The organism is Rhodococcus erythropolis NBRC 15567 (assembly GCF_001552595.1).
Taxonomy (GTDB): Bacteria; Actinomycetota; Actinomycetes; order Mycobacteriales; family Mycobacteriaceae; genus Rhodococcus_F; species Rhodococcus_F erythropolis.
Map to the genome: position 1 here is coordinate 1 of NZ_BCRM01000005.1, position 112,374 is coordinate 112,374.

A 112,374-nucleotide genomic window follows, 5' to 3' on the forward strand; every position below is an offset into this window, starting at 1 on the left:
GATGGCTTCGGCATTGTGGCACGGGTTCGCGGACATGGGCGCTGTGGAGAAGAACGGCGCGTTTGTCGTCTCTCGCGGTGAGGGCGCGTACATCTGGGATTCCGAGGGCACTCGGTATCTGGATGCGACGGCGGGCCTGTGGTTCACCAATGTCGGGCACGGGCGCACGGAGATCGCGGATGCGGTGGCGGCTCAGTTGTCGAAGATCGCTCATTTCTCCAACTTCGGTGATTTTGTTCCCGAGACCACGCAGGTGTTGGCGGAGCGGTTGGCGACGATAGCGCCGGTTGCCGGGAGCAAGATCTTCTTCACTTCGGGTGGTTCGGATTCGGTGGACACTGCGGCGAAGCTCGCTCGCCGGTACTGGCACGAGGTGGGGCAGCCGGAGAAGGCGATCATCGTCGGTCGCCAGAAGGCGTACCACGGAATGCATGTTGCGGGAACAGCTCTGGCGGGTATTCCGGTGAACCGTGAGGGTTACGGCGAGCTGATGGCGGATGCGGCCACGGTCGGCTGGGATGATGCGAAGAGTCTGCTCGAGTTGATCGAGAGGATCGGTGCGAACAAGATCGCCGCGTTCTTCGCGGAGCCGATCATCGGTGCCGGTGGGGTGTATCTTCCGCCGGAGGGGTACCTGGCCGAGGTGCGCGACATCTGCCGCGAGCACGACATTCTGTTTGTCGTCGACGAGGTCGTGACCGGTTTCGGTCGTATCGGCGGCGAGTGGTTCGCGTCTACTCGTTTCGATTTGCAGCCCGACATGATGACCACGGCAAAGGGTTTGACGTCCGGTTACGTTCCGATGGGTGCGGTGTTCATCGCGCCGCGGGTGGCGGAGCCGTTCTATGCGGGTTCGTGGTGGCGTCATGGTTACACGTATGGCGGGCATGCCGGTGCTGCTGCGGCGGCGATGGCGAACCTCGACATTCTCGAGCGTGAGAATTTGCTTGGGGAGTCGAAGCGTCTGGAGGCGTCGTTGCATACGCATCTGCAGCCGTTGGCGGAGCATCCGCGGGTGGCGGAGGTTCGTAGTGGACTGGGTGCGGTCGCTGCGGTGCAGTTGGCTGATCCGGCGGAGGCGTTGCCTTTCGTGAAGACGTTGCGTGAGCACGGTATTTCGGGTCGTGCGGCGGGTCAGGGTGCGATGCAGATTTCGCCGACGTTCGTCATGACCGACGATCAGGTCGCGGAGATGGCAGCAGGGATCCTCGCAGCTCTCGGATGAGTTCAGTTGCGGCGCCGGAAGAGTTTCTCGATTCGGCGCCGCACAGCGTTGGGTGCAGGTTCGAGTTCCAGAACCTCTTGTTCCGACTGCTTGGCGTAGGCCTGGGTGTACCGCTCGTGCAGTACCGAGCGAATTTCGTCCGGAGAGTAGGCCCGACGCTGGCGTTCGCCGCGCGCAACGAGAACCCCGGTGGCGGCAACGCCCATTGCACCGGCGAGGCCGACCAGTTTCCAAACGTGCGAGGCGCGCAGAGGAGTAGGGAGTTTCATCCCTCTACGCTAGAGGCATGGACCGACGATTGCTTTCGCAGGTGAGTCTCGAGGAGGCCGCCGCGGCGACCCGCACGGGCGACATCTGGATCTTCCGCGGAGAGTCGACGGCGGACCGGGCCATCCAGACGCTGACCAACAGCCCGGTCAACCACGTCGGAATGTCGGTCGTGATCGACGACCTTCCGCCGCTGATGTGGCATGCGGAACTCGGTCACTCGCTGCAGGACATGTGGACCGGACGCTTCCAGCGTGGTGTCCAACTGCACGATCTGCGATCGGCGGTTCAGGTCTGGGGCGCCAAGTACGGGCAGCGTGGATGGTTGCGCCAGCTCGACCACGAAGTCACCCGGGAGCAGGAAGACGCTCTGCTCAAGACGATCGCACGGCTGGACGGTACGCCGTTCCCGTCGACGGCCAAGCTTGCCTCACGCTGGTTCGGAGGCCGAATCCCGAAGCTGCGCAAGAAGTCCGACGTGTCCGCAGTGGCCGTCGAGAGCGCCTACTGCGCCGAAGTGGTTGCCAAGACCTATGAGGCGATGGGTCTGCTTGTCGGTAACCGTCGTATCAACTGGTTCGATCCGGGCAAGTTCTGGAGTGGAGATCAGTTGCCCCTCGCGCCGGGAGTTGCGCTCGGTGACGAGATCTCGGTGTCACTCAGCGCACGTGACCTCGAGGCCGGACGCAATCCCGCCGGGTACTCACAAGGTTCGTGACGGCTCGGCGACGACGCGGCCGCCGACTTCGAGCCACCCTTCCGGAGAGAAGGTGGTGTGAAGCACCGATCCGCGTCCCTGGGTGATGAGCAGTGATTTCCTCAATCGGTCCGTGATGCGCAGCGCTGCAGATCCGGTCGCCTCGTCCTCGGCGATTCCCATCACCGGTGCGAACATGCGTGCGCGGATGGCAGCTTCGAGCTTGTCCTGCCATGCCCACAGATACGAATGATCCGCCTCGTAGTCGGACGGATCTGCGTCGATGACGTCGTCGACCGTGTCCATCGGATAGATCGCGAATTCCGGTGCCCATTCGGCACGCGCGCGTACCCACGTCAAAGCGCCGGATTGGCGGACGTCGACACTGCCGGCAGGAACGTCGAGGGCGCTCACGCGACGGCCCTGTTCGCCCAGCCACCACGTGGCACCGACGGTCGGGTGTCCGGCGAAGGGGAGTTCTGCTGCCGGAGTGAAGATCTGGACCCGCGCACGCGAGGCGCCGTCATCCGGAACGTCGATGAAGATGGTCTCGCTGTAGTCGAGTTCCTTCGCGACGGCTTGTCGATCCGATTCTGCAACCGTGGACGCGTCGACGATTCCCAACGGATTCCCGTGCTTGCCGTTCTCGTCCGTGAAGACCCGGACCACACTCACCTCGATACCCATCGGTCCACCCTAGCGCGCGAAAAGCCCTCCCCACCTTCACGGTGGGGAGGGCTCGTCGAACTGCACTCAGGTCCGAGTGATCAGACCTGTGCGGCAGAGAGGATCTCGTTGGCTTCGACAGCCTGTGCGACGCCCGCGACGATGGAACCGGCGCGGATCGCTTCGAAGATGACCTCGCGGTCGACACCTTCCTGGCGGAGGGTGTTCTCGTGAGCTTCGAGGCAGTGGTTGCAGCCGTTGATCGCGGACACTGCAAGCGACCACAATTCGAAGTCGGCCTTGTCGACGCCCGGGTTGCCGATGATGTTCATCCGCAGGCCGGCACGAAGGTCGTCGTACTTACCGTCGAGGTAGCCCTTGGTGCGGTAGAAGACGTTGTTCATGCCCATGATCGACGCTGCGCCGAGAGCGGCGTTGTATGCCTCTGCCGACAGGTTGTCGGCAGCCTCGGAAGCAATCTCCTTGAGCGTGGACGCAGACTTGGTGGCTGCGGCCGTTGCGAGGAGCGTTCCCCACAACTGCTGCTCGTTCAGGACCGTCGTGCGCGCAATGGAACTCAGGTTGAGCTTGAGGTCCTTCGCGTACTCGGGAAGCGAGTTCTTGAGGTTCTCGACGCTCATACTCAGACGCTCGCAGTCAGAAGCTCGCCGGCGTTGATGGTCGGGTCGCCCTTCTTCCAGTTGCATGCGCACAGCTCGTCGCTCTGGAGAGCGTCGAGGACGCGGAGAACCTCGTCGACGTTACGGCCGACGGAACCGGCTGTGACGGAGACGAACTGGATCTCGTTGTTGGGGTCGACGATGAACGTCGCGCGGTCTGCAACGCCGTCGGCGTTGAGGACGCCGGTGGCCTCGGCAAGCTCACGCTTGAGGTCCGAGAGCATCGGGAAGGGGAGGGTCTTGAGCTCTTCGTGCTGTGCACGCCACTGGAAGTGCACGAACTCGTTGTCGACGGAAGCGCCGAGAACCTGAGCGTCACGGTCTGCGAACTCTTCGTTGAGCTTGCCGAATGCAGCAATCTCGGTGGGGCACACGAAGGTGAAGTCCTTGGGCCAGAAGAAGACGATGCGCCACTTGCCTGCGTAGTCGTCACTGGTGACGGTGGTGAAGTAGTCATCGGGCTGCTGGGCATCGACCTTGGACAGGTCGCCGCCGATGACAGCCGTGAGGTTGTAAGCGGGGAACTGGTCGCCGATTGTGAGCAGAGCCATGTGTCTCATTCTCCTACGTGTCTCGTGAACAGGAATTTCTTGCGCACACGATCCGGCTGTTCGGACTGTGACGGCCGAACGTGCTGGATCGAGAGGGTTTGTCACCGTCAGCGGGTCGGACGGTTTCGACTGGAGTGTCGAGGTTGTGACCGGCGCTTTTTGGTATGAGTCCATTCTGCATCAAACCGTTCAAAAGGTAAAGGTGATGGGTGGCACTACACTGATAGGCATGTCTGATCAGACTTATCAACCTTCCTTGTCACAGCTGCGTGCCTTTGTGTCGGTGGCCGAGTACCGGCACTTCGGTACTGCCGCAGCACGTTCCGGTGTGAGCCAACCCACACTGTCGCAGGCGCTGGCGGCTCTCGAGGCGGGACTAGGGGTCAAGCTGATCGAACGTAGTACGCGCCGCGTGCTCGTGACCGCGGACGGACAGCGCTTGCTCGGTCAGGCGAAGCAAATCCTCGAGGCTGCCGACGGTTTCGTCGCGAGCGCGGCCGGCTCCGGCGACTCTCTGACCGGACCGCTACGCATCGGGTTGATCCCGACCGTTGCGCCGTACATTCTTCCGGGGTTGTTGCCGGAGCTGCGCGAGAAGCTGCCGTCGTTGGCGCCGCAAATAGTCGAGGATCAAACGGCGCGCTTGCTTGATGCCCTGCGATCGGGAGCGCTCGACGTCGCGGTGTTGGCGCTTCCTGCCGGAACACCTGGCCTGGTGGAAGTTCCTGTGTACGAAGAGGATTTTGTCATGGTCGTGCCGAACGATCATTCCTTGGCTGGACGTGTCGATCTCACAGCGGACGTGCTCGACGCACTGCCGTTGCTCTTGCTCGACGACGGCCACTGCCTGCGCGACCAGACGTTGGATCTGTGCCGTTCGGTAGACGCCCATCCGCTTGCCGGCGACACGCGGGCTACCTCTCTCGCGACAGTCGTGCAATGTGTGGCCGGGGGACTCGGGGTGACTTTGGTCCCGGAATCGGCTGTTGCCGTGGAGGTTCGACGCGGGGACTTGTCGACGGCGCATTTCGCCTCGCCGGCTCCAGGTCGCACGATCGGCGTCGTGTTCCGCTCGTCGAGTGGCCGAGCAGAAGGATTCCGTCAGCTGGCCGAGCTGGTCCGTTCGGTCAGCCCGACGGTTCCTCGATGACGTAACTCGTTCGACGTCGACGTGAAAGCTAGTCGAGAGAGGCTTCTTTCACGGCAATGACGGCTCCGGGATTGAGAATTCCCAGCGGGTCGAGCGCATCCTTGACCTTGCGATTGAGGGCCATGACGTCTTCGCCCAACTGTGACGGCAGCCAGTCGCGCTTGAGTCGACCGACCCCGTGTTCGCCGGTGATCGTGCCGCCGAGCGCGATGGCGAGATCCATCACCCGTCCGAATGCGATCTGTGCGCGTTCGGACATGTCCGGGTCTGCGGGGTCGAAGACGATGAGCGGGTGTGTGTTTCCGTCTCCGGCGTGCGCCACCGTGCAGATCAGGACGTCGAGGTCGTCGGCGATGGCTTCGACCCCGGTTACCAGCTGGGGGAGTGCGCGCATGGGAACGCCCACGTCTTCGAGAAGCAGACTTCCCATCGCGAGCACTGCCGGGAACACTGCCCGCCGTGCCGCCGCAAAAGCGTCACCTTCGGCCTGGTCATCGGTGGCGAATACTTCGGTGGCTCCGTTGTTTTCGCACGCCTGAACAATCGTCTCGATTTCCAGCACGCCGGCCGCGCCGGGTGCGTCGGACTGCGCGAGCAGCAGTGCGTGAGCCTTGCGGTTCAGACCCATGCGTACCGAATCCTCGACGGCATTGATGCTGGCATGATCCATGAACTCGAGCATCGCCGGACGCATGTTGCTGGTGATCGCCAAGACCGCGTCCGCAGCTTCTTGTACCGAGTCGAACGATGCGACGACGGTTGATGCGGGCGGCTGCGCGGGAATCAAACGCAACGTGATTTCCGTGATGATGCCGAGAGTTCCCTCACTGCCCACGAACAGTTTGGTGAGGGAGAGTCCGGCGACGTCCTTGAGAAGGGGACCTCCGAGGCTGACCGCTGTCCCGTCTGCCAGCACGACCCGGAGTCCGAGAACGTAGTCGGTGGTAACTCCGTACTTGACGCAGCAGAGTCCGCCGGCGTTGGTGGCTGCATTGCCGCCGATGGAACAGATCTCGAAGGACGACGGGTCAGGTGGGTACCAGAGTCCGTGCTCTGCGGCGGCTTTCTTGACCTCCGCATTCATCAAGCCGGGCTGAGTAACCGCCACACGGGCGACCGGGTCGATCGTGATCTGTCGCATTCGCTCGGTGCTGACCACTATGCAACCGTCGACGGCGCTGGATCCACCGGAAAGGCCCGAGCCGGCACCTCTGGGAACCACCGGTACGCGGTTGGCGGTTGCCCAGCGCATCACTGTTTGGATGTCTTCGGTGCACGTTGCGCGAACCACGGCAGCGGGATGGCCGGCGGTCGGGTCGGCGGCCCAGTCCTGGCGGTAGCCCGCGGTCACATCCGGATCCAGCAGGACGGCTCCCTCGGGGAGTGCCGCTACCAGTTCGTCCAAGGCGTGCGAATTTTCGACCGTCATCACTCCATCATGCGTCCGGCAGCGCCGCTGAGGTCCTGACTTGGTCAGATTTGGGCGCGGCACCGTTGCCCTGGCCCCTACCGGGCCGCATCTTCTGGCCAGCCGGGGTAGTTGGGGAGGACGAGGGGTGGGGCGAAGTCGGTGCTCATCCGGAGTCGATTCCCGTCGTGACGCGATTTGAACCAGTCAGAGCAAGTCTCCTGTTGCACACGGTCGCTGGTGGAGCTGGTGAATTTGTCGACGATCCAGCCGCCGAAGACGTCCCCTTCCGGTGCATTGCGGGGCCCTTCGAATCGAGGGTAGGGGGTAGCCGTAGAAGCGGTGTTGTGCATCCAGATCTCGTAACTACTGCTCGGGAGTCGCGACGAATCCGGTTTGCGGCCGTCGTAATCGGTATCGTAGGCGTCGGAGCAGGCGTAAGCGACGACGGTCGAATCGCCAGGGTATCCGGCGGGAATTGTTTGAATACTCAAGATCCGGTTGATGCTGGTACCTCGGTAGACGCGTGGTGGTGTGTCTGCGGGTTCTCCGTAGCGGCGATCGCTCGAGACCGTTCCACGAGTGTTCGCAGTGATTCTCGAGAACCCGTGGTAGGCGTCGCTGCGATCGCCACCACTGTCAACGATGTAGTCGGATTCTATGAATGCTCGGATTATGGTGGCCTCTTCGCTGAAGAGGTCGATGCCGGGGTCTGCGAGCCATTGGTTGTGATAGTCGGTCATGTAGCTCGGTAGTACATAGACGTTTGACGCGGCGGGCGTGGTTGTGGCGCTGACGTTTTCGGTTGAGTTGGGTGCCGCGCAACCCGCGATACATGATCCCATGCTGAATGCCAGTGCAAGAGCGGTTGCGGCGCGGTGGTTTCGCCTTGTAAACGCAGGAAATCTATCCGACATCGTCGAGTCCGTCTCTCATGTTGGTCATGAACGTATCGCGATTGAATCCCCGAAACGTCAAATAGTCCTGCAGCGTGCTGTCGAATTTGCCGTTTAGACCCAGGGTCTCCAGATCGACTGGTCTGAGGGATTCGCTCGGATCGCCATTGACTCGAAAACCGTTCAGTTGCTCGAAGTCTTTTCTTCCGTAGGCGTTGTCGAGTGCCTGAACCAATCGGTAATCGAGAAGGGTCGTCGAAGCCGAACTCTGGTCTGTGAAGTTGAGTTGTGCCGGAGGAACTTCGACCGGGGAGCCCAGGACGTGATCTTTGAGTTCGACTCCCAGCATGCTGACTGCAACGCTGGTCGGTGGTCCGAAGCCTGGGATCATGGCGGCACCGCCGGAAATCAGCCAACCGAGTTCGTCGTATGTTTTCCCACGTCTGCTGATGATGTCCTGTTGCGTCGCCGCAGCGTCACCGGTTCGGTTGAAGGCTTCTTCCTCCAGAGCGCCGTCCATCAGTGCTTGGACGCGTCCCGCATATATTGCATATTGCGAAGAACCCGCGGCGATGTCTCCGCTCATGCTGGTTTCGACGAAGGTCCCTTGGAGTTGGCCCGCGGCTCCGAGCATGTTCGCATTGAAACTTGCGGCTGCGTGGGGGTCGCTGTCGATGATCGCGATCACCGATTTCGCATTGGCGAATCTGTCGTCGTAGGCATCGAGATTTTCGAAACCGAGGGTACCGGTTTGATCGGGTTCCAATCCGACGAGATTCCCGATGTACGGGGTCACCGCGGAACCAATGGATTGCGTCAACGCGGGATTCACTTCTCCGATGGATCTGTTGTCCAGGCCGGCGATGTCGAGGTAGGCACCTTTGTTGTCGGCGAGATTGTGGGCGAGTGCAAGGGCAGAGGCGCCGGCCCGTTCGGCAACAGCTGGGTTGGAGTTGGTGGCGTCGGGTCCGATCCAATCGGTGAGGCCGCTGACGGCTCGTCCGTCATCGTTCCATTCGCGGGTGAACAGATTCACCACGTCGTCCTGATGAGCAGGGGTGGTGAGGAAGTCGGCGTTCGAAGGTATGTCCCGAGTGGCAACGTCGAGGGCTTTGGTGAGGCTGGAGTCGAGCTCATCGTTGCTGACGGGCTGGCCGTCGTCGTCGAAGACCAATCGCATCGGGGCGCTCGATGAAGTTTGCGATTGGAGAGGGGCGAGATCTGCGCTGCGATCGAGCAGTGCAGAACTCAAAGCGCTGCCGGATTGTGTCGCCGGGTCTGCATTTCGAAGTATGTCCGTGAGTGCATTCGAATCGTCGAAATGGTTGACGTTCACGGTGGTGGAGTACCCACCGGGTTGGAGTTGCGAGCTGTACGCGGGGTCGCTGAAGATTCTGCGGACGTCTGGCGGAAGGTTGTCGAGGCTGCCCGCGTTGCCGTTGCCGTCGGTGACGTTGGGATTGGAGACGGTGAACATGCCCGAGGCGAGGGCGCTGGGGATTCGCGCGTCGGCGGGGACATTCGCATCGGGGAAGTTGACCGTGCGGAATCCTTCGGCTCCTGCACCGATATTCTTCAGCTCGTCGAGGTTGGTATCGGCGTAGAACTCACGTAGGTAGGCGAGTTGTTCCGGGTCGACGGCCACGGGCCCGCCGGCAGCAAGTTGCGCTTGTTGTTCCGGAGTGAAAGTCGTCGCGGCGATCAACCGTTGCTTGGCCGCCTCGCTCTCGGGTGTTGCGCCCGGGGACTGCGCGAGAATGTCGGAGTCGTGGGCTCCCTGACCATCGAACCGAACGTGATGTGAAGGGGTGGTCGACGCTGCATCGGGGATCCCGAAATCGGCCTTGCGGTCGATGAGCGAGGTGCCTGCGGCGGTGATCTCCGTGAGGATTCTGGCGGCGCTCGCGTCAGTCTCGTCGACGTCCGTGAGTGCCGTGCCGATGCGCCACGAGTGATATTCGAGGCGGGCTTCTACCCCGCGCGGATCTGTGCTCGCCAGAGTTGCGGGCGTCGCGGTGACGGAACCGTCGTCAGAGACGGTGAAACCGTCGGCGCTCGCGTCGTCGACGCGGCTGACCAGTGTTTCGCGGGTGTACCGGAGGTTTGCCGATTGCGCTGCGACACAGCGCCCGGCGTCTCCGACTATCGCGACGGCGTCTCGCCCGAAGGCATGCTGCTGGGTTGCCGAATCCCATGCTGCGGTCGCCGCGCTGCCGCTCCAATCGCTGGTTGCGGTGTCCATGATGCGGTGCGCGATGTCGACGTTGCTGTCGAATACGTCATGTCCGCGGCCCAGGGAGCCGGCATAGTTGTCGAGGGCGTCCAGATTCCAGGATCGGATCTGCGAGATCGACAGTGTCATCGCACGTCTCCCGAATCCTCGATCCGTGCGCCGTTGGCGATGTCGACCCGGGCGAACACTCGTGCGGAGTTTTCCAGTTTCGTGCGGGTAGCAGTGATCCCCGCGCCGATCGCGCGGCCGAGTTCGTCGACGGTGACGACGTTGTCGGCTATGGCTGCAGCGAACGCCGACCCGGCGGCTCCGGCCGATGCGGCGGTAGCGGCCTCCGAAGCCGAGAATCCACCGAGTTCCTCGGCAGATGCCGTCAGCCCCTCCGCAGCACTTGCCAATTCGGCTGGATCAGCTGAAAAAGTATCCACACCCATGAACGAATCCCCCCGAATTCATCTGCGAGATCACAGTGAATCGAGGATAGAGCATGCCAGATGACCCGACCTCGAGGGCTGCGTCATCGTCCTCGCGGTCGAGGGGGTTGTGTGAAAGCCCTAGCGGCCCTTCTGCTTTCCGGAGAACCGGCCACCCGAACTCTTGGTCCCACCGGACTTGCCGCTGCCCGATTTGCCGCCGGCCTTGGCCTTACCGGAACCGGCGTTGCGTCCGGATATGTTCTTTGCGGTGCCGGCGCCCTTAGCTTTCTGCCCGTTCTTGGCAGCTTCTGCGCGACGCTCGCGGGCCGCGATCTTGGCCTTGACGGAGCCCTTGATCTTCTCCGCCGGCTCACCGTTTCGGCCGCGGGAACTCTGCGCCGTTCGGCCCCGCACGATGCCGATAAGTTCCTCGACCAGATCTGTGGTCTTGGACTCCATCCATGCCAAAGCCACAGGAGCCTCGGGCGCACCGTCCACCGGACGGAAGGTCAGGTCCTTGCGATGGTGGAACCGCGCCAGCGAATGGGGAACCACGACAACTCCGACGCCGGCGGCCACCAACTCGATGGCGTCGGCGATGGTCGCGGGTCGCTCGGCGGCGGTCTTTCCGGGACGGGTCGGCCAGTCGAGTCTGTCGTCGAGAGGATCGAGCACTATCTCGTCGGCCAGATCGTCGACGGAAATCTGATCGACAGTAGTGAACACGTGATCTTTCGGTACCACCACCACCGGGGTTTCCGCATACAGCGAGATGGCGCTGATGCCGGTCCGGTCGATCGGCAGGCGAACCAACCCTGCATCTGCTTCACCTGCGCGAAGTGCAGCTTCGAGTTCGAGAACCGGGAACTGAACAAGTTCCAGACGCACCTCGGGGAGCCGCTCGTGCCACACCCGGACCCACTTGGTGGGCGTCACCCCCGGGGCGTACGCGAGTCGAAAAATTGCCTGACTATCCGCGTCTGTCACCAGGCAAGGCTACCGCCTTGGTAAAAGCACCCGTATCGGCTGGTTACTCTTGTTGCATGACGTCGAACAAAACTCCCCAGACGATGAAGCCGACGACGGCTGCCAAGAAGCTGGGTGTGTACCTGGAAGCAACACCTGCGCAGTTCCAGGAAGGCGACGTGACTCGTGACGAGCTGACCGCTCTGCAGACCGATCCGCCGGAGTGGCTGCTGGAGCTGCGACGCACCGGACCGCACCCTCGCCCGGTCATCGCCGCCAAGCTGGGCGTATCGATCGCCGGCCTGGCCCGCGGCGGCGTCGAAGAAGCACTCACCACGGATCAGATCGCCGCACTCCTCGAAGAGAAGCCTGATTGGCTCGAAAAGGAACGCGCTGTTCAGGCCGACGTGCGGGCCGAAAACGTTCGCATCAAGGAAAAGCGCGCTGCGCGTCGTAACCAGCCGCGGAAGGCTCGAAGGGGCTGACGCCCCCTGTGCGCCTTTCCGGTAGCGATGACTACCGGAAAGGCGCACAGGCGCTAGCCTTCTACGACGCTCAGTTCGTCGAACACGATTTCACCCGCGGCATCCGATTCCGGGATGTCGACGACGGCAAGCAGCGCCCATCCGTGATCGCCCTCCGGATCCTCGAGCACCTGCCGCACCCGCCAGAACTCTCCGTCCTCAGTGACCTGGAAGAGCGCCGGACCGCGCGCCGACGGCCCGGTTCCGATGGTTGCGTACTCCTCGAAGTACGGCAGTAGTTGCTCTTCCCACTCGGCGGCCTCGATACCGTCCTCGAGGTTTTCCAGCTCGTTCCACTGTCGACGCGACGCGAGATCGATGCGTCGGAACATCGCATTGCGCACCATGACGCGGAATGCGCGCGGGTTCGCCGAGATGGGACGGGGAATGTCGGCGCCGAACGCAACCTCTTCCGTGTCTGCCTCGGCTCCGGGGTCGGTGAGTGACTCCCACTCGTCGAGCAGGCTCGAGTCGACCTGACGGATCAGCTCGCCCAACCACTCGATGATGTCTTCGAGTTCCTCGGTGCGCGCTTCGGTCGGGACGGTTTGCCTCAGCGCGCGGTAGGCGTCGGCGAGGTAGCGCAGGACGAGGCCCTCGGACCGGGTGAGTCCGTAATGGCTGATCAATTCGGCAAACGTCATGGCGCGTTCGATCATGTCGCGCACCACGGACTTGGGGGAGAGGGCGAACTCGGTGATCCACGGGTGGCCACCCCGGTACATTTCGAAAGCCGGGAACAGCAAGTCCGACAATGGTTTCGGCCAGGTGACCTCTTCGAGAAGCTCCATGCGCTCCTCGTACTCGATGCCGTCCGCCTTCATCTGCGCCACCGCTTCGCCGCGCGCGAAGTGCTGCTGCGCCATCAGAACCTGACGCGGATCGTCGAGCGTCGACTCGATGATCGAGACGACATCGAGTGCGTAACTGTCGGATTCGACGTCGAGAAGTTCGAATGCCGCCAAGGCGAACGGTGAGAGTGGCTGGTTCAAGGCGAAGTCGCGTTGCAGGTCCATCGTCAACCGAGCCATGCGGCCGTACTCGTCGGGTTCGTCGAGGCGTTCCACGATGCCGGCGCTGAGCAATCCGCGATACAGCGAGATCGCTTTGAGGATGTGCTTGCGTTGCGCCGGACGCGATTCGTGGTTGTCCTCCAACAGATGCCGCATCGCGTCGAAGCAGTTGCCCGGTCGGGCAATGACATTGAGCAGCATCGAGTTGCTGACCGAGAATCGCGACACCAACGGTTCGGGCGATGCCGCGACCAAGCGGTCGAACGTCGCTTCGCTCCAGGACACAAACCCCTCGGGAGCCTTCTTGCGTTGAATCTTCTTGATCTTCTTCGGATCGTCGCCGGCCTTGGCGACTGCCCGCAGATTCTCCACTTCGTGTTCCGGTGCCTGGACGACAACGGTGCCCATGGTGTCGTAGCCTGCGCGACCCGCGCGGCCGGCGATCTGATGGAACTCGCGGGCTTTCAGATGCCGTGTGCGGACGCCGTCGTACTTGGCGAGACCGGTCAGCAGCACCGTGCGGATCGGGACGTTGATTCCGACGCCCAGAGTGTCGGTACCGCAGATCACCTTGAGAAGCCCGTCCTGCGCGAGAACTTCGATGAGCCGTCGGTACTTGGGCAACATGCCAGCATGGTGAACGCCAATGCCGTGCCGGACCAGGCGCGAGAGTGTCTTTCCGAACCCCGTGGTGAAGCGGAAACCGCCCAGCGCTTCGGCGATCGCTTCCTTCTCGGCCTTGGAACAGAAGTTGACGCTCGTCAGTGCCTGGGCGCGCTCGAGCGCGGCCGCCTGCGTGAAATGCACGATGTAGACAGGGGACTGGTTGGTGGTCACCAGATCTTCGATGGTTTCGCCGACCGGCGTGGTCGCGTACGAGAACATCAAAGGCACAGGGCGTTCCGTGCCGGAGACGACGGTGGTCGGCTTCCCGGTGCGACGCGTCAGATCCTCGGAGAAGAAGTCGACCTCACCGAGAGTTGCCGACATCAAGAGGAACTGCGCGTGCGGCAATTCGATGAGCGGAACCTGCCACGCCCAACCTCGATCGGGTTCGGAGTAGAAATGGAACTCGTCCATCACGACTTGGCCGATATCGGAGTTCGGGCCCTCTCGCAGTGCGAGATTCGCGACGATCTCTGCCGTCGCACAAATGATCGGCGCCGACGAGTTCACGGCGGCGTCGCCGGTCATCATGCCGACGTTCTCGGCTCCGAAGACTTCACACAGCGCAAAGAACTTCTCGCTCACCAAGGCCTTGATCGGCGCTGTGTAATAGGTGCGCTTGCCGAGCGACATCGCATAGAAATGCGCGCCGATCGCTACCATCGATTTGCCGGACCCGGTCGGCGTCGCAAGGATCACGTTTGCACCCGAGACCAACTCCATGACGGCCTCTTCCTGGGCAGGATAGAGCGTCAAACCTCGTTCGAGGGTCCACGAAGAGAAGGCGTCGAAAACGGAATCAGGATCCGCGTTGTCGGGGAGAAGTTCCGTCAGCAGCACTCGTACAGGCTAGCCGCAACCGCGGATCAGGTTGCGCTTCGCTCGTCCGAGCCCATGGCGTCGAGCACTGCCATGCGGGTGGACGACGTTCCGGTGATGGTGTTCTCGCCGACGCCGGAGATCAGCATGTGACGCCAGCGGGCCTCGTCGAAGACGAGTGGTGCGGTGCTGGAAAGAAAATCTTCGACGATCTGCAGGAAACGCATCGGATCGTCGCGGAACGGGAAGTGGCCCGAGCCGCGGAAGATTTCGAGACGTGAGTTCGGCATCGCCGCATGCGCGAGGTGAGCGTGGGAGACGGGAATGACGGAGTCGTCGTCGCCCCAGATCAGTTGAACCGGCAGATTCTCGGTCAGATAACAGCGGTCGAGCATCGTGACGACCTGCCCGCGCCAGTCCACGACGGCCCGCAGCGTACGAAGGTAAGCCTCGTAGGCAGTGGGGTCGGGGAGATCAGCGAGCACTCGAATCAGGTCTGGCGTGTCGTGCAGCATGGTGCCGGGGCGCAGATTCGAACCGTGAACGACACCGGCAAGATTTCCGGCCATCCGGACGAGCGGCATCGCGCCAGGTATCCGGAGCAGTTTGACGACCTCGTTGACCACCGGAACGGACATGAGGCGCAGCAGTGGGTGGACGTCCTTGGTGACGCCACCGGCCGAGACCAGCACGAGGCGATCCACCATGTGTGGGAATTGGTAGGAGAACTGCATCGCGACGCCGCCGCCGAGCGAATGCCCGATGACGGTGACGTGCTCGATGCCGAGCGTCGACAGAAGATCACGCATGCCGTTGGCATACGCGGCTACCGAGTAATCTGCGCGCGGCTTGTCGGAGCGGCCGTGACCCAACAGGTCAGGTGCGATGACGGTGTACTTCTTGGCGAGGTGGGGAATGATCTCGGTCCACGTCGACGAGTTGTCGCCGATTCCGTGCAGGAGCAGTACTGCCGGACCCTCGCCGGCTATCCGAAATGCGCGTCGGTAGCCGTGAATCGTCCGGAACATCATCCGCGGTTCCTCGTCGGGGACCGGTCGGAGCTGACGGTTCCGTGGTCTGCTCATGTCGCCTCCTGGCTCGGCGTGTGACCACGTTGACTGTCTGCTCCAGTTGTTGAGCCGTCAACGAAAATCACACAGAGTTTGAGGCTATCCGACGGATGTGTCCTGAACAACAGCCCAGGTAACGGAGGGGTTGCGGAATGCGCACAATGTCGAATTATGCGCCCCGCCCGTCACATTTTCGTCAGTTGTCGCCTCGATCGAGGTCTCCAGCTGAGCCGAAGTCGTCATTTCCTGCCTGTTCGGCCAGGAACTTTTCGAACTCTGCGCCGATCTCGTCACCGCTGGGAAGGTCGGCCTCGCCGGCCAGAAGGGACGACTGTTGTTCCTGAGCGGCGACAAAAGTGTCGTATTGACGCTCCAAAGCGTGGACTACAGTCTGAACTTCTTCGTTCCCGGCTATGTGCTCGTTAACCTGTTCCCGAACGCGCGCCGCGGCCTCACCCAGTGCAACCAAGGGCAATTCCAGATCCGAAACCTCGGAAACGTTTTCGAGCAAAGTCTCTGCGGCGCCCGGGTAGTCCGTTTGCGCGAGGTAGTGGGGGACATGCACCGAAAAGCCCATCGCCTCGTGCCCGTGCTGAGACATACGAAGCTCGAGGAGTGACGATGCGCTGCCGGGAACCTGCAGTTCACCTGACCAACGCTGATTGTCCTGGATCAGGTCCTTGTTGGTCGAATGTGCTGTCACACCCAGCGGTCGGGTGTGCGGGATTGCCATCGGAATCGCGTTGAGTCCGATGGTTCGACGCACTCCCAGCTGTTCGGACAACAGACGAACGGCTGTGGTGAACCGCTCCCACTTGAGGTCCGGCTCCATCCCTGCGAGCAGCAGGAACGGCGTGCCGGCCGTATCGCGCAGTGCGTACAGATTGAGCGCCGGAGCGTCGTAATCGGAGAAATGATCGGCCTTGAACGTCATCGTTGGTCGACGTGAGCGGTAGTCGATCAGCTCGTCGACAGCAAACGACGCGACAAGCTCGGTTTCCAGGCTTTCGCGCAGATGCGTCGTCGCCAACTTCACGGCGTGACCGGCGTCGGAGTAACCCTCGAGTCCGTGAATCAGGATCGGTCCCTGGCCGTCGGCAGCCGCCAACTGGGGCGCCGGAAATTCCAGCTCGTACATCCTCGACTGTTCGTCCATCGCAGTCCCCTTCGCTCTTCGGTCTTGATCTCAAGTGTCCACTATCGGCGCACGCTCGACAGCATCGGAGTCAGGTGCCCGACAGCACTGGATCAGACGTTCATCGGTAAGAACACCGAGTCGGTGACCGATCATTCCCGATCCGACGAGACGGACGTTCGCCGAGAGCGAAGCCGAGCGGTATCTTTCGACACTTGGCCTGGGCGTTCGCTAGATGTCGGGTGCGCGGCTTCGGACATGGCAGAGTGGAAGACAAGGTCGGCACGGCCGATTTGTCCGAAATGCATTGGTCGATTGTCGGGATCGGTCGAGGTCGAGTGCGGAGGCTTACATGCGGGTGTGTCCACGATCGTCCAGGCGAGTGGCCGCATGCTCCCTTGCTGCGGTGGCCGCCGTTGCACTACTCGCGGGCTGCTCCGGGTCGGTCCAAGGTGCACCCGTTCCGGACTCCGCGCCGGCGACTGCCGGTGCGACCGACAGCGGCTCGGCGGCGCCGAGTACGACGACTGCACCCAAATCCTCGACGCCGAAATCCACCTCTCCGAAAACGGCGGCACCGTTGTCCGAACTGCTGCTGACTCCCGAGGAATTTCCCGAGCCCTTCGGCGCTGTTGTGCTGCCCCCGCAGGCCGTTCCGATGGCAGCGCCGGATCTAGTCGGCGTCCCACGCGGTGCCACCGTCGATCCATCCGAATGTGAGCCACCGGAACAGGATTACGGTCCGAACGGGACCGTGATGGCGGTCGGGACCGACAATGCGACGAGGGCAACGATTTCGGTCGAACTCACGAAGGTCGATGCACCACTGGACGAGTTCGAAGCGCAAACGCGCCAGTGCCCGTCCATGACGGTCACTGCGAACGGCGTCACCACTACAGTGACGACGGAAATTCTTCCGCCGTCGCCGATCGATGCCGACAAGACGATGTCACTTCGCCGCACCGTCGTGTCCCCCAAAGCCGCAGCCGGCGATCAGACGATGCTGACATTGATCGCGCAGGTCGGCGACGTACGGGTAGCAACAACACTGATGACGTTCGGTTCTGCGACGCCCTCGACGGCACCTCTGGATCAAGCGTTCACCGCAGCCGTACAGAAGGTCAAAGCAGGCAAGTGATTTCGCAGCACACGGGTCCGACACAGAGCGGACCTTTTCGGTGCGGCGCGATCATTCGTCCCCAACTGACTCGATAATCCACAGACGAATTCGGCGTCGCTGTTTTCCCTGGTCGAGCGGATGGCGGCATCGGGGCGATCGACGAGGGTCTGTGCATGACCACATCACCTCTTCCAGGAGAATTCGAATTCTCCGACGACGACCTGGCCCTTTTCGGACGCGTTGAACGTGTTTCCGATCCAGGCGAATTGATCGCGGCAATACCCGCCCTCCTGGGATTCCATCCGTCCAACTCCGTCGTTGCGCTGTCTTTGATGGGCGCTTCCGCCTCGACGCTCGGCCCGGTAATGCGACACGACTACTTTCCCAGCGTCAAGGGAAAGCCTGCGAGGCAGATGAGCGCGGCGCTGCGCCAGTTCGCCGCCGTGTGTGACGGGGAAGGGGCGCGTGCGGTCGTTCTCGTGGTGATCACCGATTGCTCGACAGCTGAAACTCTCATCGACGAAACCATCGAGCTGGCCGAGGTATTCGAAGACATGCTCGGCGGAACCTGCGTCGAGCTGGCTGACGTATTGTGCACGGCCGCAATAGAATCCGGCCAGCCGTGGACGAGCGTCACGCGTTCGATTCACCGCGGCACCCTGCCAGACCCGGCATCTTCATCGGTCGCGGCGGCGCAAGTGTTGGGCGGGAGGGTCATTCGCCGTTCGCGCGAGGAACTGGTCCGGTGGGTACACGGTGCCGCTCGTAATCACGACGCGATTGCCCGACTGATCGCGAGCCGCCGAGAATCGAGTGAGTACAGCGGGGGATCAGGCCGTGATGCAGCAGTTCAGCGCCGGGTCGATCTGGTGTTGGAACATGTCCGCCGTGTGGAGGCGGGCACTTACTACCCTGACCCGCAGGAATGCGCCGATCTGGTGGTCGCTTTGACGGACGTTCACGTGCGCGACGTGGTGTTGGGTCTGGCGATCACGTCGGTTGCCGCACATGCCGAGCAATTGTGGCTCGTACTTACCCATGAAGTACCGTCTCCCGAACGAGCTTGGCCGGCAACACTTCTCGGGTTCTTTGCATACGTGCGCGGCGACGGGCCCCTGGCAGGTGTTGCGCTGTCGGCCGCTCTGTCGGCCGATTCGGAACATACCTTGGCCGGATTGCTGGATTTATCGCTCCAATCCGGTGTGCACCCCGATGGGATCCGTGACCTTGCGGCCGTCGGATTGTCCATCGGGGAATCGCTCGGAATTGCCGGCTTGCCGCCGGCGCTGCCGAGTGGAAGCTAGCGAGCAGCGTGTGAGCGGTCGCCCAGATCCTGGAGGAACTGCCATGCATCGGCGACTATGACGTCGAGATCGGTACGCGTGGGCGTCCAACCCAACTCGGCAATCGCCTTGTCGCTCGATGCGATCAGTACGGCCGGATCACCCAGCCGTCGTGAGGCGTCTTCGACGTTGATCGGCAGGCCGGTGACCCGCGCACAGGCAGCGATCACCTCGCGCACGCTGAAGCCGGCACCACTTCCGAGGTTGTAGATGCGGTGCTCGCCGGGAACCGAGGATTCGAGCGCCAGCAGATGCGCTTCGGCGAGGTCAAGCACGTGTATGTAGTCGCGTACCGCGGTGCCGTCCGGCGTGGGCCAGTCGGTTCCGAATACCGAGATCTTGTCTCGCTGCTCGAGTGCGACCTGAAGGACGAGCGGAATCAGGTGGGTTTCGATCACCCGGTTCTCGCCGGCGGACTTGTACGCACCCGCGACGTTGAAGTAGCGCAAGCTGGTAGCGCCGAGGCCGTGGGCGATCGAGTACGAGGTGATCGCATGATCGATCGCGAGCTTGGTCGCGCCGTACGGATTCGTAGGGCGGGTCGGAGCGGTTTCCACGATGGGGGACTGCTCCGGCTCGCCGTACGTCGCGGCGGTGGAAGAGAACACGAGCCGGGGAGTGCCGGAGACACGAATCGCCTCGAGCAGTTCGATGGTCGTGACGACGTTTCCGCGCCAGTACTTTTCGGGGTGCAGCACGGATTCGCCGACCAGCGACTGCGCAGCGAAGTGAAGTACGCCGTCGAAAACCGGTGAACCCGCACTGCCGAGGATGTCGGCGGCCAGCGCCCCCACATCCCCTTCGATGAACTCGGCACCGGCAGGCACCGCGTCGGCATTTCCGGTGGAGAGGTCGTCGATGACGACAACTTCGTGTCCACGCTCGAGCAACACAGTGCTGCACACACTGCCGACGTAACCGGCGCCGCCGGTGACCAGGAGTTTCATCTAGTTCCTCAGACCTGCTTGACCTGAACGGCGTGAGCCATTTCCTCGGACAGGTCGAACCCGCTGTGACCCGGCACGATGATGGTCACCGAGCCCGGACGGGTTTCGACCGTCACCCTGGCGTCGGGAACGACGCCGGCGTCACGCAGCTGCGCGATCACCTCGGGATCGGACTGCACGTGCTCGGCGAGTCGCCGAACGACCACAGCTGTCTGTGCGCCGTGCGGAATATCGGTCAGGCGCACCAACGTTTCGGTGGTGGCAACCGGGCCGTCGAGTCCCAACTGGTCCAAGCCCGGAATCGGGTTGCCGTATGGCGACGTCGTGGGGTTGTTCAGAACGACGACGAGTCGACGCTCGACCTCCTCGCTCATCACGTGCTCCCAACGGCATGCCTCGGCATGTACGTCTTCCCATTTGAGACCGATGACGTCCACCAGTAGGCGCTCTGCCAACCGGTGCTTACGCATGACAGAGATCGCGAGATCGCGACCCTTGTCGGTGAGTTCCAGATGTCGATCGCCGGCGACCATCAGCAAGCCGTCGCGCTCCATACGCGCAACTGTCTGGCTGACGGTGGGTCCGCTCTGTTCGAGCCGTTCGGCGATCCGCGCCCGGAGTGGGACTACGCCCTCTTCTTCCAAGTCGTAGATCGTCCGGAGATACATCTCCGTGGTGTCGACTAGATCCTTCACACTCAACCCCTTCGTCAGTTGATCATTCTACCGTTCAGTTCGTGGTTCCGGTGCCGCCTCCACTGCGGCGAGTCCAGCGCGTGTCCGAATTGGATTCGTGTCACTCGATCTCGGTCTCCGAAGCGGGCCGCGAGTGTGGTGTGCGGCACGAAACGAGAAGGAAGTAGCGTGATCCCATGACCGCGTCGATCAGATCTGACGGGGACCCCGCGGCGTCTCGAGCGAATCGAGTCGTGGTGTGGAGTCCGGAGTACCTGAGCTATCGGTGGAGCGCCGATCACCCGATGAATCCCACTCGCCTCGATCTCACGATGGCACTCTCGCGAAGCCTCGGACTTCTCGAGGGCATCGAATTTCTCGAACCGAGCGCCGCGTCCGATGCCGACCTCCTCAGAATCCACACACCGGCATATCTTGCAGCGGTCAAAGACGCGGGTAACTCTGCGAACAACGGTGTGAGCGGCCAGGATGTTCCCCACGGGCTCGGTACCGAGGACAACCCGGTCTTCCCGCACATGCACGAAGCAAGTGCGATCCTCGCCGGCGGCTCGCTGGCCGCAGCGCAGGAAATCGCTTCGGGACGTACGCGACGCGCGGTCAGCATCGGCGGCGGCATGCACCACGCGATGGCGGATTGGGCTTCGGGATTCTGCGTCTACAACGATGCGGCTGTGGCGATTTCGTGGCTGCTCGACAACGGCTACGACCGCATCGCCTACATCGACGTCGACGCTCATCACGGCGACGGAGTGCAACATGCGTTCCTCGGGGACCCCCGGGTGCTCACGGTCTCGCTGCATCAGCACCCGGCAACCTTGTGGCCGAACACCGGATGGTCGAGCGAGGTCGGCGACGGGGCCGCTGAAGGCACTGCAGTGAACATCCCGGTGCTTCCCGGGACCGTCGACGCGTTGTGGCTGCGCGCATTTCACGCCGTCGTCCCGGGAGCCATTGCAGCCTTCCGCCCGCAGATCATCATCAGCCAGTGCGGAGTCGACTCGCACCGCGAGGACCCGCTCGCGGACCTCGCTCTGACCGTCGACGGCCAGCGAGCAGCGTTCCTGGCAATGCGCGATCTTGCCGACCGCTACTCCGAGGGCCGGTGGCTGGCAGTCGGCGGCGGCGGATACGGACTGGTTCGCGTCGTGCCGAGGGCATGGACTCACCTGATCGCTGCCGCGCTCGATCGCGAGGTCGACGTCGACACAGCTGTGCCTGACGAGTGGAAGGAATCGACGAAGCTGCGAGCGCCGAGCGTCGACCTCCCGCCGACCATGGGCGACGGCGGAGATGTCGCATACACCCCGTGGGACGGCCCGGGTGGTACACCGGAGACAGGTGTCGCCTCGGTAGATCGTGCACTCACCCGAATCGACTCGGCGATCATCGCCACACGCCGCGCTTCGTTCCCGCTACTCGGACTCGACCCGGAGGATCCCCGTGACTGAACAGTCCGATACCGATGCCGGCGGCGCGAGCGACCAGGCGCCGAACACCGACCCCGCTCACACCTATCCCCATTCGTGGGTAGTCGATGTTCTCGCCTCCGACGGCGGCGCGGTGGCGTTGCGACCCATCGTTCCCGAGGACGCGGACAAGCTCGTCGAATTCCACGGCAAACTCTCCGAGCGGACCCGGTACCTGCGCTACTTCGGCCCGTACCCCACGATGTCGGCGCGCGACGTGAAGAATTTCACGACGGTCGACCACCACAACCGCGTCGCCTTCGTGATGATGCTCGGCGACGAGATCATCGCGGTGGGTCGCTACGAGCGACTCCTCGACGTCGGTGACGGAAAGTCTGCCGAGGTCGCCTTCGTCGTCGCCGACGCACACCAGGGGCGCGGCCTCGGCCCGATCCTGCTCGAATACCTGGCAGCAGCAGCGGCCGAGAACGGCCTGACGATGTTCGTCGCCGAGGTCCTGTCCGAGAACCGCAACATGGTGACGGTGTTCCGTGAGGCGGGGTATCAGGTGAGCCGCTCGTTCGACGGTGGCGTGCTGCGCCTCGAATTCGCGATCGACCCAACGGAAGCGCTTGTTTCAGTACGTAATTCGCGTGAGCGGGCAGCTGAGGCCCGCAGCATGGGAAACGTGCTGAGTCCACGATCGGTGGCAGTGATCGGCGCATCAGCGGACCCCGCCAAGGTGGGTAACGCGGTGTTGACCAACCTGCTGCGCGGCGGATTCACCGGACCGGTCTACCCCGTCAACGCGGAGCATCGTTCGGTTCACGGGGTGCGGGCGTACCCAACTGTTCGCGACATTCCTGACGACGTCGATCTCGCCGTCGTGGCTGTACCTGCAGAATCGATCAATTCGGTACTCGACGACTGCCTCGACAAGGGCGTCAAAGCGCTGGTGGTGGTCTCGTCGGGCTTCAGCGAGAGCGGTCCGGACGGACGCTCGTCCGAACGCAAACTGGTCCATGCAGCACGCGCTCACGGAATGCGCCTCATCGGTCCGAATGCACTGGGAGTGGCGAACAACGACCCCGCGATCTCGTTGAATGCGACTCTCGCGCCGGTCTTGCCGGTGGCAGGCAACGTGGGTTTCTTCTGTCAGTCCGGCGCGCTCGGTATCGCCATTCTCGACGAAGCCGCGCGCAGCCGAATCGGGTTGTCCGCCTTCGTTTCTGCCGGCAACCGTGCGGACGTCTCGGGCAACGACCTTCTGCAGTACTGGGATTCCGACCAGTCCACCGAAGTGGTCCTTCTCTACCTGGAGAGCTTCGGCAACCCACGAAAGTTCTCCCGGATCGCCCGTCGAGTTGCGCGGAAGAAGCCGATCGTCGCGGTCAAGAGCGGTCGGCACGCGGTTCCGCCGGTTCTCGCCGCCACCGGAGTGGAGATCGACGATTCCATCGTCCGCGCCCTCTTCGAACAGGCGGGCGTCATCCAGGTCGGCTCCATTTCACAATTGTTCGACTGTGCCTTGCTCTTCGGATACCAGCCGTTGCCGGCCGGTCCACGGCTTGCTGTCATCGGCAACTCGACCGCGCTCGGTGTCCTTGCCGCGGACGCTGCCCGCAGTGAAGGTTTGCAGGTCAGCGACCCGGTCGACCTTGGTGCCCAGGCGAGTCCGGAACTGTTCGCCGCTGCCGTGCGCGACGCGTTGGCGTCGTTCGACGTCGATGCCGTCATCGCCGTCTTCGTTCCTCCGGTTGCCATTCCGGTCGAGCCGTTCGCGAAAGCGCTCAAAGACGCCGTCGCCGGCTCGGACAAGCCGATTCTCACGACGTTCCTCGCAGCCGAGGGAGTGCCGGACGTCCTGGCGGTCCGCGACGAAGTCGGAAACCCGACCCGCGGTTCGGTGCCGTCCTACCCGGGGCCGGAGCGCGCCGCACTGGCGTTGGCGAGGGCCTGGCGTTACGCGGAGTGGCGCAGCAAGCCTGCGTCGAAGGTTGTTCGCCCCGCGGGAATCGACTCCGAACGAGCCCAGAAGATGGTGGCCGCCTGGCTTGAAAACTCGCCTGGCCGTTGGCTTTCGGACGTCGAAGCAGCAGCTCTTCTCGAGTGCTACGGGGTTGCAGTCGTCGAATTCCGTTCGGTCCTGAGCGAAGACGAAGCTGTAGAGGCAGCGGATGCTGTCGGCTACCCGGTCGCGGTCAAGGCAACCGGCGAAATGTGGCGCCACCGACCGGATCTGGGCGGCGTCAGGCTGGATCTGAGTGGACCTGAATCGGTGCGCCTCGCTTACCGAGATCTTGCGGCCGCGTCGGGTGAACCGCTGCTGCACGTGCAGAAAATGGCAACCAAGGGCATCGGGTGTGTGGTTGGTGTCCAAGACGACCCGTCGTTCGGTTCGCTGATCTCGTTCGGTCTCGCCGGTGTGATCTCCGATCTCCTCGGGGACCGTGCCTATCGCGTACTGCCGCTCACGGAAGACGCTGCTACGGAGTTGATCGACGCACCCAAGGCAGCGCCGCTGCTCTCCGGATATCGAAATGCCGTTCCGGTCAACAAGGGTGCCTTGGTCGATCTGGTCCAGCGGATCTCGGCGCTGGCCGACGACATTCCGGAAGTCCGCGAACTGGCCTGTGAGCCGGTACTTGCTTCGGCTACCGGCGCGGAGATCACCGATTCGCGAGTACGCATCGGGCCCGAGCCGAGCGCAATCGACCTGGGGCCCAGGCGTCTGCGGTAGGTACAACGAACAACACCGGCCATCGCACATTCCCGAGGGGGAGGGAATAAGCGATGGCCGGTGCTTTGTGCGGTGCGTCAGCGCGAGTGGTGTGGCGCGCTGACGCACGTGCTGTGTTGTTTGATCAGCTCGCGTAGGAACGCAGTTTCTCGGCGCGATCGCCGACGCGGAGCTTGCCCATGACCTCACGCTCGATCTGACGAACCCGCTCACGCGAGAGGCCGAAGAGCTTGCCGATCTGATCGAGTGTGCGAGGCTGGCCGTCGTCGAGACCGTAGCGAAGTCGGATGACCTGCTGCTCGCGCTCGTCGAGCGTCCCGAGCACGCTGCGCACATCGCTGTGCAGCAGACCGGCGATGACGGCGTTCTCCGCCGAAGTCGCCTCGGAATCTTCGATGAAGTCGCCCAAGGGAGCTTCTTCGTCGTTGCCGACTGGCATGTCCAGGCTTACCGGGTCGCGACTGTGGTCGAGCAGGTCCGCGATCTTGTGGGCGGGAATGCCCGACTCTTCGGCCAACTCGTCGTCCGTCGCTTCGCGGCCGAGCTGCTGGTGCAGTTCGCGCTTGATGCGGGCGAGCTTGTTGACCTGCTCCACGAGGTGGACTGGGAGCCGGATGGTGCGGCTCTGATCAGCCATTCCGCGGGTGATCGCCTGACGGATCCACCAGGTGGCGTACGTCGAGAACTTGAAGCCCTTGGCGTAGTCGAACTTCTCCATGGCACGGATGAGTCCGAGGTTGCCTTCTTGAATGAGATCGAGGAGCGGCATTCCGCGGCCGGTGTAGCGCTTGGCCAGCGACACGACGAGTCGCAGGTTCGCTTCCAGGAGGTGGCTACGCGCCGACTGTCCCTCGCGAACGATCGTTGCGAGATCCCTCTTCTTGGCGGCTGTCAGGCGCTTTCCCGTGGCAAGGACGTGGCTGGCGTACAGCCCCGCTTCGATTCGCTTCGCCAGTTCGACCTCGTCTGCTGCTGTCAGCAGTGCAGTACGACCGATCCCGTTCAGGTAGACGCGGACCAGGTCTGCGGCCGGGCTCTGGGCGTCCAGATCTGCGGCGCTCGGACGAATGCGAGTAGTGGTGCTGGGGCTTGTCATGACTTGCCTCCCTATCGGCGGTCTCTCACACAGTTCAACGTGTGAGAGTTCCGGGAAAGTTCCCGCGCCGATTTCCGCTAAAACGCCGTGACCTGCAGTTATTTCCCAGTCGTCCTGAGAAGTTGCTGAGAACACAAAAATCTGCAACTCACCGGGAACTCAGTTCGTGACGGGAAGCACCAACCCGTGCCGGACAAGCGAGACCAGCAATGTGACGACGGCCTCACGTAGCTGGTCCGGGTCTTCGCCGTTCGCCGCGGCGAGAAGTTCGACCAGTTCGTCGACCACCAGTCCGTCCGCTCGGAGCCCGGCCAGCAGCGCAGCACCGAGCTCGTCGATCTCGTGCTGCCAGTGCGGTCCGTTGCCGCGGTGCACACGCGTGACCACTTGCTGCCATCCCTCGTCGCCGGGGAGGTAGACGCGTTCGAGAGCCGTGTCCGGATCGAGGACGAATCGCTCCTCGAGGACGTCGTGTTCACGCAACCAGGCAAGACGGTCGAAGTAAGCGAGCGCCTCGGCCCCGAGCGGGTCCGAGAAGCCGTGCATGAGGTCCTCGGCCATCAGGTCGGTGGGGGAGTCGGTGCGGCGAAGGAACACGAAACCGAAGCCGACGCCCTCGACATCGGCTTCTTCGAGGTGATCCAGCCAGGCGTTTGCTCGCGATGCCGATTCCGGATCTCGCGGATCCTGCCCGCCGTCTTTGAGCCACGTGCCGACGTACAGAGCTGGGTCCGCCACGTCGCGCTGCACCACCCAGGCGTCGACGCCGTGCGCCGGCAGCCATGACGCGATCCGCGAACGCCAGTCCTGTCCTTCGATGTGCACCCACGAGGCCAACAGCGCTGCCGTGCCGCCGGGGTTCAGATAGTCGATCGAGCGCGAGATCATCAATTCGCTCGCACCGTCGAGATCGAGGCCGGAATCGCGGTACGTGTGATGGACGCGTGCCTCGCCGACGACAAACGGGGGATTGGCGACCACCTGGTCGAAGGTTCGACCCTCGACGGGTTCGAACCAGGACCCCTGAAGCAGTTCGACGTCCAGTCCGTTGAGCGCCATGGTTGCGGCCGTGAGGTCGACGGCGCGTTGATTGATGTCGGTTGCGGTGACCGAATCCGCGTATGTGTTCGCGTGCAGGGCTTGGATGCCGCATCCCGTACCGAGGTCGAGCACGCTGCCGACCTTCGCGGTGGGCGTGGCCTGCAGCAAGGACAGTGACGCATGTCCGACTCCCAGCACGTGATCGGCCGTGGCCTTCTTGGGACGGATTCCGCCGTCGAGATCCGAGATCACCCAACGGTCGCCGTCGCCGACGTCGATGGGGCGAAGATCGACCGCGGCCCGCACGAGCGGATTCTCACTGTCGAAGTTTTCACCTTCGAGCAGGCCGGCGTCGACGCACTGCGCAATTGTCAGCGGAGTCAACGCCGCGGCGACGTCGCCTGCCGGGCAATCATCGGCGAGAAGGAACAGTCTGATGAGAACGCCCAGGTCCCCGAGTTCTCGGGTGGCGCGGCGCACGGGTACCGGCTCACTTCGGCCGAGAGCGGCGTGAACTTCGGGACCCAATGCCTCGAGCATGGTTCCCGTGTCGAATCGATTGCGAAGCAGGGCCTCACGCAGCGCAGGGGTGATGGACAGGAGCGTTTCGCTTCTCACCCCGTCATTCTCGCAGGCGGAACTTGTCAGCCTTCGATGGTGTGGTGCGTCGCGGATTCGATCTCGCCTGCGGTCTTCGTTCGTCCGTCGTATCGGCTCGGTTCGTCCTTGGTGCGCGGTGGTCGGTCGTTGGCGATCAGGACGGCGATCCAGGGAAGCGGAATGGATGCACCGATGATGAGCATCGAGATCCAGGCGTTGGCCCAGATGCCGTACGCGATCGCCGCGAGGATCAACGCCGGGAACCGGAAGGACATGATGATCATGTACTTGCGCACTCGGGCTTTGTGCTGTTCTTCGACGGACTTCTGCGCTTCGGTGATCAGTACGGGATTATCGGGAGTCCCGGCCTCGTCGGACCTGCCGAACGCGCCATTTCGTGCCATGACTCCACTGTTCCACTCTCGGCCGACAATTGCACACGACCCGTGGGTCGCACCGCTGTGACGGAGACGGCATTATTGGAGGGGTGAGCACTCAAACCAAGGAACGTCCCGACGTCTCCACCGACGAAACGACCGACGACGACACCCCGAAGTTCTTCCACTACGTGAAGAAGAACAAGATCGCCGAGAGCGCCGTCATGGGAACCCATGTCGTCGCGCTGTGCGGCGAGGTGTTTCCCGTGACGAAGTCCGCCAAGCCGGGATCGCCGGTGTGCCCGGACTGCAAGAAGATTTACGAAGGACTCCGTAAGGGCGACTGACCTCGGGTCACGCGCGCGGGAGTACTTCCGGAGCTCGGCGGATCGACAGCCTCGATGCAGTCGGCCGCCGGGCTCTTCGCGTCTGCGTGCGGTTCATCGCAGGGATCTTGGTCGACGCACGAGTTCTGGCGCGACTCCGTTTGTCTGCTGCGGGGCCGCCCGTACGAGGGGACCGTGGCCGGATCCGCTTTGTCGCCCGAGATGCGGATCGGGCTGGTGGCCAGGTGCCAGGTCAGGTTGGTGACCGGACCGGTCTCGTCGTCGGTGTTCTGAGCCGCAAGCCACTCTCGCATCTGCTCCATCCGAGTGGCACGAGCCGGCCAGAACTCCTGAACCGTCGCGTTGAACTCGGCGCCGAGGACGACGGCAAAACCGAGGAAGAACGTGAAGAGCAGAAAGGCGATCGGCGTTGCCAGTGCGCCGTACGTGTAGCCGGTGCTGGTGACAAATCCCAGGTACCAGCGCAATCCGGTACTGGCGGCCATGAAGAACACACCGGCGACCAGCGCGCCCGCGAGCAGCCGATGCCACGGCAGCGACTTCGGTAGAGCGACTTTGTAGAGCGTCGTGAGGCCGATGATCACCAGCAGACCGACAGCGGGGTAGTAGAACGTGTCGACCAGATTCGAGCCGACCACGTACCAGGAGGCCGGCAGTGCTCGCCCGACGAGCGTCGGCCCGAGAGCTACCAGCGGCAGGATGAACACAGCCATCACCAGGAACATCACGTAGAGCAGCAGGGCGAAGATGCGCTGCCAGATGGGATTGCGCGCATCCTGCTGACCGTGTGCTTCCACGATCGAGTCGACGAACGTACTGATCGCCGACGATCCCGCCCACAGGGAGAGCAGGAAGCCCACCGAGATGATCTCCGGTCGTCCGCGCTGAAGGACGTCCGTCACCGTCGGGCGGATGATCTGGTCGACGACGCTTTCGCTGAAGATCGTTCCGCTGAACGTGACGATCTTGGATTCGATGATCTCGACGGTGTTGGGTCCGAACCACCCACCGATGTAGCCGATCATTCCGAGAAGGCCCAGAAGCAGGGGAGCCAGTGACAGCGTTTGCCAGAACGCGGCCGTCGCCGCCTTTCCGAAGATGGAATCGTCCCAGGCCTTGCTCAGTGTGCGACCGATCAACTGCCCGGTGCGGCGTAGCGGATGCCATCTGCGGTGGTGCAGATCACTTCCGCTCGACTTCTCGCCTCGCGCTTCACTCATGATGTCTCCAGCATCCCTGACGACACACCCGGTTGCCCAACCATGGCGCCGACGTGTCGCACATTTCTGAGACAATTCGCGTGCAGGTCGGCAGGATGCGAGAGCAGCGAAACCTCGCCGGCCGGAGTGAGAACGGCCATGAGTACGCGCTTCGAGTGCGGCTTTCGTCGGTGGCGGCGGCTAGGCTCGTCGCCGGACATTGATGAAAATTCGAGGAGCGCGAGACAACAGTGCGATTCCAGTGGAGGCGCGGCCTATGACGTCTGAGACCGTGGCAGCCGAGTTCGGCAATTCGCCCGAACCCGCCGGAGCTCAATCCGCGGGAACCCAACCTGGCGCCCCTACCGGTTCCCTTCGTGCATGGCAGCGCCGTGCACTGACCAAGTACCTCTCCAGCAGTCCGCGTGACTTTCTGGCGGTCGCAACGCCGGGAGCAGGTAAGACCACCTTCGCTCTGCGGGTAGCTTCGGAATTGCTCCGTGACCGGACGGTCGACCAGATAACCGTCGTGGCGCCGACCGAGCACCTCAAGCACCAGTGGGCGGAGTCCGCTCAGCGATCCGGCCTGGCATTGGACTCGCGGTTCTCCAACTCGACCGGCCAGACCTCGAGTGACTATCACGGCGTCGTGCTGACCTACGCCCAGGTTGCCTCGCACCCGTCGAAGCACCGTGTGCGCACCGAGGGCCGCAAGACGCTGGTCATCCTCGACGAGATCCACCACGGCGGCGATGCCAAGAGCTGGGGTGACGCCATTCGTGAGGCGTTCGGCGACGCGACCAGGCGTCTCGCACTGACCGGAACTCCGTTCCGCAGTGACGACAGTGCCATTCCTTTCGTCGAGTACGAGCCGGACAAGGAAGGTCTGCTCCGCTCGAAAGCCGATCACTCCTACGGATATTCGGATGCCCTCAAGGACGGCGTGGTTCGCCCCGTCGTGTTTCTCGCCTACTCGGGCGAGGCACGGTGGCGAAACAACGCCGGCGAGGAATTCACCGCTCGGCTCGGCGAGCCGCTGAGCGCCGAGCAGACGACTCGGGCATGGCGTACGGCCTTGGACCCTGCCGGCGACTGGATTCCTGCCGTGCTGCAAGCAGCAGACACCCGTTTGGCGCAGCTGCGCAGTACGGGTATGCCCGATGCCGGCGGACTTGTCATCGCGACGGACCAGACAGTGGCCCGCGAGTACGCGAAGGCCTTGACAGCGATCACCGGCGAACAGCCGGCCGTCGTGCTGTCCGACGACCCCACCGCGTCCAAGCGAATCGCCGAATTCGGTGCGAGCGACCAGAAATGGATGGTCGCGGTCCGCATGGTGTCCGAGGGCGTCGACGTTCCCCGTCTGGCGGTCGGTGTGTACGCGACCAGCGCGTCGACCCCGCTGTACTTCGCTCAGGCGATCGGGCGCTTCGTGCGTTCGCGTCGTAAGGGCGAAACTGCCAGCGTCTTCCTGCCGTCGGTGCCGGTGCTTCTCGACCTTGCTGCACAGCTCGAGGCTCAGCGTGACCACGTACTCGGCAAGCCGCATCGTGAGAAGGACGGCCTCGAAGACGACCTGCTCGCCGATGCGAACAAGCAGAAGGACGAGCTGGGCGAGGAGGAGAAGGCGTTCACGTCCCTGGGCGCCGATGCCGAACTCGACCAGGTGATCTACGACGGATCGTCCTTCGGTACCGCGACATTCGCCGGAAGTGACGAGGAAGCCGACTACCTCGGTCTGCCAGGCCTACTCGACGCCGATCAGATGCGGGCATTGCTGCGTCAACGCCAGCAGACACAGGTCGAGGCCAACTCGGCCAAGGCCGCCGCACCGCAACCCACGGCGGCAGTGGTATCCGATCGAGCGGCCACGGCAGATCAGCTCGGAGCGCTCCGCAAGGAGCTGAACGGGTTGGTGGCGATGAACGTTCACCGCACCGGCAAACCACACGGCATCATTCACGCGGAACTTCGCCGAGTGTGCGGAGGCCCGCCGACGGCCATCGCGACTGTCGATCAGCTGACCGAGCGCATCGCGATCCTACGCAGCTGGTAGCAGCCGATACCGGTCCCGCACGCTTCGCGTGCTTGCGGCCCCGGAACGGCAGAACGGGCGATCACAGTGAATGTGATCGCCCGTTCTGGCGTTCATGGCGCGCCTCGTGAAGAGGCCACCCCCGGCTGACAGGTCAGATTGCGGGTTCGCTTTCGGAGACGACGGCATTCATCTCGCGAAGTCGATCCGCGTGTTCGGTTGCGTGGTGTCCGCAGAAGAGAAGCTCGCCGCCGGTGGGAAGCACGGCGCGTACGCGTGCTCCGGCACCGCACCGGTCGCACCGGTCGGCAGCGGTCAACTGTGGGCTGGTCAGTGTTCCGGGCATGACTCCTCCGTACTGGCTTTGCGGCATTCGGGCCGCGTGCCTGGGGCCTGGTCCGCCGCGTCGGAATGGCGCGGTAGATCCACTCTTACAGACGTTTGGGGTTTACGGGTTGTTCCCGAAGGCGTTTCTTAGTGTTGTGTCTCACTGGAAATGCGCTGGGCAGGCATTCTCGGGTGAAGATTGTTCGCTGACAGCTGATTCGAATCGCCGACCTCAGCCCGATATTCTGGGCGGATGAACCCGGGACGCGAACCACTTGTCGACGAGAGCGTCGAGTTGCTCCACATGTGCACGCGCGAGGAATGGGCGCGGGCACAACAGCACGGCGAACGTATCCCCGACGGATTCGAGGCGGAGGGATTTGTTCACATGTCGACTCCGGCGCAAGTTCATCTCCCGGCGAATCGGATCTTCGCCGGCCGCGACGACATAGTCCTTCTCGCCATCGATCCGGCCCTGCTCGGTGGTCAGGTCAAGTACGAACCGGGCGTCCCTTCTGACCCGGAATCGATGCGATTCCCGCATCTGTACGCCCCGATTCCGGTCGCAGCCGTCACCGCTGTCGTCGAGTATCTTCCGGACGAGAACGGCGTGTTTTCGCCGGTTCGGTAGGTCGCCGGTTCGCTCGCCGCGAAGTGCTCCCGGCGGATTGTGGCCCTCACGCGATGCAGGTCGCCGATCGGCGCTACCGTTGGTATATGAACGTAGAAGTCACCCCACTACCGGGGATCGGGACGCGCAAGGATTTTGTTCTGTCTTCCGGTCGTCGCGTGGGTGTCGTCACCCATCGGGACGGTCATACCGACCTCATCGTGTCCAAGGCAGACGACCCTGACGCGTGTGCTGCCTCGCTGCCTCTGACCACAGAGGAAGCGGCAGCGCTCAGCAATCTCCTGGGTGCCCCACAGCTCGTTGCGCAGCTCGAAGAAGAGCACCGTGACCTTCCGGGCATTCGAACCAAACAGCTCTACATCAAGGACGGTTCGCGCTACGACGGGCAGACCCTCGGGGACACCGGCATGCGCACGCGTACCGGAGTCTCCATCGTCGCCGTCATGCGTGCCGGACAGGTCAGCCCGTCCCCGAACCCCGACTTCACCTTCACCGGGGGAGATCTTCTCGTAGCAGTCGGAACGCCGGACGGTTTGGCCGCAGCGGCAAAAATCTTGGCCAACGGCTGACTGGCGCGTGGACACAACCACCCTCGCACTGATCGAACTCGGCGCGGTCTTCTTCGCGCTCGGACTGCTCGGACGGCTCGCTGCTCGCGTGGGGATGTCGCCGATCCCGTTCTACCTGATCGGCGGCCTGTGCTTCGGACAGGGCGGTTTCATCCAACTCGGAGACATCGGCGAGTTCTCCCATCTGGCAAGTGAGATCGGGATCGTCCTGCTCTTGTTGCTGTTGGGGCTCGAATACACCGCGGCCGAGCTCGTGACCGGTCTCAAACGCTCACGCGTAGCGGGCATCGTCGACATCGTCCTCAACGCGACTCCCGGCGCGGTGGTCGGCTTGATTCTCGGCTGGGGCGTCGTGGGGGCGACGGTCATGGCCGGCGTCACCTACATCTCGTCTTCGGGAATCATCGCCAAGGTGCTCAGCGACCTGGGGCGCCTCGGTAACCGCGAAACACCGGTCGTGCTGTCGATTCTGGTGTTCGAAGACCTGGCGATGGCGCTGTATCTGCCGATTCTGACCGCGATGCTTGCGGGCGTCAGCTTCATGGGCGGGCTCGAAGCGGTCGGGATCTCGTTGTTGGTCATCACCGTGGTTCTTGTTGTGGCCCTGCGATACGGGCGGTACGTCTCCGCGCTCCTGGACAGTCCCGACAGCGAGACGCTCCTGCTCAAGCTGCTCGGTGCCGCACTGTTGGTTGCCGGCATCAGTTCGGCGATGCAGGTGTCGGCGGCTGTGGGCGCGTTCCTCCTCGGGATCGCGATCTCGGGGTCGACGGCGCACAATGCCAGTCGCGTGCTCGAGCCCCTTCGAGATCTGTTCGCTGCAATGTTCTTCGTGGTCTTCGGTCTCAACACCGATCCCAGTTCCATTCCGCCCGTCCTCGGGTGGGCTGCGATCCTGGCCGTCGTCACCGCGATCACGAAGCTGATCACCGGCGCCTGGGCGGCCAGACGTCAGGGTGTCGCGCGAATGGGTCAAGCGCGCGCCGGTGCCGCCCTGATCGCCCGCGGTGAGTTCTCCATCATCATCGCCGGGCTGGCGGTGTCCGCGGGTGCGGTCGACGCCGAACTGGCGGCATTGGCAACGGCTTACGTGCTCCTGATGGCGGTCATCGGTCCAGTGGCGGCAAGAGTTATCGAACCGGTTGCCTCGTTGTACATCAAGGTTCGTACGAAGTCCTGATTGCGGCCCTATTCTGTCCGGATGTCGAACAGAATCGCCCGTCCCGCCGCGACAGTCCTGTGCGCGGTGATCCTCTCGTGCGGTCCGGTGCCGGCGCTCGCCGGGGGAATACCCGCGCTCGAACAAGCCGGACCTGCAGCTGCGCAGGTTGCCGCAGACCGATCGCTGCATCTCGAGGGTGCGTCGAACGCGCGTGACATCGGCGGCTACGTCACCGAGGAGGGGCGGACCGTTCGGTGGGGGAAGGTGTTTCGCTCGAATGCCCTCGACAAGCTGACGCCGTCGGATCTCGCGTCGTTGAGCGAACGCGGAGTGGAATCGGTGGACGACTTCCGCACGGTCGTCGAACGGACGCTCTCGCAAGACCGCATTCCGAACGGGGCACGAACCAACTGGTTCGACGTCATCGGAACCAACCCCGCCAACCTCCCGGCCCTGGTGGACATGCCCACGATGTACGCGTTGATGGCGACCGATCCGGGGGCGAGCCGCGCATTCCACGATGCTCTGGTGAACGTCGCGAACACCGAGGGTGCAGTCCTCTACCACTGCTCGGCGGGCAAGGACCGTACCGGCTGGATGACTGCGGTTCTTCTGACCCTCCTCGGCGTGAGCCGCGCCGACGTGAACGCCGACTACATGCTCAGCAACCAGTACCTCACCGGACCTCGCACCGGGAGTGCGTTCATCGACGGCGTCGAACAGTCGTGGCTGGACACGTCTTTCGCCACGGTGGATCGGGTGTACGGCAACTTCGACAACTACGTCCGGGACGGCCTGCAGTTGAGCGACGGGGACATCGCACAACTCCGGGACACACTCTTGGCCTGAGGCGGCAAACGAAGAAGAGCCGCTCTCCGGAAATCCGGAGAGCGGCTCTTCTGCGTATAGCTGGTGTGACTAGTCGAGGTAGTCGCGCAGAACCTGCGAACGCGACGGGTGGCGCAGCTTCGACATCGTCTTCGATTCGATCTGACGGATACGCTCACGCGTGACGCCGTAGACCTGTCCGATTTCGTCTAAAGTCCTCGGCTGGCCGTCGGTGAGGCCGAAGCGCAGGCGAACCACGCCGGCTTCGCGCTCGGACAGCGTCTCGAGTACCGACTGCAGCTGATCCTGCAGCAAGGTGAACGAGACGGCGTCGACTGCGACAACAGCTTCGGAGTCCTCGATGAAGTCACCGAGCTGGCTGTCGCCCTCGTCGCCGATGGTCTGGTCGAGAGAGATCGGCTCACGCGCGTACTGCTGGATTTCCAGCACCTTCTCCGGCGTGATGTCCATTTCCTTGGCAAGCTCTTCCGGCGTGGGCTCACGGCCCAGGTCCTGGAGCAGCTCACGCTGGATACGGCCGAGCTTGTTGATGACCTCGACCATGTGCACCGGGATGCGGATGGTGCGAGCCTGGTCGGCCATCGCACGGGTGATGGCCTGTCGGATCCACCACGTGGCGTAGGTCGAGAACTTGTAACCCTTGGTGTAGTCGAACTTCTCGACTGCACGGATCAGACCGAGGTTGCCTTCCTGGATGAGGTCCAGGAACGCCATGCCGCGGCCCGTGTAGCGCTTGGCCAGCGAGACGACCAGGCGAAGGTTGGCCTCGAGGAGGTGGTTCTTGGCGCGGTTGCCGTCGCGGCAGATCCAGCTCATGTCGCGTCGCTGAGCCGCAGGCAACTTCTCGCCCTTGTCAGCAAGATCCTGCATGATCTGCACGGCGTAGAGGCCGGCCTCGATGCGCTTGGCCAGTTCGACTTCCTCTTCGGCGTTGAGGAGTGCGACCTTGCCGATCTGCTTGAGGTAAGCGCGAACCGAGTCGGCGGACGCCGTCAGTTCGGCGTCCTTGCGTGCCTGGCGAAGAGCCTCGGACTCTTCCTCGTCCCAGACGAAGTCGCCGGAAGCCTTGTCCTTCTCGGACGGCTCTGCAGCGGTCTCTTCGTCTTCGCCGACTGCTACGACCTCGACGACATCGGACTCGACCTCGGCAAGGTCGCCGTCCGTGATGTCGATGTCTTCCAACTCGACATCGCCGTCTTCGGCATCAGGATCGCCGGCCTTCTTGGGACTGGCCTTCTTAGCTGCTGCCTTCTTGGCCGGAGCTTTCTTGGCCGGAGCCTTCTTTGCTGCTGCCTTCTTGGCGGGAGCCTTTTTCGCCGGAGCCTTCTTGGCTGCCGGAGCGGTGACGGTGGCCGCCTCCACGGCTGGAGATTGTGGCTCTGACTCTGATGGAGAATCAGCAGTCTGACGTGTATCGGTGGCTGCCACGTACGCCCTTTCGTGACGGTGTCGTGCGGCGTCACGCCAGAGTGGTGATCCGGCGGAGAGGTCAATGGTTGTTGGCCGGCGCGCAGCCGGACTTCACCATTGTAACGACTCTCAGGAAACTCTTACGTCACGGCGGGCCGTAACAGGTAGATTTTCCGCTTTTCACGTGCGGGTTTTCTCATCCGGCGACGGGGGCCGGCCTGGTCAGTCCGACTGACGCGAGCGCAGCTCCGGCGATTCCCGCGGTGTTGAGGAGGGTGGCGGGGACGACCTTCGTGCGGTTGGTCAGGTGCGGAATCCACTTCTCGTGCTTGCGGCTGATTCCGCCTCCGGCGATGAAGAGATCAGGCCACAGCAGGTTCTCGAAGGTGGTCAGAACTCGGGAGACCTCGACCGCCCACTCCTTGTAGCTCCAGTCCTTTTTTTCCTTCACCGACGACGCCGCTCGATGCTCGGCTTCCTTGCCGTCGACCTCGAGGTGGCCGAACTCGGTGTTGGGCAACAGAACTCCGTTGTGCAACACGGCAGATCCGATTCCGGTGCCGAAGGTCAAGAGGATCACGACGCCGGAGGTGTCCTTGCCCGCTCCGAACGAGTCCTCGGCAATTCCGGCGGCGTCGGCGTCGTTGAGGACGGTGACTTCGCGCCCGCCCAGGGCCTTGCCGAAGAGCGCGGCCGCGTCGGTGTCGATCCAGGACTTGTCGATGTTCGCGGCGCTGCGCGCGACGCCGCCGGTCACGACAGCGGGCAACGTGATGCCGACCGGCCCGGTCCACTTTGCCTGCTCGACGATCTCGGCCACAGTGCCCGCGATCGCATCGGGAGTGGACGGCTGCGGGGTCAGGATCTTGATGCGGTCACCGATCATTTCCCCGGTGCTCAGGTCGATCGTGCCGCCCTTGACGCCGCTGCCGCCGACGTCGATCCCGAAACCTGTGGTTGTCATCGTCCTGCGCTCCTGAGTGTCGAATTCGAGGTCACGATCTACCGTTGCAAACACTAACCCGAACAAGGACTCGGGCGCGTGCGACTCCAGGCGTTCGAGTGGTGCCCCTCGGTAGAGATGTGTTGCGATGGTCCGGTGCGCCCTTCAGAAAGAACGTTGCCCGACTTTTCCGCCGATTCTCTGGACCCCGCACAATTGCGGGCAGTTGCCGTAGCCGTCGCCGAACGCGCAGCCGAACACGTCCGCGTGCGTCGGCCCGAGGTATTCGGCCTGGTGGGTTCCGGTGCCTCCGAGGGTGGTTCGGTTGCTGCAAAGAGCACGCCGACCGATCCCGTCACGGTGGTCGATACTGAAACCGAACAGGTGATTCGCGACCTTCTGGCGCAATTGCGCCCTGCAGATTCGATCTTGGGTGAGGAAGGTGGCGGAGACACCGACGATTCCGCGGGAGTTCGATGGGTTGTCGATCCCATCGACGGCACGGTGAATTTTCTCTACGGAATCCCCGCGTTCGCCATTTCGGTGGCCGTACAGATCGACGGGATCTCAGTGGCCGGGGCTGTCGTCGACGTGTCGCTGGAAACAACGTATTCCGCGCACCGGGGCGGCGGCGCAACCATGGCCACGGCCGACGGCGTCGTCAGCGAACTGCACGCCAATGAGGTGACCGAACTGTCAATGGCTTTGTTGGCCACCGGTTTCGGCTACGGAGCGGATCGCCGAAAGGTGCAGGGCACCTTGATCGGGCAGATCCTGCCGCAGGTTCGCGACATCCGACGCATCGGTTCGGCTGCTTTGGATCTGTGCATGGTTGCCACCGGCCGGGTCGACGCTCACTTCGAGCACGGGCTGAGTCCGTGGGACTGGGCCGCGGGCTCCCTGATCGCTTCCGAAGCGGGCGCCGTGATCAACGTCCCGGCGCCCAATTCCACGTCGGCCGACGGAGATGTCGTCTATGCGGTGGCTCCGGCGATCGCCGAGCAGTTCGCGCACATGCTCAGTTCGATCGGCGCAGATCAGCCGATTCCGAGCTGAGGCCGAACCGGGTTTGTCAGCAGCGTGCCGTGCGCGCTGCTTTGAGCAGTGCGATGTCCATCGGAGCGACTTCGGCGTTTGCGGGCTGCTCGGCCAGAGCATGCAGGATCGCGGTGGCGTCGGTGTTGGGGGTCAGGGCGCCCTTGTTGTAGGTGCCGAGAGCCAGGTCGACGGTGTCGTCGCCGCGGCCGTCCTGGACCAGTTCGGCGCAGGGGGCGACCAGCCAGACGGAACTGGCGGCGGCGAGGCCGTTCGCTCCGAAGCGGATCTGACCCTGGCACTCCATGTTCTGGTCGACGTAGACGGGGTCGTTTCCGACCTGGACGTCCGGCGCGCTGGAGAAGCCGAACTCGCTCAGTTGCGCTGCCACCTGGGCGGCCTGACCGTGTTCGCCGTTGGCGTTGAACACACGAACCTTGGTGGCCGCCAGGGGAGCGGGATCCACGTCGAGCAGCTTCGAACGGTCGACGACGGTTCCCAGCGGTAGTGGCGCCGCTGCCGAGGGATCGGAGGAAGGCTGCGGGAGGTTGCAGGCGACGGTGTCACTGACTTCTGCCTCGGCGCTCAGGATGCGGACCCACAAGACACTGCCGATCAATGCGAGTACCGCGAACACGGCGATCACCGGCCACGCGCGCCGACGGCGGAACGGACGTCCCTGGTCATCGGTAGAGCTGCCTTCGGTGATCAGAGAAACCACGGTATCCCTCGACTTTCTTGACGAAACTTCTACTTCGCCATCGGGCCGAGCGGCGCCGGCATGACGTTCGGTGCCTACCTTAGAGGGCTTGTGTGACGACACAGCCGAGGCGCGGCTCGACGCGTCGGGCCGCTGGCGATCGCCCAACGGTAGTTGGGCAACTAGCGGGCAGTTTCTACCCGGATCCGGTCTGAAAATGTCGCCGAAAGGTCACAGCTTGCTCTTGCCTTGGTGACAATTCGCAGTCATTTTTCGGAAATTTCCGATTCGGTTACTACTTTCGTGCTCACGTCGGCTACTGTCTGGCGGCCCAGGTCGTTCAACTGGGCATCGGCCGGACGCCGAAATGACAACCAAATGAGGCGCAGATCACGTTCTCGGAAGGAACTTCCGGGCACTAATTCCAGTCCTGCAGCGTTATGCAGCGACAGGGAATGATCTGGATGCCACGGCGGTTTCCATGCGCATCAAGGATCTACCGGATTCTCGGCGCACACGGGACCGGGATACACGAAGAGGATGGGGTAGACGAGATGGCAACTGACTACGACGCACCGAGGCGTACAGAGTCCGACGAGGTTTCGGAGGACTCTCTCGAGGAGCTGAAGGCGCGACGCAACGAAGCGCAGTCAGCCGTCGTCGACATCGACGAGACGGACACCGCGGAGTCCTTCGAGCTGCCGGGTGCCGACCTTTCCGGCGAGGAACTCTCGGTTCGAGTTGTTCCGAAGCAGGCAGACGAGTTCACGTGTTCGAGCTGCTTCCTGGTTCATCACCGCAGCCGCCTGGCCAGTGATGCCAACGGACAGCTCGTATGCATGGACTGCGCTGCCTGATCTCCCTTCCCGGTGGTCGACCCGTCAGCTCGCGGGTCGACCAAGGGTCGGGAAGTACTGCTTTGCTGTGACCGCGCTGGTCAGCGATCCAGCGCAGCCAGCAGATCAGCGGGACGACGTGTGCTCACCAGCCAGTACGGCGTGGGATCCTCCGGGTCGTCGAGCACGATCAACACCATTGTCTTGACCCATGGGCGATGTTGGACGAACGCCGACGGATCGAGTTGGCGCCCCATCGCCGCACTCTTTGCGGAAGCCGGCACTGCTGCAGCCCGCGAAATCAGTTCGACCGGCAGGTGGGCTCGACCCACGTGCAGTTCTTTCACCCCTGCTGTCTCCACCACCTCGACGCGCATCCGGCTGAGCCAGAATGCCGCCCAGATCGGGATGGGGAGCAGCACGACGTACGCCAGGTACGAGAGAAGCCCCGGGCGGCCCATGTGGACCTCGGCCGCGAGGAGTCCGGCTACGGCCAGCCCGGCGATCCACCACCAGATCGGCACCCACAAGCGCTCGGAGAACAGCGTCGTGGACGGGGGCGTTGTGGTGGCGACGTCAGGTCGAGATGTTTCGGGCACCTGTCAAGGATAGTCCGTCGCTACGAGTAGTCTTGGCCCACGTGAGCGACCATCTCTCCATCGCCTTGAAGCGACTGGATCCAGACCTGCCCGTTCCACAGCGTGCGCATCCCGGAGATGCGGGTGTGGATCTGTGCTCCACCAGCGATGTCACCATCGAACCCGGCCACCGAACACTGGTGGGAACGGGGATCGCGATCGCTTTGCCGGTGGGCACCGTCGGGTTGATCCATCCGCGTTCCGGACTTGCCGCAAAATCGGGACTGTCGATCGTGAACGCGCCCGGAACCGTGGACGCGGGATACCGGGGCGAACTCAAGGTCTGCTTGATCAATCTCGATCCGGCCACAGCCATCGACATCCGCCGCGGTGACCGAATCGCTCAGCTCGTGGTTCAACGAGTCGAACTTCCGGTTTTCGAGGAAGTCGAGTCGCTGGACGACACGACCAGAGGAACCGGAGGCTACGGTTCCAGCGGCGGTCACGCGATACTCGATACCGATGCGCCTGGCGCGGTCGTCGGAGAGGGAGTCTGAATCATGTTCGGACGCAAGAAGAAGACAGACGTCGACGAGGAACCCACCAGCTTCTTCGGTGACGAGAACGACGAGTCGGTGGAGATCGACGAGGTCGAAGACGATCTCGACGTCGCCGGCGACGAGTTCGGTGACGAATCGGAAGGCCCTTACGACATCACGGAGATCGATTCCGATGATCCGACGGCAGGCCGTGACGGTCAGCGCCTGGATCTCGGTTCCGTTCTGGTGCCGATGCCGACCGGCGGACAGTTGCAGGTCGAGATGGCACCCAACGGTTCGCCTCAGGCCGTGCACCTGGTCACCGAACATGGCCGCATCACGGTTGCTGCATACGCCGCCCCGAAATCACCCGGTCAGTGGCGTGAGGTCGTTGCCGAGCTCGCGCAGTCGCTTCGCGACGACAATTCTGCGGTGAGCGTCGAGAACGGCCCTTGGGGCCGGGAACTGGCTGCCGTGACGGCCAACATGGACCTGCGGTTCATCGGCGTCGACGGTCCGCGGTGGATGGTCCGCTGCGTGGTAGCGGGTCCGAGCGGATCCACCGCCGCGAACACCCCTTTGGTGGCAATCGCACGCGACATCCTGCGCGACACCGTCGTCAACCGAGGATCAGAGCCGCATCCGGTGCGGACACCGCTGCCCGTCGTGCTCCCGCAGGTACTCGCCGAGCAGCTGGCGGCCGCACACGAGCAGCAGTTGGCAACAGCGCAGCAGCAACAGGTCGCCGCCCAGCAGCAACAGCAGTCAGCTCCGCCCGCTCCGCCGGTACCTCCAGCGCGACCGACCCCGCCGCCGCGTAGCGGCGAATCCGGTTCTGCCATGCAGCAATTGGGTCAGTAGCAGGGTTTCTTTCAGGCGCTCGCGGTGGTATCGGATTCGATCGCCGCGAGCGCTTTGATGCAGGTGGCCCCGAGAACCGCGGGGTCGCGCCCGATCATGTCGAGCGTCGTCGTGGCGACTGCGCCGCGGGGGAGTGCCGCCGCCCAGGCCTGCGCCACTGCCGCGGGATGAACCGGATCGTCCACCGCCGAAGCGATGCCGACCGGAACACCTACCGCCTGTAACGCGCTCTCGCTGAGCGAGTGGTACGACGCCGCCTCGTCGAGCGCGGCCGGGAGATCGGGCCATTGAGAGCGCCAGGAGCGTTCGAGTTCGGCTCCGAGCCACGCCGGACTCGACGCGAGCATCGCTGCGATCACCGCCTCCAATCCTTCGGAGCGCAGTTGTGCTGCGGTGAACCTCGCGCTCGCTGCGGCGGGTGCGTCGTCCGCCGACCCGATCCAGGCCGGAAGCGCTGCCAACACACTCACGGTTCTATCGGGGTTCTCGGCGGCCCACTGGAGCGCCACGGCGGCCCCGATCGAGACGCCTCCGACGATGATTCGGCCGTGTGTGTCCGCGGCTCGGTCCATCGCGTCCAGATAGCCGTCCACGACACGCCGAGGGTCCGGTTCAATTGCGACGATGCGCACACCCAGAGCCGCTAGCGGCGCCCGGAATGCGCGATCTGCGAAGTGGGCGTCAGAGCCTGTACCTGGGAGAACGACGGCAACGGTCGCCGATTCTGAGTTCTGCATCTTTTGATCTTGCCCGGTGCCCCCGAGACGCGGACTGACCGGTGTGGTTACACGCTCGTAATGGGTCTACAGTGGCGATCACACAGCCCTTCACGTGACGCGAAACCCTTGCGTCACACATGTTCGCAGGAGCGCGCAATGGCACCCGCCGCCGCAGGATATTTTCGTCGACTGACCCAGCGTCTGACCGAGGACGTCGACCAGTTGGACGCCCAGGAGATGGCCGAGTCCAACAAGGCTTCCGGAGGTCAGAAGGCCTGCGATTGTCGTCGCGGTGAAGAAGTCACGATGGTGGGCCGACTCCGCAGCGTCGACGCGTGTCCCAAGTCGGGAAATGCCAGCATCGAGGCCGAGTTCTTCGACGGCACCGAGGTGATCAATCTCGTCTGGATCGGGCGTCGCCGGATCCCGGGAATCGAGACCGGTAAGACCCTGCTGATCCGCGGTCGTGTGGGCGAGCGTGACGGTCGCAAGGCGATCTTCAACCCTTACTACGAACTGCGCGGCGAATAGGCGCGTTTCCCGCATTTACCGTGCAACTCGGTGACTGTGGCACCCTCGACAGGTGACTGAAACACAACAGCGATCGGTAATCGACCAACTCGGCGGGCTGAGTGGTCTGATCTATTCGTCTTTGCCGATTCTGATTTTTGTCCCGGTCAACAGCATCTGGAACCTCACCGCGGCAATCTGGGCCGCATTGGGCGTCGCTGTCGCTATCGCGGCCTGGCGCCTTTTCCGCAAGGATTCCCTCCAACCCGCAATTTCCGGGTTTCTCGGAGTCGGAGTTTCCGCGTTCATCGCCTATCGCACCGGCGATGCCAAAGGATATTTCCTCTTCGGTATCTACACGAGCCTCGCCTACGGTGCGGTCTTCCTGATTTCCATCCTCGTGCGCTGGCCCCTCGTCGGAATCATCTGGGGTTATCTCAACGGGCACGGCAATCTGTGGCGCAAGCACAGCTCCGCCGTCCGGCTCTACGACATCGCGACGGCGGCGTGGGCGCTGGTCTTCGGTGCACGGTATCTCGTTCAGTCACAGCTCTACGACACCGACCACACCGGATGGCTCGCAGTCGCGCGTATCGGCATGGGTTGGCCATTGACCGGTTTGGTGCTGCTCGTGACGGTCTGGGCTGTGCGGAAGGCCGATCGCATCGTCGAGCCGGAACCGGTTGTGGAGCCCGAAAGCAGCGAGCCCACCGCAACGGACGCAGGGTCCGAAGAGGTGGGCTCGGTGAATTTGACGAAGCCGCGCGAAGACCGCGATCTCAGCTGATCAGGTCCTGGTACTCGGGGTGCTTGTCGAGAAACTTCACGACGTACGGGCAGACCGGGTGAACCTTGAGGCCACGGGCGCGTAGGTCGTCCAGAGCCTGGCGGACCAGAATCGCGGCCAGCCCGAAACCTTCGAAGGCCGGGTAGATCTCGGTGTGGTTGAACGAGACGACGTCACCGGACGTGGTGTAGTCCTCGATGCCGGCGAGGTCGCCGTCTGCATGGATCTCGTACCGGCTCTGGGCTGGATTGTCGGTGACTACGGTGTTTTCGGGTGCTTGTGCCATGTGATTCCCTTTCGTCGTCAGTGTGTTCGTCGGTCAATTCTCCAGGCGGAGTGCAACGCGCAACTGATCCTCGGCGTCGACGGCCGCGACGAACAGGAGTTCGTCTCCACCTTCGATGGGATCGTCCATCTGCGGGACGATCACACGCCCACCCCGCAGAATGGTGACCAGTGCGCAGTCCCGCGGAAGTTCGAGCTTCTTGACGGCTTTTCCGGCAAGAGGTGTGTTGTCGGGCAACGTGATCTCGACGAGATTGGCCTGCCCCTGCCGCAGTGTCATCAGTTTGACCAGGTCACCGACGGAGACGGCTTCTTCGACGAGCGAAGCGAGCATCCGCGGTGTCGAGACGGCGACGTCGACGCCCCACGACTCGTCGAAGAGCCATTCGTTGCGGGGATCATTGACGCGGGCGACAACTCGGCGAACGCCGAACTCGGTTTTCGCGAGCAGACTGAGGACCAGGTTGGCCTTGTCGTCTCCGGTTGCGGCGATCACGACCTCGTAGGACTCCATCGACGCGTCCTCGAGGCGGCTGAGTTCGCACGCGTCCGCGTGTACCCACTTCGCCTCGGGCACCGACTCCGGTTCGATGTGATCGAGTTTGCGCTCGATCAGCATGACGTCGTGCGAGCTTCGAATCAGCTCTCGCGCAATGGAGCGGCCTACGGCGCCGGCTCCGGCGATGGCGACCTTCATCGAGAACTTCCAATCACGTTGTAGTGCAACACAGTCGCAGGCTTGTTGTGAGGGGCGGCGTTCGGATCAGTCATCTGCGGCCTCCGTCAGTCGTCACTCGGCGGCGGGTTGCCGGCCAGTGCGATCGCTTCGGCGACAGTTCCCGATACCGCGGCGATGTAGACCTGGTCGTCGGCCTGGATGACGGTCTTGCGATCGGGGAGCACGCCGGTTCCGAATCGGATGATGAAGGCGACTCTCGAACTGGTCGCGCTCTCGAGTAGTGCGATCGGCTTGCCGGCCCAATCCTCGTGCAGGGCAAGTTCGGTAATCGCAACAGTGCCCGAAGGATCGCGCCACTTCGCGGTCTGACTTTCCTTGGTCAGCGTGTGAAGGAAGCGATCCGTCGACCACGGCACGGTCGCGACGGTGGGGATGCCGAGGCGCTCGTAAACAGCGGCACGCTTGGCGTCGTAAATACGCGCGACGACGCGTTCGACGCCGAAAGTCTCGCGTGCGACTCGCGCTGCGATGATGTTGGAGTTGTCTCCCGAGGACACCGCAGCGAAGGCGTCGGCCCGCTCGATGCCCGCCCGGACCAGCACGTCACGGTCGAACCCCATTCCCAGAACCTTGGTTCCCGGGAAGTCGAGATCGAGACGCAGAAACGCACTCTGATCGCGGTCGATGACGGCGACCTCATGTCCGATCCTGGTCAGAGACGCGGCGAGGGAAGAACCCACTCGACCGCACCCCATGATGACGACATACACGCCCTACTCCGTTCATGGACCCTCATGGCGCGATTGCACGCCGAATCGAACGGTACAGCCCCTCACGGGAAGAGCAAGTACAACGGTCGCTCGCGTGCCGGTTGTCACGACAAAAGGTGAAGTTGGGGCTCTGATGACTCCGAATCGGGCGAGACGGCTTACGCTTTGCACGTGTCTAAGCTCTCGACCGCTACCAAGCGGCTCCTGCTCGGTCGGCCGTTCCGAAGCGACAAACTCGGGCACACGCTGCTACCCAAGCGAATTGCACTACCGGTCTTCGCGTCCGACGCGATGTCGTCCGTCGCGTATGCCCCCGAAGAAATCTTCCTGGTTCTCTCCGTCGCGGGTATTTCCGCGTACGCGTACACACCCTGGATCGGATTGTCCGTCGCCATCGTCATGGCTGTGGTGGTGGCGAGCTACCGCCAGAACGTCCATGCATACCCGTCCGGTGGCGGCGACTACGAGGTCGCGACGGTCAACCTCGGCCCGACCGCCGGTCTGACCGTCGGTAGTGCGCTGATGGTCGACTACGTGCTGACGGTCGCCGTGTCGATCTCGTCGGCGGCGTCGAACATCGGCTCGGCTCTGCCGTTCGTCGCGCAGCACAAGGTGTTGTTCGCGGTTGCGGCGATCGTGTTGCTGACCGCGGTCAACCTTCGCGGTATCCGTGAATCCGGTACCGCGTTCGCAATTCCGACCTACGCATTCATCGTCGGCATGTTCCTGATGCTCGGGTGGGGATTCTTCCGGATCTACGTTCTTGGTGAAGACGTGCACGCGGAATCGTCGTCGTTCACACTCAACGCCGAGGATTCGCATCTGTACGGAATTGCCTTCGCGTTCCTGATCGCGCGTGCCTTCTCCTCGGGCTGTGCTGCATTGACCGGCGTCGAGGCCATCAGTAACGGCGTACCGGCGTTCCAGAAGCCGAAATCGCGCAACGCGGCCACGACCTTGCTGCTGCTCGGGTCGATCGCCATCGTCCTGTTGATGGGCATCATCATCCTGGCTCAGAAGATCGGCATCGTCTACGCACACAATCCGCAGGAACAGCTGGTCGGTGCGCCGGAGGGTTACCACCAGAAGACCTTGATCGCGCAGATCGCCGAAGCCGTCTTCAGTGGTTTCCCGATCGGATTCTTCTTCATGGCGATCGTCACGGCACTGATCTTGGTTCTGGCCGCGAACACCGCGTTCAACGGATTCCCGGTACTCGGATCGATCCTGGCGCAGGATCGGTACCTACCGCGTCAGCTGCACACGCGCGGCGACCGACTGGCATTCAGCAACGGAATCCTCTTCCTCTCCGGTGCTGCGATCGCATTCGTCGTGGTGTTCGGCGCCGAGGTCACCAAGCTCATCCAGCTGTACATCGTCGGCGTCTTCGTCTCGTTCGTGCTCAGCCAGACGGGCATGATCAAGCACTGGACTCGGCATCTGAAGTCCGAGACCGACAAGGCACAGCGGGCCCGGATGCAGCGCTCGCGAGTGATCAATTCGATCGGTCTCGCAATGACCGCCACCGTCCTGATCATCGTTCTGATCACCAAGTTCGCTGCCGGCGCCTGGATCGCCATCGTCGCGATGGTCGCGATCTTCATCGTGATGAAGATGATCCGCAAGCACTATGACAGCGTCGCAGCCGAACTCGAGGAGCAGGAGTGGGACGGCGTACTGCCCAGCCGCACGCACTCGATCGTGCTCGTCTCGAAGTTGCACATGCCGACGATGCGAGCTCTCGCCTACGCGCGAGCCACGCGACCTGACACTCTCGAAGCCATCACGGTCAACGTCGACGAGCCCGACACCCGTGCACTCGTGCGTGAGTGGGAGAAGAGCGACGTGACGGTTCCGCTCAAGGTGATCGAGTCGCCGTACCGCGAAATCACCAAGCCGGTTCTCGATTACGTCAAGCGTGTACGACGCGATGCTCCGCGTGATGTCGTCACCGTCTTCATTCCCGAGTACGTCGTCGGACACTGGTGGGAGCAGATCCTGCACAATCAGAGCGCGCTTCGTCTGAAGAGTCGTCTGCTCTTCCAGCCCGGCGTGATGGTGACCAGCGTTCCGTGGCAGCTGAGTTCGTCGGCAAAGGCAAAGCCGCTGGACATCGAGAAGACCGCAGGCGCCACGCGTCGCGGTTACGACACCGGCGAGAAATGATCACCGGCGAAAAATGATCGGCAACATCGAAATGGCAGGCGTAGTTCGTTGAGTGAGAATTGGACCGGGCAGACCTTCGAGGTCGATCTGGGCAACCCCGGTCACGGCGGGTTCGTCGTCGCCCGGCACGAGGGACGGGTCGTGTTCGTCCGTCACGGTTTGCCGGGGGAGCGGGCGCTGGTCCGGGTGACGGAGGACAAGGGCGGATCGTTCTGCCGCGCCGACGCGATCACAGTTCTCGACGCATCTCCGCATCGCATCGATCCGACATGCCCGATCTCCGGCCCGGGCGGGGCGGGCTGCTGCGACTACTCGCATGCGGATCTGAGTGTCCAACGTGAGATGAAGACCTCGGTCGTGCGTGAGCAGCTTCTGCGACTCGCTCGTGTCGAATCGGACGTCGCGGTAGAGGAACTACCTGGAACCGGAGACGGAACGGGTTGGCGCACGCGAGTCCGGTTGGCGGTGGACGGGCACGGGGTCGCGGGATACCACGCGTACCGGAGCAACCGGATCGTCACGGACCTGCGCTGCACCCAGATCGATCAGAGCGCGTACGACGGTCTCGGCGGTGCGCAATGGGCGCCAGGGAGCGAGCTGCAGGTCGTTCTCGACGCTGCCGGTCAGCGGCACGTCGTGGAAATTGCCGCACCCGCGGTGTCCAAGACGGGACGGCGGACGCCGGGGCGTCGCGGCGCGATGGCACGCCGAGCGGCGAGCGGCGGCCCGCGAAAGACCCGAGTGGCCATCGGATCGGACACAGTGATCGAGCGCGTCGGCAATCGAGAATGGGAGCTGGCCGCGACCGGTTTCTGGCAGGCCCATCGCGGCGCTGCGAACGCGTACTCACAGGTGGTCGGGGAGTGGGCCGGCGCCGCTACCGCGGACACGGCGTGGGATCTCTACGGCGGAGTCGGGGTTTTCGCATCCGTGCTCGCCGACCTTGTCGGGCCGTCCGGCGTGGTGGAGTCAGTCGAATCTTCGGCGCGCGCAGTCGCGGACGGGCGGGCAGCTCTGTCCGATCTCGGTCACGTGCGCTTCCACAGCGCCCGCGTCGAGAACGTCATCGCGGAGCTGGAGCGTTCGCCTGCCGTCGTCGTGCTAGACCCGCCACGTGCGGGAGCCGGCCGTCCGGTCGTGGAAGCTCTCGCCGCAACGGGCGCTGAACGGATCGTGCACATCGGGTGCGACCCGGCGTCGTTCGGCCGCGATATCGGTCTCTACCTGGAGCAGGGCTTCAGAATCGGCGGCCTCCGGGCGTTCGACGCCTTCCCTCAGACACACCACATGGAGTGCATCGCGCTCCTAGAACGCTGACGCGTCCCGAAATCTTTCCCTGAAACGGTGTGACGCTTCTCGCGTTCAGAACAGTTGCTTGCATTACGCAACTAATCGTATAGTTTCGTTCTGCAAGTAGTTTTCCGTTTTCAAGTCACGGCTCGTTCGAGCCACTCGAATTCAGGGGTAGGCAATGTCGGTACAGCCGGAGACGGCCCAAGCGCTCGTCGACACGATCTTCATGTTCGGCAGATCGCTGCGAGCCGCGGTCACCACCGGTGCAGACAGCCTGCTGCCGCCTGCGCTGGTCAGTGTGTTGTTCATGCTGGCAGCGCGTGGGGAGTGCCGACAGAACGAATTGGCCGTCGATCTGTGTGTCAGTCAGTCGTCGCTCAGCCGGCAAATGTCGGATCTGGTCGACGCGGGGTATGTCGAGAGAAATCCCGATCCGGCTGACAAGCGGGCGTTCCGCATCCGAGTATCGGAAGAGGGACACGACGTTTTACGGAGAACCACGCAGCGGCGTGCGGCGCGTTTGCGCAACATGCTCGAAGACTGGAGCCAGGAAGAGGCCATGGCCGCAGTGACATCGCTGCAACGTCTCAACGAGACGTTCGGCGCATCGAATCGGCAGGCCTCACCGGCAGTTCCGCACACGGGCGTAGAAAGTATTGGGAGATAAGGCACATGGCAGCAACAGTAGGAGAAACCCGGGCAAGTACCGGAGGTGACGGATCGGCTCGCGAAGCGGGCGCGATGACTCACCGCGAAATTCTCGAAGCACTCACCGGACTGATCGCAGCGCTGTTCACCGCGCTGCTCAGCAGCACCATCGTTTCGACAGCGCTTCCCACGATCATCGGTGAACTGCACGGAACTCAGACGCAGTACGCCTGGATCATCACCACGGCACTGCTCGCCACTGCGGCATCGACGCCGATCTGGGGCAAACTGGCCGACCTTTACAACAAGAAGGTCCTGGTCCAAACCGCGATCGTCATCTTCGTGATCGGCTCGGTTATCGCCGGCGCGGCGCACAATGTTCCGTTGCTGCTCGGTGCACGTGTCATCCAGGGCATCGGCATGGGCGGCCTGACTGCTCTCGTCGTAGCCATCATCGGCACGATCATCCCGCCGCGAGATCGCGGTCGCTACTCCGGATACATGGGTGCGGCAATGGCCGTCTCGATGTCCGGTGGACCGATCCTCGGCGGCGTCCTCGTGGACACTGCCGGCTGGCGCTGGTGCTTCTACGTGTGTGTTCCGTTGGCAGTCATCGCACTGTTCCTGCTTCAGCGCACACTGCACGTCGAGACCGTGAAGAAGGACAACGTCTCCATCGACTGGATGGGCGCCACCTTGCTCACCGCCGGTGTCAGCGTCCTGCTGATCTGGGTTTCGTTTGCCGGTCAGGACGACTACTACGCCTGGTTCTCGAAGGAGTCGGCTTTCTTCGTCATCGGTGGTCTGGCCCTGCTCGGCCTGACGATGTTCGTCGAATCCAAGGTCAAGGATCCGATCCTGCCGATCAAGATCATCACCGAGCGCACAACTGCTCTCGCGATCATCGCCTCGATCGCAGTCGGTGTCGGCCTCTTCGGCGCGACGACCTTCCTGACGCAGTACTTCCAGACCGCACGCGGATTCGATCCCACCGAAGCCGGATTGCTCACCATTCCGATGGTCGCAGGCATGCTCGTCGCCTCCGTCGGCTCGGGACAGCTGATCACCAAGTTCGGTCAGTGGAAGCCCTTCATCGTCGCCGGCGCGGTACTGCTGCTGGTCGGTTTCGGGCTGCTGTCGACGATCGACCACGCCACCAGCCTCTGGACCATCGGAATCTTCATCGCCATCGTCGGTCTGGGTACCGGCATGTTGATGCAGAACATCGTGCTCGCGGTGCAGAACACGGTCAGCGTCGAGAACATCGGTGCGGCCAGCAGTATCGTGGCGTTCTTCCGCACGTTCGGCGGCGCGATCGGCGTGTCGGTGCTCGGTTCGATTCTTGCGACTCGCGTCAAGACACTGACAGTCGATTCGGTCTCCACCTTGCCACCCGAGCAGCAGGCAGTAGCTGGAAAGAGCCTCCAGGACGGCCTCGACCTGAGCAATATGCCTGACTTCGTCTCGCAGATCGTTCGGTTCGCCTACGGCGACGCGACAGGACGGATCTTCCTGGTCGCAGCCGTCGTCGCTGTGGTCACGCTCGTGTCGGTCATCTTCATCCCGAACCGTCCGCTGCGCACCACGATCGACATCGCGACTCCCGACGCCGAGCAGAAGTACGAAGAAGAGCGCGAAGAGAAGAACGAAGAGAAGAACCTCACTCGCTGATCCGCATGCCCGGCTGGTCTACCGCCGGCCGCGTCTTCTGAACAGTTCTGTCACGCCATAGCCCATCGAACGCGGACAGAGATCGATTCTTCGATCTCTCCGCGTTCGACGGCTATCGGGGCCGAATCCGCTTTCATCGCCGCGACACGTCCGCGCATCGGCACGATCTGGTCGAAGTCCTCGAGCACCTCGAGAACTTCGACCAGATCTTTGTCTGCCAGGTCCGCGAACTGTCTGGCTTTCGATTCGGCTGCCGTCCATGCCAATTCGCGTGCTTTTGTCGCCAGATCGCTGCGGTCGTCGAGGTCGAACTCGAGCCCGTCGAGCCGAATCGCGTCGCCGCCCACCGATACACACGCCGCGATGACGGCGGCGGGGGAGTTCGCCGCTTCCGGCTCCAGCTCTCGCAGTACGACTCGGAAAGTTGTCGATGCGGTGAATCCTGTTGTCTCCTGGCGGCCTCCGTCACTCCAGTGAGTCTGCGGATGGACGCTCAGCCCGGCGGTGGTGAGGTCCGCTCCGCGCACACCGCGCGCGTGCAGGGTCTCGGTCAGAGCAGTGGACAGACGCGCGACGGCGTCGAATGCGTCGGAAACGGCCGTCTGTGTCACCGATACTCCGATCGTCAGCCGCACGATGTCGGGAACAGCTGTTGCAGTGGCAGTTCCGGTCACCGTGACAGTGGACGGTTCCGAGGTGAGGGCGGTGGTCGGCATGTGTACTTCCTATCCGATTCGTCCGGCGGATATGACACTCCGCAACATCAGGTCCAATTGCTCGTAGGCGCCCGCAGCCAGTCGTTCGAGAAGCGCAAGTTTCAACTCGGGTGCCTGTGCGGTCAGTTCTGCATATCGCTCCGGAGTCAGCACGGCCACGGTGACCGTGGAATCGGCGCGGATGTCGTTGAGGAACGGAGTGTCGAGGAACATCGTCATCTCGCCGAACGTCATTCCGGCGGAGAGCGTCGTGATGCGGTGCTCGACCCCGTGCGCGTCGGTGAACATGGTGCTGACCTGGCCACTGAGAATCAGGTAGAAGCCAGACGCCGATTCACCTCGGCGGGCGATCTTCTCGCCGCGGGCATAGGTACGAGTCTCCAACTCTGCCGAGAATCCCTCGATCTGTGCCGCGGACAGAGCATCGAGAACTGGGTGGTCCTCGATCGAGATCGTCGACGCCTGCCGTTCGGCCTCACAATGCACCGCAAGCAACGTGTCTTCGCACCACTGCATGGCGGAATCGAGATCCGCAAAAACCCGACCACTTCTTCTGGCGGGGTCGATGCTCGAACTTCGTTGTCCCAGCAGTCCTTGCGGATCGACGACGGCCACCGCACAAGCCTGCTCGGCCAGTTGAACCTGCAGCGCAGTGATCATGCGTACTGCGACGTCGCTGGCGTCGTCGACACGGCGGACGTCGATGACGACAACTTCGAGGCCCTCGTCCACCGAGCCGATTTCGCGGACCGCCGATTCGGCACCGGTGAAGAGGAGATCGCCGTGCAGTTCGTAGACCCGGCTGCGCTTGCCGACGTCGTCGAGCACAGCCTGTTCGGTCGGGGTGCGTCGTACTCGCGACGGTGCTTCGATGACGCTGTATCTGGCCCGGATCGACGAGCGTGACGCCCGCGTCACGTGGAGGAAGTGCAGTTCGAGTTCCTTCGACAGTGCCCGGGCAGACGCAACTCCGCGAACGCTGTTTCCGTGAACGTCGAGCCTGGGGGAGTACACCGCGATGCCGATCTGGCCGGGCAGAACCGCCAGGACTCCGCCGCCGACGCCGCTCTTGGCCGGCAATCCGACCTCCACCAGCCACTTTCCGGCGCCGTCGTACATGCCGCACGTCGCCATGACGCTGAGGACCTGTTCGACGCCCGCGGGGGCCAGCGCGCGCTCGTGGGTGAGCGGATTGACACCGTTGTTCGCCATCGTCGCAGCCATCAGACTCAGGTCGCGGCAGGTCACGTCGATCGAGCATTGACGGAAATACAGGTCGACGGCCTCGTCGGGATTGCCGGTGATGACGTCGAAGGATCGCAGCATGTGTCCGATCGCGCGGTTGCGGTGACCGGTGCGCGCCTCGGAGGTGTAGACCGACTCGTTGAATGCCAGTTCGCGGCCCGCGTACCTCGAGTACGCCGAGCGGATGCGCTCGAAGCGGGCCTCGGGATTCGGGCCGGCGACCAGTGATGCAGCGGTGATCGCCCCGGCATTGATCATGGGGTTTCGTGGCCGTTCGGTGAGCGGGTCGAGGCTGATTTCGTTGAACGGCTCGCCGGATGGTTCGACGTCGATTTTCGCGGCAACCGCCTCGCTTCCCCGATCGGCGAGAGCCAAGGCGTAGGTGAAGGGTTTCGAGATCGACTGAATGGTGAACGGGATTCGCGAGTCGCCGATCTCGTAGACGTAACCGTCGACGGTGGCGATGCAGATTCCGAACGAATCGGGGGCGACCGCCGCGAGTTCGGGGATGTAGTCGGCCAACTCGCCCTCGTCGAGTGATCGGACTTCGTCGAACACTCGCGTTATCAGGTCTTCGACCACAGTTCCCATATGTCGACCTTAAGCCGACATGGCGGTCGTTTTGTGGAACAAGAGTTGTCGAGTCGATTGCGACGGATCCCATTTGTCTGTGATTGCGATCACGAGCGATCCGTGGGATTTCGCTGTTACGCGAAGTCACACCGGATTCGGGCCGAGTCCGCGTGTCGGTTCGCCGGAACGCTCCGTAGACTGGCAGCACTGTCGCGAAGACAGCCGCGGCGCGCACCGGTGCAGCTGTGAAGCACGGAGGGAGCGATCTCGTTGGGTGTTCTTGCCCGCATTCAGGGTCCTGACGATCTACGTCAGTTGAGCCACGCCGAGATGACGGAGTTGGCCGACGAGATTCGTGAGTTCCTCGTGCTGAAGGTCGCTGCGACCGGTGGTCACCTCGGGCCCAACTTGGGCGTCGTGGAGTTGACCCTCGCACTGCACCGAATTTTCGACTCGCCGCAGGACGCGATCATCTTCGACACGGGCCATCAGGCCTATGTGCACAAGATCCTCACCGGTCGTCAGGATCAGTTCGACACTCTGCGTAAGCAGGGCGGACTGTCCGGGTATCCGTGCCGCGTCGAGAGCGAACACGACTGGGTCGAGTCTTCTCACGCTTCCGCCGCGTTGTCCTATGCCGACGGCCTCGCGAAGGCCTTCGCGCTCACGGGCCAGAATCGCCACGTTGTCGCCGTCGTCGGTGACGGCGCCCTGACCGGCGGAATGTGTTGGGAAGCCCTCAACAACATCGCAGCCGGAAAAGACCGTTCGGTGGTGATCGTCGTCAACGACAACGGCCGCTCGTACGCGCCGACCATCGGCGGCCTCGCCGACCATCTTTCGGCACTGCGCACCGCGCCGAGTTACGAGCGCGCCCTCGACAGTGGCCGACGCTTGGTCAAGAGACTGCCCTGGGTGGGGCGCACCGCGTACTCCGTCCTGCACGGAATGAAGGCGGGTCTCAAGGACGCGGTCAGCCCTCAGGTCATGTTCACCGATCTGGGTATCAAGTACCTCGGACCGGTCGACGGACACGACGAAGCCGCCATGGAATCGGCGTTGCGCCGGGCGAAGGCCTACGGCGGACCGGTCATCGTGCATGCCGTCACTCGTAAGGGCAACGGTTACGCACACGCCGAGAACGACGTGGCCGACCAGATGCATGCCACCGGCGTCATCGATCCCGTCACCGGTCGCGGCACCAAGTCGTCCGCGCCGGACTGGACGTCGGTCTTCTCGGCCGCATTGATCGAGCAGGCTTCGCGTCGTGAGGACATCGTCGCCATCACCGCGGCGATGGCCGGGCCCACCGGCCTCGCGGCCTTCGGTGAGAAGTTCCCCGATCGGATTTTCGACGTCGGTATCGCCGAGCAGCATGCGATGACCTCGGCCGCCGGTCTTGCACTTGGCGGCCTTCACCCCGTCGTTGCTATCTACTCGACCTTCCTCAATCGGGCTTTCGACCAGTTGTTGATGGACGTCGCACTGCTCAAACAACCGGTGACAGTCGTGCTCGACCGCGCCGGGGTCACCGGAGTCGACGGCGCCAGCCACAACGGCGTCTGGGATCTTTCGCTGCTCGGAATCATCCCGGGGATTCGCGTCGCGGCACCGCGTGATGCAGACACACTGCGGGAAGAACTGGACGAGGCGCTTCTCGTCGACGACGGCCCAACGGTCGTACGGTTCCCGAAGGGTGCTGTACCCGAAGCGATTCCGGCAGTGAAGCGACTCGACGGAATGGTCGACGTTCTCAAGGCCAGCGAGGGTGAGCGCGGCGACGTGCTCCTCGTCGCGGTGGGCCCGTTTGCATCCTTGGCGCTCGAGATTGCCGAGCGGCTCGACAAGCAGGGCATCTCGGTTGCCGTCGTTGATCCGCGATGGGTTCTGCCGGTCGCGGATTCGCTGGTGAAGATGGCGGACAAGTACGCCCTCGTGGTCACCATCGAAGACGGCGGTCTGCACGGCGGCATCGGTTCGACGGTCTCGGCCGCGATGCGTGCCGCCGGAGTGCACACGTCGTGCCGCGACATGGGCGTTCCCCAGCAGTTCCTCGATCACGCCAGCCGCGAAGCCATTCACAAGGAACTCGGACTCACGGCTCAGGACCTCTCCCGCAAGATCACCGGCTGGGTGGCGGGGATGGGCAGCGTCGGCGTCCACGTCCAGGAAGACGCGTCCTCGGCTTCGGCTCAGGGCGAAGTCGCGCAAGGCTGACGACTCGTCTCACGATAATCTCGAAAAGCGGTGGCCCTCGGATCAATCCGAGGGTCACCGCTTTTCGGTGTGAAACCGTGAGATCTCGCTACTGGACGGATTCGAGTGTGCTGCCTCGCGTTTCCTTCACGAATCGCAGGACGACGAACAGTGACAACGCTGCCATGACGGCGTAGCCGGCGTAGGTGTACGACAGATTCCAATCGGCAAGTGCCGGGAACGTCCAGGAGACCAGGAAGTTCGCGACCCAGTTGGTGGCGGTCGCAATTCCTACTGCTGCAGCACGCACGCGATTGGGGAACATTTCGGAGATCAACACCCAGACCACCGGGCCCCAGGACAGAGCGAAGAAGAACACGAATGCGTTCGCACCGATAAGTGCGATAGTCGCGTTGGCTCCGGTCAGCGTGGCCACAGATTCGCCGATCTCGTTCTTGGTCACTGTTGCCGAATGGAAACAGAATGCCGCGGTGCCCAGTGAGATGGCCATACCGGCGGAACCGACCAACAACAGCGGTTTTCGACCGACCCGGTCGATGACGGCGATGGCGACAAACGTACCGACGATGTTGACCAAGGCGCTCACGACGCTGATCAGAAGGGAGCGGTCGGCGCCGAATCCCACTGCCTGCCACAGGGTGCTGGAGTAGTAGAAGATCACATTGATACCGACCAGCTGCTGCAGTGCGGCCAACGCGATACCGACCCACACGAGGTGGGAGACGCCGAGCCGCTTCGAGAAGAGTTGGCGGACCGTGGTTTTGGCCTGCTTCTCGCTGAGCGAGTCGCGGATCTCGTTCATCCGCTCGGTGACGGCGTCGTGATCGCCGCCTTCCAGGTCGGAGATGATCTTGCGAGCGCGATCGTCCTTGCCCTGCGCTACGAGGAATCGCGGCGACTCGGGAATCGTGGTCGTCATGATCAGATACAGAACTGCGGGAACGGCTTCGAGCATCAACATCCACTGCCAGGCCTCGAGGCCCGCGATCTGATTGCGATCGCCACCGGCCGCGGCCTGGAGTGCGTAGTTGACCAACTGCGACACGGCGATTCCGAGAACGATCGCCAATTGGTACATCGAACCGAGACGGCCGCGAATCGCAGCGGGAGAGATCTCCGCGATGTACGCCGGAGCGATGACCGATGCGAAACCGACGGCCAGGCCGCCGACCACGCGCCAGAACGTGAGGTCGTAGACGCTGAACGGAACTGCCGAACCGACGGCGCCGATTATGAACAACACCGCGGCTATTTGCATGACGCGGATGCGGCCGAGGCGATCTGCGAGTGTGCCTGCGATCCAGGCGCCGAGTGCTGCGCCGAGCAGAGTCAGTGAGACCGTGAGCCCGGTGCCCGAGGCGCCGATGTCGTACTTGTCTCGGATCGCACCGACTGCCCCGTTGATGACGGCGGTGTCGTATCCGAACAGAAAACCGCCGAGCGCGGCGGCGCCGGCGAAGAGCACTGCATGTCCGACGTCGGCGCGAGTAGCGCCGGATCCACCGCCGGAGGCGGTTCCGCTGAATGCCATTCCTGCCCCCTCAAAGGCCCTACGGTCGACACCCCGATGCGTCGATCCATCCGCGAGCACTCTGCACGCTACGCCCACCGGACGAGATTTGGCGGGGACTCACGCGCCGTTATCCAGCTGAGTCCATTCCCAGCTCGAAACAACCGGACGCAGAGACAAGGTATTGATTGCAGTCATTATGCACACAATAATGTCGGTGCAGGTGAGGGTGGTTTACTTACCCGCGAGACTCTCGGCTTTGGCTGCGATGTCCTCGAAATCCTTTGCCATGAATTTCCGGGTCACCCGCGCGCCCAATCGACCGAATACCGCTGTGAAGATCTTCGAGATACGTGAAGTGGATTCGGATTCCCCGGAGAAGTACATCTCGAGGATCATGCCTGTGGCGTCAGGCTTCAGAGTGAACCCACTCGTGTAGTTCATGCCGTGGGAGTTGGCTTTGAGGGTGTCGTGAAAATCCCGTTTCTAGGCGGTCGCGCGCTTTGCGGCTTCACTCAACGTCGGTGTGATCTGGCCGAGGACCCAAGGCGTGCTCAGGACGTTGACGTTGCTCAGTCCGCCGATGACGCGGGTGTCGCTGAGGAATGCGGTGGATCCGCGTTTGACCGCGTCGAGTCCACCGACTGCGGGTATGCCGGACGGATCACCGGAGCCGTCGGTGAAGCCGACGATCACGTCGGCGTCGATGTCGGCGATGTTCTCGTAGGAGATCGTCTTGAAGAACGATCCACCTGCATTGTCCGCGGCGAGCTTCTCGACGCCCGGCGCGTTGACGAATCCGAGTTCCGTCAGCACCTGGACCCGCGGGTCGGTGGGCAGATAGACGTTGATGTTGCTCGAATCGGTGTCGAAGTTGACCACTGCCAATGTCTTTCCGGCGAACTCCGGGTGGGCTGCGGCGGTATCGGCGAGAGTCGCGTCGAGGCCGTCGACGAGCTTCTCGGCCTCTTCGCTCTTGCCGACTGCCTTGCCGACGATGCGGGTCTGGTCCTGCCAGGACGTCTGCCACGCTGCGCCGGGATAAGCGGCCGTCGGTGCGATCTTGCTCAGTTGGTTGTAGACGGATTCCTCGAAGCCCTCGTACGGCGCCAGGATGACGTCGGGGGTCAACGACGCGATGGACTCGATCGGCGGTTCTCCGCTGGCCGGCATGTCGAAGAGCGTTGTCTTGTCCGCGTTGAAGTAGTCCTGGGCCCAGGGCATGACGCCGTTGTCGTCCGCACCGTAGGTGTACTTGGGCTGTCCGACCGGAGTCAGATCGAGTGCGTACAGGATGTCCTGCGCGTTCCATCCGAGGGTGACGAGGCGCTCGGGCTTCGAGTCGATGGTCGTGGTGCCGAAGGTGTTCTCGATGCTGACGGGGAATCCGTCCGTACCTTGGGATGCCGTGGATGTGCCTGAATCCGAGGAGCACGAGACAAGTGCGGTGACCGCGATTGCAGCCGCACCGAGGGCAGTGAAGCCCCGAACAGAAGTTTTCATGAAGGGCAGCCTAACCTACTGAATTTCGGCAGCCAAACGAAACCGATTGTGCCGTTTATGCAGGTGGGAGTCGGATCTGGACCGCGTTTCTCAGGGCGCCGTTTCGGTGGGCGATACTTTCCTCGTGCGATCACAGCAGAAGATTCTCGGCGCCGCCCTCGGACTGATCGAAGGTGGCGGATTCGAGGCTGTGAACATTGCCGCAGTTGCCACCGCGGCCGGTGTCTCGCGCCAGACGGTGTACTCGATTTTCGGTACACGTGAAGAGGTCGTCTCCCAGGCGATGGGCGGTCTCGCTGTCGAGGTTCTCGGGGAGATCACGGCACAGGTGGAGTCGGTTGACACGGCGTGCGACTACGTCGTCGAATTCATCGTTGCCGCGCGAACTGCCGTGCGTGCTCACCCGGTGCTCGCGACTCTGCTCCTCGCCGAGCGGGGAAACCCTGTCTTCGATCTCGAAATGATGAGTCGAGCAATACCTTTCGCTGGTCAGATGCTCGCCCCTATGGTCGAACGTGGCCTCGCCACGGAGGCGGAGTTGGATGAGATAGTGGAAATTGCCGTGCGACTGGGGCTTTCGGTTGTTGCATTCGACAGTGACCTCGTCCATTCCGATGACTCCTTGCGGGCCTTTCTCTCGAGGTGGCTCGGGCCCGCAATCCGGTCGACCTCGTAGTTCCTCGCCTGCTCCGCCAAAACCTTGACACTCGAGCGTCAGAGTGTCTAGTTTTGGCGTGCCCGGAATTCTCTGGCGACATTCTTCGAGGGAGCACCAGTCATGTCCGGAGTGAAACGTAGATCGTTCTTGGCCGGTACGGCCGCCGTGGGAGTCGCGATGATGGCGCCACGCACTGCCAAGGCTGCAACAGGGATTCCGCTGACACGTGAAGTGCACCGTGTCGTGGTTATCGGTTCGGGGTTCGGCGGAGGGGTGACGGCACTTCGCTTGGCCGAGGCCGGGGTTCCGGTCACCCTGCTGGAGAGAGGGATTCGGTGGCAGACCGGGCCGAATGCCGAAACTTTTCCGCATCCCGCCAGTCCGGACAAGCGTATCCTCTGGCATCAGTCCAACCCGACTCTGTTCGGCAGGCCGGCGATCTTCGAGCCATACGCGGGTTTGTTGGAGACGGTGACCGGTGAGAACATGACCGCGATCTGCGCAGCCGGGGTGGGCGGCGGATCGCTTGTGTACCAAGGGATGACGCTGCAACCGGAAGAAGCGGTCTTCAACACGCACTTTCCGGAGGAGCTCGATTACGCACGAATGGACCGCGTCCATTACCCGCGGGTGGCGCGGATGTTGCAAGTGGAAACTGCACCCGACGAACTGATTTCCAGCCCGAACTACGAGGCGGCACGTGTATTCGCGCGTAACGCAACGCGTTCCGGTCTACCCGTGTCGAAGATTCCGATGCCGATCGACTGGAACTACGCGTTGGCCGAACTGAGGGGTGAGATGAAGCCGTCGTACACCAACGGTGACGGCGCGCTCGGTGTCAACAACGGGGGCAAGCATTCGGTGGATGTCACCTACATTGCGGCAGCGGAAGCGACCGGATTGGTGAATGTGGAGACTCTGCACCAGGTCACCGATGTCGAGCGGGCGGCCGACGGACGGTGGCGTGTGTACGTGGACCGGACCGACATTTCCGGCAAGATTCTCGAGAACAAGATTTTGACGACGGATGCGCTCGTGATGGCTGCCGGCAGCATGAACACCACCAAACTCCTGGTCCGCGCCGCGGCAACGGGGCGGATCACGGATCTGCCCGACGAACTCGGCGCGGGGTGGGGGACCAATGCCGACCGGATCTACATCTGGTCGGATCTCGCGGAGAATTTCGGTGCGACGCAGGGCGGTCCGGTCGTCTACGGCAGCCGGAACTGGGACGACCCGCATAACGCGTTCACCGTCATTCAGGCGTCGTTCCCGCCGGTGGCGTTCGACGCTCACAGCACGGTGATGGTCGGATTCGGGGTCAGCAGCGACCGAGGTCGGTTCGTGTACGACTCAGCGCGAGGCGAGGCGGTGCTCCGTTGGCCGAGGGATGGCGACTCTGCGATCCAGCAAGGCCACATCGGACCTGCGGCCCAGCAGATCGCGGCAGGAGGACTGCTCACCGACACCAACGCGTTACTGCCGTCCACCTGGCATCCCCTCGGCGGTGCCTGCATGAACTCGGTGTGCGATCTTGATGGTCGGGTTCTGGGCCAGCGGGGGTTGTACGTGCTCGACGGCGCTCTGCTGCCGGGCAACTCCGCTGCGTGCAATCCGTCGATGACTATCGCCGCCGTCGCGGAGCGTGCGCTCGAGAATATCGTGAAAGACGATGTGGGAAAACTATTCTGAACCTGCGCAAACGCCACGGACGGCGTACCCGAAGGCACGCCGTCCGTGACGGGTCGATCGACTGACTCAGACGCTGGCAACACCAGGCGCGAGGAAGCGCTTGCCGTTGACAGCCTCGGAGGTACCGGTCCGGTCCAGGTACGGCGTGATGCCGCCGTTCCAGAATCCGAACCCGCCGCCGAGCAGCAGGCAGAGGTCGATGTCCTCGGCTGCCGCTACGACGCCCTCGTCGAGCATGATCTGAATTTCCTCGGCAAACGCACGACGTGTGCGCTCGAGGACCTCTTCCGAAGTGGACACCTTGTCACCCTGCGGCCACAGTGCGGCGACCTCGGGATCGACGGCCTGACCGTTCTCGCCCCAGGTCCACACGCCGGGCTTGCGAGCCTCGACGAGTGCTTCGAGTCCAGGTGAGCTCTTGAACCGGTCCGGGTAGGACTCCTGCAGGGTCTCACCGGTGTGCAGAGCCACTGCGGGTCCGACGAGGGCCAGCAAGGTGAACGGCGACATGGGCATGCCGAGTTCGGCGATGGCGTTGTCCGCGACGTCGAAGGGGGTGCCTTCGTCGACGGCGGACATGACCTCACCCAAGGTGCGGGTGACGAGGCGGTTGAAGACGAAGCCTGCCTTGTCGCCGCAGAGGACGGCGGACTTCTTCAGCGACTTCGCGGTGGCGAAAGCCGTTGCGAGAGTGGCATCGTCGGTCTTGCTGCCCTTGATGATCTCGAGGAGAGGAAGAACGGCAACCGGGTTGAAGAAGTGGAAGCCGACCACACGCTCGGGATGCTCGAGGCCGGACGCCATCTCCGTGATGGAGAGCGAGGAGGTGTTGGTGGCGAGGATGGTTTCGGGAGCGATGAACTGCTCGAGTTCCGCGAAGACCTTCTTCTTGACGTCCATGTTCTCGAAGACGGCTTCGATGACGAAGTCGGTCTTGGCGAACGCGGCCTTGTCGAGGGAACCGGAGACGAGCGCCTTGAGACGGTTCGCAGCGTCGGGGGACAGGCGCCCCTTGCCGAGGAGCTTGTCGATTTCGGTGTGGACGTAGCCGACACCCTTGTCGATGCGCTCCTGGTCGATGTCGGTCAGGATGACCGGCACCTTGAGCTGGCGGACGAAGAGCAGCGCGAGCTGGCTGGCCATGAGACCGGCACCGACGATGCCGACGCCGCTGACCTTGCGGGCGAGCGAGCGGTCGGGTGCTCCGGCGGGGCGCTTGGCGCGCTTGTTCACCAGATCGAAGGCGTACAGACCTGCACGGAGTTCGTCGGTCAGGAGGAGGTCGGCAAGAGCCTCGTCCTCGGCCGCGAAGCCCTTGTCGAGCGAAGCGGCATCGGTGATGTCGGTACTGCGAGCCAGTTCGAGCAGCTCGACGGCCTTGACGGCGCCGGGAGCGTTGCCCTTGGTCTTGCCGTCGACGATCGCCTTCGCACGAGCGATCGCGTCGTCCCAGCCCTGGCCACGGTCGATCTCGGGGCGAGCGGGGGTCACTGTGCCGGCGAGGACCTGCGACGCCCAGGCGAGGGACTGCTCGATGAAGTCGGCGGAATCGAGAACGACGTCGACGACGCCGAGTTCGAGTGCCTTCTTGGGGGAGAGCACCTTGTTCTGGTTCAGCGAGTTCTCGATCACCACGGTGACGGCGTTCGACGGGCCGACGAGGTTGGGGAGCAACTGCGTTCCGCCCCAACCGGGGACCAGGCCGAGGAATGCTTCCGGAAGACCCAGTGCGCCCGCATTGGCGGCAACCGTGCGGTAGTGGCTGTGCAGGCCGACCTCGAGGCCGCCGCCCAGAGCGACACCGTTGATGAAGGCGAACGTGGGAACGGACGACTCACGCAGGCGTCGGAACACCTTGTGACCCAAGCGGCCCAGCTCGAGTCCCTGCTCGCGAGAGGTGATCGCGGGAACACCCTTGAGGTCCGCGCCGGCGGCGAAGATGAACGGCTTGCCGGTGACGGCGATGGCAACCGGGTTGGCTGCGAAGGCTTCGTCGAGGGCGGCGTCGAATGCTGCGAGTCCGCCGGGACCGAATGACGACGGCTTGGTGTGGTCGAAGCCGTTGTCGAGGGTGATCAGTGCAAACGGGCCCTCGATGCCGGGGACCGAGATGATCTTCGTGTAGGCGTTCGTCACGACCTCGTCGGCGAATGCTGTTGCAATATCAGACATTTAGTTAACCCCTGCCTGGTAGTCAGCGTGGTTCGGGTTCTCCCAGATGACGGTGCCGCCCATGCCGAGTCCGATGCACATGGTGGTCAAGCCGTAGCGCACGTCGGGACGCGTCGCGAACTGGCGGGAGAGCTGCGTCATCAGGCGAACGCCCGAGGAAGCGAGGGGGTGGCCACACGCGATGGCGCCGCCCCACTGGTTGACGCGCGGGTCGTCGTCGGCGATTCCGTAGTGCTCGAGGAACGCGAGGACCTGAACGGCGAACGCCTCGTTGATCTCGAAGAGTCCGATGTCCTCGATCTTCAGGCCGGTGCGTGCCAGGAGCTTCTCGGTGGCGGGAACCGGGCCGATGCCCATGACGGCGGGGTCGACGCCCTGGTAGGCGAAGCCCACCATGCGCATGCCGACCGGCAGGCCGAGCTCGGCTGCGGTGTCCTCACCGGCGAGCAGTGCTGCGGTGGCGCCGTCGTTGAGTCCGGCGGCGTTACCGGCGGTGATTCGTCCGGCCGGGCGGAACGGCGTCTTGAGCTTCGCGAGATCTTCGACGGTGGTTCCGGGGCGCGGCGGCTCGTCTTCGGTGGCCAGACCCCAGCCCGCGGAACTGCGGGTGGCGACGGGGACCAGGGTGTCGGCGATGAAGCCGGCCTTCTTGGCAGCGTCGTACTTGTTCTGGCTGTTGACGGCGTAGGCGTCCGTGCGGTCCTTGGTGATGGTCGGGAACCGGTCGTGCAGGTTCTCGGCGGTGTTACCCATCACGAGGGCGCTCGGGTCGACCAGGCGGTCGGCGAGGAAGCGCGGGTTGGGGTCTGCGCCCTCACCCATCGGGTGGTGGCCCATGTGCTCGACGCCACCGGCGATCACGACGTCGTACTGGCCGAAGCCGATGCCCGACGCGGTGGTGGTGACGGCGGTCATCGCGCCGGCGCACATGCGGTCGATGGCGAATCCGGGAACGGTTTCGGGGAGACCGGCGAGGATCGCAGCGGTGCGGCCGATGGTCAGGCCCTGGTCACCGGTCTGCGTGGTGGCTGCGACAGCCACTTCGTCGATCCGTGCGGGATCGAGTTGCGGGTTACGGCGAAGCAGCTCACGAATCGCCTTGACGACGAGATCGTCTGCGCGCGTGTCGGCGTACATGCCTTTCGGGCCGGCCTTGCCGAACGGGGTGCGAATGCCGTCGACGAAGACGACGTTGCGTTGGTTGTTTGTGGATGGAGCCACGCGAATTCCTCCTGATGGAGCTGCCCACCACTCCGAAGTGCGGTGAGACGTTGGTTCGGCGATCACGGCCAGGCGTCCGGCCTCGTATCGAGCGTACTACTGCCCATTACTGACCGGTAACTTAACGTGCCGAATTGCTCCAACCTCACACCGGGGTCAGGTCAGGATTCAGGCTCTTCCGCTTCGGGCTCGGCCGGGACCACGGAGTTCAGTGCCTCGGCGAGGACGGGAACCGTCAAAGTGCGTTGCCAGCCACGTGCGCCACCGGAAGTGAGCTTGGTCTCGATTGCGCTCTCGACCTCGGTGATGTCGGAGTCGGGTTCCAACTTCCAGTCCCAGCACAGGCGCCTGACCAGGTCGGGTTGGAGCAGATTCTCCACGGGCACCGACACTTCCTTGCTCAGGTCCGACAGTGCTGCCCGAGCCGCCGTCAGTCGATCGGCCGCCGCCGGGTCCTGGCGAGCCCACCGACCGGCGGCAGGGGGTCCGACGATCGGCGGGGTCTTCGGCGGAAGCTCGCTGTCCGGGAGCCTGCGCGCAGCTTCCAGCGCGTCCATCCACACACGCGAATACCGGCGTTGACGTGGTCCGCCGAACACGGGAAGCGAACGGAGCGCATCCAGCGACTGAGGATCTTTGAGAGCGGCGTCGATGATGGCGGAGTCAGGGAGAACCCGGCTCGGCGACACGTCGCGCTTGCGCGCGAGATCCTCACGCGCCTGCCACAGCGCCCGTACTGCCGCCAACTGCCGAGTGGTCTTGAGCGAGGTGATGTGCGATGTACGACGCCAACGGTCGGGCTTGGGCTTGGGCGGGCCGGCCAGACGGATGTACTCGAACTCCTCCTTCGCCCACTCGAGCTTGCCCTGGGATTCGAGTTCGGCTTCCATGGCGTCGCGCAGTTCGAGAAGCACTTCGACGTCGAGGGCGGCGTAGTTCAACCAGGCGTCCGGCAGCGGACGTGTCGACCAGTCCGCGGCCCCGTGACCCTTGCGAAGTTCCACCCGCAGGGTTCGTTCCACTATCGCGGCGAGTCCGACTCGTTCGAACCCGGCCAGTCGACCGGCCAGTTCGGTGTCGAACAGCTCGGCCGGTGTCAGGCCCAGTTCGGCGAGGCCGGGGAGATCCTGATCGGCCGAGTGCAGCACCCATTGCAACGGATTGATCGCCTCGGCCAACGGCTGCAGGTCCTGCGCTGTCGGGATCGGGTCGAGCAGGAACGATCCCGCTCCTTCGCGTCGGAGCTGGATCAGGTACGCCCGTGCCGAATAACGGAATCCGGATGCTCGCTCGGCGTCCACGGCGAGCGGGCCGTGGCCGGAGGCCAGCGCGGCCGCGGCGTCGGCGACACCGGCGGCAGTGGTGATGACGTCCGGAACTCCGTCACGCGGAACGAGCAGCGGAACTACGTCGGAGGTGGGCTCGGTTGCATCATCGGTGACTTCGGACATGGTCACTGACTCTACGTCGCAGTCGGGGCCGGGGTTGTCACCTCAGCGTCGAACAGTTCGTCGAGTGCGGCTCCGAAACCTTGCGCGAGCTGGTCCAATTCGGGTGCCAGATCGGAGCAACTGACGATGCCGACGTCGAGTTTTCCGTCGAGTGACATCACCGTCACGTTGAGTCCTGCCCCGTGAAAGATCGGGCCGAGCGGGAACATTCCCTTGATCTGGGCGCCGAGGAAGTAGAGCGGGACCGGCGGCCCGGGCACGTTCGAGACGACCAGGTTGGACACGACGGGGTGACGCTCGGCGAGTTTGAGCGACGAGTACACCCGCATGGCGGCGCCGAACACCGCCGGCGATGCGAACTGGGACCAGTCCTGGAGCATGTTCGCGCCCAGAGCCTCGTTGTGGTTCTTCGAGGTGGCGTTGTAATCGCTGATCGCGTGCAGACGCTCGACCGGATCGCCGATCTGGGTGCCCAGCTGCGTGAACATGCCCGAGATCTGGTTTGTGCCCGGCCGATCGGATTTACCGTGGACCGATACGGGGACCATCGCGACGAGTGAGTCCTCCGGCAGTTCGTCGCGGTCCTCGAGGTAGGTCCGCAAAGCACCCGCGCACAGCGCGAGAACCACATCGTTGACCTTCACGCCGTGACGGTCTTTGACGGCTTTGACCTTCGCGAGATCGAGCTGGCTGAAGGCGACGTTGCGGTGACCGGTGATAGCGCCGTTGAACGAGGTCCGCGGCGCGGTGAACGGAGCAGGCATCGCTTCACCCTTGCGTGCACGCGTCACCCACTTGGGGAGCATCGCGATTCCGCCGGGGACCAGACGGGCAATTCTTGCGGGTCGGGCGATGACGGCCATGAGTCCGCCGATCGCGATGTCCAGCGTTCCCGCGTCGCCCGCACCCTGTGCGGTGGGATCCACGAGCGCCGGTGAATCCGGTTCGAGACTGCACAGCTGAGCGAGGATGTTCGCGCCGGTGACGCCGTCGGCAGCGCTGTGATGAATCTTCGACATGACGGCGATCTGTCCGTCGGCAAGTCCCTCGATGACCCACATCTCCCACAGTGGGCGGGAACGATCCAGCGGTTGGCTCGCGATGTGTCCGGCGAGTTCTGCCAGTTCCGCGTGTGTGCCCGGAGCAGGTACCGCGGTCCGGTGGCAGTGCCGCTCGATGTCGAAATCGTGATCGTCGACCCATACCGGGTAGTCGAGATTGAGGCGGGAATCTTTGAGTTTGCGCCGGAAGGTCGGCATCGTGGCCATCCGCGAGTCCAACTCGCGAAGCAGCTTCCGGTAGTCGTAACCGCCCGGAATGGTCGAGGGGTCGAGCAGTACGAGTCCACAAACGTGCAATAGCTGGGTCGGTGTTTCCAAGTAGAGGAAGGTCGCGTCGAGTCCGCTGAGACGTTGCATGACTCATTTTAGAACAGGTTCTAGTATTTTTCCGGGGGAATGCGTAAACGAGTAGTGGAGTTAGTCGCCCTGCCGCGACAGCGTGGTTATCCCGGCAGGCGGAAGTCCTGCCGCGTACGCGAGAACTTCACAGAAAGCCTCGACGTGGTGAGCCAATTCCGATGACGTTGCAGTCCAGGATGCTCGTAACTCGAGTTGGTGGGCTCGTGGCGGGCCCGCGATGTCGCCGTATCGCACGGAAGTTGTGGCTGTGACCGTACCGCCCAGGGCCACAAAAGGTTCCGGTCCGGCTTCGAGTGCGTCCACCAGCCAACTCCAGGCTACTTCGGGAAGTAGTGGATCCGCGGCGACGGCTTCGTCGAGGTCGGCCTGTATGTAGGCCACCAACCGCATGGTGCCGTTCCACGCCTCGTCGCCGTCCGGATCGAACAACAGGATCAGGCGGCCGAAAGCGTCGCCTTCGGACTGCTCGGCCACGACGTCGGAGTCCGGGTGCAGAACCTCGGCTCCCACTGCGTGGCTGTACGGAGCGAGACGCTGCGGTGGACGGATGGGACCGACCTCTATCTCGGGCCGAACCCGCGCAGCGGTCATCGCCTCCACGGCGGCACGGAACTCGGCCGGGTCGGCTGTCGATCCGGATGTCGTCACAGGTCAGGACGTTAGTCGGGGATAAGGGCGGGTAGGTGGAGGCGCGCCGACCGAGTGTGGTTCGGGTGTGTGGCCGCTCACGAACAGCTCGGGTGTCCGATCCCGAGTGTGGGACATGGCAGCATTGAGTCGATCGAAGACACACGTTGGCGGAGAGCGCGAGGACTGATGAGCGGGTTGGACAACATGAATTCAGGCATGACCGGGTCGGCGGAATACAGCGCTCGGCGAGTTTTGCCCGACGCACCGTTGCTCGCCGCGGCGACCGGACGCACTCCGAGTCGACGGCCGGTGTGGTTCATGCGCCAGGCCGGACGTTCGTTGCCGGAGTATCGCGAGATCCGCGCGGGGATCGGCATGTTGGAGTCGTGTTTCGATCCGGCGCTGGTCTGTGAGATCACGATGCAGCCGGTGCGCCGTCACGATGTGGACGCGGCAATCCTGTTCTCGGACATCGTTGTTCCGCTCAAGGCTGCGGGAATCGATCTCGACATCGTTGCCGGCGTCGGACCGGTGGTTGCCAATCCGATTCGCTCCATCGCCGACGTCGCAGCCCTCCCTCGATTGGTTCCCGAAGAGGTCGGGGCGATCGCGCAGGCCGTTCGACTTCTCACCACCGAGTTGGGCTCGACTCCGCTGATCGGCTTTGCCGGAGCACCGTTCACCTTGGCGTCGTATCTGGTCGAGGGTGGTCCGAGCCGGAACCACGAGAAGACCAAGGCGCTCATGCACTCCGATCCGAAGACCTGGCACGCGTTGCTCGGAAGCCTGGCAGACACCACGATCTGCTTCCTGCAGACGCAGCTCAAGGCGGGTGTCGACGCGGTTCAGCTGTTCGACTCGTGGGCCGGCGCGCTCTCGCTGGCCGATTACCGGGAATTTGTTCTCCCGCATTCCGAACGGGTGTTTGCCGAGGTTGCAGCTGCCGGCGTTCCGCGTATCCACTTCGGTGTCGGAACCGGTGAACTTCTCGGCGCGATGGGGGAGGCAGGTGCCGACGTCGTGGGTGTCGACTGGCGGATTCCGCTCGACGTCGCGGCCGGTCGTGTCGGTCCGGGCAAGGCGCTGCAAGGCAATCTCGATCCCGCTGTACTGTTCGCGGGCCCCGAGGTGATCGATCGTGAGGTGCGCCGGATCGCCGCCGAAGGTGACCGCGCGATCGAGGCCGGTGCCATCGGCCACATCTTCAACCTCGGCCATGGAGTTCTTCCCGACACCGATCCCACGGCGATCACCTCGGCGGTGGAGCTGGTGCACTCGCTGTGACAACCACTCGGCCGTCGGTCGCGGTGATCGGAGGCGGAATCTCCGGTCTGGTTGCCGCGTACCGGCTTCGGTGCAGTCTGGGCTCCGTTGCCGACATCACGGTCGTCGACGACTCTCCGCGACTGGGCGGGAAGCTGCGAACGATTGATCTCGGTGGTGGCCCGATCGACATCGGCGCCGAGGCGTTCATCGCCCGTCGGCCCGAAGTCCCTGCGCTTCTCGCCGAGCTGGGACTGACCGATCAGATCGTTTACCCCGCGGGGTTGAGCCCGTTGATCTGGTCCCAGGGCTCACTGAATCGACTTCCTGCCGGAACCCTGATGGGAATCCCGGCATCGTCCGAGTCGGTGAGAGATCTAGTCGACGAGCAGACGCTGTCGCGCATAGCTGCCGAACCAGGCGTTCCGTTCGAGTGGACACGCGGTTCCGATTGCAGTGTTGCCGAACTGGTTTCAGGGCGATTCGGTGATCAGGTGGTCAGCCGATCGGTGGATCCCCTTCTCGGCGGGGTGTACTCGGGCCTGGCGGAGACCATCGGAGTGCGTGCAGCTTTGCCGACACTCGCTGCGGCGCTCGATGCGGGCGCTCAGAGCCTCACGGATGCAGTTGCAGCCGCAGTGCCGACACCTGCACCCGGACCAGTGTTCGGAGCGCTCAGGGACGGTTACGGCATCTTGCTCGATGCGCTGCGGCAGGCCGCCGACGCGACGTTCGTCCGCGGCGAGGCTTCCGAGTTACGCAGGGACGGGAAAGGTTGGAACGTCGATCCGCTCGGCAGCGTCGACGCGGTGATTCTGGCTGTTCCGGCGCCGCGCGCAGCGGTGCTGTTGGCCGGCGTCGATGCGGATATTGCGCGTATCGCGTCGCGGATCGAACTGGCGTCGTCCGCGGTGGTGGCGCTCCGCTTGCCCGGTCAGGTCGACCTTCCGCAGAATTCGGGGATCCTGGTTGCCACCGACGCCGACCTGACCGCCAAGGCGTTCACGCTGTCGAGCCGAAAGTGGACGCACCTCGCTGATCGCGGCGAGCATCTCGTTCGGGTGTCGTTCGGTCGATTCGGCGCATCGGAGATCGTCGACCGGCCGGATGGTGAACTGATCGAACTTGCGTGCGCCGATCTCGCGACCGTGACCGGAATCACCGAGGAGCCAGGAGCGAGCTTCGTACAGCGGTGGCACGGCGGTCTTCCCCAGTACTCCCCAGGTCACACGGAAATCGTGGCTGAAATCGAGTCCGGGATGACGCAGTTCGACGGCCTCGAAGTGGCCGGGTCGTGGCTGCACGGCGTCGGGGTTCCGGCGTGTGTCGCAGTCGGCACGACGGCGGCTACACGGATATTCGAGCGAGTGGCACGATAGACCCATGGCACGCCTTGATTTCGACAAACTGAACTCTGAAATCCGTTACCTCATGTTCTCCGTGTTCCAGGTGGAACCCGGTGTGCTGGGCGATGATCGGGAAGCTGCGGTCAAGGACGCCCGCTTGTTCTTCGAGGGTCTCGAAGACAAGGGCGTCGTGGTTCGCGGCATCTACGACGTCGCCGGCTTGCGCGCCGACGCGGACTTCATGATCTGGACCCACGCGGCCAGCATCGAGGAACTGCAGGCCGCGTACGCGGATTTCCGCCGCACCACCGTCCTCGGACAGGCCAGTGCTCCCATCTGGAGCAACTCGGCGGTGCACCGCCCCGCGGAGTTCAACAAGAGCCACGTGCCCTCGTTCATCGCGGGTGAGGATCCCGGCGACTACATCTGCGTTTACCCGTTCGTCCGCTCGTACGAGTGGTACCTGCTCCCCGACGAGGAGCGTCGCAAGATGCTCGCCGATCACGGTATGGCTGCTCGTTCGTACAAGGACGTTCGCGCCAACACGGTCCCGGCCTTCGCTCTGGGGGACTACGAGTGGATTCTCGCGTTCGAAGCGCCTGAGCTCATCCGTATCGTCGATCTGATGCGCGATCTGCGTGCCACCGAAGCTCGCTTGCACGTTCGCGAAGAGGTGCCGTTCTTCACCGGGCCGCGCGTGGACATCGAGAAGCTGGTCCTTTCCCTTCCCTGATCTACTTCGAAAGTAGTTTCTGTGACAACTGCACCGAACCGGCGTCGTCAACACATGTCCCATTGGGGAATGTTCACCGCCGAATCGGTCGCCGGCGAGGTGACCGCCGTGCATCCGTACGAGGGTGATTCGAATCCCTCGCCGATGCTCGGGAACCTCGCCGGTTCGGTGCGCAGTCGGGCTCGCGTTTCGGGCCCGGCGGTACGCCGCGGTTGGCTCGAGAACGGGCCTGGTCCCAGCGACCGACGTGGAGCGGACGAGTTCGTCTCGGTCTCGTGGGACGAACTGACCGAACTCCTCTCCCGCGAGTTGCGTCGCGTGGTCGACACGCACGGGAACAACGCGATCTTCGGCGGCTCGTACGGCTGGGCCAGCGCCGGTCGATTCCATCACGCGCAGAGCCAAGTTCACCGATTTCTGAATCAGCTGGGTGGATACACCAAGTCGGTCCACAGCTACTCGCTCGGTGCCACCGGTGTCATCATGCCGCGTGTGGTCGGAACACACTGGAAGTTGTTCGCGCGCTCCACGTCGTGGGACGTCATCGCCAAGCACTCCGATCTTCTCGTCTCGTTCGGGGGAGTACCGATCAAGAACACCGGCGTCAATGCCGGTGGTACGAGCGATCATCCGACGCGCGGGGCGCTCGACGCATTTCGTGCCCGCGGCGGAAAGATCGTCTCCTTCAGTCCGTTGCGCGACGACGTCGATGGCGACTGCGAGTGGATCGCACCTGTTCCGGGAACCGACGTGGCAATCATGCTTGCCCTGGCGTTTGTCCTGGCGTCGGAGGACCTGCACGATCGCGATTTCCTGGACCGCTTCTGCGTCGGCTACGAACGCTTCGAGGATTACCTGCTCGGACGTGCCGACGGTGTACCGAAGGATCCGCGCTGGGCGCAGAAGATCTCCGGGGTGCCGGCGGAGTTCATCACCGACCTGGCTCGGAGAATGGCGTCCGGCCGGACGCTGGTGACCGTCACGTGGTCGTTGCAACGCATCAAACACGGTGAACAGGCACCGTGGATGGGCGTGACACTCGCCGCGATGCTCGGCCAATTCGGGCTTGCGGGTGGCGGTTTCGGCCACGGCTACGGTTCGATGAACGAGCCGGGTCTGGCTCCGGTGCCGTATCCGTTGCCGACCTTCTCACAAGGTGTGAATCCGGTGCCCGATTTCATTCCGGTGGCCGCGATCTCCGATCTCTTGCTCTCGCCCGGCGAGGAGTTCGACTACGACGGCAGGCGCCTGACCTATCCGGATATTCGGTTGGTCTACTGGGCCGGTGGCAATCCGTTTCACCACCACCAGGATCTCCCGAGGCTGCGACGGGCATTTGCGCGTCCGGACACGATCGTCGTTCACGATCCCTACTGGACGCCGATGGCTCGCAATGCCGACATCGTTGTCCCGTCGACAACGTCGCTCGAACGAAATGACCTGAGCTGCACACGAAATGATCCACTTCTGGTCGCGATGCAGCAAGTAGTTCCACCTTTCGCGAACTCGCGAGACGACTACGACACGTTTGCCGCTCTGGCTTCTGCGCTCGGATTCGGGGAGCAGTTCACCGAGGGGAGATCCTCACAGGAGTGGATCGAGCATCTCTACGGTCAATGGCGGCCGTTCGTCGATGCAGACGGCGGCAACACACCGACGTTCGAGGATTTCTGGTCGGACGGGCACTACCGGATGCGAACCGAAGACAACCTCGTGCTCTTCGGTGACTTCCGCGAGGACCCCGAGAAGTATCCGCTCTCGACTCCGAGTGGGAAGATCGAGATCTTCTCCGAGACCATCGAGTCTTTCGGCTACGACGACTGCGCCGGCCATCCGCGCTGGTACGAGCCCGACGAGTGGCTGGGTGGACCCCGGGCCACGCAATTCCCGCTTCACTTGATCGCCAACCAGCCCAAGACGCGGCTGCACAGCCAACTCGATCACGGCGCTGCGAGCCAGGCATCGAAGATTCAGGGACGCGAGCCGATTCGTATGCACCCCGATGCAGCGGCCCAGCGCGGCGTGTCGGCTGGGGACGTGGTGCGCGTATTCAACGATCGCGGGGCGTGCCTGGCTGGTGTGATCGTCGATTCGGATTTGCGGAGCGACGTCGTCCAGTTGTCGACCGGGGCGTGGTACGACCCGCTCGATCCTGCCGATCCCGATTCGCTGTGTGTTCACGGAAATCCCAACGTTCTGACGCCGGACGTCGGCACGTCTTCGCTTTCGCACGGGTGCACCGGCCAGCACGTTCTGGTGCAGATCGAGAAATTCCAAGGGGTTCTGCCGCCGGTCAAGGCGTTCGATCCGCCCGTGCTTCGTTCGCGCTGACGGAACCGATCGGCCACCTCCCGCGTCGAACCTCGTGAGCGCCTGAATCAGGTGTCACGATCTATCGAAGGTGGGGGCCATCGTGAGTGGGGCGGATGTTGGTTCGATGAGGGGACACGTCGAAGTTCTTCGGGCTCAGATCGATTCGATGCAGGTTGATCTGTTGGAGCGAACGCGATCGCTGGCGGATATGCAGGAGAAGATCGCACGAGCAACGGCGAGCGCGCGCTCGAGTGATGGCAGCGTGGAAGTCGTCGTAGACGCTTCGGGGGCGACCGTGGGAGTCACCCTCTCCGGGAGCGCTTACGGCAAGCATTCGCCGGTAGCGTTGGGAAATCTGATCCTGGCCACGGCCACATCTGCGGCGGAGGACATGCGCCGACAGATTGCCGAGATGTCGAGGCCGTTCACCGAAGCGGCCAGGATCGATTTGCCCGACCTCGTTCCCGGTGTGCTCGGATTGCGTGAGATTCTCGCGCCTCGTCCGGCGTCGGTGCCGGTCGGCGGCGACGAGCACTGGGACCGCACCGTTCTGAGGAGCTCCGGCAATGTCTGAACTGGACGTGGACGTGGCCGCGATGGGAAGTGCTGCACCAGCATTCGAGGTGGTCGCTGCCGATCTCGACGAGGCACGGAGTGCTCTGGAAACAGTGGCCGGCGCCGAAGAGGGGTGTTGGGGCGCTGACCAGTTCGGAACCGCATTCTCGGACGCGTATGTTCCCGGTGCGGAGTCAGCAGTCGGTGGGATGACACTGGTCGCGGGCGCGCTCCGCGAATTGACCGCCACGCTGATCGAGATCACCGATCGTTTCGAATCGATCGACACCTCGCTTGCCGACGACATGGCGGGTGGGCTCTGATGGGACTCGAGATTCCGGGCTGGTTACAGGCGGTTGCGTCGGTCGCGGTGGGCAGTGACTGGCCGCAAGGAGACGAAACGGCACTGTGGAGGTTGGGTGATGCCTGGTCAGGCGCGGCTGATCGGATCGAGGCTTCGGCCGCTGCCGGTGGTTACGGATTGCAAACTGTACTGGCATCGATCGACGGTCGAGCCGGCGACTCGTTGTCTCGGTATTGGTCGGAGGCCGGGGGAGTTGCGGATGTCTTCGAGCGGTTGTCCTCTGCCGCGGCCGAACTGGGTCAGTCATGCACCGATACCGGCACGGACATCGAGTACACCAAACTGTCGATCCTCGCGGCGCTGGGCGCACTGGCGCTCGAGATTGCCGCCATGGTGGCGGCCGCTGTCCCGACACTGGGTGCGAGTACCGCCGGAATCGTGGCGGCTGAGGTGGCAACAACACTCACGGTCCGAATGCTGTTGCAGCAATTGTTGATACGAGTGATCGAGGCTGCAGCAGTGGAAGCTGCCGCTGCCGTCTTCTCCGGCCTCGCCATTCAACTCGGGCAGATGACGATGGATCATCGCCAGTCGATCGACGGTGGCAAGGTCGTGACCGAGGGGCGCGACGGTTTCATCAAGGGACTTGCGAACGGAGGGTTGAAGACGACGCCGGATCGTGTCGGCCCCGACCCGAACCCGCTCCCGACCGGTTCGAGATTGCAGCAGATCGCGCGGGGGGCTTTCGACGATGCGGTATCGGGAGCGTCCGCTGCGATCGTGACGAAGGAAGTCACGGGCGGCGATGCCTCGTTGACGGACATCACGTCCGGCGCGATCGGTGGTGGGATCGGGTCAGTCAAGGACGGTCTTGTCGCTCGAAACGAGGACCTGAACGCGGCTGGGCTGAGCCCGACTGCGCTGAACTGGGACTTCTGAGTTGAAGTCTCGAATCGTGGGCTACCAGTGACACGGGGTAGCCCACGACCTGGCTACTGAGCGACACGGGGTAGCCCACGACCTGGCTACTGAGCGGGCTTGAGAACCAGCGAGATCGAGTTGATGCAGTACCGCTGATCGGTCGGCGTCGGGTATCCCTCGCCCTCGAAGACGTGACCGAGGTGGCTGTGGCACTTCTTGCAGATGACCTCGACACGGCGCATCCCGAGTGAGCTGTCTTCCTTCAGGATCACGGCATCCGAATCCGCCGGATCGAAGAAGGACGGCCACCCGCAGTGCGATTCGAACTTTTCGGTGCTGCGGAACAGTTCGGCTCCGCACGCACGGCAGGAGTAAACGCCTTCCGTGGTGGTGTCGGTGTACTCGCCGACGAAGGGGCGTTCGGTGCCGGCTTGGCGCAGGACGGCGAACTCCTCCGGAGTCAGCTTTTCGCGCCACTCGCTCTCGGTGTACGTGACCTCAGGTGTGCTTTCGATGCCATCGTGTGAAGAACTCATGCCTCCACGCTAATGCTTTGTCGCCGTTTCGGCTTCGTCGGCAGGTGAGACGGTATCGAGCGGGGGATCGAGGAGGTAGGCGGGATCGATTCCGCGATCCAAGCGGCCCTCGCGACGCGCGACCAGATACCGGTATCCGAGGACACAGAAGATCACGATCAGCAGAAGGCTCCAGCCGAGGGTGCTCTTGGTGTATTCGGCTGCCCGGCCGAAGGTCGGCCAGCGGTTCGACCACCAGCTGTCGAACGTCATGAAGCCGTAGACGGCGAGCCACGCCGGCCAGTTCCGCATGACCGAGTTCTTGAGCACCACGGACATCAACAGCGGCAACAGCATCATCGAGTAGTACATCTGGCCGAGCGATGGCAGCAGGAACGACGCGGTCATGATCACACCGGTCGCGGTGGTGAGGAAGAAGAGTTCGTCGTTGCGGTAGTAGCGGTACAGAAGCCACAGAGAGACGACGACCATGGCGGCCAACACGACGCGCAACAGCAGGATCAACCATTCGGGCAGACCGAAGTAAGCGCCGTTTCCGACAATCGAACTGTTGAAGTAGTCACGAGATTCGAGCAGGTACGGCACGGTGCGGCGGACGAAGTCCATCGGATCCGACGCAAGCGGCCATGCCACGACCGTGAGAATGAACGGGATGCCCAGGGCGGTGACGAGCACCTTCCACTGACCGCGAACGAGCGGCAGCAGGAGCAGTGGCGCGAGAGTGGGTTTCACTGCGATGGTGAGACCGATCGCGGCGCCGGCCCACAGATCCTTCTTGCGCATCAGCAGCAGGAGGAAGGCAACTTCGCCGAGCAGTACGAGGCCGTTGATGTTGGTGAACACCAACGTGTTGGTGACCGTCTCCGACATGAAAGCGCCGAGCACCAGAATCGGCGCCGCGATGGAACTGATCGTCAGGTCGAACAAGCGCAACAGCAGGTAGAGAGCCACGAGAATGGCGACGGCATTGACACCGATGAACAGCCACCGCGAGCGCTCGGGATCGAGGATCGCCAGGGGTGCCATCAACAAGGAACCCGATGGTGGGTACAGATAATGGGGGTCTACGGAGTTGAAATCTGCGGTGTAGACGTCGCGCCCGTTCCAGAACGCCAGCGCGGCGTTGTAGACCGGTCGGAAGTCATCGGTGATGGCGCCGTTGACTGCTGTGACGATGACACGATTGAGCACGGTCATCACGGCGATCGGCCACAAAACGAAGTTGACGACTTGTTGGGTTGTCCGCCCGGTACGCGGCTCGAGCTGTCGAAGGAACACTTCGGCACGGTACACCGGAGCAGGGTGTGATCGGGGGATGCACCCCTTTTCGGTCGTGGTGGACAAGCGCCCGAGTCAGGCCGGGCACACGCTTCCGTTGCTGGGCAGGGAGGCATCGGTGAGGTATGCCCTCATCGCCTGCTGCGCGCAGGTGGATTGTGCCGCGGGGTGACCCGCACCCTGCCAGTCCAGGGTTGCGAAGCGCGACCCCGCGTTGGTCACGACGCCGGTGACGGTCGAGAGTCCGGAGTTCCCGACGGCCGTGTCGCCCTGACCGCTCAGCACGAGGACGGCGGGCTTCAACTGATTCGGCAGGGGAGAGTTGGCGGTCGACGGCCAGCTGGCGCATGCGAGCAAACCGAGCGCGGCTTCTCGACCGAATACCGGATAGTTGGTGCCCCAGGTGTCCGCCAGTTCGCGGACGCGCCCGATCCCCGGCCACTGCATGCCGTCGGTGCATCGTCCGATGAACTGGCCGTCACCGTCCACCTCGTTCTCTGCCCGGGCGGCGCGCTCTCGAATCGGCGAAGCGTTGCCGGTACCGAGCGCGGACAGAGCGTCTGAGAGCGAGCGGGTCTCTTGCTCACGGTTGGTTCCGGCAGTCCACAGGCTCGCCGAAATCGCGTTCGACACCGCAGCGGCGGACAGCGGCTGGAATTCATCGGCCCGAGCGCGCTCCATCAGGTCCGTGACCGCTTTCTTCGGATCAGGTCCGAGAGAGCACCCCAGCGCCACACATCGCTGAGCGAATGCGGTCAACGCCGCTTCCTCACCCTGCACGCGGCTCTCTGCCTCGGTGGCAGCGTCCGTGGCCACCGGAGCGGGAGAATCGAGGATCAACCTCGCGAGGTTCTCGGGGTGGGCTGCCGCGTAGCTCAGCGCGATGTCCGAGCCGGACCCTGCCGACCACAGAGCGATGGTCTCGACGCCCCACCGCGTACGTAGAGCGTCGATGTCCTCGGCAGCGGAGTCCGCGCCGAACTTCAGTTCTTGAGGATCGAGATAGTCGGTACAGGCGATGGTTGCATCGTGACCGAGAGCGGCGACCGCGTCGGCGGCGTCGCCGGTGGAGTCCGCGTCGAACTGGCCCAGATCGTGAAGGCCGCGCCGAATCTCCGGCGTCATGCAGTCGATTGCGGTGGACCTGTCGATTCCGCGTCGATCCAGGGCAACGACGGGGTGATCCGCGAGTACCGTCGTCAAGCCGGATGTAGCGAGCATGGCCAGAGAGTTTCCCGACGAACGGTCGGTGCCGGATGTGAACACGATCGGATACGCGTTGGCAGGCGTCGAGGACGTTCGAGCGCGGGTCAAGCCGGCAGTGAAGTTGCCGTCGATGGCGCCGGTCACGTCGATGGGGGCACTGAATTCCGCGCATTCGAGGATGACGCCGGCGCTCGACGCTGCGAGAGCCTGGTCGGCGAGTGACGTGCCGGTGCAGTCTCGCCACGGTATGTCGTCGGTCGGGACGCCGGGGTCAACCGGCGGCGCATCGGGTGACGGTCCCTCGCTCTGGGCAGGGCTGCCGTCGGTGCGGCCTTCGACCGCGACGGCGGGCCGAAGCGACGGCCCGGCGCCGCACGCACAACACGTCGCGAGGACGACGGCCATCAAAGCAACTCTGCGCATGCCGACCAGAGTGCCAGGTTCACCGACGTGGCTGCTGACGAACCCATCGAGTGAGGATCGTGCCGTCCGAATCGCCGAGAATGTGAGCGGGATGCATCGACGTGGGCATTGCATTGGGGGAGAGCGAGATTCGGCCGACTTTGCTCCCCACCAGTTGAGGTGAAGTGGTGATGCAGAGTTCGTCGACGGCATTGTCCTCGATCAACTGCCCGAAAAGTGACGGCCCTCCCTCACACAGCACGCGACGGAGCTTGCGAGCCGACAAGGCCCTGTCGATGTCGCCGCTGCTGACATTCGGTGAGTCCGTCACCTCCACCTGCGCTCCGGCCGACCTCAGCGCTGAAATCGCTGCGCTGTCCGCGGCGCTACCGACAACAAGAATCGGCGGAATTTCGGTATCTCGTAGGAGCCGGCTTTCAGGGTCGATCGACGCGTGCGCCGAGACGACGAGGATCGGTGGGACCGGAGCGAGGCCGCCCGCCTTTCGTCGCGCCTGGGCTGCGTCCGAGATCTGCACACCCCCGTAGTTCTCGGCTCGCGCTGTGCCTGCGCCGACCACGACGACGTCACAAAGTTCGCGCAAGATCCCGAATACCGACTTGTCTGCAGGGGTGCCCAGTCCATGGCTCACTCCGTCGACGGAGACGCACCCGTCGATGCTGGAAACGAAGTTCACGCGCATCCAGGGTTGGGAGAGGTTCGCCGGATAGGCGTACAAGCCGCGGAGTTCGTCTTCGTGGCCTGGTGTGAAGTAGGTCGCAATATCCATACGGTGCACATGAGAGATCACATCACGTAGATACCCTTGACGGATGCATGAACGTCTTGTCGATCGCAGCCCGGTGGTACCCGCCGATCAACTGGTAGCTCAAATGGTGCCTCCCGCAATGTTCGACGAGGTGAGTTTTGCGTCCTACATTCCTGATCCGAGGGAACCGAGCCAGGCAGCTGCTGTCGCCAAGGCCGAGGAATTCTCCAAGCGCGTAACCAAGATCCGTAGTGGTGGACGCCGCGGACTGTTCGGCAAGAAGACCCAGGCGACCGGCGCCGGCCTGTACCTCGACGGCGGGTTCGGTGTCGGTAAGACTCACTTGCTGGCGTCGATCTTCCACAGCGTCCCGTCGCCGAAGGCTTTCGGAACCTTCGTCGAGCTGACACACGTCGTCGGCGCTCTCGGCTTCAACAAAGCGGTCGAAGCGCTCGCCGACCACAGCGTTCTCTGCATCGACGAGTTCGAGCTCGACGATCCGGGCGACACCATGCTCGTCTCTCGCCTCCTTTCGGAGCTTTCCACGCGCGGCGTGTCCATCGTCGCGACGTCGAACACGCTTCCCGGCCAGCTCGGTGAGGGTCGCTTCGCGGCTCAGGACTTCCTGCGTGAGATCAAGAAGCTCGGCTCGATCTTCGAGACGATTCGCGTCGACGGCCCCGACTACCGTCACCGCGATCTCCCGCCCGCACCAGAGCCCATCTCCTCGGAGGAATTGGTCTCTCGGGCCGAGGCGATCGACGGCGCCACGCTCGACAACTTCGACGAGCTGTGCAAGCACCTCAGCACACTGCATCCGTCGCGCTACAACAAGTTGGTCGAGGGGGTGAAGGCGGTCTTCATCGACGGCGTTCACCCGGCCACGGATCAGTCTGTTGCACTGCGCATCGTGGTTCTCGCCGACCGCTTGTACGACGCGAGCATCCCGGTCACCGTTTCCGGCGCACGCCTCGACGAGATCTTCACCCCCGAGATGCTTGCCGGTGGGTACAAGAAGAAGTACCTGCGCGCGACCTCGCGTCTGCTCGCACTTTCTCGTTTCGAGGTCGCGGCCGGCTGATCAGCAGGCCTGTCAGCTGACGGGGCGCTCCATCACGAAATCGTGGTGGAGTTGTGCCCCCACGAGAAAAGTCTTCGTGCCGACCTGGGTGAAGCCGTGTTTGGCGTAGAACTTCTGGGCGCGCAGATTTTCCTGATTGACACCCAGCCAGATCCCGGCACTTCCGCTGCGTCGTGCATGGTCGACAACCGCGTCCATCAGGGATGCTGCCGCGCCGGTTCCGTGGTTTCCCGGAAGCACGTACAACTTGCTCAGTTCCGTCGTCGGGCGAAGTGTCACAGCAGCTTTGACGTCCGGGTCGGCGGGCTCGTCGTCGACGAGCATCGCGTAGCCGACGATCGAGCCGTCGCGAATGACCTTGAGAACGGTTCGTGTCGGGTCCGTCAGATACTCGGAGAACTTGTCGACCGAGAGAACGTTGTCGATGAAGGCACTGATGTCGTCGTCGGATGCGCCCGGCGGACAAGCCAGCGGAAACGTCACCGCTGCCACGTCGGCGATTGCTTCGGAATCCCAGATTCCGGCCCGGTCAACGGTGATCGTCACGTCAGTTTCTACCTCTCGCGCACATGATTCGGTTGATCAAGTACACCACCTTCGTCGAGCGTGATGCTCAAGCGGCGTTCTCGGCGACCGGCGTCGTGGCTCGTTTCGGTGCGAACGCGGGAGCAAGGACTATCAAGATCGCGCAGAACGCCAGCGGAATCAGGAACCCGATTCGAAGGTCACTGAAGGCAGCGACCGCGCCGACGATGCCGCCGCCGACCACCGTGCCGACGTAGTTGAAGAGGTTGATGCGTGCGATCACCGCGTCGACCTGATCCGGGGGAGCCATCCGTCCGGCGGCGCTGAAGCAGATCGGGGCGATCACCGGTACGCCGAGGCCGACGATCAGGAAGCCGGCGATGGCAACGGCGGGAGATTGCGCGAGGACAACGATCGTCATGCCGACCACGCCGATGAGAGAGCCGATCCGCACGACGGTGGTCTCACCGAACTTGCCGACCCAGTAGTCGCCGGTCAGTCGTGCGACCAGTGCCGCGATTTGGTACGCCGCCACGGAAAGGGCGGCCGTCCCGGCGTCGGCGAGCAGTTCGTCCTTGACGTACAGCGTCGACCAGTTTCCGACGCTGAAGTCGACCGCATAGAACAATGCCATCGCGACGCCGAGCAGGACGAAGGCGCGGGTGGGTACGGTGAATTTCGCGGTGCTCGTGATGTTTGCATCGGCAACCGGAGACTCGGAGCGATCGAGCAGTTGCGGGCCGAAGGCCAGAAGCATCAGTCCGACAACAACTCCCGCGATCACCTGCGTTATGCGGATCGAGATGTCGAGGCTTGCGGTAGCAGAGATGAACAGAGCGCCGACAATCGCTCCGACGCTCCAGGAAGCATGGAACGAGGAGAGGATGAAGCGGCCCTTGGCGTGTTGGATCGAGACTGCCTGCATGTTGGCGGCGGCGTCGACCATGCCGAGTCCGATGCCGTAGATCGCCAGGAAGACGAAGAACATCGCCGCGTTGGGCGCAATTCCGGTTGCCCCGCCGAAGACTGCGATGACGGCGAGTCCGGTTCGCAGAGTCATCTTGCTCGACGTTCTCACGGCCAGAATCTCGGCGAGCACGCTGCCGAGCCCGGCGATGACGGACACGGTGACAACCGCAACCACAACCAGTGTCTCGCTCAGCTCGAACAAATCCTTGTACTGCGGCAGCTGCGTCAGAATGGCGGCGAGCAGAAATCCTTGAAGTCCGAAGGCCACCGAAGTGGCGATCCGAGCCCTCGTCAGGGTGCGGGTGTTATCCGTCATCAAGCAGGGCCTTTGTCTCGTTCGTTCGGTTAGGCCGAACGGTACTGGATCTTGATACTGGTCGAGTGTCCAACAAAGCTGCGTGTTTTGCACGGTTCTTTGATTAACTGACCGACATGACTCGGCAGCCGACACCAGAATTTCCGTCTTCCTTCGTCTGGGGAACCGCCACCGCGGCCTACCAAATCGAAGGAGCTGTGGCCGAAGACGGTCGCGGACCGTCGATTTGGGACGAGTTCTGTGACCGCCCCGGTGTAGTCGTCGGGGGCGACACCGGAGCGGTTGCTGCCGATCATTATCACCGCTGGGAATCGGATATCGAGTTGATGAAAGACCTCGGGCTCGACGCTTATCGGCTGTCCCTGTCGTGGTCGCGAATTCTGCCCACCGGATCGGGGGCCGTGAATGCGAAAGGGCTCGACTTCTACGACCGCCTGATCGATCGACTGTGCTCGGTGGGAATTACTCCTGCCGTCACTCTCTTTCACTGGGATCTGCCCCTCGCACTGCAAGAGCAGGGCGGCTGGATGAACCGAGACACCTCGTACCGGCTGGGGGAGTACGCCCAGGTCGTCGGCGAACGGTTGTCCGATCGCGTCGGAATGTGGATGCCGCTCAACGAACCGGTAGTGCACACGCTCTACGGTCATGCCCTGGGAGTTCATGCCCCCGGCCTGGCCTTGGGGTTCGAGGCTTTCCAAGCCGCACATCACCAGCTGCTCGGGCACGGCCTCGCCGTCGAAGCGCTTCGGGCAACCGGATGCACGAACATCGGAATCGCCTCGAACCATGCACCGGTGCGTGCCGCTTCCGATTCGCCGGAAGACGTGATGGCTGCCGACATCTACGACCACGTCGTCAATTGGATGTTCGCCGACCCGATATTGGTCGGTAAGTACCCCGCCGACGAATTCGCTCAGCTGCTCAGCGGTCCCGTCGACGAGGACTTGAAAATCATCGGGGCGCCGCTCGACTGGTACGGGATCAACTACTACGAGCCGACGATGATTGCCGCTCCGGTGGAAGGCCAGGGGACCGAAGGTGTGCTCGAGGTCGACCTGCCGCCGGGCCTGCCCTTTGCGCCTGTCGCGATTACCGGTTATCCCACAACCGATTTCGGATGGCCGATCGTTCCCGAAGGGCTGGGTGAGATCCTGCGGACGTTCCGAGCTCGGTTCGGTGACGCACTGCCGCCGATCTACATCACGGAAAGCGGATGTTCATTCCACGACGCTCCGGATGCCGCAGGCGTCGTCGCGGACGAAGCACGAATCGACTACCACGATGCGCACCTTCGCGCCCTCCGATCGGCCATGGACGACGGTGTCGACGTCCGTGGCTATTTTGTGTGGTCACTCCTCGACAACTTCGAATGGGCTGCGGGATACAAAGAGCGATTCGGCCTGGTACACGTCGATTTCGACACCCAGAAGCGCACACCGAAGACCTCGTTCGAGTGGTATCGCGCCCTGATCGCCGAGCATAAATCGGCTCAGGTCTGACCTGTGCGGAGGCGGTCCGGGTTGCATTCTCGAACCGGGCCGCCTAGCCTCGTCTCTCATGAAGCGAATTCTCGTAGTAAGCCGCCGTAGCGGGGTCTGAATCGGACCGACCCCTCGCTGCGGGTCGTCTTGCTACCAGTTGGTCCTCCACTTCATTCCAGGAAGACCACGATCATGACTTACAACTTCGCCTTCGCTTCTGATTCTGCCTTCGCTTCTGATTCTTCTTCTACCGCTGCTGATCCTTTCGCGGCGCGTCACGGAAAATCTCTGCCAGCCGGCCTGCGTGCCGAATGCTCAGCGATGTCTTGGACCGAGTTCGAGTCCACGTATGCGGCTATGAGCGGCCCGATCCGTTTGGGCGCGTGGTCCTCCGAGAAGGTTGCGCCGGGTCGTTGGACTTTCGAAGCGACTCTCGGTCTGGGGGAGCGCATCCAGAAGGCTTCCGCCACCTCGACTGGCGCGATCTCGGCCATGACGTCGATGCTGCACGACGCGGGAATCTCGCTCGAGATCCTGTCTTTCCATCAGCACCAGATCGGCCACCGCACGGCGACGTTCATCTTTACCGAGTGCGACGGCCGTCGGAGCTGGGCGATGGGGATTGCGGAGTCGTCGACTGAGTCCTCGCTGCGCGCGATGACTTCGGCAGCGAACCGCTTCTCTCACTGATCAGTTACAACAATCTGATCAGCTACATCAACCGCAGTACTGACGTGGATTCCGAGAGGGCTTGCGTCTGTACTGCGGTTGATGTGTTCGGCGCTCGAACGCAAAAAGCCGGAACCCTGAGGTTCCGGCTTCTTGCAATTTCAAATGGTGCGCGATACTGGGATTGAACCAGTGACCTCTTCCGTGTCAGGGAAGCGCTCTCCCGCTGAGCTAATCGCGCGGGTTCTGGAGAAAAATGGAGCGGACGACGGGATTCGAACCCGCGACCCCAACCTTGGCAAGGTTGTGCGCTACCAGCTGCGCCACGTCCGCATGAGCAATGAACTCCGTTACCGGAACTCAGTACTTTTCTAACTTATCAGACCTGCAAGCAGGTCTTGACCATCAGGCCCGAGGGCCTGACGTGGTGCGCGATACTGGGATTGAACCAGTGACCTCTTCCGTGTCAGGGAAGCGCTCTCCCGCTGAGCTAATCGCGCGAGGTGGAGACGGGAATCGAACCCGTGTGCACGGCTTTGCAGGCCGTTGCCTCACCACTCGGCCACTCCACCGTAAAAGGTTGAGTCACACCTCTCGAGCGGACGACGGGATTCGAACCCGCGACCCCAACCTTGGCAAGGTTGTGCGCTACCAGCTGCGCCACGTCCGCATCGCACCGTGTTGCTTGGGGAGCTGCTCGCTCTCCTCGGTGCGTTGGAAACATTAGCCGACCGTGTCGGATACACACAAATCACCAGCTCAGTGGCGTGTTCGGAGTCGAATCGGCCCGTCGCGCGCGTTGCAACTGTCCGTCTTGGCGATGAATACGGTCTGAAATCAGCTCGAATTCGTAGATTTCGGGGTCGCGTGGAGCAAAACGAATGCCAACCTGGTGATTCGTATTCATCGCGCAGCCGTGTTAATGTTCCAACTCGTTCGAGCGCATGCGTTCGAATGACTTACGGTCCCGTGGCTCAGTGGGAGAGCGTCCGCTTCACACGCGGAAGGTCGCTGGTTCGATCCCAGCCGGGACCACAGAAAAACACTGTAGGCGTTCCCGATCATCGGGGACGCCTTCAGTCGTTTGAGAGCACAGTCGTTCCTGAGCACAGCTGTTCGAGGGCACGGTTGTTTCGGCATGCAGACCGTCGTCGCAGGTCGCCGGCCGATGATTTCGGTAGCCTGGTCGAAGAGACATTTCGCGACCGAAAAGGTGACCGACTTGAGTACCGAAAAGGTCGATTCTCCCGTCGACGATTCAGACCTGTCCGTCTTCCAAGACGCAGAGTCCCGCTGGGAGCGGTGGCGCGCTGGAATCGCCGCGCGGCCCACCCTCAATCTTGCGTACCGCATCGGTGTGGGAGTCGTGGGCACGATCGTGTTCGCAGCAGGCATCGTGGCTATTCCGTACCCCGGGCCCGGTTGGCTCATCGTCTTCGCCGGCCTCGGCATACTGGCGTCGGAGTTCGCGTGGGCACATCGACTCCTTCATTTCGCGAAGGCTCGATACGACAGGTTCATGGAATGGTTCGGCAAGCAGTCGCTGTTCGTCAAGGGGTTGGGCGTTCTGTTCACCACAGTGATCGTCCTGGCGACTTTGTGGGTGCTCGGCACCTTCGGCCTGATCGGGACATGGGTGGGCCTGGACTACTCGTGGCTCGAGTCGCCACTGTGAGCTGAACGCGGCCCGGTTTCCTTCACTCGGTTGTCTCACCATGTCGGTAGGGCCGATAACATGATCGTGCGCGTGCTCGCAGTGGGTACGACGCCTGTCTAACTTGTCGCAATACCTTTAGGAGCACATCGCCGTGACCAGTCCCGCGCCAGAGCACTCAGCCGCCCCACTTCGGGTGCCCGCGGGGACGACCGCCGGGACTGCAGTGCGCGAAGCCGGATACCCCACGAAGGGGCCCGACGTGATCGTCGTTGTCCGCGATGGCGAGGGAACGCTCAAGGATCTGTCGTGGACACCTGAGGTCGATGTCGACGTCGAGCCGGTGGCAGCATCCACCGAGGACGGCCGCAGCGTCATCCGGCACTCCGCGGCTCACGTCCTCGCGCAGGCGGTCCAGAAGGAATTCCCCGACGCGAAGCTCGGGATCGGTCCGCCGATCAAGGATGGCTTCTACTACGACTTCGCAGTGGATCGTCCGTTCACTCCGGAGGATCTGGCCAAGCTCGAAAAGCGTATGAAGCAGATCATCAAGGGATCGCAGCGTTTCTCGCGTCGAGTGGTCGATTCGATCGAGGACGCTCGGGTCGAGTTGGCCGACGAGCCCTTCAAGCTCGAATTGATCGACGACAAGTCCGGTATCGACGATCCCGAGATCATGGAGGTTGGCGGCAACGAGCTGACCATCTACGACAATCTCGATCCGCGCACTGGCGACAAGATCTGGTCCGATCTGTGCCGCGGCCCGCATATTCCGACCACGAAGCACATTCCGGCCTTCAAGTTGACCCGAAGCTCCGCCGCCTACTGGCGTGGCAACCAGGACAACGCCGATCTTCAGCGTGTCTACGGCACCGCGTGGGAGTCCACCGAGGCTCAGGACGAGTACCTCGAACTGCTCGCCGAGGCCGAGCGTCGTGATCACCGCAAGCTCGGTACCGAACTGGACCTCTTCAGCTTCCCCGACGAGCTCGGTTCGGGTCTGCCGGTGTTCCACCCCAAGGGCGGCATCATCCGCACCGAGATGGAGAACTACTCGCGCAGCCGCCACATCGAGGCGGGCTACGAGTTCGTCAACACTCCGCACATCACCAAGGGACATCTGTACGAGGTTTCCGGTCACCTCGACTGGTACCGCGACGGAATGTTCCCGGCGATGCACGTCGACGAGGAACTGAACGAGGACGGCACCGTGCGCAAGCCGGGCCAGGACTACTACCTCAAGCCGATGAACTGCCCGATGCACAACCTGATCTTCCGTGCTCGCGGACGCTCGTACCGTGAATTGCCGTTGCGGCTCTTCGAATTCGGCTCGGTCTACCGCTACGAGAAGTCCGGCGTCATCCACGGCCTGACCCGCGTGCGCGGCATGACCCAGGACGACGCTCACATCTACTGCACCCGTGAGCAGATGCGCGACGAGCTGACCACCACCCTGCAGTTCGTTCTGAACCTGCTCAAGGACTACGGCCTCGACGACTTCTACCTCGAACTGTCCACCAAGAACCCGGACAAGTTCGTCGGTAGCGACGACGTCTGGGAAGAGGCGACCGCAACGCTCGCCGAGGTCGGCGAAGCTTCTGGCCTGACTCTGGTGCCGGATCCGGGTGGAGCCGCGTTCTACGGTCCCAAGATCTCCGTTCAGGTCAAGGACGCACTCGGCCGCACCTGGCAGATGTCGACCATCCAGCTCGACTTCAACCTGCCCGAGCGGTTCGAACTCGAATACACCGGCAACGACGGCGTCAAGACTCGTCCGGTCATGATCCACCGCGCGCTGTTCGGCTCGATCGAGCGGTTCTTCGGTGTCCTGACCGAGCACTACGCGGGCGCGTTCCCGGCGTGGCTGGCGCCGGTACAGGTCGTCGGAATTCCGGTGGCCGAGGCCTTCGCCGATCACCTGTTCGACGTCACGAAGAAGCTCAAGGCAGCCGGTGTTCGCGCCGAGGTCGATTTCAGTGATGACCGGATGCAGAAGAAGATCCGTAACCACACCACGCAAAAGGTTCCGTTCATGCTCCTCGCGGGCGAGCGTGACGTGGAAGCCGGCGCGGTCAGCTTCCGTTTCCGTGACGGCACCCAGATCAACGGAATTCCCGTCGACGACGCCGTCCGGATCATCACCGAGTGGATCGGCCGCCGCGAGAATGCCTCGCCGACAGCCGAACTGGTGCAGCCAAGCGTGGCGCAGTGAGCGCCCCCGGTGACGATGGTCCGGGTTCGCTGATCGACCACGGCGTCGGCGATCCTGATCATTTGCAGCGTATTTGGTCGCCACATCGGATGTCGTACATCACCGAGGCGCCCAACACCCCGGGTACGACGGGTGAACCGTTCATCGACATTCCGAAAATGTCGGACGAGGAAGGGTTGATCGTCGCCCGCGGTGAACACGTCTACGCGGTCTTGAACCTGTACCCGTACAACCCGGGTCACCTGATGGTGGTGCCGTACCGCAAGGTCGCGGCCCTCGAAGACCTCACGCCGGAGGAGAGCGCCGAGTTGATGGCGTTCACCCAGCGTGCGTTGCGGGTGATCAAGAGCGTGTCGAATCCGCACGGATTCAACGTCGGTCTGAATCTCGGTGCTGCCGCGGGCGGTTCGCTGTCCGAGCACCTTCACCAACACGTAGTGCCACGTTGGGGCGGCGACGCCAACTTCATCACCGTGCTCGGTGGGGTCAAGGTGATGCCGCAATTGCTGCGGGAGACCAGGGGACTACTCGCCGGTGCCTGGCAACAATAGGTTGATGCATCCGGCTTCATGGCAGGATGCATTGCTGCAACGAGTTCCGAACCGGAACTCACGACGGGGAGGGTTCCTGCGGTGTTGAGCTTCTTCGGGCGCGCATCGGTGTCCAAGGTGACGGCACCTATGGGGAAGGCGCTGGTCAAGACCGGTCTGACGCCGGACTCGGTGACGGTGATCGGCACGGTGGCAAGCGTCGCCGGTGCGGTGACGCTGTTTCCGTCCGGACATCTGTTCTGGGGAACCTTGTTCATCTGGTTCTTCGTCATGTTCGACATGCTCGACGGCGCAATGGCTCGTGCTCGCGGCGGCGGAACGCGGTACGGGGCGGTACTGGACGCGACCTGCGACCGCGTGGCCGACGGCGCGATTTTTGCCGGCCTGGCCTGGTGGGCGGTCTACCACGAGAACAGCAAGTGGCTGCTCGTCGCGACGCTCATCTGCCTCGTCACCTCGCAGGTCATCTCGTACGCGAAGGCGCGCGCAGAGGCGAGCGGGCTGACTGCGGACGGCGGGTGGATCGAGCGCCCGGACCGACTGATCATCGTGTTGGTCGGATCTGGCCTGACAGGTATGGGTCTACCGTGGGCGATTCACATCGCGATGTGGGTACTTGCCGCCGGAAGTATCGTGACGGTCTTCCAACGAGTGCTCGCGGTGCGCAATTCGCCTGGCGCCCGGGAACTTCTGCCGATCGCCCCGGCGGCATCGACGGTCGAAGGCGCGCCGAACACCGACGGCGAGCCTAAAACGGACGGCGAGGCAGAGAAATGAGCTTTGCCGAGCGTGCAACCGATCTGGGATACGCCGCGGGTTGGCGTCTGGTACGAAGCCTGCCGGAATCGGTGGCGGTCAAGCTGTTCGACGCCGGAGCGGATTTCGCGGTACGCAAGGGCGGACCCGAACAACTCAGGAAGAACCTCGCGAGAGTTCTGGGCACGACGCCGGAGGAAGTTCCGGATCAGTTGATCAAGGATTCGATGCGCTCGTACGCCCGGTACTGGCGTGAGGCGTTCCGTCTACCGTCGATGGACCTGGTTGCGACAGGTAAGGCGTTGCATGCGCTGGTCGAGGGCCAGGAACATCTGGAAAAAGCAATGGCAGCAGGTCATGGCGCGGTATTGGCGCTGCCGCACAGTGGCAACTGGGACATGGCCGGCGTGTGGTGTGTTCAGCAATGGGGTGGGTTGACCTCCGTTGCCGAGCGGCTCAAGCCCGAATCCCTGTACGAACGGTTCGTCGACTATCGCGAGAGTCTCGGCTTCGAGATCTTCCCGCTCAGCGGCGGGGAGCATCCACCGTTCGTCGAACTGTCCAAGCATCTGCGTGAGAACAAGATCGTGTGCCTGTTGGGGGAGCGCGATCTGGCGAAGAAGGGTGTGCCCGTCACCTTCTTCGGAGAACCCACTCGCATGCCCGCCGGCCCGGCGAAGCTCGCGATCGATACCGGCGCGCCGCTACTTCCGGTCCACTGCTGGTTCACTCCCGACGGTTGGGGTTTCAAGATCGACCCGCCGATCGACGTATCCGGCGGAGTCGGCCCGGCCACGCAGGCACTTGCCGACCGTTTCGCGGTCAACATCGCAGCGCACCCCGCTGACTGGCACATGCTTCAGCCGCTGTGGCGCTCCGACCTCTCCGAATCGCGGCTCGCCCGCATGGAGGGTGAATGAAGATCGGCATGATCTGCCCGTACTCCTTCGACGTCCCCGGTGGCGTGCAGGCGCACGTGGTGGATCTGGCCGAGGTGCTGATCGAACGTGGTCACAAAGTGAGTGTGCTTGCGCCGTCGTCCGATGACGACGAGTTGCCGGATTTTGTGGTTTCCGCAGGTAAAGCCGTCGCGATTCCCTACAACGGTTCTGTTGCGCGGTTGTCTTTCGGCCCGACGGCGAACAACCGCCTCCGCAAGTTCATCGCGGAAGGTGACTTCGACGTTCTACATATCCACGAACCCAATGCGCCGAGTCTGTCCATGCTCGCGTTGCGTATCGCGGAAGGCCCGATCGTCGCCACCTTCCACACGTCGACTACGAAGTCGTTGGTGCTGAGCACTTTTCAGGGTGTCTTGGCTCCGTATCTCGAGAAGATCAGTGGCCGGATCGCAGTCTCGGAGTTGGCGCGTCGGTGGCAGGTCGAGTCCCTCGGATCCGACGCGGTCGAAATTCCCAACGGCGTCGATGTCGCAGCGTTTGCCGAGGCCGATCTGTTGCCCGGCTACCCGCGCGAAGGTGGAACCATTCTGTTCCTCGGTCGCTACGACGAACCGCGCAAGGGGATGGCCGTCCTCCTCGGCGCACTGCCGGAGTTGGTCGAGCGTCACCCGGATCTCGAAGTGATCGTGGTCGGACGCGGCGACGAGGAGAAACTCCGCAAAGAGGCGGGCAAGTACTTCAAGCATCTCCGCCTGCTCGGGCAGGTCAGCGATGAGGAGAAAGCGTCGGCGCTTCGCAGTGCGGACGTCTACTGTGCGCCCAATCTCGGCGGTGAGAGCTTCGGGATCGTGCTGGTCGAGGCCATGGCGGCTGGCACTGCCGTCGTGGCCAGTGAGTTGGACGCTTTCCGCCGTGTTCTTCGCGACGGTCAGGCCGGCTTGCTGGTCCCCATCGGGAACTCCGATGCCTTGGCCGAGGCAATCGATTCCGTTCTCGGTGACCCGGATCGACGACGCGCGCTGGTCAACACCGCGACAAGTGTTGTTGCCGAATACGACTGGCCGGTGGTGGCCGAACAGATCCTGCGTGTCTACGAGACCGTCACGGTTGGCGGCACCGGCGTACGCGTGGTGGGGTCATGACCTTCTCCGCTCTGACGATCTTCATTCTCGGGCTCGTCGCTGCCGTCGTCCTGGTCGTCGGACTGTGGGCGTACGGGACGGCGAACCGACTCGATCGACTGCATGTGCGTTCGGATCAGTCGTGGTTGGCGCTCGATGCGGCTCTGTCCCGTCGTGCCGCGGTTGTCCGCGCGGCGGCTGTGGACATGAGCGCCGACGACGCCCGCAGATTCGTCACCTTGGCGGACGCCGCCGAACGGGCGGATCGTCAGGATCGCGAGCTTGCCGAGAACCGGCTGTCCAATGCTCTCGCTGCCTACGGCACGACGTCGCTGCGACCTCAACTGGTGGCCGAGTTGGCCGATGCCGAGGCGCGCGTGCTGATCGCCCGGCGGTTCCACAACGACGCGGTGCGAGACACTCTCGCGTTGCGTACCCGACGACTTGTTCGATGGCTACATCTCGGCGGAACGGCGCCACTGCCTCAATACTTCGAGATCTCTGAGCGCACGACCGCGGCGGCGGTGCCCGAGGGAATCACCGTGGATACGTCACGGACCTCTGCCCGCGTGGTGATGCTGGACGAGGAAGATCGGGTGCTGCTGTTGCGCGGGCACGATCCCAAGATCCCGAACACTTACTTCTGGTTCACCGTCGGCGGCGGGCTCGAACGCGGCGAACATCTGCGAGCGGCCGCGGTTCGTGAGATCGAGGAGGAAACGGGGTTCAAGGTAGCGCCGGAGAATCTGCGAGGTCCGCTTTGGCGTCGGGTGGCGATCTTCCCGTTCGACGGTGAGCTGATCCGTTCGGAAGAGCTGTTCTTCGCTACGCGCACTCACGGCTTCGAGCCGGTCTTCCAAGGCCACACGGAATTGGAACAGCGTGCCATCACCGGCCATCGCTGGTGCAGCGCCGACGAGATCCGCCGACTGGCCAAGTCCGGTGAGCCCGTCTACCCGTTGGATCTGGCAAACCTCCTGGTGGAGGCCGCGACGATTGCGGACGGTTCCGAGGATCCGGAAGTGCGTTCCATCCGCTGATCGTTCGGTCGTTCAGTGCTCGCGGCCGTTTAAGGCCAGCAATGGCAAATTGGATACGGAATCGAAGGCCGGTTCGTCCTAGAGTTCTGGCCAGAGGCCTCCGAGCGAATGAACTCGTGTGTTCGCCGTGCCTTGTTTCTTTCGTCACGCCACTACTGCAGGAGTTTGCTGTGAGCACCCCCGACTCTGCCCCCACCACCGCCATCGGCACCGCCCGCGTCAAGCGCGGCATGGCTGAAATGCTCAAGGGCGGTGTGATCATGGACGTGGTCACCGCTGAGCAGGCCAAGATCGCCGAAGACGCCGGCGCCGTCGCCGTCATGGCACTCGAGCGGGTCCCCGCAGACATTCGCGCACAGGGCGGCGTCTCGCGCATGAGCGACCCGGACATGATCGACAGCATCATCTCCACCGTCAGCATCCCCGTCATGGCGAAGGCACGCATCGGTCACTTCGTCGAAGCTCAGATCCTGCAGAGCCTCGGCGTCGACTACATCGACGAGTCCGAGGTCCTGACCCCGGCCGATTACGCCAACCACATCGACAAGTGGAAGTTCACCGCTCCCTTCGTGTGTGGCGCCACCAACCTCGGTGAAGCGCTCCGTCGCATCAACGAAGGCGCGGCCATGATCCGCTCGAAGGGCGAAGCCGGCACCGGAGACGTCTCCAACGCCACCACACACATGCGCACCATCCGCGGCGAGATCCGCCGGTTGACCTCGCTGAGCGAGGACGAACTGTACGTAGCCGCCAAGGAACTGCAGGCCCCGTACGAACTGGTCGTCGAGGTCGCCAAGGCAGGCAAGCTGCCTGTCACCATGTTCACCGCCGGCGGCATCGCCACCCCGGCAGACGCTGCGATGATGATGCAGCTCGGCGCCGAGGGCGTGTTCGTCGGATCGGGCATCTTCAAGTCCGGCAACCCGAAGCAGCGCGCCGAGGCCATCGTCAAGGCCACCACGTTCTACGACGACCCGGACGTGCTCGCCAAGGTCTCGCGCGGACTCGGCGAGGCAATGGTCGGCATCAACGTCGACGACCTGCCCGTCGGACACCGCCTCGCAGAGCGCGGTTGGTGACAGCAGGTTCGACGACCGGGCTCAGTGCCTGAAAGTCTTCACACAAGAAGGGCGGCGGGTGCATTGGCAACCGCCGCCCTTCGGGGTGTGGCGGACTGTCAGATGCTGTCCGATACCTCGAACACGAACTCGACCTCGACGGCACTGTTTCGGGGGAGTTCGGCCACGCCGATCGCAGAGCGGGCGTGCTGTCCAGCGGTACCGAAGATCTCGGCCAGCAGGTCGGACGCACCGTTGATCACCTGGGGTTGCTGCGAGAATCCGGATCCCGAAGCAACAAATCCAACGACCTTGACGACCCGAACGATGCGGTCGAGACCGACCAAGGCATCAACGGCCGCGAGTCCGTTGAGAGTGCACAACCGCGCCGCCTGGGCGGCGTCTTCGACGGAGACGCCCTCGCCCAACTTGCCGATGCACGTCGTAGTGCCCTCGACGAGCGGCAATTGCCCCGACGTGTAGACGTATGACCCCGTCTGAACGGCGGGAAGGTATGAGCCTGCGGGGGTGGCAACAGGCGGGAGGGTCAGGTCGAGTGCGGCGAGTCGTGCGGTCCAGGTACTTGCGTCGTTCATCGGTTCCTCAATGGGTTCTTTTGTCCGGGAATGGTGTTCGAGTCTGTCATCGGGAGTCTCGGCAAGTCCAAGTCGTATTTGCGCCCACCCCATCACTTTTGGTGATATTCGCCGTCGTCGGATTCAAATGGTGTTCGAGTTGGCCACCTAAACTGTGTCGTATGTCGTCAATTCGTAACATCTCACTGGGGATACCTGTCCGTTCCGGTCATGTACTCATGCTCGACGGCACGGACTCTGTCACGGGGGAGAACTTTCATCGATTGATCGGTGGCGGTATCGAGTTCGGTGAGACGGCCGAGGCAGCGCTGCGACGCGAGTTCGCGGAGGAACTCGGTGTCAGGTTGGGAAGCGTCGAGTTGCTCGAGGTCGTCGAGAACATCTTCGAGTTCGAGGGGCGACCTGGGCATGAGATTGTCCATGTCTTTGCAGTCGACTCAGCTGACATCGATGCGTTTCCGCTCGACGTGCAACTCCGAGTCCTAGACGAAGGTAGTCCAGTCCACTGGGTTTTGAGTGGTGGGTCCGACCGCCCTATCTACCCGGCCGAAGCTGCCCGCATTATCAACGCCCTGGTTCAGTAGGGGAATCCGTTGCCGGAACACGAGTGGCCGCAAAGGTTGCACCGCAACAATTTTCGGTCAATCGGGATTGTTCGGACTGATTCCTGGAAATCATGGCTATCGAACGTATATTCGAATAATGTTGAGGAATGTTCGATGACGGAGTAGGAAGTTCGGGTACCGCAGCGCAGCTGCCTGGTGCCGAATCCGACTGCGCCCTCATCGATCTCATCGCCGATCTGCATGCGCGCGAATCGATGCTCGTGGAACGGAAACTCGCCGCCATTGCTGAGTTTTTCGAGCGTCGCAGCGCTGACCACACCGATAATGGTGCTTGGTCGTCTACCGCTCACGAACTGGCTGAGGCCGAGCTCGGCGCGGCATTGACCATGGGCCGTGCCGCAGCGGGAAAGTTGATCGGTCTCGGCTTTTCTCTCAAGACTCGCCTCCATCGCACGCGTGCCGCCATGGCGCGCGGAGAACTGGATCTGTATCGAGTCGGATTGATCGACTCCGCTACGGCCAACGTCGCTGACGATTTGATCGACGAGGTGGAACGGCAACTCCTCGAAAAGATCTCGGCGCCACCGATGCCTGGCGGTACTGGCTTGACCGGTCGCCGATTGACAGCGGCTATCGACCGGATCGTCGCCGTGGTGGATCCCGAGGGGATACGCGAACGTCGACGCCGCGCCCTGGCTGATCGGTTCGTGGGTGTGAGCGCTGCCGAGGACGGAATGGCGCGGATATTGGGGAGTATTCCGGCGGAGGAAGCACGGGCTTTCGACCGTCGGTTGCGGGAGTTGGCAATGTCGGTGTGTCGGCACGATTCCCGTAAGTACGAGCAACGACGAGCTGACGCATTGGGAGCGTTGGTATCCGGGTCGACGATTCTGCCGTGCGATTGCGGCCTGGACGATTGCCCACAAGATCGAAGCGGGATTGTCGTGGTGCGTCGGCCGTTGGTTCACGTGGTCATGCTGGAATCAACGCTTCAGGGCGGTGACGCACCAGGTGCAGACGAACCCGCTCACCTCGACGGTTATGGAGTGATCAGTGCAGAGCATGCGCGTGACATCGCCGCGGCTGCGCTGATTCGGAAGGTGAAGGTACCAGCCGATGCCGCGCTCGAGTCTTCCGGTGAGGGCGAGCCAGTACCTCCACCCGTTGTTCCTTCGGCGTCGGTCTACCGCCCCGGCACTGTCCTCGACACCTGGGTGCGGGTGATCGCAGGTAGCTGCCAGTGGTTGCACTGCGATGTCGCTGCATGGAATTCAGATCTTGATCACACTGAGCCCTTTGATCATCGCAATCCCGCTCGTGGTGGAAAGACCGTGGCGTCGAATCTGAGTGCGTATTGTCGAAACCATCACCGCCTCAAGCATTCCGGTCAGTGGTTGCACACCTCGAACCCGGACCGGAGTGTCATGCTGACCTCCCCGACCGGACATTGCTACCGAACCAGGCCGTCAGGTCTGCTGGCGGGAATGCTCGAGCCTGTACTGCCCGAGGGTGGTCGGCGTCGGCGCACACGTCTGGAGAACAAGGCCTCTCGTGTGCGGGGTGAGCGCCGGCGTCAGCGGATACGGATGCACCGGCGGATGAAGAAGGCCCCGAGGAGGACCTTCGACGGCGGAGACGATCCACCGCCGTTCTGAGTCGATGCGCCCCGTCGCTCAGGGTTTTCGGATGCCCACTTTGGTGGCCGGGGGTGCGTCAGGCATTGTGTGAAGGTCGGTAGACGTCGGTACACGGGAAGATGTGGAGCATCGATGGCTAGGATCGAAGAAATTCTGGAGTTGGAACGCCTCGAGCGTGACATCTTTCGAGGAATCATCGCGGAGACCACCCTGACCCGCACTTTCGGCGGCCAGGTCGCCGGTCAGGCATTGGTGTCGGCGGTACGCACGGTCGATCCGGCCTATTCAGTTCATTCGTTGCACGGATACTTCCTGCGTCCGGGCAATCCGATGGAGCCGACCGTTTTTCTGGTCGATCGCGTTCGGGACGGTCGATCGTTCGCGACCCGCTTGGTCACCGGAATTCAAGACGGGCAAGCCATTTTCACGATGTCGGCATCCTTCCACGTCCAAGACGAAGGCATCGAGCACCAGGACGAGATGCCACCGGTCCCTGACCCCGAGACCTTGGCCATCGCCCAGGATTCGGAAGACCCCGAGACTGCGTGGTTGGCTCGCGAGTGGTCCGATTGGGACCTCCGGATGGTACCGAAGGCCGACATCAACAAACGTCCAGGCGCTGCCGCACAGCAGCAAGTATGGTTCCGTTCCCGCGAGGCTCTCCCGGACGACCCGGTATTTCACGTGTGCACGCTTGCGTACATGAGCGACATGACGCTGCTCGGATCTTCCCGAGGCCCTCACATGGACGTCGCAATGCAAAGCGCCTCGCTCGATCACGCCATGTGGTTCCTGCGGCCGTTCCGGGCCGACGAGTGGCTGTTGTACGACCAGACGTCGCCGTCAGCGGGCTTCGGTCGCGCATTGACGCAGGGACGAATCTTCGACAGCCGAGGAAATATGGTTGCTGCAGTCGTTCAGGAAGGCCTGACCAGGCTGTATCGCCCGAAGTGAGGTCGGCCGCAGTGAGATCAATCGCAGTGAGACCTTCACTGGCGAGACCGCACCGCAGGCCGGGCCGGATGGTCGTACCTGACCTCGAAATCGACCTCCTCGGACACCTCTGATCGGTGTTCGAGGAGTGCGTCGACGGTCCACAGATCCGCCTCCGGAGTGTGCCGCCGCATGGCAGGTTCGCTCATGTCCAGGCGGACGCTGACGTCGAACTCCAGCCCACGCCCGAGCAACATCGGACCGGCGATCACGATGACCGCGCGCTCATGGACGGGGACGCGGGTCGAGCGAGCCGATCGATCGGTGGGTTCGTCCCAGAGTTTCGGCAACAACGCTCGTTTGGTGCGGGCAGCGGTGATCACTTCACGATCGAGTGCCGGATAGTCGAACCAGATGGTGCGGTAACTCAGCGCATCCTCGTGACCGAACTCGTATCGCAGCGAAGCCGGCCGCACGTAGTCGTGCAGTGACACAACAGCACTCGGCCTGCTGTGCGACTCGACGGCGGCCCGGACCAGTTCCGCGAGCCGAGACGGCTGCGCACAATCAGGTCCGTCGATCGCTACTACCGCCACCGACGGAAATGATCCGCTCAGCGTTGCGATCTGCTCGGCCAGGGCGAGGGGAGTGGACGGGATGAATGTGCTCACGCCCACCATGGTGCCGTGCCCGCTCGCCGAGGCGATATTGTGAACCGTCATCGCGCCCACTGCGGCGGTCTATTTCCGGAGGACTCATGGTTGGTATCGAGGAGATCCTCGCGCTCGAACACCTGGAGAAGGACATCTTCCGTGGTGCGGTCCATCCCACTGCACTTCAGCGGACGTTCGGCGGGCAGGTTGCCGGGCAGTCTCTGGTTTCTGCCGTGAGCACCGTCGACGAGAGCTACCACGTGCACTCGTTGCACGGATACTTCCTGCGCCCGGGCAACCCGAAGATTCCGACGGTCTACCTGGTGGACCGCATCCGCGACGGGCGCTCGTTCTGCACCCGCCGGGTGAACGCAGTCCAAGACGGCAAGACGATCTTCACGATGTCGGCCTCGTTCCACGTCGAGGACGAAGGTATCGAGCATCAGGATCGGATGCCTTACGTTCCGGCGCCGGAGGACTTGCAGGACGCGCAGACCGTTCCCAAGTTGGCGGAATCGCAGTTCTACCAAGAGTGGAAGAACTGGGACATCAGAATTGTGCCGGCCGAGCAGAGTGCGTCAGCGCCGGATCTCGCCGCACAACAGCGCGTGTGGATGCGCTACCGCGAGCCTCTGCCGGATCGTCCGCTGCTGCACATCTGCACGCTTGCGTACCTCAGTGACATGACCCTGCTCGGAACTTCGAAAGTCCCGCACCGCGGCGTGAAGACGCAGACTGCTTCACTCGATCACGCGATGTGGTTCCTGCGTCCGTTCCGGGCCGACGAGTGGTTGCTCTACGACCAGACATCGCCGTCGGCAGGTTTCGGTCGCGCGCTCACTCAGGGGCGTATCTACGATCGCGATGGCAACATGGTGGCAGCGGTGGTTCAGGAGGGTTTGACGCGTCTGGAACGCGAACCCGACAGCCGTGAGAACAAGACAGGAACTGTGGGATGACGCGTCCGTTGATCGGTGTACTCGCCCTCCAGGGTGATGTTCGCGAGCACCTTGCTGCACTTGATGATTCGGGTGCGGATGCCGTGGGTGTCCGACGGCCGGAGGAGCTGGACAAGGTAGACGGAATCGTGATTCCGGGTGGCGAATCCACCACCATGAGCCGGCTTCTGCAGGTGTTCGAACTGTTGGATCCGCTGCGTGAGCGTCTTCGCGGCGGGCTGCCGGCCTACGGTTCGTGTGCCGGCATGATTCTGCTGGCGAGCGAGGTACTCGACACCCGGCCGGACGCCGAACATCTCGGCGCCATCGACATGACGGTGCGCCGCAACGCTTTCGGCAGACAGGTCGATTCTTTCGAGTCCGACCTGGAGTTCGAGGGCATCATCGGAGATCCCATCCGCGCCGTCTTCATCCGCGCGCCGTGGGTGGAGCGAGTTGGACCGGGCGTGGAGGTCCTTGCGCAGGTTCCCGCCGCCGCGGGGGAGGCCGCGGGCCGGATCGTTGCGGTTCGGCAGGGCTCGGTGATCGCCACTTCTTTCCATCCCGAGGTAACCGGTGACCGTCGAGTGCACGAGATGTTCGTCGATCTGGTTCGCGGATAACTCGAGTAGTCAGCCTCGTCCGAACCTACAGCTCCAGTTCGCGGGCAAGGATCGCCGCCTGTACGCGTGAGGTGAGGTGCAACTTCGACAGAACTCGCGACACGTGCGACTTCACCGTCGGAGCACCGACACCGAGTTCACGCGACAGTTCGGCATTGGACATACCCGTCCCCAACAGCGCGAGCACCTCGCGTTCACGATCGGTGAGCTCGCTCAATCCCAGCGGTTCGGTGGGTTTGGGTGCACGCTGCACGAACTCGCCGATCAGTGCACGCGCCGCGCGAGGAGCGAGCACTGCATCTCCGGCCGCGACGTTGCGGATAGCGTTGGTCAGTTCGTCCGCGGTCGCAGTCTTGAGCAGGAATCCCGACGCGCCGGCGCGCAGGGCCGCGAAGACGTATTCGTCGAGGTCGAAGGTGGTCAACACCAGAACCCGGCTGCGGGTCGTCCCGATGATCTGACGCGTCGCCTCGATGCCGTCGGTGCCTGGCATCCGGACATCCATGAGTACGACGTCGGGTTGATGCGTGCGGGTGACGGTGATCGCCGACGCTCCGTCACCGGCTTCTGCAACGACATCGATGTCGTCGTGCTGCCGCAGGATCATCGCCAGGCCGGAGCGGATCGCGGCGTGGTCGTCTACCAGGGCGACGGTGATCACCGATCCGTTCCGTTCGGTGCGGGGACCGGTAGCTGCGCGCATACCGTCCATTCTCCGTCGACCGGAAGTGCGTCGAGTGAACCGCCCAGCAGCTCGGCGCGGTGACGCATGTTTGCAAGTCCACGCGTTCCAGCCCGCGGATGGGATGTGTCGCGACCGACCGGGTTTCGGATCTCGATCTGTAATGCATTGTGCTGGAGAGAGATCGACATCGAGATCGGCGCACCAGGTGCGTGCTTGAGTGCGTTGGTCAAGGCTTCCTGGGTGATCCGATACGCCGTGTGATCGACCACGCTCGGCAGGTCGGCAGCATCGACGTCGATCACAACGTGAACAGTGCCGCCGGCTGCCCGAACTGCGTCCAGGACGACGGGCAACTCGGTCAGCCGCGGGGGAGAGGAACGCGGGTCCGGGGTCTCGTCGTCCCCGGCGTGGAGCAGTTCGATCATCGACCGCATCTCGGAAAGGCCCGCGAGACTGCTCGATCTGATCGCCCCGATCATCTCCCGCAAGCCGTCGTCTGGTTCGCCCCGTTCACCGGAGAGAGCTGTGGTGGACAGTGCCGCCTCCGAATGGATTGCGATGGCGGAGAGGTGGCTTGCGATGACGTCGTGCAGATCGCGCGCCATGGTTGCTCGTTCGTGAGCGACTGCGGCCTCGCGGTCTAGAGCGGCGAGTGCTTCGTGGACTCTGGAACGCTCGCGTTCGGCCTCGGTCAGTTCGACTTGTCGACGGATGACCAGTGCCCACCACACCGGCGTACCGAAGAACAGAGCGGTCACGACGCCTGCCCCAGCCGCAGCGCGGACGTCCTGGGTGGACAGGTAGACGAGTGCGGTGAGCGCGGCAACCGTCACCGCGGTCAGAGAACACACCACTCGGCCCAGCCGCGCCGTCCCGTACAGAACTGCGGCGTAGGTGAGATCCGAGAGGACCAGCCACATCGGCAGAGTCGGTCCCAGGGCGGCGTCGACCGCGACGATGACGGCCCCCGCCGCCAAAGCTGTTGCCGGTCGCACCCGCCGGAACGAGTCGATCGCACACAGCAGAGCCAGCATCCCGATCCGAACCCCGGCGGGAACGTCGGCGACCCCTCCGACATCGGTCCACATTTGGTACAGGCCGACCAGGTAGAGGAGTACCCCGATCGCGAACAGGCCGAAGGCGATGAGCGGATCGTTCCACTTGCCGACACTCCGACTTCTGGTCACCACAGACTTATCAGAGCACATCGGGGCGCCTGACTTGTCATACCAAATGATGAGGTCGGCGTTGTTCCGATGGCTGATGTGCGGATTCGATAGAGAAGACAGGCTCGACGTATGAAAATTCGCTTCGAGTTGATGATCGGCATTCTCTTGGTCGTCGGTGGCGGCTGTCTGTGGCTGTTCGCGCGTGACGCCGAGTTCTTCTGGTTTCGCGGCGGGCCACTCGGCGTGATCCTCGCGATCATCGGTGCCTTCGACATCGTGAATGCAGTCCGAACGAGGGAGACAGCGATACCCGAGCGCCGAAACGACTGACGTGGAACTCGTCCTGCTCACCACGCTGGGCGGGCTCGCCCTGCTGGACAGTACGAGCATCGGAACATTGGTCGTCCCGGTCTGGATGTTGTTGATGCCGGGACGACCGCAGGTTCGCAGGCTGCTGACGTATCTGGTGGTCATCACGACGTTCTATTTTGTTGTCGGGGTGGCAGTCTGGACGACGGCACGGGCAGGTATGCCTGTCGTCGCCCCGCTGCTCGAAACCCCCGCCGCCCGCGGTGCGCAGTTGATTCTGGGTATCGCGTTGTTCGCGTGGAGTTTTCGATTCGATTCCGAGAAGAGGCGCACATCCGGTCAGGCCGATCGAACTCATGTTTGGCGAGAGCGGGTGCTCGGCTCGGGCAGTTCCGCGAGAAGTGTTGTACTTCTGGCAATTGCTGCCGGGACCGCCGAGTTGGTGACGATGCTGCCCTACTTGGCGGCGATCGCGATGATCACCGCTGCTGGGCTGTCCGCAGTCACATCTGCGTCGATACTTGCCGGATACTGCCTGATCATGGCCACTCCGGCAGTGCTTCTGTTGTGCGGGCGGATCGTGGCCGGCGACCGACTGGACAAGCCGCTGAGCGGGGTGGACTCGTTCATCTCACGCCACGGCGACAGCGCGATGGGTTGGGTGTTCGGCATTGCCGGCTTCTACCTCGCCGGCAATGCCGCTGCCGTGTTGTTCGTGAATTGACGTTGTTCGTAAATTGACGTTGTTCGTGAATCAACCAGCCTGAACCAACGAATTGATCAGCTTCACACCGTCTTCCGGGTGATCGACGGTTACGGCGAACAGTCGTCCGTTCTCGAGAGTGACCACGATGGCCTCACCCGAGCGGAGCGTGACGGCTGTTCCGCGCGGTGTCATTCGGTAACCCCATCCACCCCATTCGGCCGGACGTATCGCGTCGACTGATGCGGACTTCACCTTCGAGATGGGGATCTTCTTCCATCGAACGCCCCAGGAACTGATGCCGACACCATGACGGTCGACGCGCACGGTGACCGACGCGAATGCTGTGACGGCGAGGGTGGACACACCTAGGATCACGGCAACCCACCAATCCGAGTACGCGGCAGTCGCGATCACGAGAACTACGAGGCCGGCGGTAACGATCCACGGCCAGACGCTGCGGACCTGCCCGACCCACACTGCACGTTCGGAGGCCGTCAGCGGAGTGTCGAGCGTCGGGGTCGGCAGTGGCGACTCCGGGCCGCTTCGTTGCTGGTCAGGCAGCGCGTATGCCAGAACTCCTACGAGTACCGCCGCGATCGGCGCAAGAATCCACCAGCCGATACGCGCGTCTTCCGGCGACCCGGCGTCGATCGTCAAGGCGACGCTCAGAATCCAGATCGTCGCCAGTGTCGCACTCGAGATCGAGGTTACGGCGAGAAACAAGGGCGCGTTGTCGCTCGAACGGGCCGCGACGGCACAGGCGCAAACGACAGCCACCAGTGAAATCACCAGCGCGATGGCGAAAAACGTCGTCGTGGTGCTGAACCCGTCCGGGGTCGATCCGGACCAATGGCTCGCGACGGTCTCGGGTAGGCGGTCACCCCACGCGAAGCGTGCGAACACCAGAATCAGGGTCGGGATCAGAGTCAGCGAAGCTGCTGTCCAGAGTCGGATCTTGCTGGTCGTCATTGTGTGCTGGTCTCCTTGATGAGGTCGAGCATGTGCGCAGTGTCGAGTCCGAGATTTCGGGCCTGCCGTACGAACTCGCGCGCAGATTCGTTGAGAGCTGTTCTTCCCGAGTCGAATTCGGCGCGAATGACGGCGCCACGTCCGCGTCGGAGGTCGATCAGGCCTTCGTCGCGGAGTGTTGCGTACGCACGAAGAACCGTGTGGAGATTGACGTCGATCGACTCGGCGAGAGCGCGAGCGGACGGCAGGCGGTCACCTGGTCCGATCTCACCGCGGATGACCGAGCCACGAACCCCGGCTGCAATCTGCTCCGCGAGCGGAGTTGTGGAGGCGTGATCTATTCGGACCAACATGTTTGCATTCTATGCAAACAATGCGCGGTTTGACTAATTCGTGTCGGGGGATGCAGCGAGTTGTGACGTGGGACGGGTAACATCGGCAGAGCTGAAAGACGCGCATTCGGCGTGCGCAACGCAGCAGGAAAGGGGCTTGAATCGCATGAGCGGCCACTCAAAATGGGCCACCACCAAGCACAAGAAGGCTGTGATCGACGCACGTCGTGGCAAATCCTTCGCGAAGCTGATCAAGAACATCGAGGTGGCGGCACGAACCGGCGGTGGCGATCCCACGGGCAACCCCACCTTGTACGACGCCATCCAGAAGGCGAAGAAGACGTCTGTTCCCAATGACAACATCGAGCGTGCGCGCAAGCGCGGCGCCGGTGAAGAAGCGGGCGGCGCAGACTGGCAGACCATCATGTACGAGGGCTACGGACCCAACGGCGTCGCCGTTCTGATCGAGTGCCTCACCGACAACCGCAACCGCGCAGCCGGTGAAGTTCGCACCGCGATGACCCGTAACGGTGGCAACCTCGCTGACCCGGGTTCCGTCTCCTACCTGTTTGCTCGCAAGGGTGTCGTCACGCTCGAGAAGAACGGCCAGTCGGAGGACGACGTCCTGATGGCTGTGCTCGACGCCGGTGCCGAGGAAGTCACCGATCTCGGTGAAACCTTCGAAATCGTCAGTGAGCCACAGGATCTGGTTGCCGTACGTTCGGCACTTCAGGAAGCCGGCATCGACTACGACTCCGCTGAAGCCGATTTCCGCGCTTCCGTCGAGGTTCCCTTGGATGTCGACGGCGCACGCAAGATCTTCAAGCTCGTCGACGCGCTCGAAGACTCTGACGACGTGCAGAACGTCTACACCAACATCGATCTGTCCGACGAGGTTCTCGCGGCTCTCGAAGACTGATTGCTTTTCAACTCAACCCGGCCCTGACGTCCACGTCTCGGCCGGGTTGCGTGTTGATGCGGGGTAGTAGGCCCGCGCACCGCTAAGCTATCGAACAGCTGTTCGGTATGGAGAGGTGTGGCAAAGTGCGCGTGCTCGGAGTGGACCCAGGCTTGACTCGCTGCGGGTTGGGCGTGGTCGACGGGAGCAACGGCAGGAAAGTGCGCCCCATTGCCGTCGACGTGGTGCGGACCCCGCCCGAGATGGACCTCGGGTCTCGGCTACTGCGGATCTCCGATGCGGCGGAGCTGTGGATCGAGCAGTACAAGCCGGAGGTCGTCGCGATCGAGCGTGTATTCGCGCAGCACAACGTCAGTACGGCGATGGGGACGGCGCAAGCAGGCGGAGTTGTCGCGCTCGCTGCCGCCAGACGCGGTATCCCGGTGTGTTTCCACACGCCCAGCGAGGTGAAGGCCGCCGTTACCGGCAGCGGTAACGCCGACAAGGCGCAGGTCACCGCGATGGTGACGCGAATCCTGAACTTGAAGACGGCGCCGAAACCGGCTGACGCCGCTGACGCTCTGGCGCTCGCGATCTGTCACTGCTGGCGAGCACCGATGATCGAGCGAATGGCCCGCGCCGAGGCGATGGCCGCTGAACAAATGCGTAAGTATCAGGCAAAATTGGCCGAGATGAAGAAGGCAGGTTCACGATGATCGCGTCGGTACGCGGCGAGGTACTCGATATTGCGCTCGACCACGCGGTCATCGAAGCGTCAGGTGTCGGCTATCGGGTCAATGCCACCCCGGTGACTCTCGGTGCACTGCATCGGGGAAGCGAAGCGCGACTGTTCACGACGATGATCGTTCGCGAAGACTCGATGACGCTGTACGGTTTTTCCGATACCGAGTCGAAGGACCTGTTCAGCCTCTTGCAGACGGTTTCCGGAGTCGGACCGCGCCTGGCGATGGCAACTCTTGCAGTGCTCGAACCGGACGCATTGCGGCGGGCACTCTCGGAAGGCAACCTGACGGCGTTGACGAGGGTCCCCGGTATCGGGAAACGCGGCGCCGAGCGCATGGTCGTCGAACTGCGCGACAAGGTCGACGCCGTCGCGACGACGGCCGGCGCGGCTTCCGGTGTCGTCGTCGGCAGTTCGATCCGTGATCAGATCGTCGAGGCTCTCGAAGGTCTGGGCTTCCCGATCAAGCAGGCCGAGCAGGCCACGGATTCGGTCCTGGCGGAATCGCCCGAGGCCACTACGTCGGTAGCACTGCGTTCTGCGCTGTCGCTGCTCGGTAAGACTCGATGAACTTCGACCCGATCGACGATTTCGACGACGAGTCGCAGGTCTCTGCCGAATTGGTGGCGGGAGACGGCGATGTCGAAGCGAGTTTGCGTCCCAAGAGTCTCGACGACTTCATCGGGCAACCCCGTGTTCGCGAACAACTGCAGCTCGTGCTCACCGGAGCAAAACTTCGCGGCAGCACACCTGATCACATCCTGATGTCCGGTCCCCCCGGGCTCGGCAAGACGTCGATGGCGATGATCATCGCGGGGGAGTTGGGCTCTTCTCTGCGGTTGACGTCCGGACCGGCGCTCGAACGCGCCGGAGACCTGGCCGCGATGCTGAGCAACCTCGTCGAGGGTGACGTGCTGTTCATCGACGAGATTCACCGAATCGCTCGTCCGGCCGAGGAGATGTTGTACCTGGCGATGGAAGACTTCCGCGTCGACGTCGTCGTCGGTAAGGGGCCGGGTGCCACGTCGATTCCTCTGGAGGTTGCACCGTTCACGCTGGTCGGTGCGACTACGCGGTCAGGGGCGTTGACCGGTCCGTTGCGCGACCGCTTCGGGTTCACCGCTCACATGGATTTCTACGAACCCGAAGAGCTGCAACAGATTCTGATGCGTTCGGCCGGAATTCTGGGCGTCAATCTCGAAGTTGACGCCGGCGCCGAAATCGCACGACGCTCGCGGGGGACGCCGCGTATCGCGAACCGATTGCTGCGCCGGGTTCGCGACTTCGCCGAGGTGCGCGCCGACGGAATCGTCACCATGGACGTCGCTCAGGCGGCCTTGGCTGTCTACGACGTGGACCAGTTGGGCTTGGACCGTCTCGACCGATCCGTACTGAGTGCATTGGTGCGGTCGTTCGGCGGCGGGCCCGTCGGCGTGTCGACGCTTGCGGTGGCCGTCGGCGAGGAACCGTCGACGGTGGAAGAAGTGTGCGAGCCGTTCCTGGTTCGGGCCGGGATGATCGCCCGGACGCCGCGAGGACGCGTGGCTACCGCCGCTGCCTGGACTCAACTCGGAATGACACCGCCGCCGGATGCCGCAGCGGGCGGTATCGAGGTTCGTGTCAACGAACCGCAGGCCACGTTGTTCGATCCGAACGGAGAGTGAATTTCGACTGGAAAGGCCTACTTGAACGGCCGATCTGTCAGGAATCCTCAGCAACTAATGGCACACTGGTGTATTGCGTAGGTCCATCCGGGACCATCGCGGCGTAAAACGTGCAACACAACCGAGGTTGATCAACACATGTCGAGTTTGCTTTTCCCACTCTTGATCCTCGCACTGCTGGTGCCCATGTTCCTGGGCATGCGCAAGCAGAAGAAGGCTTTGGCTGCCACTTCCGAGATGCAGGACTCGCTGCAGGTCGGCGATCGAGTGCAGACCACGGCCGGGCTCTATGCCACGATTGCTTCTCTGGACGACGACACCGTGGACCTCGAGATCGCCGACGGTGTCATCACCACCTGGTCGCGTCTGGTCATCCGTGAGCGCGTTGTCGAGACGACCGAAACCGACGAGTACGACGACGACTCGGTTTCCGAGATCGAAGAATCAGCTGCTGACACCGAAATCCGGCTCACCAAGGAGTCCTGACTTCGTCGACCTGGCACGTGTTCTAGAGTTGTGAACTCGGACACACGTCCAGATTGGTTGGTCTGTAGTAGTTCTTTCATCGGAGTAGTTCTTTCACCAGCAGCTCAGTTCATCCCGTTGATCAATCGTTGCAGTTCGAACGCCGCAGCTCGGGTGGTCGTAGACCGCCCGAGCCCTGCATTTACTGAAGCTCTGCACCTACTGAGGAGACTTAAAGATCGTGGCACCTTCCACCGGAACGGTGCATCCGGTCCGCTACCTGGCCCTTTTCGGGGTCCTGGTGGTGGCACTGTATGCCCTGGTGTTCTTCACTGGAGACAAGTCGGCCACGCCGAAACTCGGCATCGACCTGCAGGGTGGAACGCGCGTCACGTTGACCGCTCGTACCCCGGACGGCAGCGCTCCCAGTCAGGACAGTCTCAAGCAGGCTCAGGAAATCATCGAGACCCGCGTCAACGGTCTCGGCGTTTCCGGCTCCGAGGTCGTCGTCGACGGTGACAACCTCGTCATCACCGTTCCCGGCGACGACAGTGCGCAGGCTCGCTCGCTCGGCCAGACCGCCCGTCTGTACATCCGCCCGGTGACGGGTTCGATCGATGTCGCCACCCGTGACGCGAATCGGACAGCTACCCCTGAGGCGCCGGCGGCCGAAACTCCGGCCACTGATGCTCCGGCTCCCGAGGTACCGGCCGACGGGACCCAGACGCCGCAGAACCGCCCGTTCCTGGCTCAGGACCCGACCACTCCGGAGGCAACCCCGGCGCCGGAGACGACAACACCGGCTCCCCCCGCGGACGCATCGAGTGACGGCACCGACGAAGGCGACGCAGCAGCAGCGGAAATCGCCGCAGCGCGCGCCCTCCGACAGAGCAGCGATCCGACGGTGCAGCAGCAAGCAGTGGCGAACCTCGACTGCTCCGTCGCGGATCCGCTCCGTGGAAACGACGACCCGACTCTTCCGCTGGTCGCGTGCTCGCAAGACGGACTGAACATCTATCTTCTCGGTCCTTCGATCATCGACGGCCAGGAGATTGCCGACGCGTCTTCGGTCTTCAACTCGCAGCAGTCGCGCCACGAGATCAGCCTCTCGTTCAAGACGACCGGCAGCAACACCTGGGCCGAGTTCACCTCAGCCAACATCGGCAAGCAGGCAGCGTTCACGCTCGACTCGAAGGTCGTCAGCGCTCCCACGATTCAAGGTGCAACGCCTGCGGGTAGCGCGACCTCGATCACGGGCAGTTTCACTGCGGAGAGCGCCAAAGAACTTGCCAACACTCTGAAGTACGGTTCGCTTCCGCTCTCGTTCGCAGCCTCCGAGGCCGAGACGGTCTCGGCAACGCTCGGCCTGGCCTCACTTCAGGCGGCATTGATTGCCGGCGCGGTCGGTCTCGTTCTCGTTCTGCTGTACTGCCTCGTCTACTACCGGATGCTCGGCGTCCTGACGGCGTTGTCGCTGATCCTCTCCGGAGTCATGGTCTACGCGATCATGGTTCTGCTCGGTAGATACATCGGCTTCACACTCGACTTGGCCGGCATGGCTGGTCTGATCATCGGTATCGGTATGACCGCCGACTCGTTCGTCGTGTTCTTCGAACGCATCAAGGACGAAATGCGTGAGGGCCGTAGCTTCCGCTCCGCGGTGCCACGCGGTTGGGCGCGAGCGCGCCGAACAATTCTGTCCGGCAACGCGGTGAGCTTCATCGCCGCTGCAGTTCTGTACGTGCTGGCGGTCGGACAGGTGCGAGGCTTCGCCTTCACCTTGGGTCTGACCACCATCCTCGACGTGATTGTCGTGTTCCTCGTGACGTGGCCACTGGTCAGTATGGCGTCCCGTTCGGCGTTCTGGTCCAAGCCCAGCGTCAACGGTCTCGGCGCAGTGCAAGAGGTTGCCCGCGAACGTAAGGTTGCCGCCGCTGCGTCGGCTAAGGAGACACGAGCATGAGCGAGTCCAACAACTCCCCGGTGGGGTCCAACAACAGTTCCTCGGCCGAGTCCGCCGATGCCGCAGCCCGGTCGGAGATCACCGACTCCGGCGTCGATCAGGGCGCGATGCCCAAGCACAGTTGGCTCTCGCGGCTGTACACGGGAACGGGTGCGTTCGAGGTCGTCGGCAGGCGTCGTTTCTACTACGGACTGACCGGCGCTCTGGTCGCCATTGCGCTGCTCAGCATCATCCTGCGCGGCTTCACCTTCGGTATCGATTTCGAGGGCGGATCGCGCATTCAGTTCCCGGCCGAGGGTGGAGTCGAGACGTCGGAGGTGGAAACCGTCTACTCCGACACACTCGGGTTCGAGCCGGTCAGCGTGCAGACGGTCGGCTCGGGTGCCAGCGCCACCGTGCAGATTCGGTCGGAGACGTTGAACGCGACGCAGATCAACGATCTGCAGTCGGCGCTCTTCGACGAGTTCCAGCCCAAGGACAAGAACGGGAACCCGTCGGCGCAGGCCATCAGTTTTGCGGACGTGAGTGAAACCTGGGGCGGCCAGATCACCAAGAAGGCGCTGATCGCGCTGATTGTGTTCCTGGTGATCGTGAGTATCTACATCGCCATCCGCTTCGAGCGGGACATGGCGGTAGCCGCGATTGTCGCGTTGTTCTTCGACATCATCGTCACTGCCGGCGTCTACTCGCTCGTCGGTTTCGAGGTGACGCCCGCGACGGTGATCGGTTTGCTCACCATTCTCGGTTTCTCGCTGTACGACACAGTGGTGGTGTTCGACAAGGTCGAAGAGAACACACGCGGTGTTCTGCATCTGACGCGCCGGACGTACGGCGAGCAGGCCAACCTCGCGGTGAATCAGACCTTGATGCGATCGATCAACACGACCGTCATCAGTGTGCTCCCGGTGATCGCTCTGATGGTTGTCGCGGTCTGGATGCTCGGCGTCGGCACGCTCAAGGACCTTGCGCTGGTTCAGCTCGTCGGCATCATCGTGGGTGCGTACTCCTCGATCTTCTTCGCGACGCCACTCCTGGTGTCGATGAAGGAACGCTGGGGACCCGTTGCCGCGCACACTCGTAAGGTGCTCTCGCGCCGGGCTACGCTGGCCGAGAAGGGTACGCAGGCGGTTGCCGTCGGCGCGCCCGTTGCACGCCGTGCGCCGGTTGCTCCGCAGCCGGGTGTGCGGCCGACCGGAAAGCGAAACAAGAAGGGGCACTGAACATGCTCCCAAGAACACGCACACTGGTTCGATCGATGACGTTCGTTGCGGCCACCGCTGTGGCTGCCGGTTCGTTGGCGGCCTGCTCGGAAAGCGCCGAGCAGGTTCCGTCCATCGGATATGCCATCGACAACTCCATCTCCACGTACAACGCCAACACGACAGCGGGATCGGTGTCCGGGGCGATGGCTGCGTTCGGCCGGGTGCTTCCCGGCTTCACGTTCACCGGCCCGGCCGGAGCACCTGTGTCGGACACCGACATCGGAACGGCGTCGGAGTTGCCCGGTGACGTGCTCACGGTCTCGTACAAGCTCAATCCGGCGTCGGTGTACTCCGACGGGATTCCGATGTCCTGTGACGATCTGGTCCTCACCTGGGCGGCGTCGAGTGGCAAGTTCACCAAAGACGTCGATGGTGCTGCGAAGCCCATGTTCGACACGGCGAACAATCTCGGTTACGCGGACATCGACCGGATCGACTGCCAGAGCGGGTCGAAGGACGCGACTGTCTTCTTCAAGCCCGGGCGATCGTTCACCGATTGGCGGTCGTTGTTCGGTGCGACTGCATTGATGCCATCACACATCGTGACGCAGCGCGCCGGAGTCGGCGACGTGGTGAGCGCGGTGAATGCCGGTGACACCGAAGCGTTGTCGAAGATCGCCGACTTCTGGAACACCGGGTGGAACCTGACTCCAGGTCAGGTGGACACCTCCGTACTGCCTTCCGCTGGTCCGTATCGAATCGACTCGTACAGCGCCGACGACGGCCTGGTGCTGGTCGCGAACGAGCGGTGGTGGGGCAACAAGCCCGCGACCGATCGCATCGTCGTCTGGCCACGTGGTGTGAATCTGACCGAGGATCTCGACAAGAACTCGATCGAGGTCGTCGACGTCGCTTCCGGGTCGGCCGGCGAGCTCGGTACTCCGTCCGGGTTCGACGTCCAACAGATTCCGTCGCGGTCGATCGAGCAGTTCGTTCTCGCGACGTCTGGTTCGCTGGGCGACGAAGCCGCCCGTCGAGCGTTCGCGCATTGTGTT

109 protein-coding genes and 6 tRNA genes (1 of these 115 only partly in view) are annotated in these 112,374 nt (G+C 63.2%); 61 read left to right on the forward strand and 54 right to left on the reverse strand.

All coding sequences use genetic code 11. The features are described from left to right. Nucleotide 1 precedes the first annotated feature (1 nt). Nucleotides 2-1,225 carry an aminotransferase family protein gene (locus RE4_RS09465; RefSeq protein WP_060938487.1) on the forward strand — a complete coding sequence of 408 codons (1,224 nt, stop codon included), beginning with the start codon at nucleotides 2-4 and terminating at the stop codon, nucleotides 1,223-1,225. 2 nt (nucleotides 1,226-1,227) lie between these two features. Here RE4_RS09465 and RE4_RS09470 read toward each other — a convergent pair whose 3' ends face one another. Beyond that, nucleotides 1,228-1,494: a hypothetical protein gene (locus RE4_RS09470; protein ID WP_007732799.1), complete on the reverse strand. Its 267-nt coding sequence runs from the start codon at nucleotides 1,492-1,494 to the stop codon at nucleotides 1,228-1,230. Between the two features lie 17 nt (nucleotides 1,495-1,511). Between RE4_RS09470 and RE4_RS09475 the strand changes: the two genes are divergently transcribed. Beyond that, nucleotides 1,512-2,210, forward strand: coding sequence for a hypothetical protein (locus RE4_RS09475; protein ID WP_019748222.1), 699 nt, complete (start codon nucleotides 1,512-1,514; stop codon nucleotides 2,208-2,210). On the opposite strand, the gene RE4_RS09480 is transcribed toward RE4_RS09475, so the two are convergent. From RE4_RS09480 to RE4_RS09490, 3 genes are all read right to left on the reverse strand, one after another. After that, nucleotides 2,196-2,876: a PhzF family phenazine biosynthesis protein gene (locus RE4_RS09480; protein WP_003942237.1), complete on the reverse strand. Its 681-nt coding sequence runs from the start codon at nucleotides 2,874-2,876 to the stop codon at nucleotides 2,196-2,198. The genes RE4_RS09475 and RE4_RS09480 overlap by 15 nt on opposite strands. Before the next feature lie 80 nt (nucleotides 2,877-2,956). After that, nucleotides 2,957-3,496 (reverse strand): alkylhydroperoxidase, AhpD family, encoded by a 540-nt coding sequence (ahpD, locus tag RE4_RS09485; protein WP_003942122.1) that lies wholly within the window; start codon nucleotides 3,494-3,496, stop codon nucleotides 2,957-2,959. A 2-nt stretch (nucleotides 3,497-3,498) separates the two neighbouring features. Beyond that, on the reverse strand, nucleotides 3,499-4,086 hold the full coding sequence (locus RE4_RS09490; protein ID WP_003942119.1) for a peroxiredoxin: 588 nt from the start codon (nucleotides 4,084-4,086) through the stop codon (nucleotides 3,499-3,501). A 229-nt stretch (nucleotides 4,087-4,315) separates the two neighbouring features. Here RE4_RS09490 and RE4_RS09495 point away from each other — a divergent pair, with 229 nt between their 5' ends. Beyond that, nucleotides 4,316-5,236 (forward strand): hydrogen peroxide-inducible genes activator, encoded by a 921-nt coding sequence (locus RE4_RS09495; protein WP_020907545.1) that lies wholly within the window; start codon nucleotides 4,316-4,318, stop codon nucleotides 5,234-5,236. Nucleotides 5,237-5,264: 28 nt separating this feature from the next. Here the strand turns inward: RE4_RS09495 and RE4_RS09500 are convergent, their stop codons facing one another. The 5 genes from RE4_RS09500 to RE4_RS09520 form a co-directional block, all read right to left on the reverse strand. Then, entirely contained in the window at nucleotides 5,265-6,665 is a 1,401-nt protein-coding gene (locus RE4_RS09500; protein ID WP_060938488.1) for an FAD-binding oxidoreductase, read from the reverse strand. A 77-nt stretch (nucleotides 6,666-6,742) separates the two neighbouring features. After that, complete coding sequence (locus RE4_RS09505) at nucleotides 6,743-7,387, reverse strand: hypothetical protein (protein WP_029255252.1); 645 nt, start codon at nucleotides 7,385-7,387, stop codon at nucleotides 6,743-6,745. 163 nt (nucleotides 7,388-7,550) lie between these two features. After that, nucleotides 7,551-9,902 (reverse strand): TPR repeat domain-containing protein, encoded by a 2,352-nt coding sequence (locus RE4_RS09510; RefSeq protein ID WP_060938489.1) that lies wholly within the window; start codon nucleotides 9,900-9,902, stop codon nucleotides 7,551-7,553. Then, nucleotides 9,899-10,207: a type VII secretion target gene (locus RE4_RS09515; RefSeq protein ID WP_021334291.1), complete on the reverse strand. Its 309-nt coding sequence runs from the start codon at nucleotides 10,205-10,207 to the stop codon at nucleotides 9,899-9,901. Before RE4_RS09515 ends, RE4_RS09510 begins: the two co-directional genes overlap by 4 nt. A gap of 120 nt (nucleotides 10,208-10,327) precedes the next feature. After that, on the reverse strand, nucleotides 10,328-11,176 hold the full coding sequence (locus RE4_RS09520; RefSeq protein ID WP_003942255.1) for a LysR substrate-binding domain-containing protein: 849 nt from the start codon (nucleotides 11,174-11,176) through the stop codon (nucleotides 10,328-10,330). A gap of 56 nt (nucleotides 11,177-11,232) precedes the next feature. Between RE4_RS09520 and RE4_RS09525 the strand changes: the two genes are divergently transcribed. Next, the gene (locus tag RE4_RS09525) at nucleotides 11,233-11,640 is read left to right on the forward strand and encodes a DUF5997 family protein (protein ID WP_019748228.1); all 408 of its coding nucleotides are present in this window, start codon (nucleotides 11,233-11,235) and stop codon (nucleotides 11,638-11,640) included. Nucleotides 11,641-11,693: 53 nt separating this feature from the next. Here RE4_RS09525 and RE4_RS09530 read toward each other — a convergent pair whose 3' ends face one another. The 3 genes from RE4_RS09530 to RE4_RS09540 all read right to left on the reverse strand — a co-directional run bounded on the left by RE4_RS09530 (nucleotide 11,694) and on the right by RE4_RS09540 (nucleotide 16,403). Then, nucleotides 11,694-14,198 carry a DEAD/DEAH box helicase gene (locus RE4_RS09530; protein ID WP_020907550.1) on the reverse strand — a complete coding sequence of 835 codons (2,505 nt, stop codon included), beginning with the start codon at nucleotides 14,196-14,198 and terminating at the stop codon, nucleotides 11,694-11,696. A 26-nt stretch (nucleotides 14,199-14,224) separates the two neighbouring features. Continuing rightward, nucleotides 14,225-15,262 (reverse strand): alpha/beta fold hydrolase, encoded by a 1,038-nt coding sequence (locus RE4_RS09535; protein WP_019748230.1) that lies wholly within the window; start codon nucleotides 15,260-15,262, stop codon nucleotides 14,225-14,227. Nucleotides 15,263-15,443: 181 nt separating this feature from the next. Next, nucleotides 15,444-16,403: a proteasome assembly chaperone family protein gene (locus RE4_RS09540; RefSeq protein ID WP_060938490.1), complete on the reverse strand. Its 960-nt coding sequence runs from the start codon at nucleotides 16,401-16,403 to the stop codon at nucleotides 15,444-15,446. Between the two features lie 361 nt (nucleotides 16,404-16,764). Here RE4_RS09540 and RE4_RS09545 point away from each other — a divergent pair, with 361 nt between their 5' ends. Both RE4_RS09545 and RE4_RS09550 read left to right on the forward strand, forming a co-directional pair. Then, nucleotides 16,765-17,520 (forward strand): sensor domain-containing protein, encoded by a 756-nt coding sequence (locus RE4_RS09545; protein WP_060938491.1) that lies wholly within the window; start codon nucleotides 16,765-16,767, stop codon nucleotides 17,518-17,520. 155 nt (nucleotides 17,521-17,675) lie between these two features. Continuing rightward, nucleotides 17,676-18,806 (forward strand): DUF4192 domain-containing protein, encoded by a 1,131-nt coding sequence (locus tag RE4_RS09550; RefSeq protein WP_060938492.1) that lies wholly within the window; start codon nucleotides 17,676-17,678, stop codon nucleotides 18,804-18,806. Here the strand turns inward: RE4_RS09550 and galE are convergent. Together galE and RE4_RS09560 are read right to left on the reverse strand one after the other, a co-directional pair. After that, nucleotides 18,803-19,792 (reverse strand): UDP-glucose 4-epimerase GalE, encoded by a 990-nt coding sequence (galE, locus tag RE4_RS09555; RefSeq protein ID WP_029255256.1) that lies wholly within the window; start codon nucleotides 19,790-19,792, stop codon nucleotides 18,803-18,805. The two genes, RE4_RS09550 and galE, sit on opposite strands and share 4 nt — an antisense overlap. Before the next feature lie 8 nt (nucleotides 19,793-19,800). Continuing rightward, on the reverse strand, nucleotides 19,801-20,487 hold the full coding sequence (locus RE4_RS09560) for an iron-dependent transcriptional repressor DtxR (protein ID WP_003942150.1): 687 nt from the start codon (nucleotides 20,485-20,487) through the stop codon (nucleotides 19,801-19,803). A gap of 176 nt (nucleotides 20,488-20,663) precedes the next feature. Here RE4_RS09560 and RE4_RS09565 point away from each other — a divergent pair, with 176 nt between their 5' ends. Then, on the forward strand, nucleotides 20,664-21,935 hold the full coding sequence (locus tag RE4_RS09565) for an acetoin utilization protein AcuC (protein WP_019748234.1): 1,272 nt from the start codon (nucleotides 20,664-20,666) through the stop codon (nucleotides 21,933-21,935). Further along, nucleotides 21,928-24,633 (forward strand): bifunctional acetate--CoA ligase family protein/GNAT family N-acetyltransferase, encoded by a 2,706-nt coding sequence (locus RE4_RS09570; protein WP_060938493.1) that lies wholly within the window; start codon nucleotides 21,928-21,930, stop codon nucleotides 24,631-24,633. Before RE4_RS09565 ends, RE4_RS09570 begins: the two co-directional genes overlap by 8 nt. A 124-nt stretch (nucleotides 24,634-24,757) precedes the next feature. Here RE4_RS09570 and RE4_RS09575 read toward each other — a convergent pair whose 3' ends face one another. The 3 genes from RE4_RS09575 to RE4_RS09585 form a co-directional block, all read right to left on the reverse strand. Then, nucleotides 24,758-25,729 (reverse strand): sigma-70 family RNA polymerase sigma factor, encoded by a 972-nt coding sequence (locus RE4_RS09575; protein WP_060938494.1) that lies wholly within the window; start codon nucleotides 25,727-25,729, stop codon nucleotides 24,758-24,760. A 159-nt stretch (nucleotides 25,730-25,888) separates the two neighbouring features. Next, complete coding sequence (locus tag RE4_RS09580; RefSeq protein ID WP_019748236.1) at nucleotides 25,889-27,388, reverse strand: DUF7782 domain-containing protein; 1,500 nt, start codon at nucleotides 27,386-27,388, stop codon at nucleotides 25,889-25,891. A 26-nt stretch (nucleotides 27,389-27,414) separates the two neighbouring features. Continuing rightward, nucleotides 27,415-27,774 carry a DUF3099 domain-containing protein gene (locus tag RE4_RS09585; protein WP_020907555.1) on the reverse strand — a complete coding sequence of 120 codons (360 nt, stop codon included), beginning with the start codon at nucleotides 27,772-27,774 and terminating at the stop codon, nucleotides 27,415-27,417. A gap of 83 nt (nucleotides 27,775-27,857) precedes the next feature. On the opposite strand from RE4_RS09585, the gene RE4_RS09590 reads away from it, so the two are divergent. After that, entirely contained in the window at nucleotides 27,858-28,094 is a 237-nt protein-coding gene (locus tag RE4_RS09590) for a DUF3039 domain-containing protein (RefSeq protein WP_003942602.1), read from the forward strand. On the opposite strand, the gene RE4_RS09595 is transcribed toward RE4_RS09590, so the two are convergent. Continuing rightward, a complete protein-coding gene (locus tag RE4_RS09595) occupies nucleotides 28,067-29,314 on the reverse strand; it encodes a YihY/virulence factor BrkB family protein (protein ID WP_019748238.1) in 1,248 nt (415 codons plus the stop codon). The two genes, RE4_RS09590 and RE4_RS09595, sit on opposite strands and share 28 nt — an antisense overlap. Nucleotides 29,315-29,570: 256 nt before the next feature. Between RE4_RS09595 and RE4_RS09600 the strand changes: the two genes are divergently transcribed. After that, nucleotides 29,571-31,349, forward strand: a complete 1,779-nt coding sequence (locus RE4_RS09600) for a DEAD/DEAH box helicase (protein WP_020907558.1) — start codon at nucleotides 29,571-29,573, stop codon at nucleotides 31,347-31,349. A 133-nt stretch (nucleotides 31,350-31,482) separates the two neighbouring features. On the opposite strand, the gene RE4_RS09605 is transcribed toward RE4_RS09600, so the two are convergent. Next, on the reverse strand, nucleotides 31,483-31,674 hold the full coding sequence (locus tag RE4_RS09605) for a DUF7455 domain-containing protein (protein ID WP_003942643.1): 192 nt from the start codon (nucleotides 31,672-31,674) through the stop codon (nucleotides 31,483-31,485). Nucleotides 31,675-31,908: 234 nt separating this feature from the next. On the opposite strand from RE4_RS09605, the gene RE4_RS09610 reads away from it, so the two are divergent. The 4 genes from RE4_RS09610 (at nucleotide 31,909) to RE4_RS09625 (ending at nucleotide 34,866) form a co-directional block, all read left to right on the forward strand. After that, entirely contained in the window at nucleotides 31,909-32,286 is a 378-nt protein-coding gene (locus tag RE4_RS09610; protein WP_020969495.1) for a DUF952 domain-containing protein, read from the forward strand. A gap of 86 nt (nucleotides 32,287-32,372) precedes the next feature. Further along, on the forward strand, nucleotides 32,373-32,855 hold the full coding sequence (locus RE4_RS09615) for a cation:proton antiporter regulatory subunit (RefSeq protein ID WP_021344116.1): 483 nt from the start codon (nucleotides 32,373-32,375) through the stop codon (nucleotides 32,853-32,855). Nucleotides 32,856-32,862: 7 nt separating this feature from the next. Beyond that, entirely contained in the window at nucleotides 32,863-34,035 is a 1,173-nt protein-coding gene (locus tag RE4_RS09620; RefSeq protein WP_003943778.1) for a cation:proton antiporter, read from the forward strand. Nucleotides 34,036-34,056: 21 nt separating this feature from the next. Continuing rightward, nucleotides 34,057-34,866, forward strand: a complete 810-nt coding sequence (locus tag RE4_RS09625; RefSeq protein WP_047888402.1) for a tyrosine-protein phosphatase — start codon at nucleotides 34,057-34,059, stop codon at nucleotides 34,864-34,866. A 69-nt stretch (nucleotides 34,867-34,935) separates the two neighbouring features. Here the strand turns inward: RE4_RS09625 and RE4_RS09630 are convergent, their stop codons facing one another. Then, a complete protein-coding gene (locus tag RE4_RS09630; RefSeq protein WP_370333980.1) occupies nucleotides 34,936-36,360 on the reverse strand; it encodes an RNA polymerase sigma factor in 1,425 nt (474 codons plus the stop codon). Nucleotides 36,361-36,472: 112 nt separating this feature from the next. Then, nucleotides 36,473-37,240: a polyphosphate--glucose phosphotransferase gene (ppgK, locus tag RE4_RS09635; RefSeq protein WP_007732834.1), complete on the reverse strand. Its 768-nt coding sequence runs from the start codon at nucleotides 37,238-37,240 to the stop codon at nucleotides 36,473-36,475. Between the two features lie 156 nt (nucleotides 37,241-37,396). Here ppgK and RE4_RS09640 point away from each other — a divergent pair, with 156 nt between their 5' ends. Beyond that, entirely contained in the window at nucleotides 37,397-38,275 is an 879-nt protein-coding gene (locus RE4_RS09640) for an inositol monophosphatase family protein (RefSeq protein WP_021344118.1), read from the forward strand. A gap of 16 nt (nucleotides 38,276-38,291) precedes the next feature. Here the strand turns inward: RE4_RS09640 and cei are convergent, their stop codons facing one another. After that, nucleotides 38,292-38,975, reverse strand: a complete 684-nt coding sequence (gene cei, locus RE4_RS09645; RefSeq protein ID WP_003942618.1) for an envelope integrity protein Cei — start codon at nucleotides 38,973-38,975, stop codon at nucleotides 38,292-38,294. Nucleotides 38,976-39,508: 533 nt separating this feature from the next. Between cei and RE4_RS09650 the strand changes: the two genes are divergently transcribed. After that, the gene (locus RE4_RS09650; RefSeq protein ID WP_003942593.1) at nucleotides 39,509-39,811 is read left to right on the forward strand and encodes a DUF4193 domain-containing protein; all 303 of its coding nucleotides are present in this window, start codon (nucleotides 39,509-39,511) and stop codon (nucleotides 39,809-39,811) included. 80 nt (nucleotides 39,812-39,891) lie between these two features. Here RE4_RS09650 and RE4_RS09655 read toward each other — a convergent pair whose 3' ends face one another. Then, on the reverse strand, nucleotides 39,892-40,389 hold the full coding sequence (locus tag RE4_RS09655) for a DUF3093 domain-containing protein (protein WP_019748248.1): 498 nt from the start codon (nucleotides 40,387-40,389) through the stop codon (nucleotides 39,892-39,894). A 41-nt stretch (nucleotides 40,390-40,430) separates the two neighbouring features. On the opposite strand from RE4_RS09655, the gene dut reads away from it, so the two are divergent. Together dut and RE4_RS09665 are read left to right on the forward strand one after the other, a co-directional pair. After that, nucleotides 40,431-40,925, forward strand: coding sequence for a dUTP diphosphatase (dut, locus tag RE4_RS09660; protein WP_003942635.1), 495 nt, complete (start codon nucleotides 40,431-40,433; stop codon nucleotides 40,923-40,925). A gap of 3 nt (nucleotides 40,926-40,928) precedes the next feature. After that, entirely contained in the window at nucleotides 40,929-41,768 is an 840-nt protein-coding gene (locus RE4_RS09665; RefSeq protein WP_060938495.1) for a DUF3710 domain-containing protein, read from the forward strand. 11 nt (nucleotides 41,769-41,779) lie between these two features. Here RE4_RS09665 and RE4_RS09670 read toward each other — a convergent pair whose 3' ends face one another. Next, entirely contained in the window at nucleotides 41,780-42,505 is a 726-nt protein-coding gene (locus tag RE4_RS09670) for an alpha/beta fold hydrolase (protein WP_060938496.1), read from the reverse strand. A gap of 138 nt (nucleotides 42,506-42,643) precedes the next feature. Here RE4_RS09670 and RE4_RS09675 point away from each other — a divergent pair, with 138 nt between their 5' ends. Both RE4_RS09675 and RE4_RS09680 read left to right on the forward strand, forming a co-directional pair. Continuing rightward, nucleotides 42,644-43,018 (forward strand): OB-fold nucleic acid binding domain-containing protein, encoded by a 375-nt coding sequence (locus RE4_RS09675; RefSeq protein WP_003942613.1) that lies wholly within the window; start codon nucleotides 42,644-42,646, stop codon nucleotides 43,016-43,018. 52 nt (nucleotides 43,019-43,070) lie between these two features. Beyond that, nucleotides 43,071-43,784, forward strand: a complete 714-nt coding sequence (locus tag RE4_RS09680) for a DUF3159 domain-containing protein (RefSeq protein WP_019748252.1) — start codon at nucleotides 43,071-43,073, stop codon at nucleotides 43,782-43,784. Here RE4_RS09680 and RE4_RS09685 read toward each other — a convergent pair. The 3 genes from RE4_RS09685 to RE4_RS09695 form a co-directional block, all read right to left on the reverse strand. Beyond that, a complete protein-coding gene (locus RE4_RS09685) occupies nucleotides 43,777-44,070 on the reverse strand; it encodes a GNAT family N-acetyltransferase (RefSeq protein WP_019748253.1) in 294 nt (97 codons plus the stop codon). The genes RE4_RS09680 and RE4_RS09685 overlap by 8 nt on opposite strands. A gap of 33 nt (nucleotides 44,071-44,103) precedes the next feature. Beyond that, the gene (locus RE4_RS09690) at nucleotides 44,104-44,766 is read right to left on the reverse strand and encodes a potassium channel family protein (protein ID WP_003942632.1); all 663 of its coding nucleotides are present in this window, start codon (nucleotides 44,764-44,766) and stop codon (nucleotides 44,104-44,106) included. An 86-nt stretch (nucleotides 44,767-44,852) separates the two neighbouring features. Further along, nucleotides 44,853-45,518, reverse strand: a complete 666-nt coding sequence (locus RE4_RS09695; protein WP_019748254.1) for a potassium channel family protein — start codon at nucleotides 45,516-45,518, stop codon at nucleotides 44,853-44,855. 171 nt (nucleotides 45,519-45,689) lie between these two features. Here RE4_RS09695 and RE4_RS09700 point away from each other — a divergent pair, with 171 nt between their 5' ends. The 4 genes from RE4_RS09700 to RE4_RS09715 all read left to right on the forward strand — a co-directional run bounded on the left by RE4_RS09700 (nucleotide 45,690) and on the right by RE4_RS09715 (nucleotide 51,296). Continuing rightward, on the forward strand, nucleotides 45,690-47,684 hold the full coding sequence (locus RE4_RS09700) for an APC family permease (RefSeq protein ID WP_007732857.1): 1,995 nt from the start codon (nucleotides 45,690-45,692) through the stop codon (nucleotides 47,682-47,684). A 48-nt stretch (nucleotides 47,685-47,732) separates the two neighbouring features. After that, a complete protein-coding gene (locus RE4_RS09705; RefSeq protein ID WP_060938497.1) occupies nucleotides 47,733-49,001 on the forward strand; it encodes a class I SAM-dependent RNA methyltransferase in 1,269 nt (422 codons plus the stop codon). Between the two features lie 154 nt (nucleotides 49,002-49,155). Further along, nucleotides 49,156-49,644, forward strand: coding sequence for a MarR family winged helix-turn-helix transcriptional regulator (locus tag RE4_RS09710; protein WP_003942624.1), 489 nt, complete (start codon nucleotides 49,156-49,158; stop codon nucleotides 49,642-49,644). A gap of 5 nt (nucleotides 49,645-49,649) precedes the next feature. Next, nucleotides 49,650-51,296, forward strand: coding sequence for an MDR family MFS transporter (locus RE4_RS09715; RefSeq protein ID WP_019748256.1), 1,647 nt, complete (start codon nucleotides 49,650-49,652; stop codon nucleotides 51,294-51,296). A 50-nt stretch (nucleotides 51,297-51,346) separates the two neighbouring features. Here RE4_RS09715 and RE4_RS09720 read toward each other — a convergent pair whose 3' ends face one another. Both RE4_RS09720 and glsA read right to left on the reverse strand, forming a co-directional pair. Then, nucleotides 51,347-52,012, reverse strand: coding sequence for an SIMPL domain-containing protein (locus RE4_RS09720; protein WP_019748257.1), 666 nt, complete (start codon nucleotides 52,010-52,012; stop codon nucleotides 51,347-51,349). A gap of 9 nt (nucleotides 52,013-52,021) precedes the next feature. Beyond that, nucleotides 52,022-53,848 carry a glutaminase A gene (glsA, locus tag RE4_RS09725; protein ID WP_019748258.1) on the reverse strand — a complete coding sequence of 609 codons (1,827 nt, stop codon included), beginning with the start codon at nucleotides 53,846-53,848 and terminating at the stop codon, nucleotides 52,022-52,024. 252 nt (nucleotides 53,849-54,100) lie between these two features. Here glsA and dxs point away from each other — a divergent pair, with 252 nt between their 5' ends. After that, nucleotides 54,101-56,047 (forward strand): 1-deoxy-D-xylulose-5-phosphate synthase, encoded by a 1,947-nt coding sequence (dxs, locus tag RE4_RS09730; protein WP_060938498.1) that lies wholly within the window; start codon nucleotides 54,101-54,103, stop codon nucleotides 56,045-56,047. 88 nt (nucleotides 56,048-56,135) lie between these two features. Here dxs and RE4_RS09735 read toward each other — a convergent pair whose 3' ends face one another. The 3 genes from RE4_RS09735 to RE4_RS09745 form a co-directional block, all read right to left on the reverse strand. Beyond that, a complete protein-coding gene (locus RE4_RS09735; protein ID WP_020907569.1) occupies nucleotides 56,136-57,578 on the reverse strand; it encodes a sugar porter family MFS transporter in 1,443 nt (480 codons plus the stop codon). A 213-nt stretch (nucleotides 57,579-57,791) separates the two neighbouring features. Further along, nucleotides 57,792-58,001, reverse strand: coding sequence for a hypothetical protein (locus RE4_RS09740; RefSeq protein WP_174531764.1), 210 nt, complete (start codon nucleotides 57,999-58,001; stop codon nucleotides 57,792-57,794). Between the two features lie 42 nt (nucleotides 58,002-58,043). Then, nucleotides 58,044-59,060 carry an iron-siderophore ABC transporter substrate-binding protein gene (locus RE4_RS09745; RefSeq protein ID WP_060938499.1) on the reverse strand — a complete coding sequence of 339 codons (1,017 nt, stop codon included), beginning with the start codon at nucleotides 59,058-59,060 and terminating at the stop codon, nucleotides 58,044-58,046. A 124-nt stretch (nucleotides 59,061-59,184) separates the two neighbouring features. On the opposite strand from RE4_RS09745, the gene RE4_RS09750 reads away from it, so the two are divergent. Both RE4_RS09750 and RE4_RS09755 read left to right on the forward strand, forming a co-directional pair. Continuing rightward, nucleotides 59,185-59,736 carry a TetR/AcrR family transcriptional regulator gene (locus RE4_RS09750; RefSeq protein WP_029255269.1) on the forward strand — a complete coding sequence of 184 codons (552 nt, stop codon included), beginning with the start codon at nucleotides 59,185-59,187 and terminating at the stop codon, nucleotides 59,734-59,736. A 102-nt stretch (nucleotides 59,737-59,838) separates the two neighbouring features. Continuing rightward, nucleotides 59,839-61,410, forward strand: a complete 1,572-nt coding sequence (locus RE4_RS09755; protein WP_081098337.1) for a GMC oxidoreductase — start codon at nucleotides 59,839-59,841, stop codon at nucleotides 61,408-61,410. A 66-nt stretch (nucleotides 61,411-61,476) separates the two neighbouring features. Here RE4_RS09755 and RE4_RS09760 read toward each other — a convergent pair whose 3' ends face one another. The 5 genes from RE4_RS09760 to RE4_RS09780 all read right to left on the reverse strand — a co-directional run bounded on the left by RE4_RS09760 (nucleotide 61,477) and on the right by RE4_RS09780 (nucleotide 68,323). Continuing rightward, on the reverse strand, nucleotides 61,477-63,582 hold the full coding sequence (locus RE4_RS09760) for a 3-hydroxyacyl-CoA dehydrogenase NAD-binding domain-containing protein (RefSeq protein ID WP_060938500.1): 2,106 nt from the start codon (nucleotides 63,580-63,582) through the stop codon (nucleotides 61,477-61,479). Further along, entirely contained in the window at nucleotides 63,583-64,803 is a 1,221-nt protein-coding gene (locus tag RE4_RS09765) for a thiolase family protein (RefSeq protein WP_003942598.1), read from the reverse strand. It lies immediately after the preceding gene. 161 nt (nucleotides 64,804-64,964) lie between these two features. Then, nucleotides 64,965-66,254 (reverse strand): HRDC domain-containing protein, encoded by a 1,290-nt coding sequence (locus RE4_RS09770; protein WP_020907574.1) that lies wholly within the window; start codon nucleotides 66,252-66,254, stop codon nucleotides 64,965-64,967. A gap of 11 nt (nucleotides 66,255-66,265) precedes the next feature. Next, nucleotides 66,266-67,672, reverse strand: coding sequence for a WS/DGAT/MGAT family O-acyltransferase (locus RE4_RS09775; RefSeq protein ID WP_019748265.1), 1,407 nt, complete (start codon nucleotides 67,670-67,672; stop codon nucleotides 66,266-66,268). A 60-nt stretch (nucleotides 67,673-67,732) separates the two neighbouring features. Then, nucleotides 67,733-68,323 (reverse strand): DUF3000 domain-containing protein, encoded by a 591-nt coding sequence (locus RE4_RS09780; RefSeq protein WP_019748266.1) that lies wholly within the window; start codon nucleotides 68,321-68,323, stop codon nucleotides 67,733-67,735. Between the two features lie 198 nt (nucleotides 68,324-68,521). Here RE4_RS09780 and hemE point away from each other — a divergent pair, with 198 nt between their 5' ends. From hemE to RE4_RS09815, 7 genes are all read left to right on the forward strand, one after another. Continuing rightward, nucleotides 68,522-69,589, forward strand: coding sequence for a uroporphyrinogen decarboxylase (hemE, locus tag RE4_RS09785; RefSeq protein ID WP_020907577.1), 1,068 nt, complete (start codon nucleotides 68,522-68,524; stop codon nucleotides 69,587-69,589). Continuing rightward, nucleotides 69,586-70,947: a protoporphyrinogen oxidase gene (locus tag RE4_RS09790; protein ID WP_060938501.1), complete on the forward strand. Its 1,362-nt coding sequence runs from the start codon at nucleotides 69,586-69,588 to the stop codon at nucleotides 70,945-70,947. Before hemE ends, RE4_RS09790 begins: the two co-directional genes overlap by 4 nt. 4 nt (nucleotides 70,948-70,951) lie before the next feature. Then, nucleotides 70,952-71,647 (forward strand): hydrogen peroxide-dependent heme synthase, encoded by a 696-nt coding sequence (hemQ, locus tag RE4_RS09795; protein WP_019748269.1) that lies wholly within the window; start codon nucleotides 70,952-70,954, stop codon nucleotides 71,645-71,647. 54 nt (nucleotides 71,648-71,701) lie between these two features. Continuing rightward, nucleotides 71,702-73,978, forward strand: coding sequence for a molybdopterin guanine dinucleotide-containing S/N-oxide reductase (locus RE4_RS09800; protein ID WP_060938502.1), 2,277 nt, complete (start codon nucleotides 71,702-71,704; stop codon nucleotides 73,976-73,978). A gap of 82 nt (nucleotides 73,979-74,060) precedes the next feature. Continuing rightward, nucleotides 74,061-74,534 (forward strand): YbaB/EbfC family nucleoid-associated protein, encoded by a 474-nt coding sequence (locus RE4_RS09805; RefSeq protein WP_238076725.1) that lies wholly within the window; start codon nucleotides 74,061-74,063, stop codon nucleotides 74,532-74,534. Further along, nucleotides 74,527-74,838, forward strand: coding sequence for a hypothetical protein (locus tag RE4_RS09810; protein ID WP_019748272.1), 312 nt, complete (start codon nucleotides 74,527-74,529; stop codon nucleotides 74,836-74,838). Before RE4_RS09805 ends, RE4_RS09810 begins: the two co-directional genes overlap by 8 nt. Beyond that, nucleotides 74,838-75,758 carry a WXG100-like domain-containing protein gene (locus RE4_RS09815; protein ID WP_046378502.1) on the forward strand — a complete coding sequence of 307 codons (921 nt, stop codon included), beginning with the start codon at nucleotides 74,838-74,840 and terminating at the stop codon, nucleotides 75,756-75,758. The genes RE4_RS09810 and RE4_RS09815 overlap by 1 nt, the downstream gene beginning before the upstream one ends. 86 nt (nucleotides 75,759-75,844) lie before the next feature. Here the strand turns inward: RE4_RS09815 and msrB are convergent, their stop codons facing one another. Genes msrB through RE4_RS09835 form a run of 4 tightly spaced genes read right to left on the reverse strand, consistent with a single transcriptional unit; the run spans nucleotide 75,845 to nucleotide 79,952 of the window. Further along, nucleotides 75,845-76,276 (reverse strand): peptide-methionine (R)-S-oxide reductase MsrB, encoded by a 432-nt coding sequence (msrB, locus tag RE4_RS09820; RefSeq protein WP_060938503.1) that lies wholly within the window; start codon nucleotides 76,274-76,276, stop codon nucleotides 75,845-75,847. Nucleotides 76,277-76,285: 9 nt separating this feature from the next. Further along, nucleotides 76,286-77,569 (reverse strand): glycosyltransferase family 87 protein, encoded by a 1,284-nt coding sequence (locus RE4_RS09825; protein WP_019748274.1) that lies wholly within the window; start codon nucleotides 77,567-77,569, stop codon nucleotides 76,286-76,288. 60 nt (nucleotides 77,570-77,629) lie between these two features. Beyond that, nucleotides 77,630-79,183 carry an alpha/beta fold hydrolase gene (locus RE4_RS09830; protein ID WP_060938504.1) on the reverse strand — a complete coding sequence of 518 codons (1,554 nt, stop codon included), beginning with the start codon at nucleotides 79,181-79,183 and terminating at the stop codon, nucleotides 77,630-77,632. Nucleotides 79,184-79,202: 19 nt separating this feature from the next. After that, nucleotides 79,203-79,952, reverse strand: a complete 750-nt coding sequence (locus tag RE4_RS09835) for a pyrimidine reductase family protein (protein ID WP_060938505.1) — start codon at nucleotides 79,950-79,952, stop codon at nucleotides 79,203-79,205. A gap of 43 nt (nucleotides 79,953-79,995) precedes the next feature. Here RE4_RS09835 and zapE point away from each other — a divergent pair, with 43 nt between their 5' ends. Further along, nucleotides 79,996-81,012, forward strand: coding sequence for a cell division protein ZapE (zapE, locus tag RE4_RS09840; protein WP_060938506.1), 1,017 nt, complete (start codon nucleotides 79,996-79,998; stop codon nucleotides 81,010-81,012). A gap of 12 nt (nucleotides 81,013-81,024) precedes the next feature. On the opposite strand, the gene RE4_RS09845 is transcribed toward zapE, so the two are convergent. Beyond that, a complete protein-coding gene (locus RE4_RS09845; RefSeq protein ID WP_060938507.1) occupies nucleotides 81,025-81,558 on the reverse strand; it encodes a GNAT family N-acetyltransferase in 534 nt (177 codons plus the stop codon). Nucleotides 81,559-81,625: 67 nt separating this feature from the next. Beyond that, complete coding sequence (locus RE4_RS09850) at nucleotides 81,626-82,822, reverse strand: MFS transporter (protein WP_019748279.1); 1,197 nt, start codon at nucleotides 82,820-82,822, stop codon at nucleotides 81,626-81,628. 116 nt (nucleotides 82,823-82,938) lie between these two features. Here RE4_RS09850 and RE4_RS09855 point away from each other — a divergent pair, with 116 nt between their 5' ends. Together RE4_RS09855 and RE4_RS09860 are read left to right on the forward strand one after the other, a co-directional pair. Then, nucleotides 82,939-84,324 carry a GH1 family beta-glucosidase gene (locus RE4_RS09855; RefSeq protein WP_060938508.1) on the forward strand — a complete coding sequence of 462 codons (1,386 nt, stop codon included), beginning with the start codon at nucleotides 82,939-82,941 and terminating at the stop codon, nucleotides 84,322-84,324. Nucleotides 84,325-84,498: 174 nt separating this feature from the next. Further along, nucleotides 84,499-84,996, forward strand: coding sequence for an alpha-isopropylmalate synthase regulatory domain-containing protein (locus RE4_RS09860; protein ID WP_060938509.1), 498 nt, complete (start codon nucleotides 84,499-84,501; stop codon nucleotides 84,994-84,996). A gap of 145 nt (nucleotides 84,997-85,141) precedes the next feature. Here RE4_RS09860 and RE4_RS09865 read toward each other — a convergent pair. From RE4_RS09865 to RE4_RS09885, 5 genes are all read right to left on the reverse strand, one after another. Beyond that, nucleotides 85,142-85,216: transfer RNA gene (locus RE4_RS09865), tRNA-Val, on the reverse strand. A 16-nt stretch (nucleotides 85,217-85,232) separates the two neighbouring features. Beyond that, a tRNA-Gly gene (locus RE4_RS09870) sits at nucleotides 85,233-85,308 on the reverse strand. Between the two features lie 92 nt (nucleotides 85,309-85,400). Continuing rightward, nucleotides 85,401-85,475 (reverse strand) — tRNA-Val (locus tag RE4_RS09875). A 1-nt stretch (nucleotide 85,476) separates the two neighbouring features. Further along, nucleotides 85,477-85,547: transfer RNA gene (locus RE4_RS09880), tRNA-Cys, on the reverse strand. A gap of 25 nt (nucleotides 85,548-85,572) precedes the next feature. Next, a tRNA-Gly gene (locus RE4_RS09885) sits at nucleotides 85,573-85,645 on the reverse strand. Between the two features lie 293 nt (nucleotides 85,646-85,938). On the opposite strand from RE4_RS09885, the gene RE4_RS09890 reads away from it, so the two are divergent. The 9 genes from RE4_RS09890 to pdxS all read left to right on the forward strand — a co-directional run bounded on the left by RE4_RS09890 (nucleotide 85,939) and on the right by pdxS (nucleotide 94,290). Further along, nucleotides 85,939-86,010, forward strand: a tRNA-Val gene (locus tag RE4_RS09890). A 187-nt stretch (nucleotides 86,011-86,197) separates the two neighbouring features. Next, nucleotides 86,198-86,650: a TIGR02611 family protein gene (locus RE4_RS09895; protein ID WP_029255280.1), complete on the forward strand. Its 453-nt coding sequence runs from the start codon at nucleotides 86,198-86,200 to the stop codon at nucleotides 86,648-86,650. A 133-nt stretch (nucleotides 86,651-86,783) separates the two neighbouring features. Next, entirely contained in the window at nucleotides 86,784-88,841 is a 2,058-nt protein-coding gene (gene thrS, locus RE4_RS09900) for a threonine--tRNA ligase (protein WP_007732914.1), read from the forward strand. Further along, nucleotides 88,838-89,392 (forward strand): ATP adenylyltransferase, encoded by a 555-nt coding sequence (locus RE4_RS09905; protein WP_019748284.1) that lies wholly within the window; start codon nucleotides 88,838-88,840, stop codon nucleotides 89,390-89,392. Before thrS ends, RE4_RS09905 begins: the two co-directional genes overlap by 4 nt. A gap of 81 nt (nucleotides 89,393-89,473) precedes the next feature. After that, a complete protein-coding gene (pgsA, locus tag RE4_RS09910; RefSeq protein ID WP_042951804.1) occupies nucleotides 89,474-90,169 on the forward strand; it encodes a phosphatidylinositol phosphate synthase in 696 nt (231 codons plus the stop codon). Next, nucleotides 90,166-91,068 (forward strand): phosphatidylinositol mannoside acyltransferase, encoded by a 903-nt coding sequence (locus RE4_RS09915; protein WP_007732919.1) that lies wholly within the window; start codon nucleotides 90,166-90,168, stop codon nucleotides 91,066-91,068. Before pgsA ends, RE4_RS09915 begins: the two co-directional genes overlap by 4 nt. Further along, nucleotides 91,065-92,192 carry a glycosyltransferase family 4 protein gene (locus RE4_RS09920; protein WP_003943332.1) on the forward strand — a complete coding sequence of 376 codons (1,128 nt, stop codon included), beginning with the start codon at nucleotides 91,065-91,067 and terminating at the stop codon, nucleotides 92,190-92,192. Before RE4_RS09915 ends, RE4_RS09920 begins: the two co-directional genes overlap by 4 nt. Then, nucleotides 92,189-93,211 carry an NUDIX hydrolase gene (locus tag RE4_RS09925; protein WP_042951805.1) on the forward strand — a complete coding sequence of 341 codons (1,023 nt, stop codon included), beginning with the start codon at nucleotides 92,189-92,191 and terminating at the stop codon, nucleotides 93,209-93,211. The genes RE4_RS09920 and RE4_RS09925 overlap by 4 nt, the downstream gene beginning before the upstream one ends. 170 nt (nucleotides 93,212-93,381) lie before the next feature. Beyond that, nucleotides 93,382-94,290, forward strand: a complete 909-nt coding sequence (gene pdxS / locus RE4_RS09930; RefSeq protein WP_003943338.1) for a pyridoxal 5'-phosphate synthase lyase subunit PdxS — start codon at nucleotides 93,382-93,384, stop codon at nucleotides 94,288-94,290. A gap of 98 nt (nucleotides 94,291-94,388) precedes the next feature. Here pdxS and RE4_RS09935 read toward each other — a convergent pair whose 3' ends face one another. Next, nucleotides 94,389-94,865 (reverse strand): RidA family protein, encoded by a 477-nt coding sequence (locus RE4_RS09935; protein WP_046379901.1) that lies wholly within the window; start codon nucleotides 94,863-94,865, stop codon nucleotides 94,389-94,391. Between the two features lie 161 nt (nucleotides 94,866-95,026). On the opposite strand from RE4_RS09935, the gene RE4_RS09940 reads away from it, so the two are divergent. The 3 genes from RE4_RS09940 (at nucleotide 95,027) to RE4_RS09950 (ending at nucleotide 98,022) form a co-directional block, all read left to right on the forward strand. After that, a complete protein-coding gene (locus RE4_RS09940) occupies nucleotides 95,027-95,449 on the forward strand; it encodes an NUDIX domain-containing protein (protein ID WP_021332940.1) in 423 nt (140 codons plus the stop codon). Nucleotides 95,450-95,577: 128 nt separating this feature from the next. Beyond that, nucleotides 95,578-97,086: an HNH endonuclease signature motif containing protein gene (locus tag RE4_RS09945; RefSeq protein WP_060938510.1), complete on the forward strand. Its 1,509-nt coding sequence runs from the start codon at nucleotides 95,578-95,580 to the stop codon at nucleotides 97,084-97,086. A gap of 114 nt (nucleotides 97,087-97,200) precedes the next feature. Then, complete coding sequence (locus RE4_RS09950; RefSeq protein ID WP_019748291.1) at nucleotides 97,201-98,022, forward strand: acyl-CoA thioesterase; 822 nt, start codon at nucleotides 97,201-97,203, stop codon at nucleotides 98,020-98,022. 35 nt (nucleotides 98,023-98,057) lie between these two features. Here the strand turns inward: RE4_RS09950 and RE4_RS09955 are convergent, their stop codons facing one another. Next, nucleotides 98,058-98,723 (reverse strand): nucleoside/nucleotide kinase family protein, encoded by a 666-nt coding sequence (locus RE4_RS09955; RefSeq protein WP_228117891.1) that lies wholly within the window; start codon nucleotides 98,721-98,723, stop codon nucleotides 98,058-98,060. Between the two features lie 35 nt (nucleotides 98,724-98,758). Here RE4_RS09955 and tesB point away from each other — a divergent pair, with 35 nt between their 5' ends. Together tesB and pdxT are read left to right on the forward strand one after the other, a co-directional pair. Continuing rightward, the gene (gene tesB / locus RE4_RS09960) at nucleotides 98,759-99,613 is read left to right on the forward strand and encodes an acyl-CoA thioesterase II (RefSeq protein WP_060938511.1); all 855 of its coding nucleotides are present in this window, start codon (nucleotides 98,759-98,761) and stop codon (nucleotides 99,611-99,613) included. After that, nucleotides 99,610-100,215, forward strand: a complete 606-nt coding sequence (pdxT, locus tag RE4_RS09965) for a pyridoxal 5'-phosphate synthase glutaminase subunit PdxT (RefSeq protein ID WP_003943308.1) — start codon at nucleotides 99,610-99,612, stop codon at nucleotides 100,213-100,215. The genes tesB and pdxT overlap by 4 nt, the downstream gene beginning before the upstream one ends. A 25-nt stretch (nucleotides 100,216-100,240) precedes the next feature. On the opposite strand, the gene RE4_RS09970 is transcribed toward pdxT, so the two are convergent. Beyond that, nucleotides 100,241-100,918, reverse strand: a complete 678-nt coding sequence (locus RE4_RS09970; protein WP_060938512.1) for a response regulator — start codon at nucleotides 100,916-100,918, stop codon at nucleotides 100,241-100,243. Then, nucleotides 100,873-102,087: a sensor histidine kinase gene (locus tag RE4_RS09975; protein ID WP_238076724.1), complete on the reverse strand. Its 1,215-nt coding sequence runs from the start codon at nucleotides 102,085-102,087 to the stop codon at nucleotides 100,873-100,875. Before RE4_RS09975 ends, RE4_RS09970 begins: the two co-directional genes overlap by 46 nt. A 111-nt stretch (nucleotides 102,088-102,198) precedes the next feature. Between RE4_RS09975 and RE4_RS09980 the strand changes: the two genes are divergently transcribed. Both RE4_RS09980 and RE4_RS09985 read left to right on the forward strand, forming a co-directional pair. Further along, nucleotides 102,199-102,399: a hypothetical protein gene (locus tag RE4_RS09980; protein WP_003943331.1), complete on the forward strand. Its 201-nt coding sequence runs from the start codon at nucleotides 102,199-102,201 to the stop codon at nucleotides 102,397-102,399. A gap of 1 nt (nucleotide 102,400) precedes the next feature. Next, nucleotides 102,401-103,102 carry a GAP family protein gene (locus RE4_RS09985; protein ID WP_060938514.1) on the forward strand — a complete coding sequence of 234 codons (702 nt, stop codon included), beginning with the start codon at nucleotides 102,401-102,403 and terminating at the stop codon, nucleotides 103,100-103,102. Between the two features lie 30 nt (nucleotides 103,103-103,132). Here the strand turns inward: RE4_RS09985 and RE4_RS09990 are convergent, their stop codons facing one another. Together RE4_RS09990 and RE4_RS09995 are read right to left on the reverse strand one after the other, a co-directional pair. Next, the gene (locus RE4_RS09990; RefSeq protein WP_060938515.1) at nucleotides 103,133-104,053 is read right to left on the reverse strand and encodes a hypothetical protein; all 921 of its coding nucleotides are present in this window, start codon (nucleotides 104,051-104,053) and stop codon (nucleotides 103,133-103,135) included. Continuing rightward, entirely contained in the window at nucleotides 104,050-104,406 is a 357-nt protein-coding gene (locus tag RE4_RS09995; RefSeq protein ID WP_003943322.1) for a GntR family transcriptional regulator, read from the reverse strand. The genes RE4_RS09990 and RE4_RS09995 overlap by 4 nt, the downstream gene beginning before the upstream one ends. A 145-nt stretch (nucleotides 104,407-104,551) precedes the next feature. Between RE4_RS09995 and RE4_RS10000 the strand changes: the two genes are divergently transcribed. The 8 genes from RE4_RS10000 to RE4_RS10035 all read left to right on the forward strand — a co-directional run. Then, nucleotides 104,552-105,304, forward strand: a complete 753-nt coding sequence (locus tag RE4_RS10000; protein WP_007732951.1) for a YebC/PmpR family DNA-binding transcriptional regulator — start codon at nucleotides 104,552-104,554, stop codon at nucleotides 105,302-105,304. A 125-nt stretch (nucleotides 105,305-105,429) separates the two neighbouring features. Then, nucleotides 105,430-105,999, forward strand: a complete 570-nt coding sequence (gene ruvC, locus RE4_RS10005; RefSeq protein ID WP_020907638.1) for a crossover junction endodeoxyribonuclease RuvC — start codon at nucleotides 105,430-105,432, stop codon at nucleotides 105,997-105,999. Next, nucleotides 105,996-106,595 (forward strand): Holliday junction branch migration protein RuvA, encoded by a 600-nt coding sequence (gene ruvA / locus RE4_RS10010; protein ID WP_007732953.1) that lies wholly within the window; start codon nucleotides 105,996-105,998, stop codon nucleotides 106,593-106,595. The genes ruvC and ruvA overlap by 4 nt, the downstream gene beginning before the upstream one ends. Then, complete coding sequence (gene ruvB, locus RE4_RS10015) at nucleotides 106,592-107,689, forward strand: Holliday junction branch migration DNA helicase RuvB (protein ID WP_019748300.1); 1,098 nt, start codon at nucleotides 106,592-106,594, stop codon at nucleotides 107,687-107,689. Before ruvA ends, ruvB begins: the two co-directional genes overlap by 4 nt. Before the next feature lie 138 nt (nucleotides 107,690-107,827). Next, nucleotides 107,828-108,175, forward strand: coding sequence for a preprotein translocase subunit YajC (gene yajC / locus RE4_RS10020; RefSeq protein WP_019748301.1), 348 nt, complete (start codon nucleotides 107,828-107,830; stop codon nucleotides 108,173-108,175). 220 nt (nucleotides 108,176-108,395) lie between these two features. After that, a complete protein-coding gene (gene secD / locus RE4_RS10025) occupies nucleotides 108,396-110,117 on the forward strand; it encodes a protein translocase subunit SecD (RefSeq protein WP_060938516.1) in 1,722 nt (573 codons plus the stop codon). Then, nucleotides 110,114-111,337 carry a protein translocase subunit SecF gene (secF, locus tag RE4_RS10030; RefSeq protein WP_060938517.1) on the forward strand — a complete coding sequence of 408 codons (1,224 nt, stop codon included), beginning with the start codon at nucleotides 110,114-110,116 and terminating at the stop codon, nucleotides 111,335-111,337. Before secD ends, secF begins: the two co-directional genes overlap by 4 nt. Before the next feature lie 2 nt (nucleotides 111,338-111,339). Continuing rightward, nucleotides 111,340-112,374, forward strand: partial view of an ABC transporter substrate-binding protein gene (locus tag RE4_RS10035; RefSeq protein WP_020969532.1) — the 5' portion only. The gene runs 696 nt beyond the window's last position; only the first 1,035 of its 1,731 coding nucleotides appear in the window; its start codon is at nucleotides 111,340-111,342; its stop codon lies beyond the right edge, outside the window.

What these genes read in the sequence shown, in the direction of transcription:
- RE4_RS09775 (WP_019748265.1), bottom strand. Translation starts at nt 67,672, where the DNA reads ATGCAACGTCTCAGCGGACTCGACGCGACCTTCCTCTACTTGGAAACA.
- RE4_RS09535 (WP_019748230.1), bottom strand. Translation starts at nt 15,262, where the DNA reads ATGAGCAGACCACGGAACCGTCAGCTCCGACCGGTCCCCGACGAGGAA.
- RE4_RS09675 (WP_003942613.1), top strand. Translation starts at nt 42,644, where the DNA reads ATGGCACCCGCCGCCGCAGGATATTTTCGTCGACTGACCCAGCGTCTG.
- RE4_RS09565 (WP_019748234.1), top strand. Translation starts at nt 20,664, where the DNA reads ATGACCGCGTCGATCAGATCTGACGGGGACCCCGCGGCGTCTCGAGCG.
- RE4_RS09860 (WP_060938509.1), top strand. Translation starts at nt 84,499, where the DNA reads ATGACTTACAACTTCGCCTTCGCTTCTGATTCTGCCTTCGCTTCTGAT.
- RE4_RS09770 (WP_020907574.1), bottom strand. Translation starts at nt 66,254, where the DNA reads ATGTCCGAAGTCACCGATGATGCAACCGAGCCCACCTCCGACGTAGTT.
- RE4_RS09550 (WP_060938492.1), top strand. Translation starts at nt 17,676, where the DNA reads ATGACCACATCACCTCTTCCAGGAGAATTCGAATTCTCCGACGACGAC.
- yajC (WP_019748301.1), top strand. Translation starts at nt 107,828, where the DNA reads ATGTCGAGTTTGCTTTTCCCACTCTTGATCCTCGCACTGCTGGTGCCC.
- RE4_RS09490 (WP_003942119.1), bottom strand. Translation starts at nt 4,086, where the DNA reads ATGGCTCTGCTCACAATCGGCGACCAGTTCCCCGCTTACAACCTCACG.
- RE4_RS09495 (WP_020907545.1), top strand. Translation starts at nt 4,316, where the DNA reads ATGTCTGATCAGACTTATCAACCTTCCTTGTCACAGCTGCGTGCCTTT.
- ruvA (WP_007732953.1), top strand. Translation starts at nt 105,996, where the DNA reads ATGATCGCGTCGGTACGCGGCGAGGTACTCGATATTGCGCTCGACCAC.
- RE4_RS09690 (WP_003942632.1), bottom strand. Translation starts at nt 44,766, where the DNA reads ATGAAGGTCGCCATCGCCGGAGCCGGCGCCGTAGGCCGCTCCATTGCG.
- RE4_RS09615 (WP_021344116.1), top strand. Translation starts at nt 32,373, where the DNA reads ATGAACGTAGAAGTCACCCCACTACCGGGGATCGGGACGCGCAAGGAT.
- RE4_RS09595 (WP_019748238.1), bottom strand. Translation starts at nt 29,314, where the DNA reads ATGAGTGAAGCGCGAGGCGAGAAGTCGAGCGGAAGTGATCTGCACCAC.
- RE4_RS09480 (WP_003942237.1), bottom strand. Translation starts at nt 2,876, where the DNA reads ATGGGTATCGAGGTGAGTGTGGTCCGGGTCTTCACGGACGAGAACGGC.
- RE4_RS09540 (WP_060938490.1), bottom strand. Translation starts at nt 16,403, where the DNA reads ATGGACGAACAGTCGAGGATGTACGAGCTGGAATTTCCGGCGCCCCAG.
- RE4_RS09945 (WP_060938510.1), top strand. Translation starts at nt 95,578, where the DNA reads ATGTTCGATGACGGAGTAGGAAGTTCGGGTACCGCAGCGCAGCTGCCT.
- RE4_RS09940 (WP_021332940.1), top strand. Translation starts at nt 95,027, where the DNA reads ATGTCGTCAATTCGTAACATCTCACTGGGGATACCTGTCCGTTCCGGT.
- RE4_RS09915 (WP_007732919.1), top strand. Translation starts at nt 90,166, where the DNA reads ATGAGCTTTGCCGAGCGTGCAACCGATCTGGGATACGCCGCGGGTTGG.
- RE4_RS09500 (WP_060938488.1), bottom strand. Translation starts at nt 6,665, where the DNA reads ATGACGGTCGAAAATTCGCACGCCTTGGACGAACTGGTAGCGGCACTC.
- RE4_RS09745 (WP_060938499.1), bottom strand. Translation starts at nt 59,060, where the DNA reads ATGAAAACTTCTGTTCGGGGCTTCACTGCCCTCGGTGCGGCTGCAATC.
- RE4_RS09720 (WP_019748257.1), bottom strand. Translation starts at nt 52,012, where the DNA reads ATGCCGACCACCGCCCTCACCTCGGAACCGTCCACTGTCACGGTGACC.
- pdxT (WP_003943308.1), top strand. Translation starts at nt 99,610, where the DNA reads ATGACGCGTCCGTTGATCGGTGTACTCGCCCTCCAGGGTGATGTTCGC.
- RE4_RS09950 (WP_019748291.1), top strand. Translation starts at nt 97,201, where the DNA reads ATGGCTAGGATCGAAGAAATTCTGGAGTTGGAACGCCTCGAGCGTGAC.
- RE4_RS09740 (WP_174531764.1), bottom strand. Translation starts at nt 58,001, where the DNA reads ATGAACTACACGAGTGGGTTCACTCTGAAGCCTGACGCCACAGGCATG.
- ppgK (WP_007732834.1), bottom strand. Translation starts at nt 37,240, where the DNA reads ATGACAACCACAGGTTTCGGGATCGACGTCGGCGGCAGCGGCGTCAAG.
- ahpD (WP_003942122.1), bottom strand. Translation starts at nt 3,496, where the DNA reads ATGAGCGTCGAGAACCTCAAGAACTCGCTTCCCGAGTACGCGAAGGAC.
- RE4_RS10000 (WP_007732951.1), top strand. Translation starts at nt 104,552, where the DNA reads ATGAGCGGCCACTCAAAATGGGCCACCACCAAGCACAAGAAGGCTGTG.
- RE4_RS09665 (WP_060938495.1), top strand. Translation starts at nt 40,929, where the DNA reads ATGTTCGGACGCAAGAAGAAGACAGACGTCGACGAGGAACCCACCAGC.
- RE4_RS09650 (WP_003942593.1), top strand. Translation starts at nt 39,509, where the DNA reads ATGGCAACTGACTACGACGCACCGAGGCGTACAGAGTCCGACGAGGTT.
- RE4_RS09735 (WP_020907569.1), bottom strand. Translation starts at nt 57,578, where the DNA reads ATGGCATTCAGCGGAACCGCCTCCGGCGGTGGATCCGGCGCTACTCGC.
- RE4_RS09470 (WP_007732799.1), bottom strand. Translation starts at nt 1,494, where the DNA reads ATGAAACTCCCTACTCCTCTGCGCGCCTCGCACGTTTGGAAACTGGTC.
- RE4_RS09995 (WP_003943322.1), bottom strand. Translation starts at nt 104,406, where the DNA reads ATGTTGGTCCGAATAGATCACGCCTCCACAACTCCGCTCGCGGAGCAG.
- RE4_RS09835 (WP_060938505.1), bottom strand. Translation starts at nt 79,952, where the DNA reads ATGGATATTGCGACCTACTTCACACCAGGCCACGAAGACGAACTCCGC.
- RE4_RS09935 (WP_046379901.1), bottom strand. Translation starts at nt 94,865, where the DNA reads ATGAACGACGCAAGTACCTGGACCGCACGACTCGCCGCACTCGACCTG.
- ruvB (WP_019748300.1), top strand. Translation starts at nt 106,592, where the DNA reads ATGAACTTCGACCCGATCGACGATTTCGACGACGAGTCGCAGGTCTCT.
- RE4_RS09605 (WP_003942643.1), bottom strand. Translation starts at nt 31,674, where the DNA reads ATGCCCGGAACACTGACCAGCCCACAGTTGACCGCTGCCGACCGGTGC.
- secF (WP_060938517.1), top strand. Translation starts at nt 110,114, where the DNA reads ATGAGCGAGTCCAACAACTCCCCGGTGGGGTCCAACAACAGTTCCTCG.
- RE4_RS09980 (WP_003943331.1), top strand. Translation starts at nt 102,199, where the DNA reads ATGAAAATTCGCTTCGAGTTGATGATCGGCATTCTCTTGGTCGTCGGT.
- RE4_RS09505 (WP_029255252.1), bottom strand. Translation starts at nt 7,387, where the DNA reads ATGACCGACTATCACAACCAATGGCTCGCAGACCCCGGCATCGACCTC.
- RE4_RS09670 (WP_060938496.1), bottom strand. Translation starts at nt 42,505, where the DNA reads ATGCAGAACTCAGAATCGGCGACCGTTGCCGTCGTTCTCCCAGGTACA.
- RE4_RS09810 (WP_019748272.1), top strand. Translation starts at nt 74,527, where the DNA reads ATGTCTGAACTGGACGTGGACGTGGCCGCGATGGGAAGTGCTGCACCA.
- RE4_RS09600 (WP_020907558.1), top strand. Translation starts at nt 29,571, where the DNA reads ATGACGTCTGAGACCGTGGCAGCCGAGTTCGGCAATTCGCCCGAACCC.
- RE4_RS09850 (WP_019748279.1), bottom strand. Translation starts at nt 82,822, where the DNA reads ATGACGGATAACACCCGCACCCTGACGAGGGCTCGGATCGCCACTTCG.
- RE4_RS09755 (WP_081098337.1), top strand. Translation starts at nt 59,839, where the DNA reads ATGTCCGGAGTGAAACGTAGATCGTTCTTGGCCGGTACGGCCGCCGTG.
- msrB (WP_060938503.1), bottom strand. Translation starts at nt 76,276, where the DNA reads ATGAGTTCTTCACACGATGGCATCGAAAGCACACCTGAGGTCACGTAC.
- RE4_RS09715 (WP_019748256.1), top strand. Translation starts at nt 49,650, where the DNA reads ATGGCAGCAACAGTAGGAGAAACCCGGGCAAGTACCGGAGGTGACGGA.
- RE4_RS09525 (WP_019748228.1), top strand. Translation starts at nt 11,233, where the DNA reads ATGACGTCGAACAAAACTCCCCAGACGATGAAGCCGACGACGGCTGCC.
- RE4_RS09830 (WP_060938504.1), bottom strand. Translation starts at nt 79,183, where the DNA reads ATGCGCAGAGTTGCTTTGATGGCCGTCGTCCTCGCGACGTGTTGTGCG.
- RE4_RS09800 (WP_060938502.1), top strand. Translation starts at nt 71,702, where the DNA reads ATGTCCCATTGGGGAATGTTCACCGCCGAATCGGTCGCCGGCGAGGTG.
- RE4_RS09625 (WP_047888402.1), top strand. Translation starts at nt 34,057, where the DNA reads ATGTCGAACAGAATCGCCCGTCCCGCCGCGACAGTCCTGTGCGCGGTG.
- tesB (WP_060938511.1), top strand. Translation starts at nt 98,759, where the DNA reads ATGGTTGGTATCGAGGAGATCCTCGCGCTCGAACACCTGGAGAAGGAC.
- RE4_RS09855 (WP_060938508.1), top strand. Translation starts at nt 82,939, where the DNA reads ATGACTCGGCAGCCGACACCAGAATTTCCGTCTTCCTTCGTCTGGGGA.
- RE4_RS09610 (WP_020969495.1), top strand. Translation starts at nt 31,909, where the DNA reads ATGAACCCGGGACGCGAACCACTTGTCGACGAGAGCGTCGAGTTGCTC.
- RE4_RS09510 (WP_060938489.1), bottom strand. Translation starts at nt 9,902, where the DNA reads ATGACACTGTCGATCTCGCAGATCCGATCCTGGAATCTGGACGCCCTC.
- RE4_RS09465 (WP_060938487.1), top strand. Translation starts at nt 2, where the DNA reads ATGGCTTCGGCATTGTGGCACGGGTTCGCGGACATGGGCGCTGTGGAG.
- glsA (WP_019748258.1), bottom strand. Translation starts at nt 53,848, where the DNA reads ATGGGAACTGTGGTCGAAGACCTGATAACGCGAGTGTTCGACGAAGTC.
- RE4_RS09575 (WP_060938494.1), bottom strand. Translation starts at nt 25,729, where the DNA reads ATGACAAGCCCCAGCACCACTACTCGCATTCGTCCGAGCGCCGCAGAT.
- RE4_RS09925 (WP_042951805.1), top strand. Translation starts at nt 92,189, where the DNA reads ATGACCTTCTCCGCTCTGACGATCTTCATTCTCGGGCTCGTCGCTGCC.
- hemQ (WP_019748269.1), top strand. Translation starts at nt 70,952, where the DNA reads ATGGCACGCCTTGATTTCGACAAACTGAACTCTGAAATCCGTTACCTC.
- RE4_RS09970 (WP_060938512.1), bottom strand. Translation starts at nt 100,918, where the DNA reads ATGCGCGCAGCTACCGGTCCCCGCACCGAACGGAACGGATCGGTGATC.
- RE4_RS09955 (WP_228117891.1), bottom strand. Translation starts at nt 98,723, where the DNA reads ATGACGGTTCACAATATCGCCTCGGCGAGCGGGCACGGCACCATGGTG.
- RE4_RS09990 (WP_060938515.1), bottom strand. Translation starts at nt 104,053, where the DNA reads ATGACGACCAGCAAGATCCGACTCTGGACAGCAGCTTCGCTGACTCTG.
- RE4_RS09685 (WP_019748253.1), bottom strand. Translation starts at nt 44,070, where the DNA reads ATGGCACAAGCACCCGAAAACACCGTAGTCACCGACAATCCAGCCCAG.
- RE4_RS09585 (WP_020907555.1), bottom strand. Translation starts at nt 27,774, where the DNA reads ATGGCACGAAATGGCGCGTTCGGCAGGTCCGACGAGGCCGGGACTCCC.
- galE (WP_029255256.1), bottom strand. Translation starts at nt 19,792, where the DNA reads ATGAAACTCCTGGTCACCGGCGGCGCCGGTTACGTCGGCAGTGTGTGC.
- zapE (WP_060938506.1), top strand. Translation starts at nt 79,996, where the DNA reads ATGCATGAACGTCTTGTCGATCGCAGCCCGGTGGTACCCGCCGATCAA.
- RE4_RS09760 (WP_060938500.1), bottom strand. Translation starts at nt 63,582, where the DNA reads ATGTCTGATATTGCAACAGCATTCGCCGACGAGGTCGTGACGAACGCC.
- RE4_RS09710 (WP_003942624.1), top strand. Translation starts at nt 49,156, where the DNA reads ATGTCGGTACAGCCGGAGACGGCCCAAGCGCTCGTCGACACGATCTTC.
- hemE (WP_020907577.1), top strand. Translation starts at nt 68,522, where the DNA reads ATGACCGGGTCGGCGGAATACAGCGCTCGGCGAGTTTTGCCCGACGCA.
- RE4_RS09920 (WP_003943332.1), top strand. Translation starts at nt 91,065, where the DNA reads ATGAAGATCGGCATGATCTGCCCGTACTCCTTCGACGTCCCCGGTGGC.
- RE4_RS09815 (WP_046378502.1), top strand. Translation starts at nt 74,838, where the DNA reads ATGGGACTCGAGATTCCGGGCTGGTTACAGGCGGTTGCGTCGGTCGCG.
- RE4_RS09475 (WP_019748222.1), top strand. Translation starts at nt 1,512, where the DNA reads ATGGACCGACGATTGCTTTCGCAGGTGAGTCTCGAGGAGGCCGCCGCG.
- RE4_RS09515 (WP_021334291.1), bottom strand. Translation starts at nt 10,207, where the DNA reads ATGGGTGTGGATACTTTTTCAGCTGATCCAGCCGAATTGGCAAGTGCT.